The following is a 114,290-nucleotide window of genomic DNA, read 5'->3' as shown; positions in this document are numbered from 1 at the left end:
GCCAATCGATGAATGCTACGAGTGCGGCTTTACCGGTGAGTTCGAGTGCACCAGCAAAGGCTTTACCTGCCCGAAATGTGGTAACCACGACGCCGCGCGCGTATCGGTCACTCGCCGCGTATGCGGTTATTTAGGCAGCCCGGACGCTCGTCCGTTTAACGCCGGTAAGCAGGAAGAAGTGAAGCGCCGCGTTAAGCATTTAGGTAATGGGCAGATAGGTTAATTTCGACAGTATTATTGCCTGGCGATGTGACGCTTTTCGCAAAGCAATTGGCGCCAGGACAAGGCGGCAAGCAAGCGAATCCCGGGGAGCTTACATAAGTAAGTGACCCGGGTGAGCGAGCGCAGACAACGCAGTAATGGCGTCAATTGAGAAGCGAAAATGCGATACCATCAATACTATCCTGTCGATATCGTTAACGGCCCCGGCACTCGCTGCACCCTGTTTGTGTCGGGATGCGTGCATGAATGCCCTGGCTGCTATAACAAAAGCACCTGGCGACTCAATTCCGGCCAGCCGTTTACCAAAGAGATGGAAGACAAGATCATTGCCGATCTGAACGACACGCGAATCCCTCGCCAGGGTATTTCGCTGTCCGGCGGCGATCCGCTGCATCCGCAAAACGTGCCGGATATTCTGCAACTGGTACAGCGTATTCACGCTGAGTGTCCGGGGAAAGATATCTGGGTGTGGACCGGCTACAAGCTTGATGAACTCAACGCCGCACAAATGCAGGTGGTGGATCTCATCAACGTGCTGGTCGATGGTAAATTTGTGCAGGATCTTAAAGACCCGGCGCTGATCTGGCGCGGTAGCAGCAACCAGGTTGTACATCATTTGCGTTAACTTTCAGGCGGTAAACATTCTGTTATCCGCCTCTCAAAAACGGCTCACACACTCCATCGCAACCGCTTTGAACTCGGTGAAATTCCGGCAAGCGCAGAGCCGCGTCATCGCGCGTTCGCGCAGGAAGGTGACGAAGATATCGTAGATAGCCATCGCCTCTTCGTATTCACTCTTGCTGATAGCGAGCAAGAAGATCACATGCGCCGTTTCATCGCCCCAGGCGATACCCTGCGGGGCGAGGATGGTGTAGACCACCGTTTTCTTTGCCAGCAGACCAAGGGCGTGCGGCAAGGCAATGCTGTCACCCAGCATGGTGCTGACGATGGCCTCGCGCTCAACCACCGAATCAAGAAACTCCGCGTCGACAAAACCTTCATCCTGCAACTGACGGCATAAGGTTTTGAACAACGTTTGTTGATCCATTGGCTCGTCAATCACACGAAAATGGGCGGCATCGAAGAATTTGTTCAACATCCACGGACGGGTTCTGTCGACCAGCACCAGTTTGCCAATCTGCTCCAGCTGATAATCGGTAGGGAACGGCGCAATCATCACCACCGGCTTATCTTTATCACCAATCCGCGCGGTTGAGATGACAAAATCTTCGCTGATGCTTTCCCGCTGTTCGTAGTCGCGAAGCGTTACGGTATCGACGATCTCTATCTGCGGATACTTACGCGCCAGTACCGCTTCAATCATCCGCGCCATCGCATTTCCGGCATCGCATACCAGCAGAACCTTCGGCTGTCTCTGGTAACCGATGTTGTAACTACGCTCCAGCCCGACGCCAATATGCAGCACGAGGAAGCCAATCTCATTTTCACTGATGGTGTACGGCGTATATTTTCCCCATCCCGAGACGGCGGCCAGCGTCATGTCCCACGCCATGGGGTAGTGCTGTTTAATATTTTCCAACAGCGGATTGGGGATCATTATCTGGTAACGCACCCGGGTGATCATCGTCTTAATATGCGTCAGCAGGTCAGCATGCAACTGTTTGTCATTCAACAGGTTGTAGTTGTACTGGGTGTTGATAAAACGCAGGATGTAATTGACCAACGCTTCGTCATCATCCGCATTGATAGCACTGGGCGCGATATCCTGAACCTGGCGGGCAGCAATATGCACCTGTAGCCAGTTTTCTTCGGAAACGGAAAGCGGTTTGTCTGCCAGGCGGTGCAGTACCGCCGCGATTTCCCGCGTGGCCAGGCACACCGATTGATCGGCCTCTTCTGCGGCAAAATCCGGGAGTGGATATCCTTCGCTAATCCGCCGTACCGCCACCGCGCAGTACAAGCGTAAAAACAGCTCGCCCTCATCGGTCAGACGAATATGGAAACGGGCAAAAATGTCCTGCAAAACGGGTTGCAACTGTTCAGGAAGCCCCGCATTCAGCGCTTCTTGCGTCACTAACGGATGCTGCGGATCCTGCTGCGCCAGCGTCCACATCAGATCGGTCAAACAGGCGCGGATCGCCATTTCGCTGCCGAACAGCTTCATGCCGTGACGGGGACGCGTTTCCAGCGTCAGATGATAACGTTGCAGATGCTCGCGCACCTCAGCCATATCGTTTTGCAGCGTCGCGCGGCTGATAAACCATTCATCAGCCAAATCTTCCAGCTTCAGCGAGAAAGCCGACGTCAGAAAACGCACCACCAGCCAGTGTATCCGTTCCTGGCTGGTGCGTGGGATGCGCAGCAACGTATTGGGCTGCTGCGTTTGCAGGGTGTGAAAGCTTGCCGGGTCGTCAATTTTGAGCTGATAACCATTACCCCGGCTGAGGACAAACTGTGCGCCGTACTGGGTGAGCAGCGCGTTTAGCGCGGTGATATCCGCCCGTACGGTGCGTGTGGAAACCGACAACCGCTGCGCCAGCTCGTCCTGTGGAAGCGCTTCGTTTTGCAACATGTCAAACAGCTGTGCTAAACGTTGGTTGGGGAATCGCACGTCAGTTTCCTCATCAGTCAGTTAGCCTACGCAGGCCCGGGTCATCGCCATCAGCTGGCGTACGTCGTCCGGACGAGTGTTACCACTCACCTTATCAATAATCGAACTATAGATGTGAGGAATGATTTTACTCACTCCGGCATCGAGGGCAATTTGCAGGATTTCAGTGAAATTATCCAGATCGATACCGCCGGTTGGCTCCAGCCAGAAGTCATGACGGGCGCAGGCCTGCGCGACCGCAATGTACTCGTCACGGCATTTCAGGCCGCCCATCGGGAAGTATTTAATTGAGCTACCGCCCATGTCTTTGAGCAGCGCAATCGCGGTTTCTACCGACACAATACCTTCCGGCGACTGGCTGCTTAGCGGACCAGTGGAGATTTTCACCCTGCCCGGCGTGCCGGTTGGCGAGACCAGACCGTTGACCACTGTCTCCTGCTGGCCCAGCAGCGCGCGACTGGTAGCCACGCCGGTAAAGACCTGATTGACATGTTGTGGCTGCACCTGACGGGAGATTTCACTGACCATCGCCGACTGGTTAGGATCGCCCGCCCCCAGCCCCACGGAGAGCGCATTGTCGATAAGGGCCGCGTATTCACGCATATCCGCTACTGCGCTTGCGACATCCGGGTAATTTTTTGACAACACACCAACCAGCACGTGTCCTTCCGCCGCCGCATAAATATCCCGGGCATTTTCTTTGGAGCCTGCCAGCACGTTCAGGCAGACGCGGTCGCGATAAAAGTTAGGGGTCAGTTTCATGCGTTTTTCTCCTGCGAAATCACTTCACCAATTCGACGGGCCACAATCTCCAGCTGCGCGCGATCGACGCTGCGCACATCGGCTTCGATAATGCCTTCATTGGCTTTGTAACCACGGAAGTAAATCGCGTACTCCCCCTGTTTCAGCGCGTCGACCAGTTCCCCCGTGGCGATCCCGGTTACCGCTTCATCAAACTTAATTTCCGTGCGTGCGATGTCGCGCCCTGCACTATCCCACACCACGCGGGCGCTCACGCCGTTAAGCTGGTTCAACGCATTAATGAACGGCGTCATTTTCTCGACCATCTCCGCGCCGCTCTCTTTCTGCGCGTTCAGATACAGTTCGATGGCGCAGGTCAGTCCAAGAATTCCCTCTTTGCCCACCTTCATCGCCCGGCCAATCCCCGCCGTCTGGCGCTTCACCCACTCAACATATTGGGTTTTACCAATCACCAGACCGCTGGTTGGTCCTTCTATCGCCTTGGCGCCGCTATAAATCACCAGATCTGCACCAACCCGGTAGTAGCACTGCAAATCCTCTTCCGCCGCCGCGTCCACTATCAGCGGCAGATTATGCGTACGCGCCACCACCGCAGCCTGCTCCACGCTGAGCATACTTTTCTGGACGCAGTGGTGAGATTTGATATACAGAATGGCCGCCGTACGCGGTGTAATGGCCGCCGCCAGCTGTGCCGCGGAACATTCGTTGGCATAACCGGCTTCCACTAACTTGCCGCCGCCAAGCGCTACCATGGTGCCCACCGGTGCGCCAAAGTTGACGTTGTGACCTCTGGGCAGCACGATTTCGTTGTTCTCGATGGGCGTGACGTGCAGGTTCTCCAGCAGCCAGTCGCTGTCTTTAACCAATACGCCAGCCACCGACAGGGCGATCCCGGCCGATGCGCAAGAGACAACCGTTGCCCCTTCCACTTCCAGTAATTTCGCGATGTAGTCGCCGGTTTTATTGACCAGGTCTTTCATCTCGAAATATTGGTTCATCCCCGCCATCGCGGCTTCAACCACTTCTGGTCGCGGCGTGGAAACGCCGAGCGCCGTCATGCGGCCGGAGGTATTAATCACCTGTTTTAAATCGTATTTCTCAAAAATCGAAGGCATGTTCCGCGCTCCCTTGTTCGGTCATATAGCCCTTGCCCGCACGTATTGCGGCAAGCGGCACCAGCAGTTGTTCAGCCTGCAGGCTGTCGTTTTCTGCATCTACCAGCACGGTTGGCTGGCGCTTAAGCGTAAAGAGGGTTAAATCGGCATCCAGACCGATCTGCAGCCGCCCCTTCTGTTTCAGGCGCAGACCATCGGCGGCATTGGCGGTAACGCATTCAATGACCTGCGGAAGCGACATCCCAATGGCGAGGAATTTCGACATCACATTCGCCAGGGAATGCACCGGGCCGCTGATACGGTTACGACAGTAAATATCGGAGCTGATGGTGTGCGGCAAAATACCCAGTTCGATAGCGCGTTTTGCCACCGCAAAGCTCAGGCTGGCGGTGCCATGCCCAACGTCCAGACGCACGCCGCGTGAAATTGCCCGCATCACTGACGCCCGCAGCTCGCCTTGCGGCGTCAGAATGCGATTCGGCTTACCGTTGTAACAGTGGGTAATGATGTCACCCGCGCTCAGGCGCTCGGCGATCTCATCCAGGTCCGGCGGGTTGTTGCCGATGTGCACCATCAGCGGCAGGTCACCGTTCTGCGCTTGCATCGCTTTGGCGCGATCCAGCGGCGTGATGCCATTTTCACCGACTACGCTGCTGCTCATACGTGCCTTCAGACCGACGATAAAATCAGGGTGGCGTTTCACCGCCTCTCGCACCGCATCAGCGTCAATATTGACCATGTTGGCCAGCTCGTTCTGGGCAATAAGCCCAACGCGGGAGATATTCAGCAACGCGTACACTTCGGTGGCAGCTTCCCGGGTCAGGGTGTAAAAATCGTCGATGTCATCCGCTCCGGTGCTGCCCGCATCCACTACGGTAGTGACGCCGGTCGCAATACCAACGCTATCCGGCTGGTCGTGGTAAATCGGGGATTTCGGGTAGCAATGAACGTGGGAGTCAATCCAGCCTGCGCTGACGTAGCACTCACCGCCCAGCTCAATGGTTTTCAGCGCCGGGCCATCAACGTCACCCAACGCCGCTATCTTGCCGTCTTTGAGCGCAATATTGCTCACCGTATCGTCAACGAGGCGCGCACGGCGCAGGAGTAAATCAAACATGTCTCTCTCCTGTTGAAATGGGGGCGGTCGTGTAGGCCTGATAAGCGCAGCGCCATCAGGCCTACAACGACACACCATCAACTAATGGCAATCGGGAAGATGGACCCGAGGATCATTGCGCCGAGGATCGCCCCGCCGGTAATCGGTTTTTGCCACAGGTAAAACAGCAGCGCGCCTGCCAGAGAACCGATTCCGATAGGAATAGAAGCCGTCATCGCGCTGAGGATAATCAACGGTCCGAGGAAGCGTCCGGAGGCGTTACCGGCCCCCATCATGACGTCCGCACCGTAGGTCGAGTCGCTCTGGTTGATGGTGAACTTACGCGCCAGAATGATGATGTAGCCAATCGCCAGACCAATCACCAGACCGGTGACCAGCGAGGCGGCGAAGTTGGCGACCGGGAAGATAATGCCCGCGCCCAGCAGCAGCGCCGGAACACCTAACCCAACCCCGGTTTGAATCGCCCCGCCGATATCCAAAATCCCCACCAGCGAACCTTCAATGATGCGGGCAAACAGGAAGCTTGCGCCAAATGCCGCCACCGCTCCGTAGGAGCCGGTATCCATTCCCGCCTTCAGCATCGCCACAAAAGCCACTTCGTTAAATGCGCCAATACCGTACAGGTAGTACATGTGTGTTCCGGCAAACACGCCAGAGGAGAGCAGGCCCACGAAGATCGGGAACGACCAGTCAGCGAACCAAAAACCTTTATTCTGTTCCATGATGACCTCCGTTATTTGCCGCTGAGCGAGTTGTGGATAAGTTCGAGCCAGTTAGGCACGGTCAGATGGAAGGATTCGATCATCTTCATGTCGAAGCCACGGAAGAAGCCGCTCAGGACAAACAGCGCGACGATAGCCACCATCATCACTTTAGTGACGTGGTTCCAGCCGCTCTCTTCAACACCTTTGCCGATCAGAATGCCGAGAACCAGACCCGGAACGGCGTTACCCATGATCAGCTGCGCCGCGCCGCCAAAAACGGTGGCCCAGAAGCCAGATTTCTTACCGGCATCGATCGCCGCCAGCCAGAAGATTACTGGCATCACGGTGTTTACCAGCAGGTTAGCCGCGGGCACCAGCACCTTGACGGCGGTAACCTGCAACGCTTCCGGTACGGATGATGCGGTGAGGTTCAGGAAGGTCACCACGATCATCCCGATAACGCCGCAGGCAATTGCCATGTGTTTGGGGTCGTGCAGCGTTTCACCGACGTTGCGATTTTTAATCATCAGCGCGGCGGCGCCCCAGTTGGGGATGATGCGATGGTCGACGTCCTGCGTGAACGCCCCCGCCGCAACAGAGGAAGCCCAGGCGTTAAAGAAGAAACCCAGGCCGAACGAGAAGTGAGAAGCCGGATCCCCTTCGCAGGAATTCAGTTCTCCCAGAGTACGAAACGCGCCCATCCCTTGAGTGGTAGGCGCATGAAACATGCGTGCAGCCCCAGCGCCGACACCAACGCCAACCAACGCGCCGATGATGAGCGATTTTATTAATATTATCAGGAACATAATTATGCCTTTTAATAGAAAAATCAGCGTTGCGTAACGAAATCCACCTTGTCGAGATTGATGGCAGTCACGTTGACGGTCACGTCCAGCTCCACGCTGAAAGTGCGTCTTTCCCGGCGCAAAAAGAGGAATAAAAACGCCTCTTTACGCACCGATTCACGCGCTTGAACAACCTGCACATCCTGTGGCTCAATACGCAGTAAGATATGCGGCGACGCTTTCATCACCGCAGCCTGAACGTGGTTCAGGGCATCGGCAAAGGCGCGAGCTTTGGTCTCGCCCTTACCCGTGACTCTCACCGTGGTGGTGAATTGCTCTTTCATGCTTAAGCGCCGTGTTTCTTTTGCCACGCCTGCACCAGGCGCTCGCCGAGCTCTTCTTTGTCCATAAAGCCGAATCCCAGTACGTTGCACCCTTCGTTGATGGCGGTTACCCCTTCATCGACCGAGCGCATGCCGTATTTCGCCTTGTAGCCGTATTTGGTCTGCGCGGTAATCGCACCCGCACCACCGCTGCCGCAAAACGAGATACCAAAGGTGGCGTTTTCCGCTTTCATCACGTCACCCAGCTTCATATCTGCTGCAACACCCGGCACCACAACGGCACGGCCACCCGCTTTCTCTACGCCTGCCGCCACTTTCTGGCCTTTACCCAGACGATCGCCAATCACTACGGTAATCTGTTCCATCTTTTGCTCCTTAAAGGTTGTCTTTCGCGACTTCGAAGTGCACCGACAGCAGCCAGGCCTCTTCCTCAGGAAGATTGCCAAACTCGGCGACCACGTCGCGGGCAAGCGCCATTGATTCGGCAGATATTTCATCAAACAAGCTGGCATCGACCTCTGGTAAGGGTTCACCCGTTACCGAGCGGTGCGCCATGGCGCGAACATGCGACGTCAGCATCTGTTCCTGTACGGCGTTGGGAATAATGTTGCGTTCACGCAGCAAGGCATACACCTGCGCCAGCATGCGGTCGGCCAGTTCCACCGATTCCCCCATGTCATTCATTACAGCTCCGTTATTCACTCGTCTTACCCCGTTAATGTCTCTGAGGGTAAATTAGCGACGGAGGTTATGAGTTTGTAGCGAGTTGTTTTCCACTTCGAAGTGGAAAGGTGTGCAGCGATAGTGATCTGTGCCGCAAAAAGAGCTGGAACCACGATTTATCACTGGAAGAATGTGATTGAGATCGCAAGAGCGAACAGAAAAATGGAAGGAAGTGCGAACAATGAATGGGCGATAAAAATGAAAAAATGTGATGGGGATAGCGTTTACTTATGGGACGTGCAGTAGCGGGGTGTTGTATCCGACCTACGGGTATGCAGGCCGGATAGCGCAGATTAGCGGAACTTCTTGTGGTTTTCGTTGCGCGTGGTTTTCAGCTCTTCCGCAACGGCTTTCGCCTCTTTAACTTTACCTTCGTTCGCCAGCTTCAACGCACCGTCAATCTGGCCGATCAGCATGTCAAAACCGTGACGGAAATCCTTCATCTCCGGGCTGTCCGGGGATTTGTTTTCCAGCTTCGGCGGCGTTCCCTTTTGCGCGTCCAGCGCGGCTGCACGCATTTTGGTTAACGCATCTTTCAGTTCAGTCGCATTGTCCGTTTTTTCGACGATTTTCAGGTTGTCGTTGAGGATCCCCATATCGTCTTCAAGATCGGCTGCAATCGCAGAAGAACCAAGAACCAGCGTTGAAGCTGCGACGATCGCTAACAGGTGTTTACGCATTGCTCACTTCCTTTTTTATTATTCAAAAATAAACAAACGCCAGATACCTTCAATAATTCACGCCACAGCTTGAAGTATGACGGGTATTATTGCCCGGCGATCTTCATCTCCGGCAACAGGACCGAACCACACTGAATATTACTGCGCGTTTCAATATCGTTGCCGACGGTGACGATATTACGCCACATCTCTTTTAAGTTACCGGCGATGGTAATTTCACTCACCGGGTACTGAATTTCACCGTTTTCGACCCAGAAGCCCGCCGCGCCGCGCGAGTAATCGCCGGTAATGCCGCTTACGCCCTGTCCCATCAGCTCGGTAACCACAAGACCTGTGCCCATCTCTTTGAGCAACTGCTCGAAGCTTAGACCCTGTCCCGGAATTCGCCAGTTGTGGATCCCGCCTGCATGACCGGTGCTCTTAAGCCCCAGCTTACGTGCAGAATAATTGGTCAGCAGCCACTGAGTCAGCACACCGTCTTTAATAATGTCGCGGCGTTCGGTCCGTACGCCTTCGCTGTCGAACGGTGAAGACGCCAGCCCTTTCAGCAGGTGCGGATGTTCTTCAATGGTCAGCCATTCCGGCAGAATTTGCTTGCCCAGCGAGTCGAGCAGGAAGGTGGATTTGCGGTACACCGAGCCGCCTGCAATGGCGCCAACCAGGTGTCCGAACAGTCCGGTCGCCACTTCATTGGCGAAAATCACCGGCGCTTTCATGGTGGAAAGCTTACGTGGAGACAGGCGTGATAAGGTACGGCGAGCACAGTCAGCCCCCACCCACTCCGGCGTTTGCAGATCGCCCATCGCCCGACCAATGGTGTAGGCGTAATCACGCTCCATATCACCATTTTCTTCTGCGATTACGCAGCTGGAAAGAGAATGGCGCGTGGAGCAGTAGCCCTGCAGCATACCGTGGCTGTTGCCAAACACTTTGATGCCATAGTGGCTGTTAAAGCTGCCGCCTTCGGTATTGGTGATGCGTTTGTCGGCCTGCAACGCCGCCTGTTCAGCGCGGGCAGCCAGTTCGATAGCTTCGTCAGGGGAAACTTCCGCCGGGTGGAACAGGTCCAGATCGGGCGCATCAAAGGCCAGCAGTTCTTTATCTGCCACGCCCGCGCACGGGTCCGGCGAAGTGTAACGTGCAATGTCCAGCGCGGCCTGCACGGTGCGTGCAATCGCCTGCGGGCTTAAATCGGTGGACGATGCGCTGCCCTTACGGTTCTGGTGGTAAACCGTAATCCCCAGTGCACCATCGCTATTGAATTCGACGTTCTCCACTTCACCATAACGGGTGCTGACGCTAATACCCGTGGTCTTGCTTACAGCGACTTCCGCGCCATCCGACTTACCTGACGCTAATTCCAGTGCTGTCGAGACTGCTTCTTCCAGAATCTTACGCTGCGCTTCAACTTGTGAGATTACTTTCATCGCAAATGCCATAATGTAGAGAGAGTTTCTCTGAAGTCTAACAGAGAACCGTTTTTCAGTGCGCATCTTAACTGGTAACATTAGCCTCTTTTTTTAAGGAGCCTGACATGACTAAGCAGCCCGAAGACTGGCTCGACGACGTTCCCGGTGATGACATCGAAGACGAAGACGATGAAATTATCTGGGTCAGTAAAAGTGAAATAAAACGTGACGCCGAGGAGTTAAAACACCTGGGTGTGGAACTGGTAAAACTGGGGAAAAACGCGCTGGATAAAATCCCGCTCGATGCGGATTTACGTGCCGCGATTGAGCTGGCCCAGCGTATTAAGATGGAAGGTCGCCGTCGTCAGCTGCAGCTGATTGGCAAAATGTTGCGCCAGCGCGATGTTGATCCTATCCGTCAGGCGCTGGACAAGCTGAAAAACCGTCACAACCAACAGGTCGTTGTCTTCCATAAGCTGGAGCAACTGCGTGACCGTATGGTTGACGGTAGCGATGAAGCTATCGAAGAAGTGATGAACCTGTGGCCTGACGCCGACCGTCAGCAACTGCGTTCGCTGGTGCGTAACGCCAGGAAAGAAAAAGCGGGCAACAAGCCGCCAAAATCTTCCCGCCAGATCTTCCAGTATCTGCGTGAACTGGCGGAAAACGAGGCCTAACCTCTTCGTCCGCCGAAAGTGCCGGATGGCGGTGCAAATACCTTATCCGGCCTACGATCCGTTGTAGGCCCGGTAAGCGCAGCGCCACCGGGCATTTTTTTACTCTTCTTCTGCCTGAGCTTTCTTCGCCAGACCATCCAGCAGTTTTTGATGAATACCGCCAAACCCGCCGTTGCTCATCACCAGAATGTGATCGCCAGGCTGTGCGGTTTTCACCACCATATCTGCCAGTGCATCCACATCGCCGCTCCAGTGTGCCGGCTGAACGCAGGCTTCAGCGACTTCTGCTACCTGCCACGGAATGTGCGGGGGTTGCAGCAGGAACACTTCGTCTGCACGCCCTAACGACGGCGCCAGGTCATCTTTGCACAAACCCATTTTCATGGTGTTCGAGCGAGGTTCCAGCACCGCGATGATGCGCGCCGTGCCGCCCACTTTACCGCGCAGTGCCGCAAGCGTTGCCAGAATGGCCGTCGGGTGATGGGCAAAATCGTCATACACCGCCACGCCATTGGCTTCACCGCGCAGCTCAAGACGGCGACGAGCGTTGATGAACGAGCCCAATGCATTGGCCGCATCCGCAGGCACGACGCCAACATGACGCGCGGCTGCAATCGCCATCAGGCCGTTGTGCATGTTGTGCTCGCCCACCAGGCCCCACTTAACTTCGCCGACTTTTTCACCGTCCAGCCACACTTCCCACTCGGAGGCATCGGTGGTCAGCTTTTTCGCCTGCCAGTGACCTTGTTCGCCCACCAGCTCTTGTTCGCTCCAGCAGCCCATCGCCATCGTCTGTTTCAGATTGATGTCGTTTTCCGGGTAGATGATGCGTCCCTGGCCCGGCACGATACGCACCAGGTGATGGAACTGTTTCTGAATAGCTTTCAGATCGTCAAAGATATCCGCGTGATCGAACTCAAGGTTATTGAGGATCAGCGTGCGCGGGCAGTAATGCACGAATTTAGAACGCTTGTCGAAGAACGCACAGTCGTACTCATCCGCTTCAATCACGAAGAAGTCGCTCTCGCCGAGGCGCGCGGAAACCTCAAAGTTGCCCGGAACGCCGCCGATCACAAAGCCAGGTTTATAGCCGCAGGCTTCGAGGATCCAGGTCGCCATTCCGGCGGTAGTGGTTTTGCCGTGCGTACCCGCAACCGCCAGTACCCAGCGATCGCGCAAGACAAAGTCATGCAGCCACTGCGGGCCTGACATGTACGGAATGTTCTTTTCCAGCACCGCTTCCACGCACGGATTACCACGGGTCATGGCATTGCCGATGATCACCAGGTCCGGCTGTGGGTCGAGCTGGCTGGCATCGTAACCCTGAATCAGATCAATGCCTTGCTTCTCAAGTAAGGTACTCATCGGCGGATACACATTGGCGTCCGAACCGGTTACTTCATGACCGAGCGAGCGCGCCAGCATCGCCAGACCGCCCATGAAAGTGCCACAAATTCCCAAAATATGAATGCGCATACGTCACTATCCTTTTTTAATCTGGGGGCCATTTTACGCACATGTCCGGCAAGTGAGAAACGCATTTCAGGATATTCCGCAGTTTGCTGGCGCGATTCACCTAAGCGCAACAAAGGAAATATTTGTTAATATTGTTGCGGTCGCTTTACTCCACATAAATTGCAGGGAAAGTGTTATGAAAACGTTAGGTGAATTTATTGTCGAAAAGCAGCACGAGTTTTCTCATGCTACCGGTGAGCTCACTGCTTTGTTGTCGGCAATAAAGCTGGGCGCCAAGATCATCCACCGCGATATCAATAAGGCCGGTCTGGTCGATATCCTGGGTGCCAGCGGTGCTGAGAACGTGCAGGGAGAGGTTCAGCAAAAACTCGATCTGTTCGCGAACGAAAAACTGAAAGCTGCACTGAAGGCGCGCGACATTGTGGCGGGCATTGCCTCAGAAGAAGAAGATGAAATCGTCGTCTTTGAAGGCTGTGAACACGCTAAATACGTTGTGCTAATGGATCCGCTGGATGGCTCATCCAACATCGATGTTAACGTCTCTGTCGGTACGATTTTCTCTATTTACCGCCGCGTAACCCCAGTCGGCACACCGGTCACGGAAGAGGATTTCCTGCAACCGGGCAACAAGCAAGTTGCTGCAGGTTACGTTGTTTATGGTTCTTCCACCATGCTGGTGTATACCACCGGCTGTGGCGTACATGCCTTCACTTACGATCCTTCTCTGGGCGTATTCTGCCTCAGCCAGGAACGTATGCGCTTCCCGGCGAAAGGCAGCACGTACTCCATTAACGAAGGTAACTACATCAAATTCCCGAACGGCGTGAAGAAGTACATTAAATTCTGCCAGGAAGAAGATAAGCCAACCCAGCGCCCGTATACCTCGCGCTACATTGGCTCTCTGGTTGCAGATTTCCATCGCAATCTGCTGAAAGGTGGAATCTACCTGTACCCAAGCACCGCCAGCCACCCGCAAGGGAAACTGCGTCTGCTGTATGAATGCAACCCGATGGCCTTCCTGGCCGAGCAGGCGGGCGGCAAAGCCAGCGATGGTAAAGAACGCATTCTGGATATCACCCCAGAAAGCCTGCACCAGCGCCGCTCCTTCTTCGTGGGTAACGACCATATGGTTGAAGATGTAGAACGCTTTATCCGCGAGTTCCCGGACGCGTAAGTATCATTCATCGCACGGACGTAGGCCGGATAAAACGCGTAGCGTTGCCATCCGGCCTACAAAATCCATCGTCTGCTTACGCTTTCTGTAGCTTAAATACGGCCATTGCTTCGATTAGCGCTGAAGACTGCTCTTCCAGCGAGCGGGTAGCCGCTGAAGACTGCTGCACCAGCGCCGCGTTTTGCTGCGCCGTTTCATCCATCTGAATTACCGCGATATTCACCTGCTCTATGCCGCGACTCTGTTCCTGGGACGCACTGGCAATTTCACGCATCAGTTTGGTCATACGCATAACCTCGGTCGCGATTTCATCCATGGTTTCGCCCGCCTGCTGCGCCAGTTCACTGCCTTCCCCCACATGGGTGTGCGAATCGCTGATTAGCGTACGGATCTCTTTGGCCGCCTCGGCGCTGCGGCTGGCCAGATTACGCACTTCACCTGCCACAACCGCAAAGCCCCGCCCCTGCTCACCAGCTCGCGCCGCTTCAACGGAAGCATTGAGCGCCAGAATATTGGTCTGGAAAGCAATGCCATCAATCACGCTGAGGATGTCGGCGATTCGGCTGGAACTACCTGAAATATCGCGCATTTTCTCGATCACATAGCACACCATTTCGCTACCGCGATCGGCGGTATCCGACACCGATTTTGCCAGCTGGTGCGCCTGTTCCGCGTTCTGCGCATTCTGTTTCACCGTCGCCGTGAGTTCTTCCATGCTGGCGGCGGTCTGCTCCAGCGAAGTGGCTGTCGATTCAGTGCGTTGCGCCAGATGCTGGTTCCCGGCCGTCAGTTCACGACTGCCAATATCAATTTGCGAGCTGGCATCGCGTACGCGCTGTACCGAGTCGCCCAGCGCATGGCGCATGTCATCCATTGCTGCGTTCAGGCGGTTGAATTCGGCGCTGGCCGACAACGCGGTAACCGGCGACAAATCCCCCGTTGCCAGACGTTCCAGTTGCTCAACCATGTTATCCAACGGTTTGAGAAACTTATTTCGCAGCATAAACCAAATGACCGCCAGCAATGCGATAGCAGCCAACATTGCAGCGCTCATAATACCGTGATAAATCAACGAGGTAATGACACGGGTAGACGCATATAGCCCCATGCTACCGGTCAGTAACAGAAGGAACGTCAGCAGAGACAATAACACCAACAAACTTGATCGAATTGAAAGGGATTTTGGCATCGTTATATTTCCGGTTGTAGGGTTAAAACAGACCTGTACAGAACCTATCGACTACAACCGGAAAAAGTTTAGGTATTTAAATGTTTTGTTCAAAATCAGGATGTTACTTTGGTGTTGCCGCCGTACCCACTCGGGTAACCGGCGAGCTTTGACGATTTTCCCAAAGCACCGTCAGACCGCGTTGTAACGCTATAAAAATAAACAATAAAATGCCAATCGCGATCTTCGTCCACCAGGAACTTAATGTGCCGTCAAAATTAATGTAGGTCTGGATCAGCCCCTGAATAGCGACGCCAAACAACGTCCCTAACACTGTACCGACCCCACCGCTGAGCAGCGTTCCGCCAATCACAACTGAGGCTATCGCATCCAGTTCGACGCCAACGCCCGCCAGCGCATAGCCCGCCTGGGTGTAAATGGAAAAGACAATGCCGGCAAGCGTCGCAAGCCCGGTAGACAGCATATAAATGCGGATGGTGGTGCTGCGGGTTGAGATGCCCATCAGGTTGGCAGAAGTGGCGTTGCCGCCAATCGCGTAAACCTGATTACCAAAGCGCGTACGGTGCGCCAGGAATATGCCGATGACGACAACCGCCAGCATCAGCAATCCCATCGCGCTCAGGCGACCACCACCGGGAATTTTCCATGCCAGGCTTGAGAGCGTGTCATAAACCGGATGGTTAATTGGGATGGATTCTTCTGAGACCAGATAGCTGACGCCGCGCAGGAAGAACATTCCCGCCAGGGTGATAATAAATGCCGGGATCTTCAGCGCATCAATCAGTAACCCCATAAACGCACCAAACGCGCAGCCCATCAGCAAAACCAAAGGGAACGCCAGCAGCGGGGAAATGCCCCAATAGCCAATGGCCTTTGCCAGAAATACGCCGGTAAAGGCGATCACCGAGCCAACGGAAAGGTCGATCCCGCCAGAGAGGATTACGAAGGTCATGCCTACGGCAATGATGCCCAGAAAGGCGTTATCGGTCAGGATATTGCAAATGACCCGGGTGGAAGCAAAAGCGGGAAACTGCGTCAGGCAGTAGAGATAACCCAGCACAAACACGCCGAGGGTGATCATCAGCGGTAAATTACGTTTTATCATGACCACGCACTCCTTTTATCAGGCTGATAAAGCGTTGCGACTGCACGACCAGCACACACAACACCACCACGGCTTTGACCACCTGATTCAGTTCCGGCTGGAAGCCCGACAGCAAAATCCCGGTGTTCATGCCCTGAATAATCAATGCGCCTACCACCGACAGCAGCAGGTTAAAGCGCCCGCCCATCAGCGACCCGCCGCCGATAACCACCGCCAGGATGGCATCCAGCTCCAGCCATAATCCGGCGTTATTGGCATCTGCCCCCCGGATATCCGCCGTGACGATAATGCCAGCGATAGCCGCGCACAGGCCGCTCAGCACATAGGTGAGCATCACGATAATGCGGGTGTTCACCCCGGCGTTTTTTGCCGCACGAATGTTGATACCCACCGCTTCGATAAACATACCCAGCGCCGTTTTCCGCGTCAGCAGCCAGAACACCACCAGCGTGAGCAGTGCAATAATTACCGGCGTGGGGAATAGTAGGAGCGAGCCGCTGCCAAACCATGACAGTTCGGGCGAGTTAAAGGTGACGATCTGCCCGGAGGTGATAAGCTGCGCCACCCCGCGCCCGGCCACCATCAGGATTAGCGTGGCGACAAACGGTTGGATCTTGAGGATGGCCACCAGAATCCCGTTCCACAGCCCAGCCAGAATGCCGGAGCCTAAGGCGGCAAGCAGCACTACCGGCAGACTGTGCCCGGCCACCGTCATCGCCGCAGTAGTAGCGCCAGCAATAGCCATGACTGCCCCCACGGAAAGGTCGATGCCGCCGGTAGCAATCACCAGCGTCATACCAATCGCCAACAGCGCCACGGGCGCGGCACGGTTGAGAATATCAATCGGGCTACCGAACAGCCGACCATCCTGCAAAATCACCTGGTAGAAATGCGGGGCGACCAGGCTATCCACCAGCAGCACCAGCAGTAACGCCACCAGCTGTGGCATCCCCTTTGGCCAACGGAACCGCCGTTTAGACGGATTGGATTGAGGGAGAGATTGAGGCATCACCATAGTCTCCTTAGGCCGCAATGGCGTTCATGATCGCCGGTACGGACAGTTCAGCCAGGGGGATCTCGGCCACCTGTTTGCGATCGCGCATAATAATGACCCGATCGGCATAGCCCACTAACTCTTCCAGTTCGGATGAAATGACCAGCAGCGCCAGACCATCCGCGCACAGCGTTTCGATCAGGCGAATGATCTCCGCATGCGCGCCAACGTCGATACCACGCGTGGGTTCATCGAGGATCAGGAACTGTGGTTTGGTCAGTAACCAGCGCGAGAGCAGTACTTTTTGCTGATTACCGCCGGAGAGAAATTCGATCGGCTGCTCAGCGTTCGGAGTACGAATACCAAGCTGGCGGATAAAACGCTCGGCAATCTCGTTTTGCTCTTTCCGAGGAATAGGCCGCAGCCAGCCGCGCTGCGCCTGCAATGCCAGAATGATGTTTTCCCGCACCGAAGCGGCGGCAATAATGCCATCCGTTTTGCGATCCTCCGGACAGAAACCGATCCCCAGACACGAAGCCTGATGTGGCGAGCGCAAAGTCTGCGGTTTGCCTTTGATCAGCGCACTTCCGCTGTCGGCGGGTTTAATACCGAAGATCACCTCCGCCGTTTCCGTTCGCCCGGATCCCAGTAGTCCGGCGAGACCGACGATCTCACCGGGACGCACCTGTAGATCAAATGGCGCGATGGTGCCTTTTTTGCCAAAGCCGCTGAATGCCGCCACCGGTTTATCACTCAGCAACGTGCGGCCCGCACGCTGTAGCGCATGGGTATCCAGTTCACGGCCCAGCATCATTTTGACCAGTTCGATCTGAGGCAGTTCTCGGGTTTCACGGCAGCCAACGAAGCCGCCGTTACGCAGAACGGTAATGCGATCGCTGACCTGATAAACCTGATCAAGAAAGTGGGTGACGAAGATCAGGCTGACGCCCCGATCGCGCAGATGTCGCATCAGGCCAAACAGCATTTCAACTTCCTGAGTATCAAGGCTGGCGGTCGGCTCATCGAGGATCAGCACTTTTGCGGAGAGATCGATCGCCCGACAGATGGCGACGATTTGTTGCATCGCCACGGAAAAGCGGTTCAGCGGCTCGCGCACGTCGAGGGAAAAACCGTATGACGCCATCAGCTCCGTCGCGCGTTTTTCCATCTGCTTGCGCTGAAGCAGGCCAAAACGCCGCGGCTCACGGCCAATAAATAAGTTATCGGCAACCGACATATTGGGCAGCAGGTTCACTTCCTGGTACACGGTGCCAATCCCCAGTTGCTGGGCATGGGCGGTGTTTTTGGGGGAAATCGGTTGGCCTTCGAGCCAGATAGTGCCGCGATCGGCATGGTAAACGCCGGTCAGCGCTTTGATGAGCGTCGATTTGCCGGCTCCGTTTTCTCCCAGCAGCGCCATAATCTCGCCACGACGCAAGCTGAAATCCACGTTATCCAACGCTTTGACTCCGGGAAAGAATTTGCTTAATCCTTCGGTGCGGAGGATTTCCTGATGTTGGTCGGTGGTCATGGTTCCCCCTGCATCACGCCGGATGGCGCTACGCTTATCCGGCCTACAAAAGAGCGTAATGTAGGCCGGGCAAGCGCAGCGCCCCCGGCATTTTCATGAAGGCTTAGTAGCCCATGTTTTTCTTCTTCTCTAACTCTTCTTTTGCCGTATCCGGCAGATAGAGGATCGACTTGGTAATGGTCAGCTTCTCAGGCATCGTGCCGTCTTTTTTGAATTTCTCCAGTGCGTCGAATGCCGGGCCAGCCATATTTGGCGTCAGCTCGACGCTGGCGTTGGCTTCACCGTCAATCATCGCTTTGTAGATATCCGGTACGCCATCGATAGAACCGGTGAGAATATCTTTGCCAGGTTTCAGGCCCGCTTCTTTGATCGCCTGAATCGCACCGATCACCATGTCATCGTTGTGGGCGTAAACCATGCAGATGTTCTTGCCGTTGTTTTCCGCTTTGATAAAGCTCTCCATCACTTCTTTCCCTTTACTGCGGGTGAAGTCACCGGACTGAGAGCGAATAATTTTGATGTTTGGCGCACTGGCAATAGCTTCAGCAAAGCCTTTCTTACGATCGATCGCCACGCTGGCCCCAACGGTCCCTTGCAGCTCAACGACGTTACACGGCTTGCCGTCCACTTGTTTAATCAGCCAGTCGCCGATCAATTTACCTTCCAGCACGTTGTCGGCGGTGACGGTGGTCATATAGAGAGATTTGTCTTTTACATCGATGGAACGATCGAGCAAAAAGACCGGAATGTCGGCATCTTTAGCTTCTTTTAAAACCGGCTCCCAACCCGTTGCCACGACCGGCGCAATAAAGATGGCGTCGACGCCCTGCGCAACAAATGAGCGGACTGCTTTAATCTGGTTTTCCTGCTTTTGCTGGCCATCAGCGATTTTCAGCGTAATTCCCCGCTTTTCGGCCTCGCTTTTCGCGACGTTGGTTTCTGCGGCGCGCCAGCCGGATTCAGAGCCAACCTGCGAAAATCCTACGGTTAAAGGGGCTGCCATTGCCATAGACGACATGGCTGCCGAAACTGCTGTGACTAAAAGTAAGCGCTTCCACATAAGTGCGTCCTCGTAGGGTGATTATTGTTGGTTAATTAACCGTTGCGAAAAAACTATAGACAATTGAGCATGTAACGGATTGCGTTACATCACACTTCAAAAAAGTAAATAAAACGTTAATCACAACTTTGTAATCGCTTTCATCTCGCTATGAAAAATGCGGCTGAAGATATGGATTTTTCTGTCACGAAAGAGAGATAAAAAGAAGAAAATGCACGCAGAGAAAGCGAAAACAAGCGGAGACATTCCGCGCGAGTTGGCTATAATACCCGCCACTTGTTTGCCATAGCTTATTTAAAGGAAACAGACATGAGCTTACTCAACGTCCCTGCCGGTAAAGACCTGCCGGAAGATATCTACGTTGTTATCGAGATCCCTGCAAACGCAGATCCGATCAAATACGAAGTTGACAAAGAGAGCGGCGCCCTGTTCGTTGACCGCTTCATGTCCACCGCGATGTTCTATCCGTGCAACTACGGTTACATCAACCACACCCTGTCTCTGGACGGTGACCCGGTAGACGTTCTGGTCCCGACTCCGTACCCGCTGGAGCCAGGTTCAGTGATCCGCTGCCGTCCGGTTGGCGTACTGAAAATGACCGACGAATCCGGTGAAGATGCGAAACTGGTTGCGGTACCGCACACCAAGCTGAGCAAAGAATACGATCACATCAAAGATGTGACCGACCTGCCGGAACTGCTGAAAGCGCAGATCACCCACTTCTTCGAACACTACAAAGATCTCGAAGCGGGCAAATGGGTGAAAGTTGACGGTTGGGACAACGCTGAAGCTGCTAAAGCTGAAATCGTTGCTTCCTTCGAGCGCGCGAAGAAGTAAGTTCGCGTTAGCTTAAAGCCCTGAACGCCAGCCCCTGGTTAGTAAGGGTTTTTTAATTTCTATTTTCTTTTCCCCCTCCCCTTCGCTGTTTTCTTTTTGACCTACCAGATTGGGTAGTCACATTTCATTTATCTCAATTGCGAATGGGATTAGATCTCATTATCATTCTCATCATGTAAATAAATGTGAATAAAAGTCAATGAACCTCCACAATGTGAAGTCCCTGAAACGCTATTCCTGCGTGGCTCTCGCCACAGCACTGTTATTTACCAGCCTGTCCAGCGTGGCGCAGACGCTACCTGAGCAAGATTTTCTGACCCGCGACGTTGGCAACGGCGTGTATGAACTGGCGGTTGATAGCCAGCAGAATGCGCTTTTTGCTGCCTCGTCGCCGTCGTTTGATAAAGATAAAACCAGCGGGCTTATCTATAAACTCGATCTGGAGAAGCTCACCACGACTGAAGTTATCGAAACCAGCCGTCGTGCCTTTGCCACTGCCCTGGATGCAGGAAACCAGGTGCTCTATGTCGGCAACACGCTGGAGGGTTCGGTCACGCTCATTGATACCCGCAGCGGTAAAGAGCTGGCAATACTGCAACTGAGCGAAGCCAAAAACTCGAAAGAAATTGTCCATACCCGCGAAATGGTGCTCGATAAACAGCATCACCGCCTGTACGTTTCCGGCGTGGCTGAAAAGGGCATTGTCTGGGTGGTGGATACGCAAAAGCGCGAGAAAATCGCCACCCTTGAAAACATGGGCCAGTATCCGACCGGCATGGCCGTAGATGCCAATAAGAACCGCCTGTATGTCGTAAATGGCCGCAACGAACTTATTACGCTGGATACCACTAACCATCAAATTCTTAACCGCTTTAGTATTGAGCCAGGCAAAAAACATTTTTTCCTGAATATTGCTTTGGATGCAAAAAATAATCGCGCATTCCTGACCGATCCTGATTTAGCGGATGTACTGGTTGTTGATATTAATACCGGTAAGGTTATTGCGCCCATTAAGGTTATCAACTCGCTGGCAGTGATATATAACGAAAAGCGCCAGGAAGTATATATCACCCACCGTAATGCAAAGCGCATCAGCATTGTGGACAGCAAGACTTATCAGGTAAAACAAAGCATTGAAACCAATGCGTTACCTAACAGCCTGGCGCTCTCGTCTGATGCCAACACCCTGTATGTCAGCGTCAAACAGCCGGAAAAAATGACCGGTGTGAAGCCCGACTACGTGATGCAAATCGACCTCTCCAAATATTAATAATTAAAAACGCTTCTGACACCTTGCAGCTTTTCTGGGCTGCAAGGTGATGCTTTTATTTTTTACTTTTCAGGTGTCTATATTATGAAAACGCGTCAACTTATTACGCTGACAGGGATCGTTGCATTCTCAGGCGGTGTTATTTTCCCCACTCAGGCAGAAGAACTCACCGAAACCTCACGCAATAGCGAAGATGAAATGGTGATCACCGCATCCGGGTTCTCGCAGCAAAAGCGCGAAGCGCCGGCCACCATTTCCGTTATCGATCGTAAAACGCTGGATATTCAGCCGGACCGTAGCATTGGTGAAGCGATTAAAAACCTTCCTGGCGTCTCGGTCACCAACAGCAGCGGTATGAACGCTGGCAGCATTATGATTCGCGGCATGGACCCGTCCTATACCGCGTTTATGGTCAACAGCGTCAAACAAAATACCGGTGAATCTCGCCCTTACGGACATGACATCGGTACTGAAGCCAACTTCTTACCGCCGATGGAGGCCATTGAGCGTATCGAAGTTATCCGCGGGCCCATGTCCTCGCTGTACGGCTCAGATGCCATCGGCGGTGTGGTCAACGTGATTACCAAAAAACCGTATGGCGCAAAAGAGTGGACGACGGCAATAGCCGCCAATACCTGGCTTCAGGAACACCAGTATTTGGGTAATACCAGCCAGATGAATCTGTTTACCATGGGGCCGATTGTGCCCGATGTTCTCGGCCTTAGCGTAGCGGCCGACTGGCTCGACCGTCGCGATGACGATCGCAATAACTATTTCGGCAAACACAACCGTAAATCCGTTGATATGACGCTGGGCCTGGCCGCTAGCGAAAATAACCTGTTCGACCTCAATGTGGTCACCGGTGAGCAAGAGAAAAACCGTACCCAGAAGCGCGGCGCGCCGTGGTCATGGCTGTTCGATCGTAACGCCGCCACCCTAACGCATACCGGCTGGTATGCCGACGACACCATTGCAACGACCAACTACATAAACTATGAAAAAGGCCGTTCGAAGTACGTTTATGACGGCCAGTCGCCGCAGTATGTGCAGATGGAGAACTACGTCGCTAATTCGCAAACCACCTTCACGCTCGACAACCATAAACTGACCGTTGGGGCGAATTTCACCCGCGAAGAGCTGAATGACCGCTTTGATGTGGCCAACAAAACGCTGCCCGGATCTGAGCCAGTGACAAAAATCAGCCGTAACGGTTGGGCATTGTTTGCTGAAGACGGCTGGAGCATTGACGACTTCATCCTGACCACATCAGCGCGTATGGACCAGGATGATAACTTTGGCACACATATTACGCCGAAAATGTACGGTAACTGGGCCTTCAGCAATGACTGGGCGCTGAAGGGCGGCGTTTCCGCAGGTTATAAAAAACCTGAGCTGCGTGCGACATCCAGCGACTTTGTCACCCCATACGGCTCGACCGTACCTTATCCCTTCCTGACCGTCGGTAACGACGATCTGAAACCAGAACAAAGCGTTAACTCTGAGCTGGGCCTCTACTGGACGGGGAATGCGCTGTCACTGGATAGCACCGTCTTCTATACGCAGTTCAAAGACAAAATTGCTGAACAAACCATTTGCGAAACTACATCGACGAATCAGTGCTCCGTGAATGGCTACAAGGCGGACTCCGTCAGTAAATACTTCAACGTCAGCAAGGCGGACGTGTATGGCATAGAACTGAATGCCGACTGGCAGATTAGCGCCGATGTAAAAGCCAACGCTAACTACACCTGGAACCATAGCGAACAGAAAAGCGGCGTAAACAAAGGCTACGCGCTCAACGATTATCCGCGCCATATGGCGAACCTGTCGCTGAACTGGGCGGCAACGCAGAGTCTGGACGTATGGAGTACGGTGAATTACCGCAGCAGTAACCGCAACAGCGGCAATAACTATAAGTACGATGACTACACGATGGTCGACGTAGGCGTACGTTATAAGCTCAATAAGCACACGCAGCTGATGGCAGGGATCTACAACGTGCTGGATGAAGATCCGAAACTGACGACTGCATGGAATGAATCCGCGCAGGTGGAAGGACGCCGCTATAACCTCGGCGCGCGCGTGGAGTTTTAAGCCTTTAATAAACAACGCCACCCGAAGGCGGCGTTGTTTATTCTGGTAGGCGATATATCAGTACTGGTCTCTGTCTAACCAGTTACCGCTTTCAATCAGCGTTAAGCCATCAACCGGACGTTGGTACACGTACATCCATGCACTTCCGTACGGCGTTTGAATTAACTGGCGTGCGTATTCACCGCCGCGGGTACGCAGAGCGTCAAGCTCTGCCAGCGTGGCGTTATCAATACGATAAACTTCCCCGTGTACTGTTCCATTTCCCGGAACCGCGCCTGGATAGTGGCCCAGGCTGTACAACTGGTAGTTATCGATACTGAAATTTCCCAGCAACAGGGCATTGGTCATCCAGTGGCTGTTGCCTTGTTTGGTTCGTAAACTGCCGTAGACAAATATTCGCATTGCTAAAACTCGAACTGATAGAGCAAATCAAGTGCCTGATCTACGCCAGACACTGCTTCCAGATATAGCTTAGGCATCAGACGATAACGTAGCGTGAGTGTCGCTAAGGAGTCAAATATACCCACACCATATTTCACCTGCAGACCTGGCAGTACGTATCCGCTGACAACCACCTGAGATGAGTCGCCCACCCCTTGCGTGTCCAGTGCCAGATTGCTTACGCCAAATGTCTCCCCGATTTTACCCACAACCTGACCACTTTGTGCAACCCCCAGACCAATAAGCATTGAAGTCATCGCTGCGCTATCGCTCTGTTCGCTATCCAGCCCTTGTCCACGTAGCAGGTAGGAAAGTGCCATTTGCTGCGACATTGCCGGGTCGGAGAAGATCTCCGCCTTCGGTTCATCGGCGGTACCGGTGACGCGAACGCCAGCGATCACGTCGTCTTCGGTGGCATCTGGGTTACGAATCGCTTCGATGTTGAGCAACGGCTGATCCGGCGGACCGGAGAACAACAGCTCGCCCTTACGCACAATCAGATCCTGACCATAGGCGTGGAAGCGACCGCTCGGGATATTAATTTGCCCGTTAAGTCCCAGACCTTGCTTATCCTGCACCACTTTCAGATCGCCCGTCAGACGCGCTTTCAGACCAAAGGCGTCAAGACGCACGTTGTTACCGACGTGGATATTCAGGTTGCTGTTGATCGGAATACCGGCGGTCTGCGGTTTCTCCGGCTGCAGATTGTTGTTAAGCATGACCATATCGCTGGAAACCCCAACCGCGCTTTCCGGCAGGTCATGTACCACGATACGCGCCCACGGCACATCCACGTTGCCATCGAGAGTAAACAGGCTCGGCGTGGCTTCAAAGACCACGTCCGGCGATACGTCGAGGCGGACCATCGGCGGTACGGTAATACGTACCCTGCTGCCTTTAGCCGCAACACGCGCCCGCCAGTTGTCTATCTGACTCCAGTCGGCATCGCCGCTCAGGTTAATTTCTCCCTGCTGCGTACGCACCACGCCCGCCAGCGTTGAGCGTGTTCCATTGAAGTTAACGGCTAACTGGCTTGGCTGCATGTCAAACGGCATGAAGTTACCGTCAATATCCAGACCACTCAGTTGCAGCTGTCCGAGCAACTGCGGGCTTTGCACATCGCCGCCCAGCCGCAGGTTGGCGTTGATCATCCCTGCCGCTTTTTCACCGCGCGAGAAGATGGGGTTCACCATCGCCAGATTGAAGTTGCGAATATTGACGTTACCGCCCAGATTACGACGCCCTTGCGGGTCCGTTACCTGCACCTGTCCGTCAAACTGCCCGTTGTTGGTCAGACGAATCAGCCAGCCCAACTCGGCACGGTTGTTGTGCAGGTCGGCGGTCAGATTCAGCGTTTCAAACGCCACGGGGAGCGGGGCATCATTCACGCTTTGCGTGACCTTCACGTTACGTCCGCTCAGGGTGACCTGCCCCTGTGGCAGCCCCTCTTTGGTGGTATCCCAGCTCACATCAGCTTTGCCAGTGAACACACCGCTGGCCTGGGTTGTCTCCGGCATAAACGGTTTTAGCATCGCCAGGTCGAAGCGGTTAAGATTCACCACCGCGCGACCTTCTGCACCGGCATCAATGGTTTGTGGTACGCACAGCTCCGCATTCGGGTTGTTCCAGCAGTGCGGTCCGATACTAATTTTCTGTTCCTGATTACGATAATCCAGCGCGATAGCCCGGTTGAGCGACCACGGACCGACCGGCGTCTGGAAGCGGGTATTGCTTAACTCCCCTTTCCAGCGCTGTTCTTTGCGATCAAAGCTCCCGGCAAGATCCAGTTGCCCTGAAACCGGCTCACCCTGAATGCGTAACTGCAGTTCATGCTGCTTTTCACTGCCTTTGGCGTTGAGCGTCACCAGACCAATATTCACGTCAGGTTGTACAATCCGCTCTACGCGAACGTTGAGATTACCGGCGATTTGCTCGGCCGATTTCACATCGCCTTCGACGCGCACCTGAGCAACGGAAAGTTCCTGCCAGCGCAGACCACGGGCGGTAATATCCGCCAGCAGCTGTGGTGCTTCAACCGTACCGCGAACTTTTACCAGCCCTTTCGCCGTACCGCCCAACCCCGGCAGCGCGTTATCCAGGCTTGGGGCATCAATCGTCGCGTCGAGGTTGAGGTCTTTAACCCCCAGCTCGCCTTTTACGTCCGCACTGTTGCGTCCCAGCTCCAGATGCAGGCCCGGAATCGTCCACTGCAGGTAGCTGTTCCCCTTCAGCGAACCGTTCACATTGACCTTGTTCTGCTTCACGTTGCCGGTCAGCTTCAGCTCCGGAACCTCCATCTGCCAGCTTCCGCCGTACAGACTGCCGCGCGTTTTCACCAGGCCATTCAGTTTTGACGGCCAGTCCGGGATCGCTTTCGCGGTATTGATACCATCCAGCGTTAGCTCCCCGCGCCAGCTGATCGCCTGCTGCCAGTCCACCAGCGCTTTCAGCTCGGTTTTCCCTTCCAGCGCCGCAACGCTGAGTTTGTCGAGATTGATCTGCTGTTCGTTGCCTTTGGCATCCAGCGTGATGGTAGCCGGAGGAATATCCTGACCTTTCACGGCGGTACGCATCGACAGCGTATAGTCGGTCATCTTGCCGGTCAGTTTGAGCTTGATGTCATCGGCCTGGAACTGTTTCTCACCGGTAAACGGCCAGTAAACCTGCTTACTCACCACCTCAATGTTGAGCGGCAATCCGGCTTCTGCCAGGCGCGTCTGAGCACGCAGGTCCATATCCACCGGACCAGACAGATTGACGCCGACTTCCAGCTGTTCGCGCAGCGCACCGCCGACCTTCAGCTTCACCTTTTCGCCTTTTAACGGGTCGATGTTTAGCGTGCTGTTTAACGTAATATCAACCGGCCACGTGTCGGTCAGTTGCGCCGTGCCGCTGGCTTTTACCGTTCCCTGATTCGAGTCGATATCCAGCGCGTCGAGCTTCATGTTGCCGTCTATGCTGCTCACTTTCAGCAGCATACTATGTACTGTTAAATCCGTATCCCCGGTCACGCGCAGCTGCTCGCCGCGAAACTCTTCAATATTGAGATTGAGCGGCAGATGGACATCGGTCATTTCCGGCAGTACCGGCTTTGAGAACAGATCTTTTAGCGTTTCCCCGAGCGGCTTTTCATCCGGCTGCGGGTTTTGAATCTTCGGTTCGACAACCTCTTCCTGTGCCACTTCCGCCACTTTAGGCAGAGCAATCAGCAGCCCCTGTAATGACGTTGGCTTCAGCGTCAGCGTTTTTTCCTGCCAGTTCAGGCCGGAAGTAAAATCCAGCACTGAAACCGTGGTGTCATCGATTTTGATATTGATGTTGTTCAGCGCCACGCGCGAAAGCGTGATGGGGTAAGGCGTGGAAAGATTAAGCGGACCGCTCTCTTCTTCCTCTACCGGCGCGGATGGCGGCATCTTTTTGCTGTCGATCGCCACGTTGATGTTTTTCAGCGCCAGATCGTTGACGCACAGGCTGCTGTCCCACAGACAGTTAAGCCCCACGGCCAAATGCACTTCACCAGCATTCACCGCCACGCCAGGCTGGTCGTAGCGAATATTTTTCAGTGATAGATCCCGCCAGCCGCCGGTGACCTGACCAATTTCCAGACCCGGAACCCAACGATTAGCGGCTTTGAAGATCAGATGCAGGCCCGAGGTGGTACCGACGAGGAACGCCACCGTGCCTAACAACAGCAGGATAAAAACCAGCACGCCGAGGCTTATCTTCTTCCATAAACTCATAATTCAGGCCCCAGACCGATGTAAAACTGTAAACCATGTTCATCTTTGTCGCCGACCGGGACGGCAAAGTCGAGCTTGATAGGTCCAACCGGCGATTGCCAGCGTACGCCGACCCCGGCACCGGTTTTGAAATCGCTTCGGCGAATATCGCTGACCGCTTCGCCGCTATCGACAAACATCGCTCCCCACCATTTACCGGTCACGTTGTACTGGTATTCCAGCGAGCCAGTTGCCAGCTTGGAGGCCCCTTTCAGCTTGCCGTCGCTGCCTTCCGGCGAAATAGATTTGTATTTGTAGCCGCGAATACTGCGATCTCCCCCGGCAAAGAAACGCAGGTCCGGCGGCACTTTGTCGAAGTCTCCGGTTTCAATCCAGCCGAGATTACCGCGCATCACAAAGCGATGCCTGTCGTACAACGTGCGGATCCAGACGTTTTGCGCCTGGAAGACGGAGAAATCAACATCTGAACCCCAGGCGGTGTTCGAGTAATCAATAGAGTAGCGCTGGGAATCGCCCCAGACAGGCATCAGGCCGCCGCGTGAACGCGTCCGGCTGATCATCACGCCCGGATAGAGCAGCATAGTGGTGTTGGTGACGTTACCCTGGGTAAAGTGGTCGAGGCTCCAGCGCAGGTTAATCGCGCGCTGCCAGCCGCTGGAGAGGTCCCAGTAACGGGAAACCGCAAGCGTTGTGGAATCCTGCTCGGTGTCGTTTAAATCGGTACGCTTAAAGCCGCCCTGTACCAGGTAATACTGCTCCAGCGGGTTCTTTAACAGCGGCATTTTATAGCTGAAATCAAGCACCTGCTCTGGCGCCGAGATACTGGCGCTGGTCGTCAAGCTGTGACCGTAGGAGTTCATCCACGGCTTTTTCCACGAGGTCTTCACCCGTGGCCCGACGTCAGTTGAATAACCGACCCCGGTTTCGATGGTGTTTTCGGTTCGCGGTGAGACCACGCCTTTCAGGGGTAGCACCTTGGTTTTGCGGGCTTTATCAAACTCCGGTGCGACGACCACGGAATTAAACCATCCGGTCGCCGACAGACGACGGTTCAGTTCGCCCAGATCTTTCGACTCGTACTCTTCACCTTCTTTAAAGGGCACCAGATTTTGCAGATACTCATCGCGAATTTGCGAGCCTTCAAAGGTGACATGCCCAAAGCGATAGCGTTCGCCGCTGTTGTAATCGATATCCCAGAACGCCTGGCGGCGCTCAAGCGCTATCCCGAGCTGGCTTTTATTAAATTCACTGTCGAAATAACCTTTACGCAGCGCCACGCTGGTGAGTGACTTTTTGAAGTTGTCATAGTCCCCCTGATTCAGCACGGTGCCGATTGCCGGGCGCGTTTTCAGCAGATCCAGATAATCTTTATCCGTACGCGCGCCACCGCGCAAAATCACCTCAGTGCCACCAATCAGCACCGGCTCGCCAGGGGTCACTTTGGCAATCAGCACCTGGCGGCCTTTTGCCGGCGGTGGACGCAGTTCAAAATCAATGGTCGGCTCAAAGTAGCCCAGCGCTTTTAGCCCTTCGCGGATGGCATCATCAACGCGCGCACGAAAGCGTCGGTCTGGAGTGACTTCATCACTTTGAATCGTGGACAGCTGCGCACGGACGTTTTTCTCCAGCGGTCCTGATAATCCTTCGACCTGTAAGCGAACATTCGCGGCGGCGGCGGAGCCACTTAAGCACAGTAATCCCACCCAACATAACTGACGGATATGTGGCACATTTTCTCCTGAATATCCTTTTTTCCCACCCCTGGAAAAAAATACTATGCCGTTCCTCGGCTTAACAAAAAATCAACAATAAGAGTTGAAAAACAGACGACAACCCAAATATTTCTTATGTTTAACTCTAGACGTATTCACGCCGTTTATTGTGGGCAAAGACGCGTCTCGTTACAACCTTAACCCAAATGACTGATTTCGGGAGAACGGCCATGAGTTTATTTGATAGAAAGCATCTTGTTACTCAAGCAGATGCGCTACCTGGACGCAACACCCCGATGCCAGTGGCAACGCTGCATGCGGTTAACCAACATTCGATGACCAACGTGCCCGACGGTATGGAGATAGCTTATTTCGCCATGGGATGCTTCTGGGGCGTTGAGCGTTTATTTTGGTCATTGCCAGGGGTCTACAGCACCGCAGCCGGGTACACCGGCGGCTACACCCCAAACCCAACCTATCGTGAAGTGTGTTCTGGCGATACCGGGCATGCCGAAGCGGTACGCATCGTCTATGACCCGCATGTTATCAGCTACGAACAACTGCTGCAGGTGTTCTGGGAAAATCACGACCCGGCTCAAGGCATGCGTCAGGGGAACGACCAGGGCACGCAGTATCGCTCCGCCATTTACCCGTTAACGCCGGAACAAACCGCCGCCGCACAGGCCAGCCTTGAACGTTTTCAGGCAGCAATGACCGCCGCAGGCGACGAGCGCACCATTACCACGGAAATCTCTACGGCAACCCCGTTCTATTATGCCGAGGACGATCACCAGCAGTATCTGCACAAAAATCCTTATGGATATTGTGGCATTGGTGGTATTGGTGTTTGCCTGCCGCCACAAGGATAATTTCCCCCTCTGGCGACTTTACAGTGCCTTACGCTATACTAGCTTCTGAATTTACCGGCTCACTTCCACGAGCCGGTTTTCAATGAATATTCCATTGGATTTATACTCTAAGGATTTCGAGTTGCAGGCAGGCGGCAAACTCGTGAATCCCCAGGAGCATAGAGAACTATGTGACTGGGGTGAATGAGTGCAGCTAACGCACCTGCAGCTTGAAAGACGACGAGTATCAACTTCTCCCTTCCGAGGATCTGACCCGAACGGTCGGATAAGATATGTTAAACAGTATTTTAGTCATTCTCTGCCTGATCGCCGTGAGTGCGTTTTTCTCGATATCTGAGATCTCGCTTGCTGCATCACGCAAAATAAAACTTAAACTGCTTGCCGATGAAGGCAACGTAAACGCACAACGTGTTTTGAAGATGCAGGAAAACCCCGGCATGTTTTTTACCGTCGTGCAAATTGGCCTTAACGCGGTCGCCATTCTCGGCGGTATCGTCGGTGATGCAGCATTCTCCCCGGCGTTTTACAGCCTTTTCTCGAAGTACTTCACTCCAGAGCTGTCCGAACAGTTAAGCTTTATTCTGTCGTTCTCGCTGGTTACTGGCCTGTTCATCCTGTTCGCGGATTTAACCCCGAAACGCATCGGTATGATTGCGCCAGAAGCTGTGGCTTTGCGTATCATCAACCCGATGCGCTTCTGCCTGCTGGTCTTCCGCCCGCTGGTGTGGTTCTTTAACGGTCTGGCAAACAACATTTTCCGTCTGTTTAAGATCCCAATGGTGCGTAAAGACGACATCACCTCGGACGACATTTACGCCGTGGTCGAAGCGGGTGCGCTGGCGGGTGTTCTGCGCAAGCAGGAGCATGAGCTGATTGAAAATGTATTCGAACTGGAATCCCGTACCGTCCCGTCTTCAATGACCTCGCGCGAGAATATTATCTGGTTCGATCTCCATGAAGATGAGCAAAGCCTGAAGAATAAGGTGGCGGAACATCCGCACTCCAAATTCCTGGTGTGTAACGAAGATATCGACCACATCATTGGCTATGTCGATTCAAAGGATCTCCTCAACCGCGTACTGGCAAACCAAAGTATGGCGTTGAACAGCGGCGTACAGATCCGCAATACGCTGATCGTCCCGGACACGCTGACGCTCTCTGAAGCGCTGGAAAGCTTCAAAACCGCAGGCGAAGACTTTGCCGTCATCATGAACGAGTACGCGCTGGTGGTGGGGATTATCACGCTCAACGACGTTATGACGACGCTGATGGGCGATCTGGTAGGCCAGGGTCTGGAAGAGCAGATTGTGGCACGTGATGAAAACTCATGGTTAGTCGACGGCGGTACACCGATTGATGACGTAATGCGCGTGCTGGATATCGACGAGTTCCCGCAGTCCGGCAACTATGAAACCATCGGCGGCTTTATGATGTTCATGCTGCGTAAAATCCCGAAACGCACCGACTCGGTGAAGTATTCAGGTTACAAATTTGAAGTGGTGGATATCGATAACTACAAGATCGATCAGCTGCTGGTGACGCGTCTGGACAGTAAACCTACCGTTCTGGTACCAAAACTGCCAGATGCAAAAGAAGAGGCAAAGGCGTCTTAACGCCTTATAGAAACATCAACGGCTCCCATCAGGAGCCGTTTTTTTAACTACTGCATAGCACTTTGATCAAGCCATCTCAGTTTGCAGACGCAAGACCTGACGGTTAACTTCGGACATCACGGAAAAATGCAGTTTGTCCTTCACTTTTGGGATAAGAATCTTACCCTTATCAAATTCAAAAGCGCCTACATCCTTGATATATAACCGTCCACGAAACAGGATCTTCACGTACTTCGCCACCTGCAGCGGGTTGTATCGTTGGAAAATTTTCATTGTTGTCTCCTGCTGAGCATTACGCCTTTGCGGTACCACAATCGGTCCGACAATCCTCAGGCGCAAATTTTAATGCCCTATGACTATAGACTATCTCGTTGATGTTTCCAGCGTGTATAAGTTTATTTACCTTCAAGTTACAATTATTCAGAATTATCTTTTCAACGCTTCGCTGTCTTCAGTATAAGCCTTCATTTTTCGCAGGATTTGTGCGCCCGTCCGCAAACTGGCATCGCGCTTGCGGGAAAAAGCATCATTCGCACATATGATTAAATTCCAGACCCAAGTGGTCGGATCACCTGCAAAATAAAAGAAAGAAGGAAAACCTATGACCTTACGAAAACTGCTGGCGCTGTCGTGCCTGCTACTGCCGATGATTGCCTCCGCACATAAGTTTGAGACTGACCAGCGCGTACCGCCGGTGGGGATCGCCGATCGCGGCGAACTGATTCTCGATAACGATAAGTTTAGCTACAAAAGCTGGAATAGCGCGCAGTTGCCAGGCAAAGTGCGAATTGTGCAACACATTGCCGGACGCACCTCCGCCAAAGAGAAAAATGCGACGCTGATCGAGGCAATCAAAGCCGCCAACCTGCCGCACGACAAATACCAGACCACTACTATTGTCAACACGGATGACGCCATTCCCGGCTCCGGTATGTTTGTGCGCAGCAGTCTGGAGAGCAATAAGAAGCTCTACCCGTGGTCGCAATTCATTGTCGACAGCAATGGCATTGCGCGTAAAGCCTGGCAACTGGATGAAGAGAGTTCCGCTATCGTCGTACTCGACAAGGACGGACGCGTGCAGTGGGCAAAAGATGGCGCATTAACGCAGGAAGAGGTGCAGCAGGTAATTGCCCTGCTGCACAAATTACTCAGTAAATAGAGACGCGGAAGCCGGGGTTGAGGAACGATTCACGTGGGGTGTAATCCAGAGGTTTCCCCTGCCAGTCGTGAACGTGCGCTCCGGCTGCGGCGGCAACGGCATGACCAGCGGCGGTGTCCCACACGTTGGTTGGCCCAAAACGCGGATACAGCTGTGCGTGCCCTTCCGCCACCAGGCAGAACTTCAGCGATGAGCCAATCGAGGTGGTCTGGTGCTCGCCCAACTGTTGCAGATACTCTTTTAACTCATTGTCGGCATGCGAGCGGCTAATGACCACCAGCGGCGGACGCGCGTCACGAACCTGAATTTGTTTGCGTACGCCGCACTCTTCTTTCCACGCTTTACCTTCTGCTGCGCTGTACATCACTTTCATTACCGGCGCGTAAACCACGCCCAGAACCGGCTTTCCTTTCTCGATCAGCGCAATATTGACGGTAAATTCACCGTTACGCTTAATGAACTCTTTGGTCCCGTCCAGCGGGTCTACCAGCCAGTAGCGCTGCCAATGCTGGCGAACATCCCAGCCAGGAGGCGCCTCTTCAGACAGAACCGGAATATCCGGCGTCAGCGCCAGTAATCCTTCGAGGATCACCGTATGCGCGGCGATATCTGCCGCCGTGACCGGAGAATCATCCTGCTTGCTGGTAATCTCCATCGGTTTGATTCCATTGTAGACCTGCATAATGGCATCGCCCGCGTTCCGTGCAAGCTGGCATACATGTTCTAGCATTCTCCACCTCGTTTCTGTCAGTGGTGTTAACTCGTTGTTTTACTTATACCCGATCGTCAGGGGATCCGCCAACTGTGATAGCGTCTGCGGTTTTAAACGCTATATTCATGTCATGATTCACAGTTCTGTAAGCAAGAAGATTTATATACATTTTCTTTTGTGGCTTAGATCTTAAAAGGATGCCCCCTGATGATTAAGTTTAGTGCAACGCTTCTGGCAACGCTGATTGCAGCCAGCGTCAATGCCGCGACCGTCGATCTGCGTATAATGGAAACCACTGATTTGCATAGCAATATGATGGATTTCGATTATTACAAAGATACACCGACTGAAAAATTCGGTCTGGTACGTACGGCAAGTCTGATCAACGCTGCGCGTGGTGAAGTCAAAAACAGCGTGCTGGTTGATAATGGCGATCTGATTCAGGGCAGCCCGCTCGGGGATTACATGGCGGCCAAGGGGCTGAAAGCGGGCGAAACTCACCCGGTATATAAGGCGCTGAATACCCTGGATTACGCGGTGGGTAACCTCGGCAACCATGAATTCAACTACGGTCTGGAGTATCTGCACAACGCGCTAGCCGGAGCGAAGTTCCCTTACGTTAACGCCAATATCATCGACGTTAAGACCAAGAAGCCGCTATTTACGCCTTACTTGATCAAAGACACTGAGGTGGTCGACAAGGAAGGGAACAAGCAGATGCTGAAGATTGGCTATATCGGCTTTGTGCCACCGCAGATTATGACCTGGGATAAAGCCAACCTCAGCGGCAAAGTCACGGTGAACGACATTACGGAAACTGCACGCAAATACGTTCCGGAAATGAGAGAAAAAGGCGCCGATGTCGTGGTGGTGGTTGCTCACTCCGGGCTTTCTGCCGACCCATATCAAACGATGGCGGAAAACTCCGTTTATTACCTCAGCGAAGTACCGGGCGTGGATGCCATTATGTTTGGTCACGCTCACGCCGTCTTCCCGGGTAAAGACTTTGCCAATATTAAAGGCGCAGATATCACAAAAGGTACGCTGAATGGGGTTCCTGCTGTGATGCCGGGTATGTGGGGCGATCACCTGGGCGTGGTGGATTTAGAGCTGAATAACGACAGCGGTAAATGGCAGGTCACTCAGGCGAAAGCCGAGGCGCGCCCGATCTATGACGCCGCAGCCAAAAAATCACTGGCAGCAGAAGACAAAAAAATCGTTGAGATCCTGAAAGCCGATCACGACGCCACGCGTGAGTTTGTCAGCAAACCGATCGGTAAATCCGCCGACAACATGTACAGCTATCTGGCGCTGGTACAGGATGACCCGACCGTACAGGTAGTGAACAACGCGCAGAAAGCCTATGTAGAACACTTTATTCAGGGCGATCCGGATCTGGCAAAACTACCGGTACTTTCCGCCGCCGCGCCGTTTAAGGTCGGTGGACGCAAGAACGATCCGGCAAGCTTCGTAGAAGTCGAAAAAGGTCAGTTAACCTTCCGTAACGCCGCTGATTTGTATCTCTATCCCAACACTCTGGTGGTAGTGAAAGCCAGCGGTAAAGACGTGAAAGAGTGGCTGGAATGTTCTGCCGGGCAGTTCAATCAGATTGATATCCACAGCAGCAAACCACAGTCGTTGATTAACTGGGATGGCTTCCGTACCTATAATTTCGACGTGATTGACGGCGTGAATTATCAGATTGATGTTTCACAACCTGCTCGCTACGACGGTGAATGTCAGACCATTAACCCGAAAGCGGAACGTATTAAAAATCTGACCTTTAACGGCAAACCAATCGATCCGAATGCCACCTTCCTCGTCGCGACCAACAACTACCGCGCCTACGGCGGTAAGTTTGCCGGAACCGGCGACAGCCACATCGCGTTTGCTTCTCCGGATGAAAACCGCTCGGTGCTGGCGGCCTGGATTGGTGCTGAGACGAAGCGTGCCGGTGAAATTCACCCGGCGGCAGATAACAACTGGCGTCTGGCGCCAATTCATAGCGATACACCACTGGATATTCGCTTTGAAACATCACCGTCTGATAAAGCCGCGGCATTTATTAAAGAGAAAGGCCAGTATCCGCTGAAGAAAGTCGCGACCGATGACATCGGTTTCGCTATTTATCAGCTGGATTTAAGTAAGTAATTTTCGTGCCGGATGCGGCGCAATAGCGTCTTATCCGGCCTACAAAACTACGCAGCCCGTTCGTCCCGCTGCGCTAAAACCTGCGGCAAATTCAGTTCTATCCAGTCCGCCAGCGCGGCGACTTTATCGCTCACCTGCTCACCCAACGGCGTCAGGCTATACTCCACGTGCGGCGGCACCACCGGATACGACACCCGATTGATAAACCCGTCATGCTCTAACGCTTGCAGGGATTGCGCCAGCATCTTTTCACTGACCCCGCCCATCTTACGGCGCAAATCGCTGAAACGGTGCGTACCGTCGCGCAGCGCCACCAGAATCAACACGCCCCAGCGGCTGGTGACGTGTTTTAACACCTCACGGGAGGGACACTGTTCGGCAAACAAGTTGCCATCGCGTAACTGCTGGGAGAGCGTCGAAGCTGTCATTTTCATACTAACCTTTTTGTGCGTACTTACTAAAAGTTAGTTTAGGTGTTAGCGTGATTAAACACAAGACCAATACCAAGGAGTCACTCCATGATCGCAATTACCGGCGCCACCGGCCAACTGGGCCAACACGTTATTGAATCTCTGCTGAAAACCGTTCCTGCCAGCCAGATTGTGGCAATTGTGCGTAATCCCGCTAAAGCGACGGCGCTTAGCCAGCAGGGCATTACCGTTCGTCAGGCGGATTACAGCGATGAAGCCGCCTTTACAACTGCCTTACAGGGTATCGACAAGCTACTGCTAATCTCCTCCAGCGAAGTGGGACAACGCGCCCCGCAGCATCGCAACGTGATTAACGCAGCGAAAGCCGCGCACGTGAAATTCATCGCCTACACCAGCCTGCTGCACGCCGACACCTCCCCGCTGGGGCTGGCTGATGAGCATGTGGCAACCGAGAAGATGCTGGCTGAATCCGGTATCGCCTACGCGCTGCTGCGTAACGGCTGGTACACCGAAAACTATCTCGCCAGCGCACCGGCTGCACTGGAACACGGCGTGTTTATCGGGGCTGCAGGTGAAGGCAAAATTGCCTCAGCGACCCGCGCCGACTATGCCGCTGCCGCCGCGCGCGTCATCAGTGAAGACGGTCACGCCGGTAAAACTTATGAACTGGCGGGCGACGCAGGCTGGACCCTGAGCCAGTTGGCTGCCGAGCTGGCAAAACAGAGTGGTAAAAAAGTGGTGTATCAGAACCTGAGCGAAGCAGATTTTGCCGCCGCGCTAAAAGGTGTAGGCCTGCCTGCCGGGCTGGCGGACATGCTGGCTGACTCAGACACTGGCGCCTCCAAAGGTGGTCTGTTCGACGACAGCCATACGCTGAGCAAACTGATTGGTCGCCCGACCACCTCGTTGGCTGACAGCGTCAAAGGCATCGTGTAAGTGTTAAAAATTAGTTAATTGTGGTGGCATCCCCGCGCATCCTCTCTGATAATGACAGGATGATGCGTGGGGAGAGAAAACGTGCAAGGTGTACCTGAGCAGTTTATTGATGAGAAAGACAGCGCCCGCTTTCGCCATCTGGCGCAGGTGCCGGGCGTTGAGCTGTATCATGCACACATCTCGCGTTACGCTTTCGAGCCGCACACCCATGAAGCGTTTGGCATTGGCGCGATAGAAGCCGGAGCCGAACGTTTTCGCTATCGCGGCACGCAGTATGTTGCCCCCGCCCATTCCGTCGTCACCATGAATCCCGATGAGCTGCATACCGGCGAAGCCGAAACCGCCGACGGCTGGCGCTATCGGATGATTTATCTTGAACCCGACCTTCTGGAAGAGGTCACCGGGATCCGCCACTGGTGGTTTCATGACGTAACGCGTCACGATCCGCTGCGCTCGCGCCAGATCTGCTCGCTGATCCACGGCCTGTGGAACACTGAAGATCCGCTGGCGCAAAAAGGCCTTCTACTCGATCTGATCGACACGTTCCAGCCGCTGGCCCGCCATGCGCCAGTATTAACGGAGGGGGCGCATCGCTTTGAACGGGTACGTGAGTATCTGCACGATAATTATATGCATCCGGTCACGCTCGACGAGCTGGCGCGGGTTGCATCGCTGAGTCCCTGGCATTTTCAGCGCCAGTTTAAGTCTCATTTCCACGTCACGCCGCACCAGATGCTGATGGCGATCCGGTTGTGGCGAGCCAAAGGTTTTCTCACTTACGGTATGCCCGCCGCAGAGGTCGCCGCCGCAACCGGCCTCACCGACCAGTCGCATCTCACCCGCGCGTTTACCCATCGCTACGGCATTACGCCGGTGCGTTATCAGAAACAAGTCGTCCGGCGTTGATCAGCAATCTCATACAATACGGCAGCATTTTTCCTGCCTACACTCGACGTATTGTTAAACGATGTGGATGTCCAAAATGATTAGCGGTGTGTTGTATGCCCTGTTGGCCGGGCTGATGTGGGGATTAATTTTTGTTGGACCGCTGATCGTACCGGAATACCCGGCGGTATTGCAGTCGATGGGGCGTTATCTGGCGCTGGGGCTGATCGCATTGCCGATTGCCTGGCTGGGACGTGCGCGCCTGCGTCAACTCGTGCGGAAAGACTGGGTAACTGCGCTGACGCTAACAATGATGGGGAATCTGATTTATTACGTTTGCCTGGCAAGCGCCATCCAGCGCACCGGCGCACCGGTCTCCACGATGATTATTGGTACATTACCGGTGGTGATCCCAGTCTTCGCTAACCTACTCTACAGCCAGCGTGACGGCAAATTATCATGGTGGCGTCTGTCGCCTGCGCTGGTATTGATTGGTATAGGACTGCTGTGCGTGAATATCTCGGAGCTGAATCAGGGGTTACCAGACTTTAGTGGCTGGCGTTATGGTTCCGGCATCGCGCTGGCGCTTGTCTCGGTGGTGTGTTGGGCATGGTATGCGCTGCGTAATGCCCGCTGGCTGCGCGAGAATCCGGATAAGCACCCGATGATGTGGGCGACGGCCCAGGCTCTGGTAACGTTGCCCGTTTCTCTGCTCGGTTACATTGCCGCCTGCCTGTGGCTGAACGGGCAAACGCCGGACTTCGCTCTACCCTTCGGTCCGCGTCCGGGCGTGTTTATCGGTCTGATGATAGCCATTGCGGTATTGTGTTCGTGGGTTGGCGCACTGTGCTGGAACGTCGCCAGCCAAAAATTACCGACGGTGATCCTCGGCCCGCTGATTGTCTTCGAAACGCTGGCCGGTTTGTTGTACACCTTTATTCTGCGTCAGGAATTTCCACCTCTGCTGACGGTTAGCGGTATTGCGCTGCTGATGGTTGGGGTGGTGATAGCCGTCAGAGCCAAGCCGCAGAAACCGAGCGTCGTGGTAGTTTCACAATCATAATATGCCGGATGGCACTGCTTATCCGGCCTACAAGGACTGTACGATCTCATGTAGGCCGGATAAGGCGTTTACGCCGCCATCCGGCGCGACACCTTAAACACCGCTACCGTCTGGTTCAACCGCGCGGCCTGCTCTTCAAGCGCAGCAGCGGCGGAAGCGGATTCTTCTACCAGCGAGGCGTTTTGCTGCGTGACGCGATCCATTTCGGCAACCGCCTGGCCTACCTGATCGATACCCCGACTTTGTTCATCAGAAGCTGAGGCAATCTCCCCCATGATGTCGGTCACGCGGGTCACAGCGCTAACTATTTCCGCCATCGTTTCGCCCGCTTCATGCACCAGCGCCGTACCGGCATTGACCCGATTCCCTGAGTCATCTATCAGCGCTTTGATCTCCTTCGCCGCCTGAGCGCTACGCTGCGCCAGCGTCCGAACCTCGCCTGCGACCACGGCAAATCCGCGCCCCTGCTCGCCGGCACGCGCCGCTTCAACCGCCGCGTTCAGTGCCAGAATATTGGTCTGGAAGGCAATGCCGTCGATAACATTGGTAATTTGCGCGATTTTGCTGGAACTGGTGGCGATTTCATCCATCGTACGCACCACACCATCAACCACGGTTCCGCCTTTTTGCGCCGTCTGTGAAGCATTTTTTGCCAGACTGGTCGCCTGACGCGCGTTATCTGCGTTCTGTCTCACGGTTGCGGTAAGTTGTTCCATGCTGGCTGCGGTCTCTTCCAGAGAGGCGGCCTGCTGCTCGGTACGTGAAGAGAGATCGTTACTGCCTGCGGCGATTTCACCCGCGCCGGTATAGATGGTATCGGCCCCGTCACGCACCACGCTGACCGTATTCGCCAGCGCCTGCTGCATGTCACGGACGTTGCTTGCCAGCAGCGCCATTTCATTACTGCCGTCGGCGCTGATGGGGTGCGTCAAATCGCCTGCGGCAATGTGGCGAATATGTCCCATCACCTCGTGGAGCGGCTTGAGCAGCACTCGCTGCATCGCCAGCCAACTGGCGATAATCACGGTGACGACAATCAGCATCACCGCGGACAGCAGCCAGATTATCTTCTGGTAATCACTCTCATTGTCCTGCACTCCGGCAGTGGCCAGCGCCGTTTGCGCGCTACGCCATTGCCGATAAACTTCCTGCATGGCCGTTTGCTTTTGCTCGGCATTCTGCTTAAACATCTCTTCCAGCTTTCCTTCAGCCAGCAGCGCGTTCATTTTTGCCAGCGTCGCAGAGTAGATGCCGTACTGCTCTTCCAGTCGATCGGCCAGATGCTCATCCAGCCCCGGCGTTTCCGGCAGAGCGTAGTATTTATCGTAATGCTCTTTCGATTCGGCCAACAGGCGATTTGCCGTGTTCACCAGCTCCTGCAGCTGACCGCCGTTAATATCGCTGGCCATCGTTCCCTGTAAACGCAGCATGCCCCGGTTGAGCGTGACGCGAGCCTGGTTCAGGCTAATCCACGCATCGGTAAACTCGGCCACGTTCTGGCTGGAAAGTTGAGACACGTTAAAGTTCTGCTTATCGTTATTGAGGGCGCCAATAAAGACGCCCGCGGAGATGAGCTGCATTGCGCCCAGCGCGAGTAACACGGTGATAAGTAAGGTTATCACTTTGATTCGTTTGAACATCTGTAGCCTTTTATTATGCAGGTATTGTCTGAGGTCTAACTATCGGCAGCGGCGTGCGCTTATTTAATCCTGTCGTGCGGCTTTTTTCGCCGTACTTCTCCTTTCCAATAAGATTCAGCATCTTAACGAGATAAGAAATTTTCGTGACGCTCATCACAAAACACCCCACCCCGAAAGGGTTATATCCTTCGTCATAAGTTGCATTTAAAATACATCTTATATTATTGAGAATGAGGTAACGGCAATGTCTTATCGCGATCAACCTTTAGGTGAACTGGCGCTCTCTATTCCTCGCGCTTCGGCCCTGTTTCGTAAATACGATATGGATTACTGCTGCGGCGGTAAGCAAACGCTGGCACGCGCTGCCGCGCGTAAAGAGCTGGATTTAGACGTTATTGAGGCGCAGCTCGCGCAGCTGGCTGAACAGCCGCTGGAGAAAGACTGGCGTACCGTGGCTCTGGCTGAAATCATCGACCATATCATCGTGCGTTATCACGACAGACACCGCGAACAGCTGCCGGAGCTGATCCTGCAGGCCACTAAAGTTGAACGCGTTCACGCAGACAAACCGAACGTACCGCGCGGTCTGGCGAAAAACCTGACCATGCTGCATGAAGAGCTGTCCAGCCACATGATGAAGGAAGAGCAGATCCTGTTCCCGATGATTAAACAGGGCATGGGTAGCCAGGCGATGGGGCCAATCAGCGTGATGGAAAGCGAACATGACGATGCGGGTGAACTGGTGGAAGTGATCAAACACATCACCCATAACGTCACGCCGCCACCAGAGGCCTGCACCACCTGGAAAGCCATGTATAACGGCATTAACGAGATGATCGACGACCTGATGGAACACATCAGCCTGGAAAACAATGTGTTGTTCCCGCGTGCCCTCGCAGGTGAATAAAAAAGCCCGGTAGCGCTAGCGCTTACCGGGCCTACAACGACCTCGAACGTAGGCCTGATAAGGCGAAGCCGCATCAGGCAATCCCGCCAGCATAGTGCCGGATGCGGCGTAAACGCCTTATCCGGCCTACATCTCACGTCTTAGCGATTAACGCACGCCTGCCATACGTTTCTTACCGATAAACAACCAGCCCAGACCCAGCGCGATGAACCACAGCGGCGTGACGATCAGCGCCTGACGGGTATCATCTTCCAGCGTCAGCAGTACCAGTACGAAGACGAAAAACGCCATACATACCCAGCACATCAGCTTGCCTAACGGCATCTTGTAGATTGATTTTTCATGCAGGTGAGGACGTTGCTTGCGGTACACCAGGTACGAGCAAAGAATGATGGTCCAGACGAACATGAACAGAATCGCCGATACGGTGGTGATCATGGTGAAGGCGCCAATCACGCTCGGGTTCACGTACAGCATCACCACGCCGCCCAGCAGACAGATACAGGAGAAGGTTAAACCCTTCGCTGGAACTGCGCGTTTAGACAGCTTGGCAAACGCTTTAGGCGCAACGCCTTCCTGCGCCAGACCGAACAGCATACGGCTGGTAGAGAACACGCCGCTGTTTGCAGAAGAGGCAGCTGAAGTCAGTACAACAAAGTTGATCAGGCTCGCCGCAGCAGGCAGACCAACCAGCACAAACAGTTCAACGAATGGGCTCTTGGTTGGCACTACCGAGCTCCACGGCGTAACGGACATAATCACGATCAGCGCGAACACGTAGAACATGATGATACGGATTGGAATCGAGTTAATGGCGCGCGGCAGAGATTTCTCCGGGTCCTTGGTTTCCGCTGCGGTCGTACCCACCAGCTCAATACCCACAAATGCGAACACCGCTATCTGGAAGCCGGCAAAGAAGCCGCTCAGACCTTTCGGGAACCAGCCACCGTCATTCCACAAGTGCGTGAACGATGCCTGAACGCCGGTTGGCGACTGGAAGTGCGTCAGCACCATCACCAGACCGACGACAATCAGGCCGATGATGGCAACGATTTTGATCATCGCAAACCAGAACTCCATCTCACCGAACATTTTTACGGTGGCGAGGTTGAGGCTCAGCAGCAGCACAATCACCGCCAGCGAGGCGACCCAGTCTGACAGTTCGGGGAACCAGAATTGCGCATACGCGGTAATCGCGACCACGTCTGCCATCCCGGTAACAACCCAGCAGAACCAGTAGGTCCAGCCGGTAAAATACCCGGCCCATGGCCCGAGCAGGTCAGAGGCAAAATCACTAAACGATTTGTACTCCAGATTCGAGAGCAGCAATTCACCCATTGCGCGCATCACGAAAAACAGCATAAAACCGATGATCATATACACAAAGATGATCGACGGTCCGGCGAGACTGATGGTTTTACCGGAGCCCATAAACAGGCCAGTACCGATAGCGCCACCAATAGCAATAAGTTGAATATGACGGTTTGTGAGATTGCGCCGTAGCGACTGTTCAGACGACGCCTCTTCAGCGGTGTCGACTTTTACCTGATCTACCATGTTTTTTCTTCCTGTACCTGTCTGTGTTGTTCAGGCTCTACGGCCTTTAATGTGTCTATGATACGACGATCCTGTTATCAGGACTCATCGATATTAGGTAAGAATTGGCGGGATGAATACTAAGATTTAGATATAATGTTAATTTAATGTTTAAAGTGAGTGTCATATCACTCTGATAGCGCGAATCAGCTCACAAAAATACACGCTGATGGGGCATTTGCAAGATAAAATATCGACAACGACGTAACTATAGCTTTTCACGCTATTTTTTTGTTCCCCCCGGCTTCGGGGGGAACAGAAGTCACTGCTTACAGGATCTCAAGCAGCTCAACTTCGAACACCAGCGTGCTGAACGGAGGAATGGACGCGCCAGCGCCACGCTCGCCGTAAGCCAGTTCCTGAGGAATAGTCAGTTCCCATTTGGAACCTACCGGCATCAGGGTCAGCGCTTCAATCCAGCCTGGGATTACGCCGTTAACCGGGAATTCAGCCGGTTCGCCACGTGCGACAGAGCTGTCAAACACGGTACCGTCGATCAGCTTACCGGTGTAGTGCACGCGAACGCGGTCAGTACGTGCCGGAATAGCACCTTCACCCTGGGTCAGAACACGGAACTGCAAACCAGATTCAGTGCTGTTCACACCGTCTTTCTCACGGTTTTCTTCCAGATATTTGACGCCATCAGCCGCCATAGCCTGGAAACGCTCGCGACGAACTGCATCAGCACGTTCGTGGATTTCACGCAGTGCGCGATGCACAACATCAACCGGCACTGCCGGGTGCTTACCTTCCAGCGCGTCAGCGATACCCGCTACCAGCGCTTCAGGCAACAGTCCTTCCAGTCCGGATTCGCTCAGCTGTTGTCCTACCTGCAAACCAATGCCGTAGCTTGCTTGCGCTTCGATAGTGTCAAAAGTCGGGTTAGCCATCATATTTCCTTTCATCGGATGTAAAGTAGCGGGCAGCATATCAGCCATGCCGCATCCGGTAAAACTTTGTCTCGGGAACAGATGACAAATCGCGAGGAAACATAAACAATAGGAATATCCCGCGTTGACGTCACGAAAGCGGGTAATATGACGAACATCATAGCGTTAGCCATCTATACTCTATGATCGAGGAACGAGACGCGGAGCAGGAGGAAAGCCATGCCCGGGCGCTTTGAATTAAAACCAACCCTGGCGAAAATCTGGCATGCACCGGACAATTTTCGCATTATGGACCCGCTACCGCCTATGCACCGCCGCGGCATTATTATTGCTGCTATTGTGTTGGTGATAGGTTTCCTGCTCCCTTCCAGTGACACCAGCGATACCCCTGTGGTGACGCGTACTGCCCAGCTGGATTTACAGTCACAGTCGCAGCCACCGACCGAGGCTCAGCTGCAGGCACAGCTTATCCCGCCGCAAAACGATCCCGGCCAGGTCGCTCCGGTTGCGCCAGAGCCAATCCAGGAAGGCGAACCTGATGCACAACCTCAGGTCCAGCAATCTCAGCCGCAGACACAACCTTTCCAACAGGATAGCGGAATTGACCAGCAGTGGCGCTCCTACCGCGTAGACTCAGGTAAAACGCTGGCGCAGGTATTCCGTGACCATAACCTCCCGCCAACCGATGTGTATGCGATGGCACAGGTTGAAGGCGCCGGAAAACCGCTGAGCAATCTGAAAGACGGACAGATGGTGCAGATCAGGCAGAATGCCAATGGCGTAGTGACAGGATTAACCATTGATACCGGGAATGGCCAGCAGGTCCTGTTTACCCGCCAGCCTAACGGCAGTTTTATCCGCGCCCGTTAAGCACTGTGACCCCGCGATTCCAGGCCTGATAAGAGATAGCGCCATCAGGCATCAAGGTGAAACGTCAACGTTTCACCTTGTTCACCCACCAGATCCCTGAACACACCAGCACCAGCGCTACCGCATATTTCCATTCGAGAATATTTTCACCGAGGAATATTGCCGACAGCACCGCACCCGAAACCGGGATCAGGAAGTTAAACGGCGCAATCATCCCCACGCGATTATGTTTGAGCAGAATACTCCACAAGGCGAAAGCGACCGAAGAGAGTAACGTCAGGTAACCCAGAATCGCCACCGAAGATGCACCGTGTACGGTTAGCGTGCCGCCAAAAGCGTAGCCGCCGATAACCAACGCCAGGCCGCCACCGCCCAACTGGTACCCTGTCATTACCGTCGGGTCCACCGTCTGAGAAATACGTTTTCCATATAGCGTGGCAGCAGAGAGAATAAAGGCTGCCATCACTACTGAGCCGTCTCCTAACAGGCTGAAGCTAAAATCCATTCCACTGCTAAAGTTCACCACCATTACGCCGGTAAAGCCCAGAATACAGCCCAGCGCTTTGTTGTAGCTCAGTTTGTCATTATGGTAGATAAAATGGGCCAGCAGCACGCTGAAGAAGGTCCCGGTCGCATTCATGATGGACCCTTTCACTCCCGTCGTGAACGCCAGGCCAATGTAAAAGAAGATGTATTGCAGCGAGGTTTGCGTTAGCCCCAACAGCGTGAGTTGGCCGTACTGACGCGGGCTTAACCGGCCAATCGGTTTACGCTGCGCTACCGCCAGCAGTAGCAGCAATAATCCCGCAAACAGAAAGCGATATCCGGCAAAGACAATCTTTGAGGGAATGTCATCCGTGGCAATCTGGAAGATCTCATATCCGCTTTTGATCGCCGGATAGGCGCTCCCCCACAGCAGGCAGCAAAACGCCGCGCTCAGGTAGACAACATTTTTACGCGCAAACAGAGGTTGGTGCGTTGGTTCCATTCCATCACCACTTTGAAATAATGTTTTATTTTTGTAATTATCCCGAAAAGGATAAAGAATAGCCAGAGAGAAAAGCGGGGGAACAGAAAAGCAAAACGCCGGCACAGGGCCGGCGCTTTTACGCGGTCATCAGAATAAAAACTTATTCTGCAACTACGTTTACAGTCAGCTTAGCAAACACTTCGCTGTGAACCTGGAAGCTCACTTCGTGCTCGCCAGTGGTACGCAGAACGCCGTTCGGCAGACGAACTTCGCTCTTAGCTACTTCAACGCCAGCTGCAGTTACAGCGTCAGCGATGTCGCGAGTACCGATGGAACCGAACAGTTTACCTTCGTCGCCAGCTTTAGACGCGATGGTTACGGTTTCCAGTGCGTTGATTTTCTCAGCACGAGCTTCAGCAGCGGACAGAACGTCAGCCAGTTTAGCTTCCAGCTCAGCGCGACGCGCTTCGAAAAATTCAACGTTTTTCTTGGTAGCAGGAACAGCTTTACCCTGTGGTACCAGGAAGTTACGAGCATAGCCCGCTTTAACGTTAACCTGATCACCCAGGCTACCCAGGTTTGCTACTTTATCAAGCAGAATAACTTGCATTACCTTATCCTCTCAAAGTCGTATTAATGGACCGTGACCGATTACTGATGACGATCAGTGTACGGCAGCAGGGACAGGTAGCGAGCGCGTTTGATAGCGCGAGCCAGCTGACGCTGGTATTTTGCACGGGTACCGGTGATACGGCTTGGGACAATCTTACCGCTTTCGGTGATGTAGTTTTTCAGCGTAGCGATATCTTTATAGTCGATCTCTTGAACGCCTTCCGCGGTGAAACGGCAGAACTTGCGACGACGGAAATAACGTGCCATATGGCTAGTCTCCAGAATCTATCAATTCAATCTGCTCGGCATGCAGAACCATTTTGCTCAGGCCGTTCTTTGCCTTGTGGCAAGAGATGAACCCCTGAACGGTCACTGCGCTACCGACCGTTATACTGTGAGTAATGGCCTGGTTTTCTTGTCCGCTAATAATAACGGGCATTTGGCACCACGCCTGCCGGTGAAATCCGGCTTCCTCCTGCACAGAACGATGCTCAAGCACGAACTGGCAATGAGGAATTCCTGATGGACTGACCTTTCGAAGGGGGGCCCTGCACACAGTGCCGGACAACACCAGACGGTTGGTCATCAGAAATTACTCTTCAGAATCCCCAGCTTCAGCATCATCTGCGGTTTCGTTAGCGAAATCATCGCGACGTTCACGACGCTCGTCTTTCGCTTTAACCATCGGAGATGCTTCGGTAACAGCGTGTTTAGTACGCATAACCATGCTGCGGATAACGGCATCGTTGAAGCGGAAGGTAGTTTCCAGCTCATCGATCACTTCCTGCGGCGCTTCAACGTTCATCAGAACGTAGTGAGCTTTGTGCAGTTTGTTGATCGGGTAAGCCAGCTGACGGCGGCCCCAGTCTTCCAGACGGTGGATCGTGCCTTCTGCACCAGTGATGGCAGCAGTGTAGCGTTCGATCATACCCGGAACCTGTTCGCTCTGGTCAGGATGGACCATAAAAACGATTTCGTAATGACGCATCGAATTGCTCCTTACGGATTATTCAGCCTCCTGTCTGGGTCAGCCGAGGCCCATGGAGGCAAGGAACGTGTTAAAGGTCGGCTGAAAAATGACGCGTCATAATACTGGGGTCAGCAGGTAAACTCAAGGTGCTTGTACGATTATTTATCATGTCGCCATTAATACATATCCAGCAGCATTTTGATGCTGATACAAATGGAGACAATCACAATCATGGGTCGGATGACTTTCTTACCGCGCGTCAGTACGACTGTCGCACCAAGACGTGCGCCAAGGGATTGCCCTGCAAACATCACCAAACCCAGCGACCAGATCATTTTACCACCGAAAATGAAGAACAAAATCGAGGCGATGTTCGACGCCAGGTTAATAAAATTCGAGTGGATTTGCGCTTTATCAATACTGTATCCCCACAGCAGAATATAGCTGAGGGTATAAAAGGAACCTGCCCCAGCACCGAGAAAGCCATCATAAAAACCAATACATCCCCCACCGATCAACGAGAAGAGAAACAGGGATACCTGCTGCTTTCTTTTCGGTTCGCTAAGGTTTGGCGCAAAAATAAAGTAAATGGCGACTGCGATAATCAGGATTGGGAGCAGTTTCTTCAGCAGTTCCGGTTCAATGAACTGGATAAGCGTCGTTCCCAGCGCAGAACCGATAAAGGCAGATAAAAACACATACTTATGCTCCTGCACGTTGATATGTCCTCGACGTAAAAAGTAAATTCCGGAGGTCAGCGAGCTTCCCAGAGCCTGAATTTTATTGGTTGCCAGCGCATTAGCCGGGGGTAAACCAGAAATTAAGAGTGCGCCAATAGAGAGAAATCCACCACCGCCCGACACCACGTTAATAAAGCCAGCCACCAGCGCGACCATAAACATAACCACGAAATAGCTGAAATCCATGAATGAAGTATCCATAAGTTTTTGCCTTATTATCATAAAGTTATATTAATTATCCGGCTCACTATAAACGGCGTACTCATCCGATTAAATTGACTATTTGGTAAGAGCTTATGCGCGAAAGGCAGGTATTTTTTCACCGCAGCGGTTTACACCAGCAGACTGTTAATTAAAGAAAAGTTGGTTATGCGGTAATTTTTTGAACAACTGCATCAGAAATGGTCGCTATCGACTGCGCTGGTAGCGGTTAAAATTACATCAGAAGTTAATCACTCACAGGAGAGAGGCAACCAGAGACCGCAGTCGAGGAGGTACATATGCGAGCCCGTGTTTTGACCCTTCTGGCTGTGCTTTTGCTCAGTGCAAATGCAACGGCAGCCATCAAAATTGATAACCATCAGGCCAGGAACATGGATGATGTGCAGAGCTTAGGCGTCATTTACATAAATCATAACTTCGCCACTGAAAGTGAAGCCACTCAGGCCCTGAATGAAGAGACCGATGCGCAAGGCGCAACCTACTACCACGTGATCCTCACCAGGGAACCCGGTAGTAACGGAAATATGCACGCCAGTGCAGATATTTATCGTTAACACCAGAAATAACCAACGAGAACATTGCCACAGTTTGACTTGCCCCCTTCACTGGGGGCTTTTTTTGCAAAACAATCCCGAAGCCAGACCGATCTCATCCCCATGAAGAGTTGGCTCCGGAACGTTTTTTCCTACTTCTGCCCGTAATAGGCATTTGGGCCGTGCTTACGCATGAAGTGCTTATTCATCAGATAACTGTCGATAGCGCTGAGTGCCGGATTAATGCCACGCGCAATCCATGCCATTTTTGCCACCTCTTCCATCACCACCGCGTTATGTACCGCGTCATGAGCGTCTTTGCCCCAGGCAAACGGGCCATGCTGGTACACCACTACGCCTGGCGTATGCAAAGGTTCCACCTCCCCCAGCGTTTCAACAATCACCCTGCCGGTATTCAGCTCATACTCATCCTGAACTTCCGCTTCAGTTAACGCCCGGGTGCAGGGGATATCGCCAAAGAAGTAGTCCGCATGCGTCGTGCCTAGCGCAGGAATTGCCAGACCTGCCTGCGCCCATGCCGTCGCGTGGGTTGAGTGGGTATGCACCACGCCGCCAAGAGAGGAATAGCGACGATACAGCGCCAGATGGGTGGCGGTATCGGAAGAAGGACGATAGCGTCCTTCCACCACGTTGCCGTGCAGATCCACAACTACCATGTCGTTCACTGTCATTGTCTGGTAGTCGACGCCGCTGGGCTTAATCACCACCATCCCGCGTTCGCGGTCGATGGCGCTGACATTACCCCAGGTAAACGTCACCAGCCCGTAGCGCGGCAGATCCATATTAGCCTCAAAAACCTGCTGTTTGAGTTTTTGCATTACACCGCCTCCACCAGACCGGCGCTGACCATACGCGCTTTCACCCAGTCGCGCGCCTTCGCCACTTCACGAGCCGGATCGTCCGACGTTTCACTCCACATCTCAATCAGGTATGGCCCGCAATACCCACTCTGTTTGAGCGTCGCAAAACAACGTTCGAAATCGACAACCCCTTCACCAAACGGCACATTTTTGAATACGCCGAGTTTGGTATCTTTCACGTGTACGGCAACGATGTGGCCCATTCCCGCCTGCAGCTCCATCTGCACATCGTTGTCCCACGCCGACAAATTGCCGATATCGGGATACAACTGGAACCACGGATTGTTGAGATAGTGAGCGTATCCCAGCGCCTTACTGATCGAATTCATCAGTGGATAATCCATGATTTCCATCGCCAGCGTCACCTGTGCACGGCTCGCCATCTCTACGCTTTCTTTCAGCCCATCGCGAAACCGACGACGCGTTTCGTTATTGGCCTGCTGGTAATAGACGTCGTAACCGGCCAGTTGAATAACGCGAATACCGATATCCTGCGCAAACTGAATCGCTTTACGCATGATCTCCAGCCCTTGTTCGCGTACCGCATCATCTTCACTGCCCAGCGGGAAACGTCGATGAGCACTCAGGCACATGGACGGCACCCGTATCCCTGTCTCGGCGATAGCGGCCACCAGCGCCAGTCGCTGCTCGCGGTTCCAGTCAAGACGCGCCAGGCGAGCGTCGGTTTCATCAACCGACATTTCGACAAAGTCAAAGCCCAGTTCCTTCGCCAGCTGCAAGCGCTCCAGCCAGCACTCCCCGCCGGGGAGTGCCTTTTCATAAATACCGAGCGGGACCTGTTTCGACAACATAGTCGCTCCTTATCCCCACAGCTGGGCGATAGAACGTTTGAACTGACGGGCCGCTTCCACCGGAGAGGCGGCATCGCGAATGCTGCGACCGGCAATAAATACGTGAATCGGAATTCCCTGGAACAGCGGCAGATCTTCCAACGCCAGACCGCCGGTGACGGTGACTTTAAAGCCCATCTCGGACAGGCGTTTGATCGCGCTGATATCTGCCTCTCCCCACGCCACACCTGCTGCCTGCGCATCACGGCTGCGGTGATACACAACTTGCCCAATGCCCGCGTCACGCCACTCTTGCGCCTGCTCCCAGGTCCAGTAACCCGTCAGTTCAATCTGTACATCACCGTTAAATTCTTTCGCCACCTCCAGTGCCCCCTTGGTGGTGTTGATATCCGCACAGCAGATGACGGTGACCCAGTCAGCGTTGGCTTCGAAACACATGCGGGAGAGGATTTTTCCCGCATCGGCAATTTTGGCGTCCGCCAGCACAATTTTATGCGGGTAAAGCGCCTTTAGATCGCGAACGGCGCGCACGCCCTCTGCCACGCAAAGAATAGTGCCCACCTCAATGATATCGACCTCTTCGGCAATCAGACGCGTCGTTTCATACGCGGAAGACATTGATTGGTTATCCAGCGCAACCTGCAACATAGGTAATGACATTTTGTGTATCCTTTTAAACAGCCGCCGCAGTGGCGTTATCAATTAAATCCAACACTTCCTGCGCGGTGCGACAGGCGCGTAAACGGTCGAAATTGGCTTCGTCATCAAAGAGATTCACGATCTGCATGATGCCCACTTCCTGATGCGTGTTGGCATCAACTGCCGCCATCGTTATCAGAATATCGACCGGGTCGTTATCTTCGTGGTTAAACACCAGCGGCATTTTCAGCGTCACCAGCGCAAAACCGGTTTTCTTAACCCCTTCCTCCGGACGGCCGTGCGGCATTGCCAGGCCTGGCGCAATCACAAAGTACGGGCCAAACTGCTCAACGCCATCAAGGATGGCCTGGTAGTAGCGTGGTTCAACCACATCGGCCTTAACCAACAGATCCACACCAAGCTTTACCGCTTCCTGCCAGGTACTGGCCTCGGCTTGCAAAAGGATGGAATTATTGTCTGCCAGCGAGTCACGTAATTTCATATGCCGCCCCTTACTTCACGTCCTGCGGGAAATGCGCTTTGATCACTTCCAGCAGTTTTGGCCCAAAATCGGCAGGAGACAGCATGTTGCGTACGCCGACGACATATTTATTGCCAGAAACGGTAATCTCACCGGCGATATGCGTAGAAGCGATGATGATATCCGCACCGCTCAGTTCACTTTTGTATTCACCCACGGCGCAGCTGTTTACCGTATGGTCAATATTTGACTGGGTTAAAAACTGGTCCACCTTCATTTTCATGATCATGGAGCTGCCCTGCCCATTGCCACACACAGCCAGAATACGTACGGTCATAATCGGAACTCCTTATTAAGCAGAGTGTTCTGCCAGTTGTTTTTCTGCGTCTTCCTCAGCGCGCAACGTGCGTCCTGCGAAAAACATATAAGCCAGTGCAATCAAAATAATGACGGCCATAAACACGATGCCGATGGAGGCAAAGCCTTGCATCATCGGCGGTGCCAGAATTGACCAGTCCGCCATGCCCATCCAGGCGCTCATACCGGTGAGCTTAACCGCCCAGACGCAGCCGAAGATTTCGATCATCCCCATCACCAGGCAAATCTTGAGCGCCGCGCGCCAGCCGCCAAAGTGGTTAGCAAATACGCCGATAGTGGCGTTCGAGAAGAACATCGGGATAAAGCCAGGGATAATCAGGATGGAAGAGCCGCAAGCAACCAGAATACCTACCGCAATCAGTTGGCCGATGGTGCCCCACATAAAGCCCCAGACCACCGCGTTGGGGGCAAAGCTGTAAATCGCTGCGCAGTCGATAGCCAACACCGCGCCGGGGATCAGACGTTGAGAGATACCGTTGAACGCTTCTGAAAGTTCAGCAACGAACATACGTACGCCCTGGGTGATGATGAAGATAGCGACAGCAAACGAAAAACCGGTTTGCAGGATATAGACCGTCCAGTGGGTTTTACCCGCCATCGCCTGAACCACATCTATGCCGAAAGAGAGCAGGATCGCCCCGAAAAAGATGGTCATCACAATCGCGGTGGAAACGATGTTGTCATGGAAGATATTCAGCCAGCCTGGCAGCTTGAGATCTTCTACGCTCTCCTCTTTCTTACCCAGATACGGCGCGACTTTGTAAGCAATCCAGGAGGCGAACTGCTGCTGGTGACCGATGGAAAAACCACAGCCGTCAGTTACCTCCTGCGTCGGTTTGTACATCATATTGGAGGTAATGCCCCAGTAGAGCGACACCAGCACCGCGGTACAGATGATGGTGGTCCACATCGGGTAACCAAAGATGTAGAAAGAGACAGCAATCAGCCCCGCCTGCTGGAACATGATGTGCCCAGTCAGCATGATGGTTCGAATGCCGGTAATACGCCGTAGCAGTACGTAACAAATGTTCAGCGCCAGCGCTAACAGTACGGCGTACCCTACCCAACTGTAGGCATCACCCATTCGTTCGATGGTTGCCATCATGGAGGCATAGGTATCGGAGATCGCGCCATTGATACCGTAAACCTCAGACATCTTCGCCACCACCGGTTTAAACGTGCTGGTCAGAATGCCCGACCCTGCCTGCAATAACATAAAACCGATAATCGTTTTGATCGTGCCTTTGATAATGACGCTGACACTTTTACGCAACAGGATGTAGCCGAGGCAGGTCACAATACCCAACAGCAACGGTGCATTGGTCATGACCTGATTAAAAAAGACGGTAAAGATGTTGTAGAGGATCTCCATAACGATCTCCAGTAGACGAAGTTGCTGAACATTCATTACAGATGCCCAGGATGTTGTGCCCTCACTCTAATTTTCAAAAGTAATCACAACAAGATTGAATTTGATTAAATGTGATGAAGTACGCAAATAATTCTCTTACTTGCAGAGTGGATTTACTTCAAATTCATATACGCCAAAATAAATTCATTTAAAACAATAAAATACAAAAATACATTTCATATAAACCATCTTGTCACGTTGTAATTTGTTCACATTTTCCCATTCAACACCAAAAATCAGCGCATTGCCTTCTTGAGAAAATGATGTCAGTATCAATCAAAACAAATCATAATTTGATTCAACTTGAACAAACATGAAGGTAATTGCGATGAGTAAAGTAAAAAGCATCACGCGTGAATCATGGATTCTGAGCACATTCCCGGAGTGGGGAAGCTGGCTCAATGAAGAGATCGAGCAGGAACAGGTCGCACCTGGCACTTTCGCTATGTGGTGGCTTGGCTGTACCGGAATTTGGCTAAAGTCTGAAGGCGGAACTAACGTCTGCGTCGATTTCTGGTGCGGTACGGGTAAACAGAGTCACGGTAACCCGCTGATGAAAACCGGTCACCAGATGCAACGCATGGCGGGCGTGAAGAAGCTGCAGCCAAACCTGCGCACCACGCCGTTTGTTCTTGATCCGTTTGCCATTCGTCAGATCGATGCGGTGCTGGCCACGCACGATCATAACGATCACATCGACGTAAATGTTGCAGCAGCCGTCATGCAGAACTGTGCCGACGACGTGCCGTTTATTGGACCGCAGACTTGTGTGGATCTGTGGATCGGTTGGGGTGTACCAAAAGAGCGCTGCATCGTGGTAAAACCTGGCGATGTGGTGAAAGTGAAAGATATTGAAATTCATGCGCTTGATGCGTTTGATCGTACGGCATTGATCACGCTTCCTGCCGATCAAAAAGCGGCAGGCGTGCTGCCGGATGGTATGGATGCCCGCGCCGTAAACTATCTGTTCAAAACGCCGGGCGGTACGCTTTATCACAGCGGTGATTCACACTACTCCAACTACTATGCAAAGCATGGCAATGAGCACCAGATCGACGTTGCGCTCGGATCCTACGGCGAGAACCCACGGGGAATTACGGACAAAATGACCAGTTCCGACATGCTGCGTATGGCGGAGGCCCTGAATACAAAAGTGGTGATCCCTTTCCATCACGATATCTGGTCAAACTTCCAGGCCGATCCTCAGGAGATCCGCGTACTGTGGGAGATGAAAAAGGATCGGCTGAAGTATGGCTTTAAGCCTTTTATCTGGCAGGTGGGTGGCAAGTTCACCTGGCCGCTGGACAAAGATAACTTTGAATATCACTATCCGCGCGGCTTTGACGACTGCTTCACGATTGAACCGGATTTACCGTTTAAATCGTTCTTGTGATCCACACAAAATGCCGGGCCATCCCGGCATTTTTTCCCATTTACTTTAGTATTTCCAGGCTATTTCAAATATCATCTTTTCAAATCAATTTGTATCGGAATAGCTCATGACTGAAGCACAAAGACATCAAATATTGCTGGATATGCTGGCGCAGTTGGGCTTTGTTACCGTTGAGAACGTGATTGAGCGTCTGGGGATTTCACCCGCCACAGCACGCCGGGACATCAACAAACTCGACGAAAGCGGCAAACTCAAGAAAGTCCGCAACGGCGCAGAAGCTATTACCCAGCAGCGACCGCGCTGGACGCCAATGAATCTGCACCAGGCACAGAACCACGATGAAAAAGTTCGCATTGCCAAGGCGGCATCCCAGCTTGTGAATGCGGGTGAAAGCGTGGTGATCAACTGCGGATCGACAGCCTTTCTGCTGGGTCGCGAAATGTGCGGCAAGCCGGTGCAGATCATCACTAATTATCTGCCGCTGGCGAACTATCTGATCGACCAGGAGCATGACAGCGTGATCATCATGGGAGGGCAATATAACAAAAGCCAATCCATCACGCTTAGCCCGCAAGGCAGTGAAAATAGCCTGTATGCCGGGCACTGGATGTTCACCAGTGGCAAAGGGTTGACCGCGGACGGACTGTATAAAACCGATATGCTGACCGCGATGGCCGAGCAGAAGATGCTTAACGTGGTGGGCAAACTGGTGGTACTGGTCGATAGCAGTAAAGTCGGTGAACGTGCGGGAATGCTGTTCAGTCGCGCCGATCAAATCGACATGCTGATTACTGGCAAAAATGCAAACCCTGAGATTCTGCAACAGCTTGAAGCCCAGGGCGTGAGCATTATGCGCGTTTAAAGGTGCTGGCGGAAAAACGTCACTGTTGCGGCCAACGCTTCTGGCGTGATGCGATGTCGTACGCCCGCTTCCCACAGGCAGGTCAGATTGTTGTCCAAACCTGCCTGAATCAGCGCTTGCTGTAAGCGGAAGGTTTCAACAGCGGGTACAACATCATCATCCTGTCCATGCCACAGCAGCAACGGCCTGTCAGCGAGGCGTGGTAACTGATGCGTAACATCCCATTCGGCAAGCGGGGCGATAACGGCATCAAATTCCGCCTGCTGCTCTGGGGTCTGAACCAGTAAAGGGGGAAAAAGCGTCTGCGCAAGCCGGGTAAAATAGCCTGAACCCATCAGGCTGGCTACACATTTAACCTCAGGATGGCGCGCCATTATGCCCAATGCTGTCATTCCCCCCATCGACGCCCCACCGACGGCAAGCCGCTCATCTGAAAGCCAATTTTCCGCCACCAGCGCCGCACGTAACGTCGTAAACTCCTGCATATTTTGCTGCAAAATATGCCAGAAGCGGTGCATTCGCACCTTGGCATCGCTTTTGAAGCGAGCGCCATGGTCGGGCGCATCTGGCATGACGACGCGGAAACCGGCCTGAGCCAGAGCAACGGCAAAATAGCTGTAAACCAGGCTTGAAGAGGTAAACCCGTGATAGAAGATAATACAAGGGAGTGAACATTCGCGTTTGCCAGCCGGAACGGCGTGCAGGACAGGGATACCCGCCAACTGTCGTGTTTCAATTTCGATCATTTGTCGCCTCTTTCTTTCTGGTATGCCATGCAGCAATACTTAACGCAAGCGAATGTGTTCGGCAATGATTCATAATGTTGAGAACTGGGTTACGCTTTCGCAACATTTTCATTCGAAAATCGCGTGAGAGATAACAATTCGGGAACATTCCCCTAAAGGGAAATTAATAAGGCACTACACTATGGCTATCAGGAAACGAGATAGAGTTATGCGTCGGTTTGCCTCTGTGTTGTTGGTTATGTTTTTAAGCGCCTGTAGCGTGCTACAGGGAACGCCGCAACCCGCACCGCCCGTTGCCGACCACCCGCAGGAGATCCGCCGTGACCAGAGTAATGGGTTACAGCGATTAGGGACGGTTAGCGCACTGGTAAGAGGCTCTCCGGATGATGCGCTGGCAGAGATCCGTGCCAAAGCCGCCGCGGCTAAAGCTGATTACTACGTGGTTTTATTAGTGGATGAAACCATCGTGACAGGCCAATGGTATTCACAGGCTATTTTGTATCGTAAATAACATTGGGTTGAAATTTAGTCAGCTTTACATTGCTTTGCGCCCCTATGCGTTTACCTGTGCACAATAAACCAACAGCAGGAAGCTTGAGGTTTATTATCGCGATGGAATGCCCTGCCGTGTGTAGGGGTACGAATAATGGAGCTGACGATGAAACAATCACTTGCCTTATCCTCACTGCTGCTTTCTGCCGGACTGGTAGATACTACGGCGCAGTCTGCCGAGTTCGCCAGTGCTGACTGTGTTACGGGCCTGAATGAAATTGGCCAGATATCTGTCAGTAACATTGCAGGAAATCCGCAGGATGTAGAACGTATAGTCGCGTTAAAAGCGGATGAACAAGGTGCCTCATGGTATCGGATCATTCAAATGTACGAAGATCAGCAGCCCGACAACTGGCGCGTACAGGCCATACTCTATGCTTAACACATTGCCGGATGGCGTAAACTTATCTGACCTACAGTGAACTGTAGACATGATAAGACGCGAAAGCGTCGCCATCAGGCATATTATTACCGTAATCCCCCCGTTGCCCGCAGAAGCAAATCGTTCAGCACCTGCTCAGACAATCGTAGTCCCCCCCGCGTATCAAGCATCATTTGGCACCAGGCCTGCGCCACTGGCGGAGAAGAATAACGCAACACCTGCGCCCCGCAACCGAGCAGGAAAAGCTGCTGTGTAATCTCCCTTCCCATCTCCTCGCTGGGTTTACGTAAACGCTGCTGGAGCTGACGTACCATTCGATCGTAATGTCGATCTTGCCCTTTGACTTCCGCAAAGGCTTCGCTGAGCATATCGTACATGCCGGGTTGTTTGGTCAGTACCCGCAATACATCAAGGCACATAATGTTGCCAGAGCCTTCCCAGATACTGTTTACCGGCATTTCACGATACAAACGCGGCAGCTCGCTCTCCTCGCAATAGCCAATCCCACCCAGCACTTCCATCGCTTCTGCCACAAATGGCATACCGCTTTTGCAAACGGAGAATTTCGCCGCTGGTGTGAACAATCTGGCCCACAGCGCTTCTTTAGCATCAGAACGGCGGTCCCAGGCCCGCGCCAGTCGAAACAGTAACGCCGTTTGACCTTCCAGTTGGAGCGCCATCCGACCTAACACTTGACGCATCATCGGCTGTTCAATCAATGGCTTGCCAAAGACCTGCCGCTGGTGCGCATGGTAAATCGCGACGGAAAAAGCACGCCGCATCATACCGTGACTACCGAGCGCACAGTCAAAACGCGTCATCCCCCCCATTTTCAGGATATGGCGTATACCTTCCCCTTCGTCACCCAATAGCCAGCCAATCGCATCGTGGAATTCAACCTCGCAGCTGGCGTTGGAGCGGTTGCCTAACTTATCTTTCAATCTCTCAAGACGGATAGCATTACGCTGCCCGTCAGGTAAAAATCGCGGCACAAAAAAGCAGGATAATCCCCCCTTAGCCTGGGCCAGCACTAAATGGGCATCGCTTTGCGGCACGGAGAAAAACCACTTATGTCCCACCAGCCGATACGAGCCGTCAGCAAGACGTTCTGCCTGAGTGGTATTGCTCAGCACATCTGAACCACCCTGCTTCTCGGTCATGCCCATGCCAATAAGCAACCCACGCTTTTGCCCACCTGGCAATAAATGCGAGTCATAACGGTCGCTTAGCAGCGGCGTTATCCAGTCATGAAAGGGGGCGGGTAACATTTGAAGTAACAGCGGCGTGGCGGCAAAAGTCATGGTCACCGGACACAACGTACCTGCTTCAACCTGCGCATGCAGCATGAAACGCGCCGCCCGGGCAACAAATGTTCCCTGCCTCGCATCTTCTTCCCAGGCCAGATTATGTACGCGGTTGGCGCACAATCCCTGCATCAGCAAATGCCAGGCAGGATGAAAACGCACATCATCCAGCCGCTGCCCCTGCGGGTCGTAGCGCAACAGTTCAGGTGGAAAAGCATTGGCCAGACGGCCCAGTTCGAGCGACTCGGCAGTCCCTAGCTGCTGACCAATACTGGCGAGAAGATCGCTGTCCCAACCAGCGCCTTCGCGGATAACCGCTTCGCACAGCGCGCCATCGGACAAATATAAGTTACTGTTATTGAGCGGTACAGGTTGGTTAAAAACGGTATGCGTTTGCCAGTGCATTGTGTCTCCCTCCGTCAATGGCCGTCGCTTTAAGTATGGTCAGCCAGACAAGAGAGTGCCTGGGATTCAGGTCACAAAAAAGCCATCCCGAGGGATGGCTTAAGAGACATAGAGAATGAATTAGCCGCGCTGGCGGACGGCTTCAAACAGGCAGATACCCGTCGCAACTGAAACGTTCAATGACGAAACGCTCCCTGCCATCGGGATGCTGATCAGTTCGTCACAGTGTTCACGGGTCAGACGGCGCATACCTTCACCCTCTGCGCCCATCACCAGCGCCAGACGACCGGTCATTTTGCTCTGATAGAGAGTATGGTCGGCTTCACCTGCGGTTCCGACGATCCAGATATTCTCTTCCTGCAGCATACGCATGGTGCGCGCCAGGTTGGTCACGCGGATCAGCGGTACGCTTTCTGCCGCACCACAGGCCACTTTTTTCGCCGTCGCATTCAACTGTGCGGAACGATCCTTCGGTACGATTACAGCATGTACGCCAGCGGCATCGGCGCTACGCAGGCATGCGCCCAGGTTATGCGGATCGGTGACGCCATCGAGGATCAAAAAGAACGGCTGATCGAGCGTAGCAATCAGATCCGGCAGATCGTTTTCCTGATACTGACGGCCCGGCTTCACGCGAGCAATAATCCCCTGATGTACCGCACCCTCGCTTTTCTCATCCAGAAACTGACGGTTAGCCAGTTGAATGACAACACCCTGTGCTTCCAGTGCGTGGATCAGCGGCAGCAGGCGTTTATCTTCACGACCTTTGAGAATAAAGACGTCCTGGAAGCGCTCAGGCGCACGTTCCAGCAGGGCCTGCACCGCATGGATGCCGTAAATCATTTCACTCATGAATGTACTCGTTAATAGTTTATGCGTAACGCCGGGCAACGCGAAGGTTGCCCGACTTACAGTCTATGGCTGTTATTGTGCGACTTTCTTTTTCGCCGCACGTTTAGCTTTAGTGGCGGCAGCAATTTTAAGCGTTTTTACCGAGGGCTTTTTCGCTTTTTTATCGCCTTTCTTCTCAGCCGCATTCTTATCCGCCTGAGGTTTGGCTCTGCCTTTCTTCTCGCCGCGGAAAGCGCTGTCCGGCTCGAAATTCACCTTTTTGCCCATCTGACGACGTTTACCGGTATTTTTACCCGCATCGCCTTTTTTGGCTTTTTCGCGGGCGGTTTTACCTTCATTACGCGGCGCACGTTCGCTGGAGATCAAGCTGAAGTCGATCTTACGCTCGTCCATGTTGACTGCTTCCACGCGAACTTCCACGCGATCGCCAAGGCGATACATCTGGCCGCTGGATTCCCCCGTCAGGCGCTGCCCAACCTGGTCGAAACGATAGTAGTCGTTATCCAGAGAGGAGACATGCACCAGACCGTCGATAAACAGTTCATCAAGACGGACAAAGAAACCAAATCCGGTCACGCTGGCAATCACGCCTTTGAAGACATTACCCACCTGGTCCAGCATGAAGTCGCACTTCAGCCAGTCAGAGACATCGCGCGTAGCTTCATCAGCACGGCGCTCGGCCATCGAACAGTGCTGACCCAGTTGCAGCATCTCTTCCATCGAATAATGGTAGCCACCGGTTTCCGTGGTGTTGCCCTTATGGCCCTGCTCCTGCGCCAGCAGATACTTAATCGCCCGGTGCAAGGAGAGATCCGGGTAACGACGGATCGGTGAAGTAAAGTGTGCATAAGATTGCAGCGCCAGGCCAAAGTGACCACGGTTTTCCGGATCGTAAATCGCCTGCTTCATCGAACGCAGCAGCATGGTTTGCAGCATTTCTGCGTCAGGACGGTCAGCAATCGACTCCAGCAGTTCAGCGTAATCACGCGGCTCAGGTTTGTTACCACCAGGCAGCTCCAGCCCCAGCTCTGCCAGGACGGAACGGAACGAGTTAATCGCTTCGGTCGTCGGCTTATCGTGAATACGGAACAGTGCTGGCTCTTTGGCTTTCTCAACGAATCGCGCCGCTGAGATGTTCGCCATGATCATGCACTCTTCAATCAGCTTGTGTGCGTCGTTACGCTGCGTCTGCTCGATACGCTCAATACGGCGTTCAGCATTGAAGATAAACTTAGCCTCTTCACTTTCAAACGAGATACCGCCACGCTCTTCACGGGCTTTATCCAGCACTTTGTAGAGGTTATGCAACTCTTCAATGTGTTTAACCAGCGGTGCATACTGCTCACGCAGCTCCTGGTCGCCCTGCAGCATGTGCCAGACCTTGGTGTAGGTCAGACGTGCGTGGGAGCTCATGACCGCTTCGTAGAATTTAAAGCCAGTTAAGCGGCCTTTCGACGAAATGGTCATTTCACAGACCATACACAACCGGTCCACCTGCGGGTTGAGTGAACACAATCCGTTAGACAGCACTTCCGGCAGCATCGGAACTACCTGCGACGGGAAGTAAACGGATGTGCCACGGCTACGCGCTTCCTGGTCCAGCGGAGTCGGCGGGCGAACGTAATAGCTTACGTCAGCAATCGCCACCCATAAACGCCAACCACCGCCGCGTTTCTTCTCGCAATAAACCGCATCGTCGAAGTCGCGCGCATCTTCGCCATCGATAGTCACCAGCGGCAGGGAGCGCAGATCGACACGTCCTACTTTCGCCTCTTCCGGCACTTCTTCTTTCAGCCCGGCGACCTGTTTCTCAACCGCCTGAGGCCAGATATATGGGATTTCATGAGTACGCAGGGCCATATCCACGGCCATGCTGGTTCCCATGTTATCGCCCAGCACTTCAACAATTTTGCCCACCGCTTTGGTGCGGCGAGTCGGACGCTGGGTCAGTTCAACGACGACCACAAAGCCCATACGAGCGCCCATTACCTCTTCCGGCGGGATCAGAATATCGAAGCTCAGGCGGCTGTCGTCTGGGACGACAAACCCAACACCAGCGTCGGTGAAGTAGCGACCGACAATCTGGCTGGTTTTCGGCACCAGTACGCGCACAATACGCGCTTCGCGGCGACCTTTACGGTCCGCGCCCAACGGCTGCGCCAGCACCTGATCGCCATGAATGCAGGTTTTCATCTGCTCGCTGGACAGATACAGGTCATCTTTGCGGCCTTCAACGCGCAGAAAGCCGTAGCCATCACGGTGGCCAATAACGGTACCTTTCAGCAGGTCGAGACGCTCCGGCAGCGCATAGCACTGACGACGGGTGAAGACCAGTTGTCCGTCACGCTCCATCGCGCGCAGGCGACGACGCAGCGCTTCTTGCTGCTCTTCACCTTCAATATTGAGTTCAGCGGCCAGCTCATCGCGGTTGGCCGGCTTTTCACGTTTAGTTAAATGTTCGAGGATAAATTCCCGGCTCGGGATAGGATTCGCGTATTTTTCTGCTTCGCGTTCCTGGAAAGGATCTTGTGACATGTCGGTTCCTCCGTCATCATCGCTGCTGGCGGGAGTCGTTACTCCACCAGCAATAATTTATAAAGCGGTTGATTCTTTTCAACCAAATCAGCAAGTGTGTAGTTGTCCAGTTCCGTGAGAAAACTTTGCACTGCTTTAGAAAGCGCCTGTTTGAGTCGACAGGCCGGGGTAATGTGGCAAAACTCGCTGCTACAGTTGACCAACGATAAGGGTTCCAGCTCGCGAACCACATCACCAATACCAATATCCTTAGCGGGTTTACCCAGGCGGATACCGCCATTTTTTCCTCGAATAGCAGTAACAAAGCCCGCCCGGCTAAGTTGATTGATTATTTTGACCATATGATTACGGGACACGCCGTAGACTTCTGTCACCTCAGAAATACTGGTCATACGTCCTTCGGGAAGTGACGCCATGTAGATTAGCGCACGTAATCCGTAATCGGTGAAACTTGTTAACTGCACATCAACCTCAGGAAAAGGGATAAAACGGATAAACCTGGTAGTATTAATTACATTGATGATAAACCAGCCACCAGCCAGGTCGCTAATTTATTTCAGTTCGGGAAGGAAAAAAGCGAGGAACTTACGTGATTTTAAGCCGGATTCTGATGCAAAGCACCTTATCCGGCCTAAATTAGTGCAAGCGCAGCGCCGTTTGACGCTACGCTATAACCAGAATTATGCGTCGAACGGGTCGCGCAGGATCATGGTTTCAGTACGGTCTGGGCCAGTTGAGATAATATCAATCGGCACACCGGTCAGTTCTTCAATACGCTTGATGTAGTTCAGCGCTGCCTGCGGCAGACCGCTACGTTCCTTCACGCCGAAGGTGGATTCAGACCAACCCGGCATGGTTTCGTAAATCGGCTCGATACCTTTCCAGTCGTCAGCTGCCAGCGGAGTAGTCGTTACTTCGCGGCCATCCGGCATACGGTAAGCAACACAGATTTTCACCTCTTTCAAACCGTCCAGTACGTCCAGTTTGGTCAGGCAGAAGCCAGACAGGGAGTTAATCTGTACTGCACGGCGTACAGCAACGGAATCCAGCCAACCGGTACGACGACGACGACCGGTGGTCGCGCCATACTCGTTACCTTGTTTGCACAGGAACTCGCCAACGTCATCAAACAGCTCTGTCGGGAACGGACCCGCACCTACACGAGTAGAGTAAGCTTTGATGATACCCAGAACGTAGTCCACATAACGTGGGCCCAGGCCGGAGCCGGTTGCCACGCCACCTGCGGTGGTGTTGGAGGACGTTACGTACGGATAGGTACCGTGGTCGATATCCAGCAGCGTACCCTGCGCACCTTCAAACATGACGAAATCGCCACGCTTACGCGCCTGGTCCAGCAGATCGGAAACATCAACAACCATTGAGGTCAGGATGTCGGCGATAGCCATCACATCATCCAGCACTTTCTGGTAGTCAACTGCTTCAACTTTATAGAAATTCACCAGCTGGAAGTTGTGATATTCCATCACTTCTTTCAGTTTTTCAGCGAAAGTTGCTTTATCAAACAGATCGCCAACACGCAGACCGCGACGAGCTACTTTGTCTTCATAAGCCGGACCGATACCACGACCGGTAGTACCGATCGCTTTCTCGCCACGCGCTTTCTCACGAGCGTTATCCAACGCAACGTGATAATCAAGGATCAGCGGACAAGCTTCAGACAGCAGCAGGCGCTCGCGAACCGGGATACCACGATCTTCCAGTCCTTTCATTTCTTTCATCAGCGCGGACGGAGACAGAACAACACCGTTACCGATGATGCTGATTACGTTTTCGCGAAGAATGCCTGATGGAATAAGATGGAGGACGGTTTTTTCACCGTTGATTACGAGAGTATGGCCTGCGTTGTGACCACCCTGGTAGCGCACAACATATTTAGCCCGTTCAGTCAGAAGATCGACGATCTTCCCTTTACCTTCGTCACCCCATTGGGTGCCCAGTACGACGACGTTGTTACCCATTTTTCAAAATCACCGTTTGCTTAAAAATGGATTCTACCACCGCTTTTTCAGATATACAGCACTTTTTGCATGCGAAAATCCGCAAATTAGTCTACTTATTGATCAGCCAATCGTTTTCCTCAACATGTAGTAGACCACAACGCCCGCAACCACAAGACCTCCACCAAAACGACGCAAAATATTTCCGGGAAGTTGCGCCATTGCAGAGATCATTTTCTTCCATGCGCTGGGATAAAGCATCGGACCCAGCCCTTCCAGCACCAAAACCAGCGCGAGCGCCAGCAAAATTGTTGAATTCATCCATCGCCCTTATATAAAAAGAAAACCACCGCATCCCTGGAGATGCCGGTGGTTTTGCTGCTTTAAAACCGCTGAAACGCGATTAGCGTGTCGCGGTATTTGGTGTCTTCATGTAGCGGAAGAAATCGCTGTCCGGGCTCATGACCATTACGTCCTGATTCCCTTCAAAGCTCTTCTCGTAAGCACGCAGGCTACGGATGAAGGCGTAGAAGTCCGGATCCTGACTGAACGCATCGGCAAACAGCTTAGCGGCTTCTGCATCGCCTTCACCGCGCATAATACGGCCCTGACGCTCAGATTCTGCCAGCGTTTTAGTGACTTCATAGTCAGCCGTTGCACGCAGTTTTTCCGCCTCTTCCTGGCCTTGTGAACGATGGCGACGCGCTACCGCTTCACGCTCAGCGCGCATACGGTTGTAGATAGCCTCGGACACTTCAGCAGGCAGGTTGATTTGCTTAATACGCACGTCAACCACTTCGATGCCTAATGCCGCCATACTGTTCGGGTTGATGACCGGTACTTTACCGTTCGTTTCAGCCTGAACACGTTCAGCCGCTTCGGCAATCGCGCTATCTGCTGCCGGAGTCGCCACTTCATCTTCCGTGCCAGCAGAACCGGAGTTCAGCGCGTCACGAACTTCCAGGGTCAAACGACCGCGGGAATCGGTAACGATGTCCTTCACGTCCAGACGACCAATTTCAGAACGCAGACGGTCAGAGAACTTACGTTTCAGCAGGACTTCCGCCTGAGAAACATCGCCACCGCCCGTTGCCAGGTAGTAACGGCTAAAGTCACTGATGCGCCACTTGATGTAGGAGTCAACGATCAGGTCTTTCTTCTCTTTGGTAACAAAGCGATCGGCCTGGTTGTCCATGGTCTGAATACGCGCATCCAGCATCTTCACAGATTCAATAAACGGAATCTTGAAGTGCAGGCCAGGTGCTACGACCAGCGGCTTGTTTTCATCGTCACGCAGAACTTTACCAAAGCGCAGAGTAATACCGCGCTCGCCTTCTTTGACCACAAAGACAGACATGAACAGAACTACCAGAACGATGATGATAATCGCAATAACTGACTTACGCATCGTTATTCCCCCTGACGCTGGTAGTCGTTACGCTGCGCATTCGCGCGGCGTTGGTCCATAATATCGCCCTGACTGGTGGACGATGTGTTGCTTGCTCCAGTGCTGGAAGTCGTTGCTGGCGGCAGACGCAGCAGGTTTGAACTGCTGTCAGTCTTTGCTGCTGGCGCACTACCACCTTTCAGCATTTGATCCAGCGGCAGAACCATCAAATTGCTGCCTTTATCGTTAACCAGGACTTTGCGGGTATTGCTCAGCACTTTTTCCATGGTTTCGATATACAGACGCTCGCGGGTAATTTGCGGTGCGGCTTTATATTCCGGCAGAATTTTTGCGAAGCGAGCCACTTCACCCTGTGCTTCCAGGATTGTCTGAGTCTTATACGCACGCGCTTCTTCCAGAATACGCTGCGCCTGACCGTTTGCACGCGGCTGAACTTCGTTGGTGTACGCTTCCGCTTCACGGATGTACTGCTGTTCGTTTTCACGTGCTGCGATAGCATCGTCAAACGCGGCTTTTACTTCTTCCGGCGGACGTGCAGCCTGGAAGTTGACGTCCAACAGAGTGATACCCATGTTGTACGGACGGATCGTTTCTTCCAGTTCACGTTGGGTATCGCTACGAATAACGGTACGACCTTCGGTCAGGATACGGTCCATGGTGTATTTACCGATAACCCCACGCAGGGCACTGTCGGTAGCCTGACGCAGACTGTCATCCGCGCTGGTTACGCTAAACAGGTAACGCTGCGGATCGGTCACGCGGTACTGTACGTTCATTTCGACGCGCACGACGTTTTCGTCAGAGGTCAGCATGACGCCGGATGCGGCAAGTTCACGCACGGCTTCAACGTTGACCGGTGTCACTTCGTCGACAAAGGTCGGTTTCCAGTTCAGACCCGGTTCAACCAAATGGCTGAATTTACCGAAGCGTGTCACCACGCCGCGTTCCGCTTCTTTAATGGTATAGAAACCGCTGGCCGCCCAGATAATGACGATAGCGGCCGCTGCGATAGTAAAGACTCGACCGCCCAGTTGCGGACGCGGGCCTTGCGATGAACTACCGCCGCCAGAGCCAGTACCTTTACCGCCACCCAGACCACCGAGCTTTTTACTCAGTTTGCGGAAGATATCGTCCAGATCGGGAGGTCCCTGCTCGCGACCACCTTTGTTTCCATTTCCCTCAGGGTTGCCGCCAGGTTTGCTGCTTCCCCAGGGGTCGCGGTCTTGTCCGTTATTACCGGGCTGATTCCACGCCATTTTTGTGCTCCATATTTGTTATGCGATGCTATACCTGCGTCTTTTGTGCTGCCGTTGCGTTGGCTGCGTCCCTCAACGCCAGTCACATAGTTGACTATGCTCCTGGAGATTTCAGGACTTGCCGCCTTCCTGCCGCACAAAATCCACAAGGTATAGAGGCGAAAAAATCTTCAGGCCATATCCGTCAGATCAGACAACATAGTCTTCCAGTGCCGGTTCTTGTTTACAGAGGCGACGCCAGTCTACGATCGGCATACGAACCTGCAGACCTACGCTGCCGTCCTCCTCCATCCACTCTTTTTCTATTGCCTGAAGTTGATAAAACCGGCTTCTCAAACGCCCTTCCTGCGGCGGCAAACGCAACGTATGCTGCGCCACCTCACCGGAAAGTCGCTCAGTCAAAGCCTGAAAAAGTTGTGGTATACCAATCCCCGTTTGCGCTGATACCCAAACGCGAATGGGTTTATTCTCTTCATCTCTGTCGATACGCGGCTCAAAGTCATCCAACATATCGATTTTATTCATCACCAGCAGGGTCGGGATCTCATGCGCATCGATCTCTTCGAGCACCGTGTCGACGGCCTCAATGTTTTCCTGCACACGAAAATCTGCTGCATCAATAACGTGCAGCAACAATGTCGCCTGACGTGTTTCCTGCAAGGTGGCCTTAAACGCCGCCACCAGGTCGTGCGGCAAATGACGGATAAATCCTACGGTATCCGCCAGCACGGTCTCACCCACGTCCGCCACGTCTATTCTGCGCAGCGTCGGGTCCAGAGTCGCAAACAGCTGATCCGCTGCGTAGACCTGGGCTTCGGTGATCTGGTTGAACAGGGTGGATTTTCCGGCGTTGGTATATCCCACCAGTGATACGGTTGGGACATCCGCTTTCTTGCGCGACTGTCGCCCCTGCTCACGTTGCTTTTCAACTTTTTCCAGGCGCGACTGTATCTGCAAAATGCGATTACGCAGCAAACGACGGTCGGTTTCGAGCTGGGTTTCACCCGGACCGCGCAAACCAATCCCGCCCTTTTGCCGTTCAAGGTGAGTCCAGCCACGGACCAGACGCGTAGCCATATGGCGCAACTGCGCCAGCTCAACCTGCAACTTACCCTCATGGGTTCGCGCACGCTGGGCAAAAATATCTAAAATGAGACCAGTCCTGTCGATAACAAGACACTGGCACAACTGTTCCAGGTTACGTTCCTGGGCAGGGCTTAGAGCATGATCAAAAATCACCACCGCAGCGCCAGTCGCTTTTACGGCTTCGGCAATTTCGATTGCCTTACCTTCACCAACAAAATACTTCGGGTGCGGTGCTTTACGGCTCCCGGTAATCACCTGCATTGCTTCGACACCGGCGGAAGAAACCAGAGATTCAAACTCCTGGAGGTCTTCCATATCTTTGTCTTGCGAAAAATAGATGTGTACCAGTACCGCCTGCTCACCGGCATCATAACGGTCAAACAAGCGTCAACCCCTTAATATAAATCAACGGGGAACACAGGATCGCTGGCTCCCCGTATGTAAAACAGCTAATAACCTTATTCGGTTTCTTCGCTGTCCTGTTGCGCAGATGAACCTTGCGCGTTGCTACCGTGATGGTAGTTGCTGCCTGTGCCGCCGGTGGCATTATTGCTGTGATGAGAAACCGGACGAGACGGGACAACAGTAGAAATCGCGTGCTTATAAACCATCTGGCTGACCGTGTTTTTCAACAGGATCACGAACTGATCAAAAGACTCGATTTGACCTTGCAGCTTAATACCATTCACCAAATAAATAGAAACTGGAACACGTTCCCGACGCAGTGCGTTCAGGAACGGATCTTGTAAAGATTGCCCCTTAGCCATTCTCTCTTTTCCTTATATGCTTATTTGTACTTTGAACCTTTCGATTCTGAAAAATTGCGCACGATACGTTTCAATTGTACACATTCAGTTCGCGATAGCACCAACAACCTGTAATACTTCGTTTCGCGCCTGGTCAGGCTTTTCACTGTCAAGCCAGTGCACCCCTTCCCAACCACGCAACCAGGTTACCTGTCGCTTCGCCAACTGCCTCGTGGCGCAAACACCTCTATAAACCATTTCATCGTATGAAATTTCGCCTTCAATGTATGACCACATCTGGCGATACCCTACACAACGAATGGAAGGCAAATCCGTATGCAAATCTCCACGGGCAAAAAGCGCCCGGACTTCTGCTTCAAAACCTGAAGCTAACATCTGATGAAAACGCTGCTCAATTCGCTGATGGAGCAGTTCACGGCTCGCCGGGGCGATTGCAAACTGATGCACCTGATACGGCAAAGCATCTCCTGACGTTTGCGTCAGCTCCGTTAAAGTTTTACCCGAAATGAAAAAAACTTCCAGTGCCCGGGAAAGTCTTTGCGGATCATTTGGATGAATACGCGCCGCTGCCACGGGATCGATGTCCTGAAGCTGTCGGTGTAACGCGTCCCAACCCTGCTCTGCCGCCTGCTGCTCAATTCTGGCCCTGACTTCCGGGTCCGCCGACGGTAACGGCGACAGTCCTTCAAGCAAGGCTTTGAAATATAACATTGTGCCGCCCACCAACAACGGGATACGGCCCGCGGCGGTGATGTCGGCCATCTCGGCTAACGCATCGCGACGAAAATCCGCAGCGGAGTACGCCTGCGATGGATCGCGGATATCCAGTAATCGGTGCGGTGCGGCCTGTAATTCATCTGCATCAGGCTTGGCTGTACCGATATCCATCCCCTTGTAAATAAGGGCGGAATCAACGCTTATCAACTCTATGGGCAAAACTTTACGCAATTCAATTGCTAATGCCGTTTTACCGGAGGCCGTTGGCCCCATCAAAAAAATCGCCTTTGGCAGGCTCGCCTTACGGGTATCACTCATGTTTCAGGGCATTCATTACCGAATGTAAATCAACAGGTTGTAACAGACCACCCGGCGGTGCCTTCACGAGTTGTGGGCAGAGCCGCTCAACATCCGCTAACAGCGTAATCGCCTGTGCCATGCTCCACTGTGGATGCTCGCTCATCAGCTTACGTGCGATCCACTGTGCAATATTGCCCGGCTCGAATACGGATTGCTGCGCCAGGTAGCCTATCAGTTCAGGAATCAAGATTTGTAAATTTTGTTGGCGTAAGGGTAAAGGCACCGCCCGGATGGTCACATGCTGCGCATCCAGCTGAAATTCAATGCCCAACTCAGCCAGTTGGCTCTGTCCTTTTTGCAGTGCTGCTTTTTCATCGGCGGTCACTTTTAGACGTAAAGGGATCAGTAACGGTTGAGCACAAACCGCTCCCTGACCCGGCGTTAACTGCGCCTGACGCAACCAACGCTCAGCCACCGGTAATGCCAACAACCGAATATGGCCATCACACTCGAGTAACGCGCAGTCTGCACCAACAATCGTTAGCACCCGGCCAAAGCCCTGACTGTTGCCAGTCAGAGGCGTCGATGGCGTTTCAGAGACCGGCGTTTTACGCGTTGGAGCAGGCGTCTGCATCAGTTGCTGATAAATTTCGCCCTGCTGCTTTTGGTATCCGGGTTGAGCATGAGGCCAACTGGCTCCCGCCTGACGGCCACCGCCACCACTATTGCCACTTCCAGTGCCAGCGGATGCTGAGTACCGCGGTGTCGCAGGTTCACGCGCGGGAGCCGGCTCGGCAAAATGGTTGCGTCCAGCAGCAACGCGGTTTTCCGGAATGTGCCTTGGGGCGGGTTCGTCGTCATCAGCCAACGGCAGCGGCGTTTCAAGCTGCTGTTGTAGGACACTCAACACGCCCTGGTAAATAAAATCGTGCACCAGGCGGGATTGATGGAAACGGACCTCATGTTTAGCTGGGTGTACGTTGACATCCACTTGATGCGGATCGATTTCCAGATACAACACAAAAGCGGGCTGTTGATCGGCTCCCAGCTTATCTTCACAGGCCTGGCGGATAGCATGGTTGATCAGCCGGTCGCGCATCATCCGACCATTCACATAGCAGTACTGGATTTCTGCCAGTGCTGCCGTTGTGTGGTTAGGATCGGCCACCCAGCCGCGCAATGTTAAATCGCCATGCTGCCATTCGATCGCCAGCGCATGCTCCAGAAACGGCGTGCCGCAAATCGCGCCCAGTCGGCGCTCTTTCTGCCCATCCGCGGCCACTGCCCGGTACTGACGCACCACTTTGCCGTTGTGCGACAAATTTATCGTCACATCAAAACGCGCCAGCGCAATGCGGCGAATAATCTCGTCGATATGATTAAATTCGGTTTTCTCGGTGCGCATAAATTTGCGCCGCGCCGGGGTGTTGTAGAACAGATCTAGCACCTCCAGCGTGGTTCCCACCGGATGCGCAGCGGGTTTAACTGTGACATCCATGTCACGCCCTTCGGCATACGCCTGCCAGGCTTCGGGTTGTTCTTGCGTACGCGATGTAAGGGTTAAGCGAGACACGGAGCTGATACTGGCCAGCGCTTCGCCGCGAAATCCGAGGCTCACGATGGCTTCAAGATCGTCAAGCGAGGCTATTTTACTGGTGGCATGACGCGCCAGCGCCAACGCCAGCTCGTCTTTTTTAATCCCGCAGCCGTTGTCACGAATACGGATAAGCTTCGCGCCGCCGCGTTCAATATCGATATCAATGCGCGTCGCACCGGCATCAATGCTGTTTTCCACCAGCTCTTTCACCACTGACGCAGGCCGTTCTACCACCTCGCCTGCGGCAATCTGGTTCGCCAGCTGTGGCGGTAGAACCTGAATCGGCATGGCTAATCCTTAATTTGTTAACGTGTTACCCGGCGATATGGCGCTGGCGGTTTGCGCCGGTGCGCCCTGCGGCCCGGTTTGCATCGGGTGCGCCTGGAAATAGTTACGCAATCCTTTGTAAATCGCCTCAGCCAGTTGCTGCTGGTAATCATCGCTCGCCAACAGACGTTCTTCGCTGTTGTTACTGATAAAGCCGGTTTCAACCAGCACTGACGGGATATCAGGCGAACGCAGTACGCCAAGACTGGCGTGTTCTGGACGACGCTTATGCATCGAACCAATACGTTCTAACTGGCCGATCATGCTAGTCGCCACATCATACCCGACGCGCTGCGAATGACCGAACTGCAGATCCAGTACGGCCTGGCTGAGGTAAGGATCGGACTGGCTGTTTGCCAGCACATCGCCCGCGCCGCCCAACAACTCCGATTGCTTCTCGTGCTGTTCCAGCCAGCCGGCCATCTCACTGTTCGCCCGACGGTTTGACAGCACCCAAACGGAAGCACCTGTGGCATCACGATTTGGCGCGGCATCCGCGTGAATGGAAACCAGGAAATTGGCGTTTTGTTTACGCGCGACGTCTGAACGCCCCATCACCGAGATAAAGTAATCACCATCACGGGTGAGTACGCCTTTAAACATCGGATCATCATTGAGCAAACTGCGCAGCTTGCGCGCCACGGCAATCGTGACGTTTTTCTCACGCGTGCCGCCAGGACCAATAGCGCCAGGATCCTGTCCACCGTGTCCGGCATCAATGGCAATCACCACTTTATCGCCGTTGCTGGTGCTGGCGCGCGCCGCAGGGCGCGTGGAGGTATTGCTGTTAGTCACAGCCGTAGTGCGATCGTTTTCTGCTTTAAACGGATTGCGCGCTGGCTCGACAGGACGTGGGGCAACAATCGGCGCTTCAACACGCTTTGCAACCACGGGAGGTGGAGGCGGCGGCGGCGCATCAGCGTTGATGGTAAACACGACGGTATAATTGCCGCCGTTCTGGCGTTTTACTGCTTCGGCTTTACCGTTCTCGGTTAAATCCACCACCAGGCGCAGAGACTGCGCATCTTTTGGCGTGCCGGAACGGATAGATTTCACCAGATTATTGCCGCTAAACAGCAGCGGTAACCCCTGAATCACACCGGTTTGTTTAATATCCAGCGCGACGGTTCGTTTCCCGTCCTGCGAAACGGCATATTCAGGATCGCCAATAAAGCTCAGCGTAATCCGCGCCTGTTGATCGCCATTGGACACCTGAAGATCGGAGAGACTGGCGGCCCCTGCCTGCGCGCACAGCAGGACCAGGGTTGCCATCAGCCAGTTTCTGATGCGATAAATCATCCCGCCACCCTTAAGGTTAATCGGCTAAACGCGCCAGCAATAAATCACCTGATGAGGAGACTGCGCTTACACGCGCCTCTCGACCTTGCGCCTGGTATTCAATGTGTATTTCGACGTCCGGGTCTGGCAGTACACCTTTACCTTGTTGCGGCCATTCCACCAGGCAGATGGCATCATTGGCAAAATAATCGCGGATCCCCATAAATTCCAGCTCCTCTGGGTCCGCAAGTCGGTATAAATCGAAGTGATATACCATCAAGTTATCGAGTGAATAGGGTTCAACCAGCGTGTAGGTGGGGCTTTTTACATTACCTTTATGACCTAACGCCTGCAGAAATCCCCGGCTGAAGGTGGTTTTACCCGCCCCCAGGTCGCCGTACAAATATATAACCGTCGCGCCGTCACAGGCTTTGGCTACCCGCAGTCCCAGGTCTAAAGTCGCCTGCTCATCAGGTAGTGGAATTACTCGATTCATCATGATAAACGTCAATCACATCAGGGTTAACAATACGCTGTAGCGTGGTAAAGAGATCTGTCGCCAGCATGCCGCGCGTACCAAAACGCGCCGCCAGCACATCCGCCGCCGCTCCGTGCGCAACACATCCCGCACATGCTGCATCATACGGGGTAAGCTTCTGTCCGAGCAATGCGCCAATAATACCGGAAAGCACATCCCCCATTCCGCCGCTGGCCATCCCGGCATTGCCGGTATCAATAATACCCAACTCCGCCTGTTCAGCAGCAACAACCGTACCCGCGCCTTTCAGCACTACCACGCCTCCGTACCGTTTTACCAGACGTTGTGCACAAAGTAAGCGATCGTCTTCAATTTCTGCAATGGAACAACCCAGCAGTCGCGCGGCTTCACCTGGATGCGGCGTGATCACGCGATTGTGACGTTTATCGGGGTTGATTGCCAGCAGGTTCAGCGCATCCGCATCCCAGAGCATCGGTTTGCGAAAATTCTCCACTTTTTGCAGCGCTTTTTTGCCCCACTCCTGCTGACCAAGCCCGGGGCCTATCACCACTACATCCGCCCACGCCAGGCTCTCTTCCAGCGTCTGCGGCGTCAGCGCATCGACCATCAGTTCCGGTCTGGCTGTCAAAATAGGCGCAATGTTTTCACTGCGCGTCAGCACTTTGACCAGCCCGGCACCTGCTCGCAGCGCGGCTTCCCCGGCCATGCGTATTGCGCCAGCCGTACCGTGGTCACCGCCGATAATCACCAGCCGCCCGTGGGAGCCTTTGTGCGAGGAGGGTCGACGCGGCGTTAGCCAGTGCGCAAGCTGTTGAGCATCAAAACGTTGTATTGGTGCATTCTGCCCCGCCAGCCAGTCGCCCAGCCCAAGTGCGTTAACATGCAGACGCCCGGTGACATCGCGCGCTTTACCGGTGAGCAGGCCCGGCTTGAGTGCAATAAAGGTAATGGTATGCGCTGCGTTGATGACCGCGCCCGGCGTCGCTCCCGTCTGCGCCAGCAGGCCGGAGGGAATGTCTATCGCCACGGTGGGGGCTGGGTGAGAATTGGCACGTTCAATCAATACCGAGAGAGACTCACGCGGCGCATGTTTTAAGCCAGTGCCTGACAGCGCATCAATAATGACGTCCACGTTATTTGGCCAATTGATATCCGCCGCGTGAATGACGCCACCAGCGTTAAGCCAGGCATCACGTGCCTGCTGCGCCTCCTCGGGGAGCGGTTTGTCACTTTCCTGCGCCAGCAACGTAACTTCAAGACCCAGCGCTTTGGCAAGTCTTGCCACTACGTAACCATCACCGCCGTTGTTGCCATGACCACATAGCACCAGCCAGTGCCGGGCGTTCGGATAAGCCTCACGAGTGACCTGAAAAGCCGCCTCTCCCGCCCGTTGCATCAGTTCGTACAGCGTCAGCCCTGAACTGTCTGCCGCTTCTCGCTCCATCCGCCTGATGTCATCGGCGTGCCAGATGGAGTGTGGTATACTTGCGGGGTTTTTCTTCATTGTATGGTCCGTCATGTCAGAGCCCCTCGATCTCAATCAGTTAGCGCAAAATATTAAGCAGTGGGGGCTGGAGCTTGGCTTTCAGCAGGTCGGGATTGCCGATACCGACCTCAGCGAAGCGGAACCCAAACTGCAGGCCTGGCTGGATAAACAATACCACGGCGAGATGGACTGGATGGCCCGTCACGGCATGATGCGCGCCCGACCTCACGAATTATTGCCCGGTACGCTACGTGTCATCAGCGTACGTATGAACTATCTTCCTGCCAATGCGGCCTTCGCCAGCACATTGAAGAATCCTTCTCTGGGTTACGTCAGCCGTTACGCGCTGGGGCGCGACTATCATAAGCTGCTACGTAACCGCTTAAAAAAGCTGGGAGAGATGATTCAACAGCATTGCGTTTCGCTGAATTTTAGACCTTTTGTCGATTCTGCGCCCATTCTTGAGCGTCCGTTAGCGGAAAAAGCCGGGCTTGGCTGGACAGGTAAGCACTCACTTATCCTCAATCGCGAAGCCGGTTCATTTTTCTTCCTCGGGGAATTACTGATCGACTTACCCCTACCGGTCGACCAACCAGCAGAAGAAGGATGCGGGAAATGCGTTGCCTGCATGACCATCTGTCCCACTGGGGCCATTGTTGAACCCTACACGGTGGATGCGCGCCGCTGTATCTCTTATCTCACTATCGAACTGGAAGGCGCGATCCCGGAAGAATTTCGTCCCTTGATGGGGAATCGAATTTATGGCTGCGATGATTGCCAGCTTATTTGCCCGTGGAACCGCTATTCACAGTTGACGGCAGAGGATGACTTCAACCCGCGCAAGCAGCTTCATGCTCCGGAGTTAATAGAGCTGTTTAGCTGGAGCGAAGCGTGGTTTTTAAAAGTCACTGAGGGGTCTGCCATTCGTCGTATTGGCCACCTGCGCTGGCTGCGAAATATCGCCGTTGCGTTGGGTAATGCCCCCTGGAATGAAGCCATTCTTCGCGCACTGGAAAGTCGCAGAGGTGAGCACCCACTTCTCGACGAACACATAGAGTGGGCGGTTGCTCAGCAAATCGAGAAGCGAAATGCCTGCGTAGTTGAGGTGCAGCTACCGCAGAAACAACGTTTGGTCAGGGTCATTGAGAAGGGTCTGCCGCGCGACGCTTAAGTCATCCACAGCTTGTGTATAAAAATAAAAACACATTGATATTCAAGAGGGAAAAAATCGTCAAGTGATCGTATTAACAATTTGAAATGATAATTAAGTTAATAATTTCAAATAGTTAAAATGATACTATTCACCCGGCGAAGTTTTTTGCATTCCAGGAATAATACCCGAACCTGTGGATAAGTCTGTTTACAAGAGTATGTCAATGATGAAACAAAACGTCCCCAACGCGATTATTCGTTGTGGATATTTTTATTGGGGTAAGAATTTGGAGCGGGAAACGAGACTCGAACTCGCGACCCCGACCTTGGCAAGGTCGTGCTCTACCAACTGAGCTATTCCCGCTTGGGTGTGTCTTTGCTTAATAAGCATTTTCAAATTTTGGAGCGGGAAACGAGACTCGAACTCGCGACCCCGACCTTGGCAAGGTCGTGCTCTACCAACTGAGCTATTCCCGCTTGGGTGTGTCTTTGCTTAATAAGCATTTTCAAATTTTGGAGCGGGAAACGAGACTCGAACTCGCGACCCCGACCTTGGCAAGGTCGTGCTCTACCAACTGAGCTATTCCCGCAAATCTGTACTGCTTTTGTTGCTGTCGTAATTCGCATTTCTGCGTCGTTACGGGAGGCGCATTATACGAGAAATCCGTTTAGCTGCAACCCCCCTGAAAGCGTTTTTTTCGAAAATTCGTTCAAGTGATTAATTTACAATCAAGCTGAACAATTTAGCGTCAAAAAACCGGTGACGCAAGCCACCGGAGAACAAAATCAAAGATTAATAAAATGTTCGCGATAGTAAGCAAGCTCAGCAACAGATTCACGAATGTCGTCCATCGCCTGATGTGTTCCCTGCTTGGTGAAGCCCGCAAGGATTTCCGGCTTCCAACGACGCGCCAGTTCTTTGAGCGTGCTGACGTCCAGATAGCGATAATGGAAATACGCCTCCAGCTCCGGCATGTATTTAAACAGGAAACGACGATCCTGCCCGATGCTGTTGCCGCAGATAGGTGATTTCCCTTCCGGAACCCACTCTTTCAAAAAAGCCAGCGTGGCCAGTTCAGCTTCACGATCGCCCATGGTGCTCGCCTTCACGCGCTCCACCAGCCCGCTACCAGTATGCGTACGTACGTTCCAGTCATCCATTAATGCCAGCTGTTCGTCGGACTGGTGCACCGCAATTGTCGGTCCTTCAGCCAGAATATTCAGGTTGGCATCCGTCACCAGCGTGGCGATCTCAATAATGCGATCGCGCTCGGGATCCAGACCAGTCATCTCCAGATCGATCCAAATCAGGTTGTTTTCATTGGCACTCATGCTATTTTCCACCCTTCAGCGTCACATTCAGTGTGACTACATTGATCTAAAATTGTGTGTATCATAAATGTTTTGCCCATCATGGGCGACCAGGAGCCAGTCCGATTGAGTAAGAATAAACTCTCCAAAGGCCAACAGCGCCGTGTGAACGCCAATCACCAGCGTCGTCTTAAAACGTCCACGGAGAAGCCCGACTACGACGACAACCTGTTTGGCGAAACCGCCGAAGGCATCGTTATCAGCCGTTTTGGCATGCATGCCGACGTAGAGTCTGCTGACGGTGAAATTCACCGTTGCAACATCCGCCGTACAATTCGCTCGCTGGTTACTGGCGATCGCGTAGTCTGGCGCCCGGGTAAAGCGGCAGCTGAAGGCGTGAATGTCAAAGGTATCGTTGAAGCGGTACACGATCGTACCTCGGTACTGACACGCCCCGACTTTTACGACGGGGTAAAGCCTATTGCCGCCAACATCGACCAGATCGTTATTGTCTCAGCCATCTTACCCGAGCTGTCACTCAATATTATCGACCGGTATCTGGTAGCCTGCGAAACGCTACACGTTGAACCGATTATCGTTCTGAATAAGATCGATCTGCTGGATGATGAAGGCATGGCCTTCGTTAACGAACAGATGGATATCTATCGCAACATTGGCTATCAGGTGTTGATGGTATCAAGCCGCACTAAAGACGGCCTGAAACCGCTTGAAGAAGCATTAACCGATCGCATCAGCATTTTTGCCGGTCAATCGGGCGTAGGTAAATCCAGCCTGCTCAATAATCTCCTCGGCCTGCAGGAAGAGATCCTGACCAATGATGTCTCTGACAACTCCGGCCTTGGACAGCACACCACCACGGCCTCTCGCCTGTATCACTTCCCGCACGGCGGCGACGTTATCGACTCCCCTGGTGTACGTGAGTTTGGACTGTGGCATCTGGAGCCGGAACAAATCACGCATGGCTTTGTCGAATTTCATGACTACCTGGGCCATTGCAAATACCGCGACTGCAAGCATGATACCGATCCAGGCTGCGCTATCCGTGAGGCTGTAGAAAAAGGGGCCATAGCCGAAACCCGGTTTGAAAATTATCACCGCATCCTGGAAAGCATGGCGCAGGTAAAAACGCGTAAAAACTTTTCTGATACAGACAACTGACAACTAAGCTAAGCATCGCTAGAATCGTCCCCCTTTTTTCAGGATCCGGCCCGTATGCCGGATCGGGAACAAATTATGGCCTGGAGGCTACCTTGTTAAACTCATTTAAGCTTTCGCTACAATACATTCTGCCGAAACTATGGCTCACTCGCCTGGCGGGTTGGGGTGCGAGCAAACGAGCGGGATGGCTGACCAAACTGGTTATCGATCTGTTCGTGAAATATTACAAGGTCGATATGAAAGAGGCGCAAAAGCCGGACACCGCCAGCTATCGCACCTTCAACGACTTCTTTGTTCGCCCGCTGCGCGATGATGCTCGCCCGATTAATACCGATCCAAACGTACTGGTCATGCCCGCTGACGGTGTGATTAACCAGTTAGGCAACATCGAGGAAGACAAACTGCTGCAGGCTAAAGGGCACAGCTATACCCTTGAAGCGCTGCTGGCTGGCAACTATCAGATGGCGGACAAATTCCGCAACGGTACGTTTGTAACCACTTACTTGTCTCCACGCGATTACCACCGTGTACACATGCCGTGTAACGGTATCCTGCGTGAAATGATGTATGTGCCGGGCGATCTCTTCTCTGTAAACATCCTGACTGCGCAAAACGTACCGAACCTGTTTGCCCGCAACGAACGTGTAATCTGTCTGTTTGATACCGAATTTGGCCCGATGGTGCAGATTCTGGTCGGCGCGACCATCGTCGGCAGCATTGAGACCGTATGGGCTGGCACCATTACCCCACCGCGTGAAGGCGTCATCAAGCGCTGGACCTGGCCGGAAGGCGAAAGCGAAGGGTCGGTGGCGCTGCTGAAAGGTCAGGAAATGGGCCGCTTTAAGCTCGGTTCCACCGTCATCAACCTGTTCGCACCTGGCAAAGTTAACCTGGTTGAGCAGTTGCAGGATCTGTCCGTGACCAAAATCGGCCAACCAATGGCCATCTCAACCGAGACTTTCGTGACGCCAGAGGCAGAACCGGCCCCGCTGGCGAAAGAAGAGATCGAAGCAGAACACGACGCCAGCCCGCTGGTTGACGACAAAAAAGACGAAAGTTAAATATAGGAATCGCTGCTGTGCGCCTGATTATCACTTTTCTGATGGCCTGGTGCCTCAGCCTGGGGGCGTACGCTGCGACGGCCCCCGATGCCAAACAACTCACCCAGGAACTGGAGCAGGCAAAAGCGGCAAAACCTGCTCAGCCAGAAACCGTCGAGGCGCTCCAGTCCGCGCTGAATGCCCTTGAGGAGCGTAAAGGCTCTCTCGAGCGTGCCCAGCAATATCAGCAGGTTATTGATAACTTCCCCAAGCTGTCCGCAACGTTACGCGCGCAGCTTAGCAACCTGCGTGATGAACCGCGCAATGTGCCAACCGGACTCACTACCGATGCGTTAAACCAGGAGATCCTCCAGGTTAGCAGCCAACTGCTGGAAAAGAGTCGTCAGGCCCAGCAGGAGCAGGATCGCGCCCGGGAAATCGCCGACTCGTTAAGCCAGCTTCCTCAACAGCAAACCGATGCCCGCCGCCAGCTCAATGAGCTTGAGCGACGCATTGGTACCGCCAACGGTAATTCCGCACAGAATCAGGCGATGCAGGCTGAATCCGCCAAACTTAAAGCCCAGGTCGATGAACTGGAGCTGGCGCAGCTTTCCGCCAATAACCGTCAGGAACTGGCGCGTATGCGCTCCGAACTGGCGGAAAAACAGAGTCAACAACTCGACGCTTACCTGCAGGCTTTGCGCAACCAGCTTAACAGTCAACGTCAGCGTGAAGCTGAGCGAGCGCTGGAAAGCACTGAACTGCTGGCGGAAAACAGCGCGGGACTGCCGGAGGGTATTGTCGACCAGTTCAAGGTAAACCGCGAGCTGTCTCAGGCCTTGAACCAGCAAGCACAGCGTATGGACCTGGTCGCCTCGCAGCAGCGTCAGGCCGCCAGCCAAACGCTGCAGGTGCGTCAGGCATTGAATACGCTGCGAGAGCAGTCTCAGTGGCTTGGGGTTTCAAATATGCTGGGAGAAGCGCTGCGAGCGCAGGTATCCCGTCTGCCGGAAATGCCCAAACCTCAGCAGTTGGATACCGAAATGGCGCAGCTTCGCGTACACCGCATGCGCTATGAGGATCTCCTCAACAAACAGCCGCAGCTGCGTCAAATTCATCAGGCCGATGGACAACCTCTCACCGCTGAACAGAGCAGCATTCTCAACGCCCAGCTACGCACCCAGCGTGAACTGCTGAACTCTTTGTTACAGGGCGGCGATACGTTGATCCTTGAGCTGACCAAGCTCAAAGTTTCCAACAGTCAACTGGAAGATGCGCTAAAAGAGGTCAACGAAGCGACGCACCGCTACCTGTTCTGGACGTCAGACGTTAGCCCTATCTCACTCTCCTGGCCTGTCGACATCGTTCAGGATCTGCGGCGTCTGATCTCATTAGATACGTTTAATCAGTTGGGCAAAGCCAGCATCATGATGCTGACCAGCAAAGAAACGCTGCTACCGCTGTTCGCGGCGTTGGTGTTAGTTGGCTTTAGCCTCTCTTCGCGCAAGCACTTCACCCGTTTCCTTGAACGCTCGTCCGCGCGGGTCGGGAAAGTCACCCAGGACCACTTCTGGCTGACAATACGCACGGTATTCTGGTCAATACTCGTCGCTTCGCCGTTGCCAGTGCTGTGGGCAACGCTCGGTTACGGATTGCAGGAAGCCTGGCCTTATCCGTTGGCTGTCGCGATCGGCGATGGCGTTACCGCCACGGTGCCCATGCTATGGGCAGTAATGATCTGCGCCACCTTTGCACGTCCCAACGGTCTGTTCATTGCCCATTTTGGCTGGCCGCGGAACCGCGTCGCGAAAGCCATGCACTATTACCTGATGAGCATCGGGCTGATTGTCCCGTTGATCATGGCGGTGATTATGTTTGATAACCTCAATGACCGGGAATTCTCCGCCTCACTGGGGCGTCTGTGCTTTATTCTGATTTGCGGTGCGCTGGCGGTCGTAACCCTGAGCCTGAAACGCGCCGGGATACCGCTGTACCTCGATAAAGAGGGCAACAGCGATAACATGGTCAACAGCATGCTGTGGAATATGCTGATGGGTGCGCCGCTGATTGCCATTCTCGCCGCGGCAGTAGGCTACCTCGCCACGTCACAAGCCCTGCTGGCACGTCTAGAAACGTCTGTAGCGATTTGGTTCTTATTACTGGTGGTGTATCACGTTATCCGCCGTTGGATGCTGATTCAGCGTCGCCGCCTGGCGTTTGACCGCGCCAAGCATCGACGCGCTGAAATGCTGGCGCAGCGCGCGCGGGGCGAAGAAGAACCACCGCATTCCACCAGCCTTGAAGGCGCGATTGACGTTGATGAAAGCGAAGTGGATTTGGATGCTATCAGCGCGCAATCGCTGCGCCTGGTGCGTTCTATCCTGATGCTTATCGCCCTGCTCTCGGTCATTGTACTGTGGTCAGAAATTCATTCCGCTTTCGGCTTCCTGGAAAACATCTCGTTGTGGGATGTCACCTCCACGGTTCAGGGCGTGGAAAGCTTAGAACCGATAACACTGGGCGCGGTGCTTATCGCGATTCTGGTATTCATCATCACCACCCAGTTAGTGCGCAACCTACCCGCACTGCTGGAGCTGGCACTACTGCAACATCTGGATTTAACCCCCGGCACCGGTTATGCCATCACCACCATCACCAAGTATCTGCTGATGCTGATTGGCGGTCTGGTTGGCTTCTCGATGATCGGTATTGAATGGTCCAAACTGCAATGGCTGGTGGCGGCTCTCGGTGTCGGTCTGGGCTTTGGTTTGCAGGAGATCTTCGCCAACTTTATTTCCGGCCTGATTATCCTGTTTGAAAAACCAATCCGCATTGGCGACACGGTGACGATTCGCGATCTTACCGGTAGCGTGACGAAAATTAATACCCGCGCCACCACTATCAGCGACTGGGACCGCAAAGAGATCATCGTGCCCAACAAAGCCTTTATCACTGAACAGTTTATCAACTGGTCGTTATCCGATTCCGTTACCCGTGTGGTGTTAACCATCCCGGCACCGTCTGAGGCGAATAGCGAGGAGGTTACGCAGATCCTGCTGACTGCCGCGCAGCGCTGTTCGCTGGTTATCGATAATCCGGCACCTGAAGTCTTCCTGGTTGACCTGCAGCAGGGGATTCAAATCTTCGAACTGCGTATTTATGCCGCAGAAATGGGGCATCGCATGCCGCTGCGCCATGAAATCCACCAGCTAATTCTGGCAGGCTTCCGCGAGCACGGTATTGATATGCCGTTCCCTCCGTTCCAGATGCGTCTGGAGAGCCTCGGCGGTAAGCAAACAGGGAGAACGTTAAGTTCTGCGGGCAGAGGCAGTCGCCCGGCGGGTAGTTTGTAAATCGTGTCACAATAAGAAGAACGTTGGGTGTGTTGAGCACTACCCAACATCTTATTTACCAACATAATTGGTATCGTATAACAAAGCGCCATAACCAAAAGAACAGTAGAGCCGCTATAACAGAATATTGCCAGATACTACGTTGCCTTCTCCATACAGTTGCATAGATAAAAGGAATAAATAGAGGTAGAGTTAAAGCTATACCCACAGTTCGAATATCATCATTCTCAATATATTTCATGACATCACAGATATCATTGATTCCCCTGCCATCGATAAACCATTCCTTGTCCTGCGTTGAAAATATAATTATCGATATAATGCTTATTATACCCCAGATGAAATTCAACGTAAAAGACTTCCAACTCATTAACCGCCTCGCATAATTTTAAGTATTATATCTTTCTTTTCTATAATTCGACGACCATATTCACTATATTCACGCCCCGGAGAACCGGGTAACTCACTAATTGATTGAACAATATCATCTTTACTTCTCATTGTTCCACGATTATATCTGGAACCCGCCAATATTATCTGCTCGTCAGTCAAGTACAAAGTATCAGCGTCTGGATTATCATATAAAATAAGATCATGTAAATGGAATGCTACAACCCGAATGTTAAAGCTGTTATCAAGTAAACACTGCGACAGGCGAAATTGCTGAAAATGAGTCAATTTATCAGGGTGGATACCTATAGTTTTGGCTGCAACACCTATCTGGATAGCAATTGAACCGACCGATGTAGCATTAGACGATTCATTACTGTACTTTCCCAATATTTCTTCAATTATCTGTCTAAATTGCAGAACACCAACACCTTTAAATCTCTCTGGGGTTCCGCCTACTTCAGCAACAGCAACACCTGCAAGGAGTAATTCAGGGATTCTTGCTTCATAAGCGTATTGTTTTATCATTGCTCTATGGTGAACTAACCAAGCTGTTTTATAATACCAGAGATATGCTTTCCCAGTCATAAAACGCCAATTAGTAGGTAAGGCATACCATCGAAAAAAATCTAACCCATTCCAATGAGGAAAACCATATTCATCGATCTCACAAAAAGGTGGAGAGCTAATCATCATGAAAATTTATCACCTAACTTAATTTAGCATTAACCCGACAATAGCTATGAGTCTCAATTAGTAATGAGATAGACATCACATGTATAGAAAAAGCAATCAAAATTATATTTACAAATAGATTCATAGTAACAATGCTTTCCAAGCATAAAAAATCACCTACCTAGATTTGACATATAAACAATCATAAAATATACACGCAAATATCATTCTGATAAAAATCTCGAATTATTTTATATGAAAAAGCCCGGTGGGTGTTCCATTCGGGCTTTGGGAAAATTCAATATGTATCTTTTCTCAGTCTGTCACCCAGCGAAACTGTTTCGCCGTGCGACGGCTGTAGTTCTGATAAATCGCCATCGCCAGCAGTGAGAAGAAGATCGGACCGCCGGTCATCCACAGTGCGCTGTTCCAGTCTCCGGCTTCAATTACCGGCTGGATGATAGTGAACACATTAGCAAACGTCACCACCAGCACGACCACTCCCGTTGCCAGCAGCGTCGCCGCTCGGGTTTTAAAGACAACAAACGGCCTTTCCAGACCCGGACGGGATTTAAAGAACGGAAACGCCAGCGCCAGGAACAGATACGGCAGCGTCATCGAGACGTTCGCCATCAGCGTCAGTTTGTTATAGAACGCCGAAGCCGTATCGCCACCAAATGAAACCAACAGGATAAACAGGCTCACCAGCAGGCACTGTAACCACATTGCCGTCGTCGGCATCCCTACGGCATTCAGTTTGGTCATCGGCGCGGGCCACAACGCCTTCGGCGTGCCCTGAATAATCGCTTTCAGCGGTGAGTAGCTGAGGGTGAAAAAAGCGCCGGTGTAGGCAAGGAACATGGAAAGCCCGGTAATACGTGCAAACCATACGCCCATCACCATTGCGGCATCAGGGGAAAGATGTAGCGCGTTACCCAACGTCATTCCGAGGCTTTTCATCAGGATATAGGTAATATTCCCGAGGTTAACTGAGCTATTACTTAATACCTGCTGCCAGTTGGTGCTAACGCCCCATAAAAAGATGGCCAGTGAATAACCAACAGAAATGACAATAGCGGCAAAGACAATGCCTTTTGCAAAGTTCTTTTCTGGTTTTTCTGTTTTATCAACCAGTCCCCCCACAGCTTCAATTCCGCCGTAAGCAAAAATGGCAAACACAACAAATGACAACATTGCCAGTCCAGACTGATATCCTGGATTAGGCGAAGAGATGAAATTAATATCCTGTGCAAAGTGGCCACCAGTTAATAACAAAATAGCGACACTCACTAACAACAGAACTAAATTAAGACACATTACGGCAATTCCACCTACAGCCGTAATACGCGCAATCTTATTAATACCCCGGGATGCCACGCAGGTCACCAGGATCATCCAACCGACTGCGAGCAGCCCGACAACCTGCGTAGGCTCAAGCCCTGCAATACGCCAGTGCTGCGTCATGTCTGCGCCAAACAAGAAGGTTGAAAAAGGTACCCAGACTTTCGCCGCAGTACTAACCATCCATATCACATAAGAAGAAAACCACATAAACGTGCCGATAAACGCATAGCGTGGTCCAACGCTATTATTCATCCACGAATAGATTCCCCCCTCTTCTTTCCGATAGGCAGAACCCATTTCCGCCATCATTAAAGCAAATGGAATAAAGAATAATAATGCAGAAAATATATACCACGGTATTGCACTATACCCCATTAAATAGAACGCGGAGGGGCTATTAGCAAAACCGAAAACTGACGTAAATATCATGAGAATGAGACCTATCAGGCTCATCTTTTTTATTGTTTGGGTCATTAAACCATCCCTTACTCTGGCAAGCGTTTAACAAACGCCGCTCACCGATTGGCACTGCTCTCTTTGCAGAGTTCAGCGATAAAAAAAACAACACAGAATTGATACCTAAACGATATCAAATATCCAGGTGTAAATTGTGGCTATTAGAGGGGAAATGAAAAAATATGCTACAAAGTGGCGATTAAGCCACCACTTTGTATTGCAGAAGAGTAAGTTATGCGCGATCGACGGTAAATGCGATTACCTCGGCCAGGCTCTCTGCGCCCAGCGCCAGCATCACCAGACGGTCAACGCCCAGCGCCACGCCTGAGCAATCCGGCATGCCGACTTTCAGCGCTTCCAGCAGGTTGGTATCGATAGGTTGCTGTGGTAAGCCTCGTGCGGCACGTTTGCGGTTATCCTGTTCAAACCGCTGCTGCTGTTCGCGCGCGTCGGTCAATTCATGGAAACCATTCGCCAGCTCAATACCTTTGTAATAAACCTCGAAACGCTCAGCCACGCGGTGATCTTCGGTACTGATTTGCGCCAGTGATGCCTGGCTGGCCGGGAAATGATACACAAACGTCGGCTTGTCTTTACCAATATGCGGTTCAACACCCATCGTAAACAGCAGTTGCAGTAAGGTATCCCGGTCTTCTTCGGTATCAGCGATATTGCTGAGATCCAATTTCGCCGCCACTTCCCGCAGTTGGGTTTTATCCGCAGACAGCGGGTCAATCTCCAGATGGCGCTGGAAGGCCTGCTGGTAAGAAAGGCTTTCCGCAGGTGAGCAGTCCAGCACCTGCTGGAGCAAATCATCCACTTCATTCATCAGGCGATACATATCGTAGTGCGGGCGATACCACTCAAGCATGGTGAATTCAGGGTTATGATGGCGCCCCATCTCTTCATTACGGAAGCTGCGGCACAGTTGATACACCGGGCCGCATCCTGCCACCAGCAGGCGCTTCATATGGTATTCAGGGCTGGTCATTAAATAGAGATTCATTCCCTGGGAGTGTCCAGGGCCAACGAAACGCGTTTCGAACGGGAACAGGTGGATGTCCGTTACCGTTGCCTGACTCATACAAGGGGTCTCAACCTCAAGCACGCCACGATCGGCAAAAAAGCGGCGAATCTCCGCTATAATTGCTGCACGTTTCAACAGATTGGGGATGGACGCGCTCGGCTGCCAGGTTGCCGTTTCGCTCATGGTTGTTTCTCCGATTTATGACAAGGGCACGAAGTCTACTCGTATCGCGCTAGCGAGACAAATTTCAGGCAGCACTAATCATCACTGGCAATTGGATAAAAAAAGCGACTTAGGGTGGTTTAGTAATTAAATTAATCAAATTCAATGATAATTCCCCCCTATGACACGCTAAAAAAATCGAACACGTCAAATTTCCCGCACATCCCTAAGACTATACTATTGTACCTATAAAGGAGCAGTGGAAACGCGTTCATAACCTGTTTGAAGCCGATGAAGCATCTGATTTCAGGCAGGGATGAAATAACAACAATCTGGAGGAATGTCGTGCAAACCTTTCAAGCCGATCTTGCCATTATAGGCGCCGGTGGCGCGGGATTACGTGCTGCAATTGCTGCCGCACAAGCAAATCCCAACGCTAAAATCGCACTGATCTCAAAAGTGTACCCAATGCGCAGCCATACCGTTGCTGCCGAAGGCGGCTCTGCTGCTGTCGCGCAGGATCATGACAGCTTTGACTACCATTTTCACGATACGGTAGCAGGCGGAGACTGGCTGTGTGAGCAGGATGTCGTGGATTACTTTGTCCACCACTGCCCAACTGAAATGACGCAACTGGAACAATGGGGCTGCCCATGGAGCCGTCGTGAAGACGGTAGCGTCAACGTACGTCGCTTCGGCGGCATGAAAATCGAGCGTACCTGGTTTGCCGCGGATAAGACCGGCTTCCACATGCTGCATACGCTGTTCCAAACATCTTTGCAGTTCCCGCAGATTCAGCGCTTTGACGAACACTTCGTTCTGGATATCCTGGTTGACGACGGTCATGCTCGCGGCCTGGTCGCCATGAACATGATGGAAGGCACGCTGGTGCAAATCCGTGCTAACGCTGTCGTGATGGCAACGGGCGGCGCAGGTCGTGTTTACCGTTACAACACCAACGGCGGCATCGTAACCGGCGACGGTATGGGCATGGCGCTGAGCCACGGCGTTCCGCTGCGTGATATGGAATTCGTTCAGTATCACCCAACAGGTCTGCCAGGATCCGGTATCCTGATGACTGAAGGCTGCCGTGGTGAAGGCGGTATTCTGGTCAACAAAAACGGCTACCGTTATCTGCAAGACTACGGCATGGGTCCGGAAACCCCGCTGGGCGAGCCAAAAAACAAATACATGGAACTCGGTCCGCGCGACAAAGTTTCTCAGGCGTTCTGGCACGAATGGCGCAAAGGCAACACCATTTCAACTCCGCGTGGCGATGTGGTTCACCTCGACCTGCGTCACCTCGGCGAGAAAAAACTGCTCGAACGTTTACCGTTCATCTGCGAACTGGCGAAAGCTTACGTGGGTGTCGATCCGGTTAAAGAACCGATCCCGGTACGTCCGACCGCGCACTACACCATGGGCGGTATCGAAACCGATCAGCACTGTGAAACCCGCATTAAAGGTCTGTTCGCTGTCGGCGAATGTTCCTCTGTTGGTCTGCATGGCGCTAACCGTCTGGGCTCTAACTCCCTGGCAGAACTGGTGGTCTTCGGTCGTATGGCCGGTGAGCAGGCAGCAGAACGCGCTGCAACGGCTGGCGCTGCAAACAGTGCCGCTCTTGATGCACAGGTTGCTGGCGTTGAAAAACGTCTGAAAGATCTGGTTAACCAGGAAGGTAACGAAAACTGGTCTAAGATCCGTGACGAAATGGGCCTGTCCATGGAAGAAGGTTGCGGTATCTACCGTACGCCGGAACTCATGCAGAAAACCGTTGATAAGCTGGCAGAACTGCAGGAACGCTTCAAGCGCGTACGTATCACTGATACCTCCAGCGTCTTCAACACCGACCTGCTGTATACCATCGAACTGGGTCACGGTCTGAACGTTGCTGAATGTATGGCGCACTCTGCTCTGGCGCGTAAAGAATCCCGCGGCGCGCACCAGCGTCTGGATGAAGGCTGCACCGAGCGTGACGATGTGAACTTCCTCAAACACACCCTCGCCTTCCGCGATGCTGACGGCACGACTCGCCTGGAATACAGCGACGTGAAAATCACCACTCTGCCACCAGCTAAACGTGTTTACGGTGGCGAAGCGGAAGCAGCCGATAAGAAGGAGAAGGCGAATGGCTGAGATTAAAAACCTGAAAGTTGAGGTGGTGCGCTATAACCCGGAAACCGATACCGCGCCGCACAGTGCTTTCTACGAAGTTCCTTATGATGAAACCACGTCACTGCTGGATGCGCTGGGCTACATCAAGGATAACCTGGCACCGGACCTGAGCTACCGCTGGTCCTGCCGTATGGCGATCTGCGGCTCCTGCGGCATGATGGTCAACAATGTACCGAAACTGGCGTGCAAAACCTTCCTGCGTGATTACACCAACGGCATGAAGGTTGAAGCGCTGGGCAACTTCCCGATTGAACGCGATCTGGTCGTCGACATGACGCACTTTATCGAAAGCCTGGAAGCGATCAAACCGTACATTATCGGTAACCCGCGTACACCGGATCAGGGTCCAAACACCCAGACTCCGGCGCAGATGGCGAAGTATCATCAGTTCTCCGGTTGCATCAACTGTGGTCTGTGCTATGCCGCGTGTCCGCAGTTCGGCCTGAACCCTGAGTTCATTGGACCGGCTGCGATTACGCTGGCGCATCGTTACAACGAAGATAGCCGCGACCACGGTAAGAAGGAGCGTATGGCTCAGTTGAACAGCCCGAACGGCGTCTGGACCTGTACTTTCGTGGGCTACTGCTCCGAAGTCTGCCCGAAACACGTCGATCCGGCTGCGGCCATTCAGCAGGGTAAAGTTGAAAGTTCAAAAGACTTTCTTATCGCTACCCTGAAACCACGCTAAGGAGTGCACGATGACGACTAAACGTAAAGCCTATGTGCGGCCAATGACGTCCACCTGGTGGAAAAAGCTGCCATTTTATCGTTTTTACATGCTGCGTGAAGGCACGGCAGTTCCGGCAGTCTGGTTCAGCATTGAACTGATTATCGGCCTGTTTGCACTCAAGCATGGTGCAGAGTCCTGGATGGGCTTTGTCGCCTTTTTGCAAAACCCGGTGGTGGTAATCCTTAACATTATCGCCCTGGCAGCAGCGCTGCTGCATACCAAAACCTGGTTTGAGCTGGCGCCAAAAGCAGCCAACATCATCGTAAAAGACGAAAAAATGGGGCCAGAGCCGATCATCAAAGGTCTCTGGGCAGTTACTGTGGTTGCGACAGTAGTCATACTGTTTGTTGCCCTGTTCTGGTAAGGAGTCCGGAATGATTAATCCAAATCCAAAACGCTCTGACGAACCCGTATTCTGGGGCCTGTTTGGTGCAGGCGGTATGTGGAGCGCAATCATTGCGCCAGTAATGATCCTGCTGGTAGGCATTATGCTGCCGCTGGGCTTTGTTCCTGATGCTTTCAGCTATGAACGCGTACTGGCATTCGCTCAGAGCTTCATCGGACGTGCGTTTCTGTTCCTGATGATCGTTCTGCCGCTGTGGTGTGGTTTACACCGTATGCACCACGCGATGCATGACCTGAAAATCCACGTGCCTGCTGGCAAATGGGTATTCTATGGACTGGCAGCAATCCTGACCGTTGTAACGGCTATTGGTATTCTGACCATCTAAGTACATGCGTTAATTATCAGGCCCGCCATTGGCGGGCCTTTTTATTTGTGCAGCATTCCTGTCAACCAACGGGAAAATTCACGCATCGCCGGTGTCTCCGGACGCGATTGCAAACGCGTTATCCAGTAACTTCCCAAATCAATCTGCGTTAAAAATGGTTGAACGATTCGTTCCCTACTGAGTAAATGCGTGAACATTCTGACTGGCGCAATTGCCACACCGATCCCCGCCTGCGCGGCTTCCAGCATGGTGACGGACGAATCAAACACCACCACGTTGTGCGTCGGTGACGGGGGCGCCTCTCCGGCGGCCTGCATCCAAAGCGTCCATTCATCCCGCCGATACGATCGTAATAACGGAAATTTCAGGATGTCCGCAGGCGTTTGAATCTGCGAAGCCAATGTTGGCGAACACAGTGGAGACATCAACGCGCTACATAAATATTGCGCGTCGGTATCGTGCCAGGCTCCCCCTCCGTAGCGAATGGTATAATCCAGCCCTTCGGCAGCGGGATCCACGCGGTTATTATGGGTAGAAATATGCAAATCAATATGCGGGTAACTGCGCTTAAAATCGCCCAGTAGAGGAAACAGACACCCAACCGCAAAGGTCCCCACCACGCCAATTTTAAGTTTTTCCTGGGTCTGTTTGGTGGCAAAACGATCCAGCATCCCCGCCATACGATCGAAAGAGTCATTAAGTACAGGTAACAGACTTTCCCCTTCAGTCGTCAACATTAATCCACGAGAACCGCGCACAAAAAGCTGACAATTTAGCTGCTGCTCCAGCGCTTTTACATGCTGACTGATGGCAGAATGCGTCACGTTGAGCTCAATCGCGGCGCGGGTAAAACTGAGATGTCTGGCCGCGGCTTCAAAAGCCCGCAGCGAGTTAAGAGGGATATAGCTACGCGTCATCATCCGGCCTGTTAGAAAAACTTATATCTGCTGCTAAATTTAACCGTTTGTCAACACGGTGCAAATCAAACACACTGATTGCGTCTGACGGGCCCGGACACCCTTTTGCTTTTAATTACGGAACTGATTTCATGATGAAAAAATCGTTATGCTGCGCTCTGCTGCTGACAGCCTCTTTCTCCACGTTTGCCTCCGCCAAAACAGAACAACAGATTGCCGATATCGTTAATCGCACCATCACCCCGTTGATGCAGGAGCAGGCTATTCCGGGTATGGCCGTTGCCATTATCTACCAGGGAAAACCCTATTATTTCACCTGGGGTAAAGCCGATATCGCCAATAACCACCCAGTCACGCAGCAAACGCTGTTTGAGCTAGGGTCGGTCAGTAAGACGTTTAACGGCGTGTTGGGCGGCGATGCTATCGCCCGCGGCGAAATTAAGCTCAGCGATCCGGTCACGAAATACTGGCCAGAACTGACAGGCAAACAGTGGCAGGGTATCAGCCTGCTGCACTTAGCCACCTATACGGCAGGCGGCCTACCGCTGCAGATCCCCGATGACGTTACTGATAAAGCCGCATTACTGCGTTTTTATCAAAACTGGCAGCCGCAATGGGCCCCGGGCGCTAAGCGTCTTTACGCTAACTCCAGCATTGGTCTGTTTGGCGCGCTGGCGGTGAAACCCTCAGGAATGAGTTACGAAGAGGCAATGACCAGACGCGTCCTGCAACCATTAAAACTGGCGCATACCTGGATTACAGTTCCGCAGAACGAACAAAAAGATTATGCCTGGGGCTATCGCGAAGGGAAGCCCGTACACGTTACTCCTGGACAACTTGACGCCGAAGCCTATGGCGTGAAATCCAACGTTACCGATATGGCCCGTTGGATTCAGGTCAACATGGACGCCAGCCGCGTTCAGGAGAAAACGCTCCAGCAGGGCATTGCGCTTGCGCAGTCTCGCTACTGGCGTATTGGCGATATGTACCAGGGATTAGGCTGGGAGATGCTGAACTGGCCGCTGAAAGCTGATTCGATCATCAACGGCAGTGACAGCAAAGTGGCATTGGCAGCGCTTCCCACCGTTGAGGTAAACCCGCCCGCCCCGGCAGTGAAAGCCTCATGGGTGCATAAAACGGGATCCACTGGTGGATTTGGCAGCTACGTTGCCTTCGTTCCAGAAAAAAACCTTGGCATCGTGATGCTGGCAAACAAAAGCTATCCTAACCCTGTCCGTGTCGAGGCGGCCTGGCGCATTCTTGAAAAGCTGCAATAACTGACGATGAGGCCCAGGATATTGGGCCTCCTTTCTTTCTCTTTTTTTCCTGTTGTCATCTACACTTAACAAAAATACAGCAAGGAAAATCCCATGCGCATTTTGCCCGTCGTTGCTGCAGTTACGGCTGCATTCCTGGTTGTCGCGTGTAGCTCCCCGACACCGCCGAAAGGCATTACCGTGGTAAATAACTTTGATGCCAAACGCTATCTGGGAACCTGGTATGAAATTGCGCGCTTCGACCATCGTTTCGAGCGCGGGTTGGATAAAGTGACCGCAACATACAGCTTGCGCGACGACGGCGGCATCAACGTTATTAACAAGGGCTATAACCCTGACAGGGAGATGTGGCAGAAAACGGAAGGGAAAGCCTATTTCACCGGCGACCCAGGCAGAGCCGCGCTTAAGGTTTCTTTTTTCGGCCCCTTCTATGGCGGGTATAACGTAATTGCACTCGACCGGGAATATCGTCACGCGCTGGTTTGTGGCCCGGATCGTGACTACCTGTGGATCCTTTCACGGACCCCGACTATTTCAGATGAAATGAAACAGCAAATGTTAGCCATCGCGACCCGGGAAGGGTTTGAAGTGAATAAACTGATTTGGGTGAAACAGCCTGGCGCTTAGTGAGTGCTCAGCTTCAGACCAATAATGCCAGCAACGATCAGCCCAAGGCTCAGCAAACGTGCCGGGCTGGCAGACTCACCCAGCAGTAAAATCCCTGTAATGGCCGCCCCAACAGCGCCAATACCGGTCCAGACCGCATAAGCTGTTCCAACAGGCAACGTGCGCATTGCCCAGGAGAGCATGGCGATGCTGACGATCATCGCCGCAATAGTGATAATGCTTGGCGTAAGACGCGTAAAACCGTGGGTGTATTTCAGGCCAATCGCCCATACGACTTCGAGCAAACCTGCAATTAATAAAACGATCCAGGACATATCAGGCTCCAGAACTATGGGGCCGTCCCCGGTGAATGAAGCGTTTGCAGGTCGTCCTGCAAAGCTGATGTGTGAAATGGCATTTTTGCCCGGAAGAAAATGAATTTCAACCTTTTTATTCACTGCCTGCTAAAAGCAAGAATTAAGCATAATTAGCGGCGTAGTTCCCGCATTTGGCACTCATCGGAGTTCTCTATGATGAAGGGCTTTCTGAAACCAGAAAGTCGATTGCCCCTCTTCTGAATGCGAAACGTTTATGCTTAAAATTTTAGTGATTGACCGGTGCCACTTTACCCGCACAGGGATAGAGGCCTTGCTTAATCATTCTGGCAGGTTCAGCTCCTCATTTCTGGTATCAGGAATCAATAATCTCCTGTTAGCAAAAGAGCATATTTTGCAATGGAAACCGCATCTGGTGATCGCGGATTTATACAGTTTTATTAGCGAGACGCACTCCAGTCCGCCAATTAAACCTTTTTTTATGAGTTGTGGCGTCATCCCACTGATTTTACTGCAATCAGCAGACAGACAGCATGCCCCCATCGTGCCCTCTCAATCCGTAGCCCATTCGGTCTTGACCAAGCACACCACGCTGAACACACTCTCCCACACAATTCAGGAAGCGCTTCAGGTTCGCCCCGCATTAGAAATAGCCAAAAACGCCACGCCTTTGCTTACGCCGCAAGAGGAGAAAGTATTATCAATGTGGATGGATGGTGTGAGTAACAATGCCATTGCCGCCGCGCTCAGCATTCATGGCAAAACGGTCTACACCTATAAGCGGAATATCCGTATGAAACTGCACCTGGGGAACCGCTTCTCGCCGTTCCTTTCACTCCCAGGGAAGGGTGATTAACGGTACGACACGACGTCGTACCGTTCTTCATTATTGCTATTGCTGAGCTTTTGTCGCTGCACCAGAGATTGCGCTACCGCCTTCAGAGATATCCTGTCCTACGCCTCGTGTGGTATTACACGCGGTTAAAACGGAAGAAAGTACCAACACAGAAAAGATCGCAGCAATTGTCTTCTTAACCATAACATCTTCCTTTTCTAGCCAATATTGTTTGTGTATAGCTACTTAATAATAGACAAGATCCGGGAGTGTGATGGATAAACAACCGTTTTTAAGACTATATGAAAGGATTAGCTGGCGGCGTGTGATATTGAGTTGCCAAGATGTTTGATGTCTTCACCGAAGCCGCGCGCGGTATTGCATCCTGTCAGAAGGGTGCTGGTGAAAAGGAGTAGCATTACAAGACCGAGAAGACGTTTCATCATTCCTGCCCTGGAAAAAGTATGGCGCAGCAACCTGCGCCATAAGATCAAATGGAAGACTTATTTTACGCGAGAAACGTATTCGCCGGAGCGGGTATCCACTTTGATCACTTCGCCGATCTGTACGAACAGCGGAACTTTAACGACTGCGCCGGTAGACAGGGTAGCCGGTTTGCCGCCAGTACCAGCGGTATCGCCTTTCAGACCTGGGTCGGTTTCAACAACTTCCAGCTCAACGAAGTTCGGCGGAGTTACGGAGATCGGCTGACCGTTCCACAGGGTCACGATGCATTCAGCCTGGTCCAGCAGCCATTTAGCGTTATCGCCTACCGCTTTCTCGTCTGCAGCCAGCTGTTCGAAAGTGGTGTTATTCATAAAGTGCCAGAACTCACCGTCGCTATACAGGAAGGTCAGGTTCATGTCGGCTACGTCTGCGCCTTCAGCGGAGTCAGTAGACTTGAAGGTTTTCTCTACGCGAGTACCGGTCAGCAGGCGACGCAGCTTAACGCGCGCAAACGCCTGGCCTTTACCTGGTTTAACGAATTCGCTGGCTTCAACCGCATAAGGTTCGCCGTCCAACATGATTTTAAGACCAGCACGAAAATCGTTGCTATAGTACGTTGCCATAAGGCCCTCTGAAAATTGTTAACTGGTAGCTAAGCCACAAAATGGCGCATATTGTAACCCTAAATACCCCATCCAGAGAAGATTGGTTATCGCAACTTGCCGATGTTGTGACCGATCCCGATGAACTTCTGCATCTTTTGAACATAGATGCAGATGAAAAACTGTTGGCCGGACGCGACGCGAGACGGCTTTTCGCCCTGCGCGTGCCGCGTGCGTTTATTGCCCGCATGGAGAAAGGCAACCCGGACGATCCGCTTTTACGTCAGGTACTGACTGCCCAGGAAGAGTTTGTGGCCGCGCCAGGCTACTCAACCGACCCACTGGAAGAACAGCACAGCGTGGTTCCCGGTCTGCTGCATAAATATCACAATCGGGCACTGCTGCTGGTTAAAGGCGGTTGCGCGGTAAATTGTCGCTATTGCTTCCGCCGGCACTTCCCATACGCCGAAAATCAGGGCAATAAGCGCAACTGGCAGGTCGCCCTCGACTACATTAACGCGCACCCTGAGCTGGATGAAATCATCTTCTCTGGTGGCGATCCGTTAATGGCCAAGGACCACGAACTGGACTGGTTGCTCACGCAACTGGAAGCTATCCCGCACATTAAGCGTCTGCGTATTCACAGCCGTTTACCAATAGTGATCCCGGCGCGCATTACAGAAGGACTGGTCGAGCGTTTTGCGCACTCCTCCTTGCAGATTCTGCTGGTCAATCACATTAACCATGCCAATGAAATTGATCAGACGTTTCGCCAGGCGATGAGCAGTCTGCGTGCCGTGGGCGTTACGTTACTCAACCAAAGCGTATTGCTGCGTGGCGTGAACGATAACGCACAAACCCTGGCTAACCTTAGCAACGCACTGTTTGATGCCGGTGTGATGCCCTATTACCTGCACGTGCTGGATAAAGTGCAGGGTGCCGCACACTTTATGGTCAGCGACGATGAAGCGCGTCGCATTATGCGTGAGCTTCTGACGCTAGTTTCCGGCTATATGGTCCCCAAACTGGCACGTGAAATTGGTGGAGAGCCAAGTAAAACACCGCTGGATCTGCAGTTACGTCAACAATAGCTATTACTGAGTGTCCGATTCCGGACACTCACCACGATTACTTATTATTTAAATACCCACAAGTGGAGCCTCGCTTTTAATCTGTGCTATTTTAATTAGCGCAGTTCAATTATTCATTCGTAAATTTTATCAATAGTTTCAAATGCAGAATATTAATAAATATATGGTTAGGGAGAACCTTTTATGGCTATAAGTATTAAGGGCGTTAATACTGGCATTATTCGCCAAAAGAATGAATTTGTTGCCATGGCATTAAAAATAAAAGAACCAAGAAACAAAGAATCTCTCTTTTTTCTCTCTCCACTTGGACTTAGAGACCTGCTTATCGCGCTGGAGAGCCGGCTGTACGCTATTTCTCAGCTAAACAAAGACGAGCGTATGCAATATGAAAAGGCATGTGATAAAGCCAGCAAAAAAATGCACGAGAATATTCCGTCAATTCAGGAAGATGAACTAAAAAATGCGGATATTAACCGTCGCATAAATTCGCTGATGTTAGTGGATGACAAAGGCGAGAATTTAACATTTTCTCTGACGTTACATGACGGACAAACATGCGAATTACTGGTTAATGAATTACAGATTCAGGTGTTGGCGCATGTAATTATTCACGCAATAAATAATGCTGGCATGAGAGAACTCGCGCTACAAATAACATCGCTGCTGGATTTCCTGCCGCTGTACGATGTTGATTGTCAGCAAAACGACAATCTGGAATACGACTCTTATACACACCCCGAATGGAAACATAACCTGTTTAATCATTATCTGGCTATTATTTACCGCTATACAGATGATAAAGGAAAAGCCCAGTTCTGTGGTTCGGTAGTGAAAACTCGCGCCCTTTCCGGTAGCAAAGAAGCCGAAGCCATTACTCGCCGTCTTCTCGACTTCAGCCCGCGGCTGAAAAAACTTGCCGGTGTACCGTGCCAGGTGTTTGTCAGAACGTTGACGGGTGATAAGACGCAAAAGCTCAATCAGGATCAGTGCCTGCGCGCATTGCATCATTTACGCGTTCAGTCTGCGCATAAGACTCAGAATGCCTGATGGCGCTGCGCTTATCAGGCCTACGATCATTCGTACCGTAGGCCGGATAAGACGCTTTAGCGTCGCCATCCGGCATCAGCAGCAGTTCTCAATTAGGGCACTTATAAACCTGTCCAATCATCTCGCTGGCGGTAGGAACAAAGCTGGACAGCATTCCCTGCGATGGGCTGCTGACGCCATAAATCACGTTACCGCCCATTGCCGCAGCCTGGTTACGCAGATCGTTTGCTGCGCCACGCATTGAGCCGCCCTCTTCGCCGTGCTGGCCAGAGAGCCAGTTGCTTTGCTTACCAGTTGCGGTGCCGATCAGTTGACACTCTGCGCCAGGCTTGTCTTCAACAAAACGGACGCTTTGCCCGGCAGAACTCAGTTCATTGCTGGAGCTACAACCCGCCATCAGTAGCGCGGCACCAACGATCCCTGCTAAATATTTCACGTGCATGTCATTCCCCATATTCAATTAGTTGGACCTTATGTCCGTAGCTGAATCATATACTAAAAAGATGACCAAAAGAAAAACCCCCAGACATTTCTGCCCGAGGGTTTCTCAATTCTGGGAGATGAGCACCCAAATCATTCTGGTTGCAGGAAGGCGGCCAGTTTGTTAATCCCCAGGAGCTTACTCAAGTAAGTGACTGGGGTTAGCAAACGCAGCCAACGCATCTGCAGCCTGAAGGATGCAGGGTGTAGGCAATTACATCATGCCGCCCATTCCACCCATACCACCCATACCGGCAGCACCTAAGTCAGGCGCATCGCTTTTCGGCAGGTCGGTAACCATGCACTCGGTGGTGATCATCAGACCCGCAACAGAAGCCGCGTACTGCAGAGCAGAACGAGTTACTTTGGTTGGATCCAGGATACCCATGTCGATCATGTTGCCGTATTCTTCAGTTGCAGCGTTGTAACCGTAGTTACCGTCACCCGCTTTCACGGTGTTAGCCACTACAGACGGCTCTTCGCCGCAGTTCAGTACGATTTGACGCAGTGGGGATTCCATTGCGCGCAGCGCAACTTTGATACCTACGTTCTGGTCTTCGTTCTGACCTTTCAGGCCGGCAATTTTAGACGCTACGCGAATCAGCGCAACACCACCACCAGCAACCACGCCTTCTTCTACCGCAGCACGGGTAGCGTGCAGGGCATCTTCAACGCGGGCTTTCTTCTCTTTCATTTCAACTTCAGTCGCAGCACCAACTTTGATAACCGCAACGCCGCCTGCCAGTTTCGCTACGCGCTCCTGCAGTTTTTCACGGTCATAGTCGGAAGTTGCTTCTTCGATCTGCTGACGAATCTGAGTCACGCGACCCTGGATTGCAGCTTCGTCGCCCACGCCATCAATGATGGTGGTGGTATCTTTGTTGATAACAACGCGTTTCGCCTGACCCAGATCTTCCAGAGTTGCTTTTTCCAGCTCCATACCGATCTCTTCAGAGATAACGGTACCACCGGTCAGGGTAGCGATATCCTGCAGCATTGCTTTACGACGATCGCCGAAGCCAGGTGCTTTAACCGCAGCGACTTTCACGATACCGCGCATGGTGTTAACAACCAGAGTTGCCAGCGCTTCGCCTTCAACATCTTCAGCGATGATCAGCAGCGGTTTGCCTGCTTTCGCTACAGCTTCCAGAACCGGCAGCATTTCGCGGATGTTGGAGATTTTCTTGTCAGCCAGCAGAATGAACGGGCTTTCCAGTTCTACTGCGCCAGTTTCCGGCTTGTTGATGAAGTAAGGAGACAGGTAGCCACGGTCGAACTGCATACCTTCAACCACGTCCAGTTCGTCCTGCAGACCGGTACCGTCTTCAACGGTGATCACGCCTTCTTTACCGACTTTGTCCATCGCTTCAGCGATCAGTTTACCTACGGTTTCGTCGGAGTTAGCGGAGATGGTACCAACCTGAGCAATAGCTTTAGAGTCGGAGCACGGTACGGACAGTGCTTTCAGTTCTTCAACAGCAGCAGCGACAGCTTTGTCGATACCACGTTTCAGATCCATCGGGTTCATGCCCGCAGCAACGGCTTTCAGACCTTCAGTGATGATGGACTGAGCCAGTACGGTTGCGGTGGTGGTACCGTCACCTGCAGCGTCGTTCGCTTTAGAGGCAACTTCTTTCACCATCTGCGCACCCATGTTTTCGAACTTGTCTTCCAGTTCGATTTCACGTGCTACGGAAACACCATCTTTAGTGATGGTCGGTGCACCGAAAGATTTATCCAGAACTACGTTACGGCCTTTTGGACCGAGGGTAACTTTCACTGCATCTGCCAGTACGTTTACGCCGCGCAGCATTTTCACACGAGCGTCGTTACCGAATTTTACGTCTTTAGCTGCCATTTTCTCTTTCCCTTAAATTCGTATGTTCAGTGTCGTTCGCGGATTAGGCTTCAACAATCGCCAGGATGTCGCTTTCAGACATGATCAACACTTCTTCATTGTCGATCTTCTCAGATTTAACACCGTAGCCATCGTTGAAAATAACGATATCGCCGACTTTCACGTCCAGCGGCTGTACGGTACCGTTGTCCAGGATGCGACCCTTACCGACAGCGATGATTTCGCCACGAGTTGATTTACCTGCTGCAGAACCGGTCAGTACGATGCCGCCAGCAGATTTGGATTCAACTTCTTTACGTTTGACGATCACACGATCATGTAACGGACGAATACTCATTGATAGCTCTCCTTTGAGAAAGTCTTTATCAGTTATGGGTGACGCCGGCCCGTAAACGGTTTCCCGGCTAGTGACCAGAGAGATGGGGATGGGGTTTTGTGCCTTCAAGGGGGCAAGCGAAAAAAATTTTTTATCAGCAGAAAATCCCGTCAAAACGCCGACGCACCTCACATTTCATAACGATTTCAGTCACGTCGTCATAAGCAAATCTGATTGTGATACCATCAAAAATCTGCGATGTAGCCCGATCAATGGACATAACCGGATAACAATTTATGAGCGGACTGAAACAAGAGCTGGGACTGGCTCAGGGCGTTGGCCTGTTGTCGACATCATTGTTAGGTACAGGCGTTTTTGCCGTCCCCGCGCTGGCCGCACTGGTTGCGGGCAACAACAGCCTGTGGGCATGGCCGGTGCTGATTGTTTTGGTCTTTCCTGTGGCGATTGTCTTCGCCGTACTGGGTCGTCATTTTCCCAGCGCAGGCGGTGTGGCGCATTTTGTCGGCATGGCCTTTGGTTCGCGCCTGGAGCGCGTCACCGGATGGCTATTTTTGTCGGTCATTCCTGTCGGTTTGCCTGCGGCATTGCATATCGCCGCCGGATTCGGTCAGGCGATGTTTGGCTGGCATGACGAGCAGCTTTTGCTGGCTGAGCTCGGTACGCTGGCATTGGTTTGGTACATCGGCTCTCGCGGCGCAAGCTCCAGCGCGAATCTACAAACGGTCATTGCAGGACTGATTGTTGCCCTGATTGTTGCTATCTGGTGGGCGGGCGATCTGACACCTGGCGAAATCCCCTTCCCTGCGATTACCGATATTGAGCTTCCCGGCCTGTTCGCCGCGTTGTCGGTCATGTTCTGGTGCTTTGTCGGCCTTGAAGCGTTTGCTCACCTGGCGTCTGAATTCAAAAATCCGGAGCGAGACTTCCCACGCGCACTGATGATCGGCCTGCTGCTGGCAGGGTCTGTTTATTGGGCATGCACCGTTGTCGTTCTCCATTTTGGTGCCTACGGCGAGCAAATGGCGGCCGCAGCGTCGCTGCCAGAGATCGTCGTGCAGCTGTTTGGTGTACAGGCTCTGTGGGTCGCCTGCATCATTGGTTATCTGGCCTGTTTTGCCAGCCTCAACATTTATATACAAAGCTTCGCCCGGCTGGTCTGGTCGCAAGCGCAGTATAAGCCGGAGAGTTATCTGGCTCGTCTGTCCCCCCGACACCTTCCGCGCAATGCGCTAAACGCCGTATTGGGCTGCTGCGTAATCAGTACTCTGTGCATCTATATGCTGCAAATCAATCTCGATGCGTTAATCGTCTACGCCAACGGCATCTTTATTATGATTTATTTGCTGTGCATGTTGGCGGGGTGTCGATTACTGAAAGGGCATTATCGCGCACTGGCGGTCATTGGCGGTCTGCTGTGCCTACTGCTACTGGCGATGGTCGGCTGGAAGAGTCTGTACGCGTTGATTATGCTGGCAGGACTGTGGCTGTTTTTACCCCGCAGGCCGGATAAGGCAACGTTGACGCCACCATCCGGCCTATAAACACTTTTGCCGGATGACGCTAACGCTTATCCGGCCTACATACTGATGCTTAATCCCGACGATCGTCTTTATGTTCGATGCTGTCGCGCTTGTCATCCTTGCGCTGAAATTCACCATCAAAAGTCTCACCGCCACCCGTTCCGGCGCTAAAACCACCGCCAGGCATACGCGAAAAACGCAAATGTGGCAGCAGTTTCATCGTCAGATGTTTTTGCACCGGGGGTAATAAAAGAAGAAGACCGAGGAAATCGGTGAAAAATCCGGGCAGCACCAACAGCAGACCGGCAATAATCAGCGATACGCTTTTGATCATTTCTGCAGCCGGACTTTCACCTGCCGCCATTTTCTGTTGCATCAGTAAAAAGTTCTTAAATCCCTGATTACGAACCAGAGACATACCGATAACCGATGTAAAAATAACCAAAATCAGCGTCATCAGGACGCCCATCACATGGGCAACCTGAATAAAGATAGATATCTCTATGTAAACATAGAGAAAAATGGCAAGTAATGGTATCCAGCGCAAAGGGATCTCCTGTTAATAACAGCCGTTTTGTTCAACTTCTGTTCGAAAAATTATGTTAATCGCATCGATTTGATATTGTGGTGGTTAGCAAAATTTCAAGTGGCTTGTACACTAATATTTGGGGTTAATCACAAAGGGGTGATCCATTTCACAGAATAATAAATAAGGGGTAAATTCCACGCTTTAAGTGATCCAGATTACGGTAGAAATCCTGAACCAGCATATGATCTCGGGTATCAGACCGATGCAGGGGATAATCGTCGGTCGAGAAACAATCGAAATCACATATATCCTGTGTGTTTAGTCAAATCATTGGCAGCTTGAAAAAGAAGGTTCACATGTTAAACAACATTCGTATCGAAGAAGACTTGTTGGGTACCAGGGAAGTTCCAGCGGACGCCTACTACGGTGTCCACACTCTGAGAGCGATTGAAAACTTCTACATTAGCAACAACAAAATCAGCGATATTCCTGAATTTGTTCGCGGTATGGTAATGGTTAAAAAGGCAGCGGCTATGGCCAACAAAGAGCTGCAAACCATTCCTAAGAGTGTGGCAAATGCCATCATCGCGGCGTGTGATGAAGTCCTGAATAACGGAAAATGCATGGATCAGTTCCCGGTAGACGTTTACCAGGGTGGTGCGGGTACCTCCGTCAACATGAACACCAACGAAGTTCTGGCCAATATCGGTCTGGAACTGATGGGTCACCAGAAAGGTGAATATCAGTACCTGAACCCGAACGACCACGTTAACAAATGTCAGTCTACCAACGACGCATACCCAACTGGCTTCCGTATCGCTGTATACGCATCCATCATCAAACTGGTTGATGCACTGAACCAGCTGCGCGAAGGCTTCGAGAAAAAAGCTGTTGAATTCCAGGACATCCTGAAAATGGGTCGTACCCAGCTGCAGGATGCTGTACCGATGACCCTCGGTCAGGAATTCCATGCTTTTAGCGTACTATTGAAAGAAGAAGTGAAAAACATTAGCCGTACCGCTGAGCTGCTGCTGGAAGTTAACCTCGGCGCGACAGCAATCGGTACTGGTCTGAACACGCCGAAAGAGTACTCTCCGCTGGCAGTACAGAAACTGGCTGAAGTCACCGGCTTCGCCTGTGTTCCTGCAGAAGACCTGATTGAAGCAACTTCTGACTGTGGCGCATACGTTATGGTGCACGGCGCACTGAAACGTCTGGCTGTGAAGATGTCCAAAATCTGTAACGACCTGCGTTTGCTCTCCTCTGGTCCGCGTGCGGGTCTGAACGAGATCAACCTGCCGGAACTGCAAGCTGGTTCTTCTATCATGCCAGCTAAAGTGAACCCGGTTGTTCCGGAAGTCGTAAACCAGGTGTGCTTCAAAGTCATCGGTAACGACATCACTGTAACCATGGCATCTGAAGCTGGTCAGCTGCAGCTGAACGTAATGGAGCCGGTCATTGGTCAGGCAATGTTTGAATCCATTCACATTCTGAGCAATGCTTGCTACAACCTGCTGGAAAAATGCGTTAGTGGTATCACTGCTAACAAAGAAGTCTGTGAAGCGTTTGTATTCAACTCCATCGGCATCGTTACTTACCTCAACCCGTTCATTGGTCACCACAACGGCGACATCGTCGGTAAAATTTGTGCCGAAACCGGTAAGAGCGTACGTGAAGTTGTCCTGGAGCGCGGTCTGTTGACCGAGTCTGAACTGGACGATATCTTCTCTGCACAGAACCTGATGCACCCTGCTTATAAAGCAAAACGTTATACTGATGAAAGCGAACAGTAATCGTGTAGGGTAGTACCGGAGAAGGCACGTCATGATGACGTGCCTTTTTTCTTACTCGAAGTTACTTAAAAACAACAATTTAATATCAACTTGTTAAACAACAAGGAAGGCTAATATGATAGTTTTAGAACTTATCATCGTTTTGCTGGCAATCTTTTTAGGTGCCAGACTTGGGGGTATCGGTATTGGATTTGCAGGTGGGCTGGGTGTTCTGGTTCTCGCCGCTATCGGCGTAAAACCCGGTAATATCCCGTTCGATGTTATTTCCATCATCATGGCGGTTATCGCTGCCATTTCAGCTATGCAGATTGCAGGTGGTCTGGACTATCTGGTTCATCAAACTGAAAAACTGCTGCGTAAAAACCCGAAATACATCACGATCCTTGCACCTATCGTGACCTATTTCCTGACTATCTTCGCAGGTACCGGCAACATCTCTCTGGCAACACTGCCAGTTATCGCTGAAGTTGCGAAAGAACAAGGGATCAAACCTTGCCGTCCGCTCTCTACTGCAGTGGTTTCTGCACAGATTGCGATTACGGCTTCTCCAATCTCCGCAGCCGTGGTTTACATGTCTTCCGTAATGGAAGGTCATGGCATCAGCTACATTCACCTGCTGTCCGTGGTCATTCCTTCCACCCTGCTGGCTGTTCTGGTCATGTCCTTCCTGGTAACTGCGCTGTTCAACTCCAAACTGTCTGACGATCCGATTTATCGTAAGCGTCTGGAAGAAGGCCTGGTTGAACTGCGTGGTGAAAGACAAGTTGAAATCAAAGCGGGCGCAAAAACTTCTGTTTGGTTGTTCCTGCTGGGCGTGGTTTGTGTCGTCGTATATGCGATCGTCAACAGCCCAAGCCTCGGTCTGGTCGCTAAGCCGCTGATGAACACCACCAACGCAATCCTGATCATCATGCTGAGCATCGCGACGCTGACCACGATCATCTGCCGCGTTGAAACTGACTCCATCCTGAACTCCAGCACTTTCAAAGCCGGTATGAGCGCCTGTATTTGTATCCTGGGTGTTGCATGGCTGGGTGATACCTTCGTATCTCACAACATTGACTGGATCAAAGATACTGCAGGTAGCGTAATTCAGGGTCATCCGTGGCTGCTGGCTGTCATCTTCTTCTTTGCTTCTGCACTGCTGTACTCTCAGGCTGCAACCGCTAAAGCACTGATGCCGATGGCTCTGGCTCTGAACGTTTCCCCACTGACTGCTGTTGCGTCTTTCGCCGCGGTTTCTGGCCTGTTCATTCTGCCAACCTACCCAACTCTGGTTGCGGCAGTTCAGATGGATGACACCGGTACAACTCGCATCGGTAAATTCGTCTTTAACCATCCGTTCTTCATCCCGGGTACTCTGGGTGTGGTTCTGGCTGTCTGCTTCGGCTTCTTGCTGGGCAGCTTCATGCTGTAAGTTTTTCCTGCAGGGTGCCTGGGCGCCCTGCAGTTCCTCCTCCCCACCCCGCTTTAACTAACATCCTTCCCTCGTCCGTTGTATAGTGACCACTCTTTTGCTGGTTACTCTGTTCTTTCGAGGTGTTTATGCTTGATGTAAAGAGTCAGGATATTTCCATCCCCGATACCGTTGTGGTGCTCTGTACCGCCCCGGATGAAGCAACCGCCCAGGATCTCGCCGCCAAAGTGCTGGCGGAAAAGCTGGCTGCTTGCGTGACCCTGCTACCCGGTGCGACCTCCCTCTACTATTGGGAAGGCAAACTGGAACAGGAATATGAAGTCCAGATGATTTTAAAAACCACCGTCACACACCAGCAAGCCCTTCTCGATTGCCTGAAGTCACATCATCCGTATCAAACGCCTGAACTTCTGGTTTTACCCGTCACTCACGGAGACTTTGATTACCGCTCATGGCTCAACGCATCCTTACGCTGATCCTGCTGCTGTGCAGCACATCTACCTTTGCCGGATTATTTGACGCGCCTGGCCGCTCGCAGTTTGTTCCTGCCGATCGGGCGTTTGTTTTTGATTTTCAGCAAAACCAACACGATCTGAACCTCACATGGCAGGTTAAAGATGGCTACTATCTGTATCGCAAACAGATAAGCATTACGCCATCTCAGGCCGATATTGCTGAGGTAAAACTGCCACCAGGCGTCTGGCATGAAGATGAGTTTTACGGCAAAAGTGAGATTTACCGTAAACAGCTGACTGTCCCGATCACGGTCAATCAGGCTAAGTCTGGCGCAACATTAACGGTCACATATCAGGGCTGCGCCGACGCTGGATTTTGCTATCCACCAGAAACAAAAACGGTGCCATTAAGTGAAGTGTCTTCTGGTTCCGCGGCGGCCCCTGCACCAGCCCCAGCCACTGCAGATCCGCAAGAGAAACCGCAGCCCACGGCCCAACTCCCCTTCTCCGCGCTGTGGGCATTGCTGATCGGAATTGGTATCGCGTTTACGCCTTGCGTACTGCCGATGTATCCGTTGATTTCCGGTATCGTACTGGGTGGCAAGCAGCGCTTATCAACCGGACGGGCACTGCTGCTGACGTTTATCTACGTTCAAGGGATGGCGCTCACCTATACCGCGCTGGGTTTGGTTGTTGCAGCCGCCGGTTTGCAGTTCCAGGCTGCGCTTCAGCATCCCTACGTCCTGATTGGTCTTGCCGTCATCTTTACGCTGCTGGCTCTGTCGATGTTTGGCTTGTTCACGCTGCAATTGCCTTCATCACTGCAAACGCGTCTCACGCTAATGAGTAACCGCCAGCAAGGCGGATCTCCCGGCAGCGTCTTTGCGATGGGGGCGATTGCTGGCCTCATCTGTTCTCCTTGCACAACGGCCCCGCTAAGCGCGATTTTGCTGTATATCGCTCAGAGCGGGAACATGTGGCTGGGAGGTGGCACACTGTATCTGTATGCGTTGGGGATGGGATTACCCCTGATGCTGATTACCGTATTTGGCAACCGCTTGCTGCCTAAAAGTGGCCCATGGATGGAACATGTCAAAACCGCTTTTGGCTTTGTCATTCTGGCGCTTCCCGTCTTCTTGCTCGAACGTATCGTTGGCGACGAGTGGAGCGTTCGCTTATGGTCACTGCTAGGCGTCGCGTTCTTTGGCTGGGCGTTGATCACCAGCCTACAGGCAAAGCACGCCTGGATGCGTATCGTGCAGATTGTCCTGTTAGCCGCAGCACTGGTAAGCGTGCGTCCATTGCAAGACTGGGCGTTCGGCGCGCCATATGCTCAAACCCAGGCACATCTTAACTTCACGCCGGTGGCATCGATAGATGCGTTAAATCAAGCACTGGCGCAAGCTAAAGGCAGGCCAGTCATGCTGGATCTGTATGCCGACTGGTGTGTAGCCTGTAAGGAATTTGAAAAATACACGTTCAGTAATCCGCAGGTTCAGCAAGCGCTAGGCAACACAGTGCTATTGCAGGCGGATGTGACAGCAAACAATGCACAGGATGTCGCACTCCTGAAACATCTACAGGTTTTAGGTTTGCCGACTATCTTGTTCTTTGATGCCGAGGGGAAAGAGCACCCGGAAGCTCGGGTTACGGGCTTTATGGATGCCGCGACCTTCAGCGCACATTTGCGCGATCGCCAACCGTGAGCGACACTTGCAACAGGAAATACGGAGGAGAATACCGTGCAACGTGAAGATGTCCTGGGAGAAGCCCTGAAATTACTTGAGGTGCAAGGGATAGCCAATACCACGCTGGAAATGGTGGCCGAACGCATCGATTATCCTCTGGATGAACTGCAGCGCTTTTGGCCCGATAAAGAGGCCATTCTGTACGATGCGCTGCGTTACCTCAGCCAGCGGGTGGATATCTGGCGGCGTCAGCTTTTACTGGATGACACGCTGAGCGCTGAGCAGAAATTACTGGCGCGCTACACTGCGCTGTCCGAATGCGTGAGCAATAATCGCTATCCCGGCTGTTTGTTCATCGCCGCCTGTACGTTTTACCCCGATCCCGGGCATCCGATCCATCAGTTAGCCGATCAGCAAAAAAAGGCGGCACATGACTTCACCCATGAGCTGCTGACGACGCTGGAAGTTGACGACCCGGCAATGGTCGCCAAACAGATGGAACTGGTGCTGGAAGGCTGCCTGAGCCGCATGCTGGTTAATCGTAGCCATGCTGATGTCGAAACGGCACACCGCCTGGCTGAAGATATCCTGCGCTTTGCCCAGTGCCGAATGGGCGGTGCGCTGACCTAAGCGAGCATTATCTGTTTTCGTCGTCTCTGCCGGATAGATTTGTGCAAACTTCAGGCATAACCATGCAGATTGCCGCAATATTAAGCGGTTGAACAATGTTTCCAGAAATTTGATTGACTGACAGACGTGAATACGGTTTAATGCGCCCCGTTGCCCGGATAGCTCAGTCGGTAGAGCAGGGGATTGAAAATCCCCGTGTCCTTGGTTCGATTCCGAGTCCGGGCACCACTATTTAGAAGAACCCGCCTATGGCGGGTTTTTTGCTTTCAGGGCTCCGCAAGATTTCTTATCGTTCTGCCCACAGCGACTCCCACCCCACCTCATCACGACACTTAAACCTTTCACTGGAACCACGATGGTACTGCAAAAAATATGGCGGTATCAGGCACACCTCTTTGTCTGGCGTGCTTAACCGTAGGCTAAATTTGAGTAATTTATCTGAACAACCTTGGGCACAATACTGTTGCGGGAGCGCCAGGTCGCGCCGCATTTCATTGATAAGCTCGCTGAAGGTCGCCCCCCTCTTCCAGATGGCGTTGTAGGGTACGCACATTCATCCCCAGGGACTGGAGCTGGTGCGCCGCCTCGACATCTGAAGCAAACGCCAGGGAGTAAATACCAACCTTCATCTACAATTGCCATCATACCGAGCAAATAATGAGTCAACGAGGAATCTGGATGGTGAAAACAAGAGTCATACAGTCAGCGCAGGGAGCCCATGCCTATCCGCTGCTGATCAAGAGCTTGCTGCTGTCGGGTGGGCGTTCTCATCCCGAGCGAGAAATCGTCTACGCCGACAAGCTGCGTTACGACTATCGCACCCTCAAACAGCGCATCCATCGCCTGGCAAACATGCTGACAGCGGCCGGTGTCATGCCTGGAGACACCGTAGCCCTGCTAGATTGGGACAGCCATCGCGCCCTCGAGTGCTTCTTCGCGGTGCCTATGATTGGTGCCGTGCTACACACGGTGAACGTCCGCTTCTCGGCGGACCAAATCGCTTACACCATGAATCATGCCGAGGACAACCTGGTACTGGTGCACGACGACTTCTTGCCGGTTGTCGAGTCACTGGCAGAGACACTGACCACTGTCCGGGGATACATCCAGCTTAGCGACGAAGAATCGAAGGCAACCAGCCTGCCGGTGCTGGGGGAATATGAGACCCTTCTGGCCGCAGCGAGAGATCGCTTTGACTTCCCCGACTTCGATGAAAACTCGGTAGCGACCTTGTTCTACACCACTGGAACCACGGGCAATCCCAAGGGGGTCTACTTCAGCCATCGTCAGCTGGTCCTGCACACGCTCAATGAGCTGGGCCTCCTGGCAGCCCACGAGGGACAGTCGCTGCTACGATCGAACGATGTCTACATGCCGATCACTCCTATGTTTCACGTGCACGCCTGGGGCGCTCCCTATGTCGCAACAATGCTGGGTGTGAAGCAGGTCTACCCCGGTCGTTACGAACCCAACAAGCTGGTGCGGTTCTATCACGATGAGGGTGTAACCTTCTCGCACTGTGTGCCAACCATCTTGCAAATGATCCTCGAGTGCGACGAAGCCACACGGACCGATCTGTCGGGATGGAAGATGTTGCTGGGTGGCAGTTCACTGTCCCTTGGACTGGCGACACAGGCCCACCATAAGGGCATACGCATTCACGCTGGCTATGGTATGTCTGAAACCTGTCCCCTGCTCTGTATGACCCACTTAAGCGATGCCGAGCTGGCCCTTCCCATGGATGAGCAGTTACCCCTGCGGATTCGGACCGGCCTGCCTGTTCCGTTGGTGGATCTGCGTATCGTCGATGGCGAAGGTCGGGAGGTAGTGCACGACGGCGAAGCCCTGGGTGAAATAGTGGTGCGAGCCCCTTGGCTGACTCAGGGCTACCTGAAGGAACCCGAGAAAGGAGCTGAGCTATGGAATGGCAGTTGGCTGCATACCGGCGACATTGCCTCTATCGATCCCCATGGGATAGTGGAAATAAAGGATCGCATCAAAGACGTAATCAAGACGGGCGGTGAGTGGATAAGCACGCTGGAGCTGGAGAGCCTCATCAGCTCACACGCGGCTGTCAGGTCGGTAGCCGTCGTCGGGATACCTGATGAACAGTGGGGCGAACGCCCCCTGGCTCTGGTGGTTTGCAAGGAAGGGGAAGACCTGGAGCCGCAGGCCATAGCGGCACATCTGCAAGGATTCGTCGACCGCGGCCACATCAATAAATGGGCGATCCCACGACAGATAAGGATAGTCCCGGAAATTCCCAAAACCAGCGTCGGCAAGATCAACAAGCGCTTGATCCGCGAGCTCGAAGCCAGCAATGGGAAGGAAAGCATTTAAGCGATCTGTCGCATTCATAGCGTAAGGTTAACAACAGTCACGCTGTCTATATTTCAGGTAGTATGTCGGTATCAATGCTCTGCCGGGGATCTCACCGTCCCCGCGCGGATGCTGATCGCCCTTTAGCAAAATGGGTGCCAGGGCATGTTCATCGCCACAGGCACCTTCCATCCAGCCTGATCATTTACCTAAATCTGCTTTATTCAACAACGCCAGATTCACCCTCACTCATGCTTTCTTTGCTTTGAATGAACCGGAGCGCCAAATAAAGGTCTGGTGCCAGAATCATGTCGTCATCTTTCATTGTCGGTCGACTCTCCTTAAACCAGCGTGTTAACTCCGTTTTCCGGCCCGCAAGAATTAACTTAATCTGCCGCCCCTTCAGGTCCCGTTTTAACTCATTAATGGTTGCCAGAACGCTGATATCTGAATAGGTAAAGCAAGAAACGGCGTCAATGACCACCCATTTAGGTTGTAGTACTGCACCATCGACTAAATTCAAAACGCGGCGCTTAAAATAGGCCACATTAAAATAGGTCAGCGGTGAGTTAAATCGGTACATCAACACGCCAGGGATCATTTTCACATCAGTTGAATTACCTAATGAGTGAATCATCCCATTTTCGTCAATTCCCAATAAGTGTTCAGTAGGACGGAAAACTGTGCGCAGGAACTGCAACAGACCCAACAATACCGCAAGGCCAATCCCCTGAATAACACCAATAATCAGAACACAGCCAAAGGTGAAGAACGCCAGGCGAAATGCGGGTTTATTTCTTCGCCTCAGGTTCCAGAGCCCGCGTAAATCAATTAATGACCACGATGCATAAATTAGAACAATGCCTAATGCAGATACCGGAATAAATTGTAATGGCTGCGTGAAAAATACCACGACGATTCCGATGATTAAGGCAGCAACAACGGAAACAAGCTGGCTTTTCCCTCCAGAGGAATCATTTACCGCAGTCCGGGAATCGGCTCCGCTAATCGCAAACCCCTGAGATAAACCAGACATTAGATTCGCGACACCCAAAGCCCTGAACTCAGCATCAGCATTTATTTCGTATCCGTTTTTTGCGGCAAAACTGCGAGCGGTGAGCATCAGGCTAACAAAACTGACTAACGCCAGGTTCAGCGCAGGGATCAATAAATCACGCGCCAGACCAGGCTGAAACGATCCCCAGTGAACGACGGGCAAACCAGACTGAAAGCCCGATCCCCCAATAGTGGCAATCCCATACTGCTGCGCAGATGTAATCCATACCAGCGCCGTTGTTATCACAATAGCAATCAACGGTGCTGGCCATTGGCTACGAAACGTCTTGATAGCTATTAAAATCGCTAACGTTAGGATGGAGATCCCTAAGGTTAATAAATGAATTTCTGAGAGTCGGCCAGGCAGGGCAATGATCTTCTCAATCACTTGCTCTTCATCAAGCGTAATCCCCAACACCTTACCGAGTTGCCCGACAATAATCGTCACGGCAACCCCGTTAAGCAGACCCGTTAGAATGGGATGCGAAAGCAAGTCAGCAAGCGCACCCAGGCGAAATTTACTGGCAAGCAGGCACCATCCCCCCATCATCACAGTCATGACAATTGTCAACTGCCAGTGAAGTTCTGGGTTTCCGGCAGAAAGAGGAACCACAACGGCCGCAATCACCGCGCAGGTCGTGGCATCAGGACCAACAATCAATTGGCGGGAAGAACCAAACAGCGCATAAGCTAGCATTGGCAAAACGCAGGAATATAACCCGACGATAGCCCCGACTCCCGCCAACTCAGCGTAAGCAATCGCAACCGGTAGTGCTACGGCAGCAACGGATAACCCGGCTTTAACATCATGTTTTAGCCAGCTTTTATCGTACGCTAATAAATTTTTTAGCCCTGGCATGTAGTTTAATACCATTTTTCCGAACACTTTATTCTCCGGATAGACCCTTACTTATAGATAAAGGTACACGTAACTGTCGCAGGCGATCCTGATATTTTCGGGAGGTAATACAGAAAATTCAGATTGGGGGTTTACTGCATATACCGCAGGATGGCTTGTGTTATGGAGGCTCAGGATATAGCTTTGCACCCGATGGTGCGGTGTTGTGATGTGCCTGATGCGCTGCGCTTATCAGGCCTACAAAATACGTTCAGCCCGGCCCCTGCAGGCCGGATAAGGCGGTACGCCGCATCCGGCGGTTTTCATCCCGCACAGACGCAAAAAAGCCCATCCGGCAGGATGGGCTTCTTCACTTTAATTAATGCCTGGCAGTTCCCTACTCTCGCATGGGGAGACCCCACACTACCATCGGCGCTACGGCGTTTCACTTCTGAGTTCGGCATGGGGTCAGGTGGGACCACCGCGCTACAGCCGCCAGGCAAATTCTGTTTATCAACACGCTTTTGCATGTCGATGTAATCTGTAATCAAACTGAATCTTGTGTCTGTCTCTTCGCCAAAACATCTTCGGCGTTGTAAGGTTAAGCCTCACGGTTCATTAGTATCGGTTAGCTCAATGTATCGCTACACTTACACACCCGACCTATCAACGTC

110 protein-coding genes, 4 tRNA genes and 2 rRNA genes (2 of these 116 cut by a window edge) are annotated in these 114,290 nt (G+C 52.7%); 42 read left to right on the top strand and 74 right to left on the bottom strand.

Going from position 1 to position 114,290, the window contains the following annotated elements; translation table 11 throughout:
* Together nrdD and nrdG are read left to right on the top strand one after the other, a co-directional pair.
* Positions 1-223, top strand: partial view of an anaerobic ribonucleoside-triphosphate reductase gene (gene nrdD, locus OGX90_RS14380; protein WP_003830363.1) — the end only. Its footprint begins 1,916 nt before the window's first position; 223 of the gene's 2,139 nt are visible here — the last part of the coding sequence; its start codon lies off the left edge, out of view; its stop codon occupies positions 221-223.
* Between the two features lie 159 nt (positions 224-382).
* Positions 383-847: an anaerobic ribonucleoside-triphosphate reductase-activating protein gene (nrdG, locus tag OGX90_RS14375; RefSeq protein WP_048227187.1), complete on the top strand. Its 465-nt coding sequence runs from the start codon at positions 383-385 to the stop codon at positions 845-847.
* Positions 848-880: 33 nt separating this feature from the next.
* Here the strand turns inward: nrdG and OGX90_RS14370 are convergent, their stop codons facing one another.
* From OGX90_RS14370 to pmbA, 11 genes are all read right to left on the bottom strand, one after another.
* Positions 881-2,794, bottom strand: coding sequence for a BglG family transcription antiterminator (locus OGX90_RS14370; RefSeq protein ID WP_286624131.1), 1,914 nt, complete (start codon positions 2,792-2,794; stop codon positions 881-883).
* A gap of 21 nt (positions 2,795-2,815) precedes the next feature.
* A complete protein-coding gene (gene dagF, locus OGX90_RS14365; RefSeq protein WP_103285838.1) occupies positions 2,816-3,556 on the bottom strand; it encodes a 2-dehydro-3-deoxy-phosphogluconate aldolase in 741 nt (246 codons plus the stop codon).
* Positions 3,553-4,671, bottom strand: a complete 1,119-nt coding sequence (locus tag OGX90_RS14360) for a DgaE family pyridoxal phosphate-dependent ammonia lyase (protein WP_032942188.1) — start codon at positions 4,669-4,671, stop codon at positions 3,553-3,555. Before OGX90_RS14360 ends, dagF begins: the two co-directional genes overlap by 4 nt.
* On the bottom strand, positions 4,655-5,788 hold the full coding sequence (locus OGX90_RS14355; protein ID WP_286624128.1) for an amidohydrolase/deacetylase family metallohydrolase: 1,134 nt from the start codon (positions 5,786-5,788) through the stop codon (positions 4,655-4,657). Before OGX90_RS14355 ends, OGX90_RS14360 begins: the two co-directional genes overlap by 17 nt.
* 77 nt (positions 5,789-5,865) lie before the next feature.
* Positions 5,866-6,510: a DUF4310 family protein gene (locus OGX90_RS14350; protein WP_003830379.1), complete on the bottom strand. Its 645-nt coding sequence runs from the start codon at positions 6,508-6,510 to the stop codon at positions 5,866-5,868.
* 11 nt (positions 6,511-6,521) lie between these two features.
* Positions 6,522-7,298, bottom strand: coding sequence for a DUF4311 domain-containing protein (locus OGX90_RS14345; protein ID WP_071692264.1), 777 nt, complete (start codon positions 7,296-7,298; stop codon positions 6,522-6,524).
* Between the two features lie 23 nt (positions 7,299-7,321).
* Positions 7,322-7,621, bottom strand: a complete 300-nt coding sequence (locus OGX90_RS14340; RefSeq protein ID WP_003025762.1) for a DUF4312 family protein — start codon at positions 7,619-7,621, stop codon at positions 7,322-7,324.
* Positions 7,622-7,623: 2 nt separating this feature from the next.
* Positions 7,624-7,986: an SFCGS family glycine-rich protein gene (locus OGX90_RS14335; protein ID WP_003830384.1), complete on the bottom strand. Its 363-nt coding sequence runs from the start codon at positions 7,984-7,986 to the stop codon at positions 7,624-7,626.
* Between the two features lie 10 nt (positions 7,987-7,996).
* Positions 7,997-8,305, bottom strand: coding sequence for a glycine dehydrogenase (locus tag OGX90_RS14330; protein ID WP_003025758.1), 309 nt, complete (start codon positions 8,303-8,305; stop codon positions 7,997-7,999).
* Positions 8,306-8,637: 332 nt separating this feature from the next.
* Positions 8,638-9,024, bottom strand: coding sequence for a cytochrome b562 (gene cybC, locus OGX90_RS14325; RefSeq protein WP_286624124.1), 387 nt, complete (start codon positions 9,022-9,024; stop codon positions 8,638-8,640).
* Positions 9,025-9,110: 86 nt separating this feature from the next.
* Entirely contained in the window at positions 9,111-10,463 is a 1,353-nt protein-coding gene (gene pmbA, locus OGX90_RS14320; RefSeq protein WP_003830385.1) for a metalloprotease PmbA, read from the bottom strand.
* Positions 10,464-10,558: 95 nt separating this feature from the next.
* Here pmbA and yjgA point away from each other — a divergent pair, with 95 nt between their 5' ends.
* Positions 10,559-11,110, top strand: coding sequence for a ribosome biogenesis factor YjgA (yjgA, locus tag OGX90_RS14315; protein ID WP_008786039.1), 552 nt, complete (start codon positions 10,559-10,561; stop codon positions 11,108-11,110).
* Between the two features lie 99 nt (positions 11,111-11,209).
* On the opposite strand, the gene mpl is transcribed toward yjgA, so the two are convergent.
* Positions 11,210-12,586 (bottom strand): UDP-N-acetylmuramate:L-alanyl-gamma-D-glutamyl-meso-diaminopimelate ligase, encoded by a 1,377-nt coding sequence (mpl, locus tag OGX90_RS14310; RefSeq protein ID WP_286624122.1) that lies wholly within the window; start codon positions 12,584-12,586, stop codon positions 11,210-11,212.
* A gap of 175 nt (positions 12,587-12,761) precedes the next feature.
* Between mpl and fbp the strand changes: the two genes are divergently transcribed.
* Positions 12,762-13,760 carry a class 1 fructose-bisphosphatase gene (gene fbp / locus OGX90_RS14305; RefSeq protein WP_003830390.1) on the top strand — a complete coding sequence of 333 codons (999 nt, stop codon included), beginning with the start codon at positions 12,762-12,764 and terminating at the stop codon, positions 13,758-13,760.
* Positions 13,761-13,836: 76 nt separating this feature from the next.
* On the opposite strand, the gene OGX90_RS14300 is transcribed toward fbp, so the two are convergent.
* The 5 genes from OGX90_RS14300 to ytfQ all read right to left on the bottom strand — a co-directional run bounded on the left by OGX90_RS14300 (position 13,837) and on the right by ytfQ (position 19,639).
* On the bottom strand, positions 13,837-14,949 hold the full coding sequence (locus tag OGX90_RS14300) for a methyl-accepting chemotaxis protein (RefSeq protein WP_191215219.1): 1,113 nt from the start codon (positions 14,947-14,949) through the stop codon (positions 13,837-13,839).
* A 103-nt stretch (positions 14,950-15,052) separates the two neighbouring features.
* Positions 15,053-16,054, bottom strand: coding sequence for a galactofuranose ABC transporter, permease protein YjfF (gene yjfF, locus OGX90_RS14295; RefSeq protein ID WP_008786036.1), 1,002 nt, complete (start codon positions 16,052-16,054; stop codon positions 15,053-15,055).
* Positions 16,041-17,063, bottom strand: a complete 1,023-nt coding sequence (ytfT, locus tag OGX90_RS14290) for a galactofuranose ABC transporter, ATP-binding protein YtfT (protein ID WP_003830397.1) — start codon at positions 17,061-17,063, stop codon at positions 16,041-16,043. The genes yjfF and ytfT overlap by 14 nt, the downstream gene beginning before the upstream one ends.
* Before the next feature lie 13 nt (positions 17,064-17,076).
* Positions 17,077-18,579, bottom strand: a complete 1,503-nt coding sequence (gene ytfR, locus OGX90_RS14285) for a galactofuranose ABC transporter, ATP-binding protein YtfR (protein WP_048212855.1) — start codon at positions 18,577-18,579, stop codon at positions 17,077-17,079.
* A 103-nt stretch (positions 18,580-18,682) separates the two neighbouring features.
* Positions 18,683-19,639, bottom strand: coding sequence for a galactofuranose ABC transporter substrate-binding protein YtfQ (gene ytfQ, locus OGX90_RS14280; protein ID WP_003025728.1), 957 nt, complete (start codon positions 19,637-19,639; stop codon positions 18,683-18,685).
* Positions 19,640-19,948: 309 nt separating this feature from the next.
* Between ytfQ and ppa the strand changes: the two genes are divergently transcribed.
* From ppa to OGX90_RS14265, 3 genes are all read left to right on the top strand, one after another.
* Positions 19,949-20,476, top strand: coding sequence for an inorganic diphosphatase (ppa, locus tag OGX90_RS14275; RefSeq protein WP_003025726.1), 528 nt, complete (start codon positions 19,949-19,951; stop codon positions 20,474-20,476).
* 199 nt (positions 20,477-20,675) lie between these two features.
* On the top strand, positions 20,676-21,746 hold the full coding sequence (gene yncE, locus OGX90_RS14270; protein ID WP_286624119.1) for a 7-bladed beta-propeller protein YncE: 1,071 nt from the start codon (positions 20,676-20,678) through the stop codon (positions 21,744-21,746).
* 84 nt (positions 21,747-21,830) lie between these two features.
* Entirely contained in the window at positions 21,831-23,840 is a 2,010-nt protein-coding gene (locus tag OGX90_RS14265) for a TonB-dependent receptor domain-containing protein (protein ID WP_020996258.1), read from the top strand.
* Positions 23,841-23,897: 57 nt separating this feature from the next.
* Here the strand turns inward: OGX90_RS14265 and OGX90_RS14260 are convergent, their stop codons facing one another.
* The 3 genes from OGX90_RS14260 to tamA are packed head-to-tail and all read right to left on the bottom strand — an operon-like array spanning position 23,898 to position 29,751.
* On the bottom strand, positions 23,898-24,242 hold the full coding sequence (locus OGX90_RS14260; RefSeq protein WP_003025723.1) for a gamma-glutamylcyclotransferase family protein: 345 nt from the start codon (positions 24,240-24,242) through the stop codon (positions 23,898-23,900).
* 2 nt (positions 24,243-24,244) lie between these two features.
* Positions 24,245-28,021 carry an autotransporter assembly complex protein TamB gene (gene tamB, locus OGX90_RS14255; RefSeq protein WP_079934466.1) on the bottom strand — a complete coding sequence of 1,259 codons (3,777 nt, stop codon included), beginning with the start codon at positions 28,019-28,021 and terminating at the stop codon, positions 24,245-24,247.
* Positions 28,018-29,751: an autotransporter assembly complex protein TamA gene (gene tamA, locus OGX90_RS14250; RefSeq protein WP_003025718.1), complete on the bottom strand. Its 1,734-nt coding sequence runs from the start codon at positions 29,749-29,751 to the stop codon at positions 28,018-28,020. The genes tamB and tamA overlap by 4 nt, the downstream gene beginning before the upstream one ends.
* A 212-nt stretch (positions 29,752-29,963) precedes the next feature.
* On the opposite strand from tamA, the gene msrA reads away from it, so the two are divergent.
* Both msrA and paeA read left to right on the top strand, forming a co-directional pair.
* Positions 29,964-30,602, top strand: a complete 639-nt coding sequence (msrA, locus tag OGX90_RS14245; RefSeq protein WP_204192202.1) for a peptide-methionine (S)-S-oxide reductase MsrA — start codon at positions 29,964-29,966, stop codon at positions 30,600-30,602.
* A 272-nt stretch (positions 30,603-30,874) separates the two neighbouring features.
* Positions 30,875-32,215, top strand: a complete 1,341-nt coding sequence (gene paeA / locus OGX90_RS14240; protein WP_003830418.1) for a polyamine export protein PaeA — start codon at positions 30,875-30,877, stop codon at positions 32,213-32,215.
* Between the two features lie 66 nt (positions 32,216-32,281).
* Here paeA and OGX90_RS14235 read toward each other — a convergent pair whose 3' ends face one another.
* Positions 32,282-32,488: a DUF1107 domain-containing protein gene (locus tag OGX90_RS14235; protein ID WP_003025710.1), complete on the bottom strand. Its 207-nt coding sequence runs from the start codon at positions 32,486-32,488 to the stop codon at positions 32,282-32,284.
* A 328-nt stretch (positions 32,489-32,816) separates the two neighbouring features.
* Here OGX90_RS14235 and OGX90_RS14230 point away from each other — a divergent pair, with 328 nt between their 5' ends.
* Positions 32,817-33,374 carry a YtfJ family protein gene (locus tag OGX90_RS14230; protein ID WP_003830421.1) on the top strand — a complete coding sequence of 186 codons (558 nt, stop codon included), beginning with the start codon at positions 32,817-32,819 and terminating at the stop codon, positions 33,372-33,374.
* On the opposite strand, the gene cysQ is transcribed toward OGX90_RS14230, so the two are convergent.
* Entirely contained in the window at positions 33,364-34,104 is a 741-nt protein-coding gene (cysQ, locus tag OGX90_RS14225) for a 3'(2'),5'-bisphosphate nucleotidase CysQ (protein ID WP_153753860.1), read from the bottom strand. The genes OGX90_RS14230 and cysQ overlap by 11 nt on opposite strands.
* Positions 34,105-34,293: 189 nt before the next feature.
* Between cysQ and cpdB the strand changes: the two genes are divergently transcribed.
* Complete coding sequence (cpdB, locus tag OGX90_RS14220) at positions 34,294-36,237, top strand: 2',3'-cyclic-nucleotide 2'-phosphodiesterase (RefSeq protein ID WP_219987358.1); 1,944 nt, start codon at positions 34,294-34,296, stop codon at positions 36,235-36,237.
* A gap of 47 nt (positions 36,238-36,284) precedes the next feature.
* Here cpdB and OGX90_RS14215 read toward each other — a convergent pair whose 3' ends face one another.
* Positions 36,285-36,665 (bottom strand): winged helix-turn-helix transcriptional regulator, encoded by a 381-nt coding sequence (locus tag OGX90_RS14215; protein ID WP_032934267.1) that lies wholly within the window; start codon positions 36,663-36,665, stop codon positions 36,285-36,287.
* 90 nt (positions 36,666-36,755) lie between these two features.
* Here OGX90_RS14215 and OGX90_RS14210 point away from each other — a divergent pair, with 90 nt between their 5' ends.
* From OGX90_RS14210 to OGX90_RS14200, 3 genes are all read left to right on the top strand, one after another.
* Entirely contained in the window at positions 36,756-37,604 is an 849-nt protein-coding gene (locus OGX90_RS14210) for an SDR family oxidoreductase (protein ID WP_060682842.1), read from the top strand.
* Between the two features lie 81 nt (positions 37,605-37,685).
* Entirely contained in the window at positions 37,686-38,510 is an 825-nt protein-coding gene (locus tag OGX90_RS14205) for an AraC family transcriptional regulator (RefSeq protein ID WP_020996259.1), read from the top strand.
* Positions 38,511-38,586: 76 nt separating this feature from the next.
* Positions 38,587-39,552: a DMT family transporter gene (locus OGX90_RS14200; RefSeq protein WP_048236274.1), complete on the top strand. Its 966-nt coding sequence runs from the start codon at positions 38,587-38,589 to the stop codon at positions 39,550-39,552.
* A 68-nt stretch (positions 39,553-39,620) separates the two neighbouring features.
* Here OGX90_RS14200 and OGX90_RS14195 read toward each other — a convergent pair whose 3' ends face one another.
* Positions 39,621-41,192: a methyl-accepting chemotaxis protein gene (locus OGX90_RS14195; RefSeq protein WP_008786021.1), complete on the bottom strand. Its 1,572-nt coding sequence runs from the start codon at positions 41,190-41,192 to the stop codon at positions 39,621-39,623.
* Between the two features lie 244 nt (positions 41,193-41,436).
* Here OGX90_RS14195 and ytfE point away from each other — a divergent pair, with 244 nt between their 5' ends.
* Positions 41,437-42,099, top strand: a complete 663-nt coding sequence (gene ytfE / locus OGX90_RS14190; protein ID WP_003025690.1) for an iron-sulfur cluster repair protein YtfE — start codon at positions 41,437-41,439, stop codon at positions 42,097-42,099.
* Positions 42,100-42,246: 147 nt separating this feature from the next.
* Here the strand turns inward: ytfE and cycA are convergent, their stop codons facing one another.
* Together cycA and bamJ are read right to left on the bottom strand one after the other, a co-directional pair.
* Complete coding sequence (gene cycA, locus OGX90_RS14185) at positions 42,247-43,656, bottom strand: D-serine/D-alanine/glycine transporter (RefSeq protein WP_008786019.1); 1,410 nt, start codon at positions 43,654-43,656, stop codon at positions 42,247-42,249.
* Positions 43,657-43,964: 308 nt separating this feature from the next.
* On the bottom strand, positions 43,965-44,585 hold the full coding sequence (bamJ, locus tag OGX90_RS14180; protein WP_032934269.1) for a BamJ family beta-barrel-assembly machinery protein: 621 nt from the start codon (positions 44,583-44,585) through the stop codon (positions 43,965-43,967).
* Between the two features lie 219 nt (positions 44,586-44,804).
* On the opposite strand from bamJ, the gene OGX90_RS14175 reads away from it, so the two are divergent.
* On the top strand, positions 44,805-45,455 hold the full coding sequence (locus OGX90_RS14175; protein WP_286624116.1) for a LysM-like peptidoglycan-binding domain-containing protein: 651 nt from the start codon (positions 44,805-44,807) through the stop codon (positions 45,453-45,455).
* A 64-nt stretch (positions 45,456-45,519) separates the two neighbouring features.
* On the opposite strand, the gene OGX90_RS14170 is transcribed toward OGX90_RS14175, so the two are convergent.
* From OGX90_RS14170 to OGX90_RS14140, 6 genes are all read right to left on the bottom strand, one after another.
* Positions 45,520-46,443 (bottom strand): DMT family transporter, encoded by a 924-nt coding sequence (locus OGX90_RS14170; RefSeq protein ID WP_008786017.1) that lies wholly within the window; start codon positions 46,441-46,443, stop codon positions 45,520-45,522.
* 142 nt (positions 46,444-46,585) lie between these two features.
* Entirely contained in the window at positions 46,586-47,035 is a 450-nt protein-coding gene (gene rplI, locus OGX90_RS14165; RefSeq protein ID WP_003025676.1) for a 50S ribosomal protein L9, read from the bottom strand.
* Positions 47,036-47,076: 41 nt separating this feature from the next.
* Positions 47,077-47,304, bottom strand: a complete 228-nt coding sequence (gene rpsR / locus OGX90_RS14160; RefSeq protein WP_000135199.1) for a 30S ribosomal protein S18 — start codon at positions 47,302-47,304, stop codon at positions 47,077-47,079.
* Positions 47,305-47,308: 4 nt separating this feature from the next.
* Positions 47,309-47,623: a primosomal replication protein N gene (priB, locus tag OGX90_RS14155; protein WP_057066577.1), complete on the bottom strand. Its 315-nt coding sequence runs from the start codon at positions 47,621-47,623 to the stop codon at positions 47,309-47,311.
* Positions 47,624-47,629: 6 nt separating this feature from the next.
* The gene (gene rpsF / locus OGX90_RS14150; protein ID WP_003025672.1) at positions 47,630-48,025 is read right to left on the bottom strand and encodes a 30S ribosomal protein S6; all 396 of its coding nucleotides are present in this window, start codon (positions 48,023-48,025) and stop codon (positions 47,630-47,632) included.
* Positions 48,026-48,183: 158 nt separating this feature from the next.
* Positions 48,184-48,948, bottom strand: coding sequence for a TSUP family transporter (locus OGX90_RS14140; protein ID WP_003830447.1), 765 nt, complete (start codon positions 48,946-48,948; stop codon positions 48,184-48,186).
* Positions 48,949-49,247: 299 nt separating this feature from the next.
* On the opposite strand from OGX90_RS14140, the gene yjfY reads away from it, so the two are divergent.
* The gene (gene yjfY, locus OGX90_RS14135; RefSeq protein WP_003025668.1) at positions 49,248-49,523 is read left to right on the top strand and encodes a DUF1471 family protein YjfY; all 276 of its coding nucleotides are present in this window, start codon (positions 49,248-49,250) and stop codon (positions 49,521-49,523) included.
* Positions 49,524-49,654: 131 nt separating this feature from the next.
* Here yjfY and OGX90_RS14130 read toward each other — a convergent pair whose 3' ends face one another.
* Genes OGX90_RS14130 through ulaA form a run of 6 tightly spaced genes read right to left on the bottom strand, consistent with a single transcriptional unit; the run spans position 49,655 to position 54,065 of the window.
* Positions 49,655-50,341, bottom strand: a complete 687-nt coding sequence (locus OGX90_RS14130; protein WP_286624114.1) for an L-ribulose-5-phosphate 4-epimerase — start codon at positions 50,339-50,341, stop codon at positions 49,655-49,657.
* A complete protein-coding gene (locus OGX90_RS14125) occupies positions 50,341-51,195 on the bottom strand; it encodes an L-ribulose-5-phosphate 3-epimerase (RefSeq protein WP_286624112.1) in 855 nt (284 codons plus the stop codon). The genes OGX90_RS14130 and OGX90_RS14125 overlap by 1 nt, the downstream gene beginning before the upstream one ends.
* Before the next feature lie 9 nt (positions 51,196-51,204).
* The gene (ulaD, locus tag OGX90_RS14120) at positions 51,205-51,855 is read right to left on the bottom strand and encodes a 3-keto-L-gulonate-6-phosphate decarboxylase UlaD (RefSeq protein WP_003025660.1); all 651 of its coding nucleotides are present in this window, start codon (positions 51,853-51,855) and stop codon (positions 51,205-51,207) included.
* A gap of 13 nt (positions 51,856-51,868) precedes the next feature.
* A complete protein-coding gene (gene ulaC / locus OGX90_RS14115) occupies positions 51,869-52,336 on the bottom strand; it encodes a PTS ascorbate transporter subunit IIA (RefSeq protein ID WP_168978605.1) in 468 nt (155 codons plus the stop codon).
* A 10-nt stretch (positions 52,337-52,346) separates the two neighbouring features.
* Complete coding sequence (gene ulaB / locus OGX90_RS14110) at positions 52,347-52,652, bottom strand: PTS ascorbate transporter subunit IIB (protein ID WP_003025655.1); 306 nt, start codon at positions 52,650-52,652, stop codon at positions 52,347-52,349.
* Positions 52,653-52,667: 15 nt separating this feature from the next.
* Positions 52,668-54,065 (bottom strand): PTS ascorbate transporter subunit IIC, encoded by a 1,398-nt coding sequence (gene ulaA / locus OGX90_RS14105; RefSeq protein WP_003830456.1) that lies wholly within the window; start codon positions 54,063-54,065, stop codon positions 52,668-52,670.
* 367 nt (positions 54,066-54,432) lie between these two features.
* On the opposite strand from ulaA, the gene ulaG reads away from it, so the two are divergent.
* Both ulaG and ulaR read left to right on the top strand, forming a co-directional pair.
* Positions 54,433-55,497, top strand: coding sequence for an L-ascorbate 6-phosphate lactonase (ulaG, locus tag OGX90_RS14100; protein WP_003025649.1), 1,065 nt, complete (start codon positions 54,433-54,435; stop codon positions 55,495-55,497).
* A gap of 106 nt (positions 55,498-55,603) precedes the next feature.
* Positions 55,604-56,359 carry an HTH-type transcriptional regulator UlaR gene (ulaR, locus tag OGX90_RS14095; RefSeq protein WP_003025646.1) on the top strand — a complete coding sequence of 252 codons (756 nt, stop codon included), beginning with the start codon at positions 55,604-55,606 and terminating at the stop codon, positions 56,357-56,359.
* Here the strand turns inward: ulaR and yjfP are convergent.
* The gene (gene yjfP, locus OGX90_RS14090) at positions 56,356-57,105 is read right to left on the bottom strand and encodes an esterase (RefSeq protein WP_008786011.1); all 750 of its coding nucleotides are present in this window, start codon (positions 57,103-57,105) and stop codon (positions 56,356-56,358) included. The two genes, ulaR and yjfP, sit on opposite strands and share 4 nt — an antisense overlap.
* Before the next feature lie 181 nt (positions 57,106-57,286).
* On the opposite strand from yjfP, the gene bsmA reads away from it, so the two are divergent.
* A complete protein-coding gene (gene bsmA, locus OGX90_RS14085; protein ID WP_008786010.1) occupies positions 57,287-57,616 on the top strand; it encodes a biofilm peroxide resistance protein BsmA in 330 nt (109 codons plus the stop codon).
* Between the two features lie 147 nt (positions 57,617-57,763).
* A complete protein-coding gene (gene yjfN / locus OGX90_RS14080; protein ID WP_079939047.1) occupies positions 57,764-58,039 on the top strand; it encodes a DUF1471 family protease activator YjfN in 276 nt (91 codons plus the stop codon).
* A gap of 86 nt (positions 58,040-58,125) precedes the next feature.
* On the opposite strand, the gene OGX90_RS14075 is transcribed toward yjfN, so the two are convergent.
* The 15 genes from OGX90_RS14075 to nnr form a co-directional block, all read right to left on the bottom strand.
* Positions 58,126-59,748, bottom strand: coding sequence for an isovaleryl-CoA dehydrogenase (locus OGX90_RS14075; protein ID WP_286624110.1), 1,623 nt, complete (start codon positions 59,746-59,748; stop codon positions 58,126-58,128).
* A gap of 120 nt (positions 59,749-59,868) precedes the next feature.
* A complete protein-coding gene (gene rlmB / locus OGX90_RS14070; RefSeq protein ID WP_003830482.1) occupies positions 59,869-60,600 on the bottom strand; it encodes a 23S rRNA (guanosine(2251)-2'-O)-methyltransferase RlmB in 732 nt (243 codons plus the stop codon).
* Positions 60,601-60,672: 72 nt separating this feature from the next.
* Positions 60,673-63,135, bottom strand: a complete 2,463-nt coding sequence (gene rnr, locus OGX90_RS14065) for a ribonuclease R (RefSeq protein WP_286624108.1) — start codon at positions 63,133-63,135, stop codon at positions 60,673-60,675.
* Positions 63,136-63,173: 38 nt separating this feature from the next.
* Entirely contained in the window at positions 63,174-63,599 is a 426-nt protein-coding gene (nsrR, locus tag OGX90_RS14060) for a nitric oxide-sensing transcriptional repressor NsrR (protein ID WP_003830485.1), read from the bottom strand.
* Positions 63,600-63,815: 216 nt separating this feature from the next.
* Complete coding sequence (gene purA / locus OGX90_RS14055) at positions 63,816-65,114, bottom strand: adenylosuccinate synthase (protein WP_003025606.1); 1,299 nt, start codon at positions 65,112-65,114, stop codon at positions 63,816-63,818.
* Positions 65,115-65,216: 102 nt separating this feature from the next.
* Positions 65,217-65,414, bottom strand: a complete 198-nt coding sequence (locus tag OGX90_RS14050) for a DUF2065 family protein (protein ID WP_286624106.1) — start codon at positions 65,412-65,414, stop codon at positions 65,217-65,219.
* Between the two features lie 82 nt (positions 65,415-65,496).
* Positions 65,497-66,501 (bottom strand): protease modulator HflC, encoded by a 1,005-nt coding sequence (gene hflC, locus OGX90_RS14045; protein ID WP_003830491.1) that lies wholly within the window; start codon positions 66,499-66,501, stop codon positions 65,497-65,499.
* Positions 66,502-66,503: 2 nt separating this feature from the next.
* On the bottom strand, positions 66,504-67,757 hold the full coding sequence (gene hflK, locus OGX90_RS14040; protein ID WP_008786005.1) for an FtsH protease activity modulator HflK: 1,254 nt from the start codon (positions 67,755-67,757) through the stop codon (positions 66,504-66,506).
* A gap of 189 nt (positions 67,758-67,946) precedes the next feature.
* Complete coding sequence (gene hflX / locus OGX90_RS14035; protein WP_003830495.1) at positions 67,947-69,227, bottom strand: ribosome rescue GTPase HflX; 1,281 nt, start codon at positions 69,225-69,227, stop codon at positions 67,947-67,949.
* 74 nt (positions 69,228-69,301) lie between these two features.
* Positions 69,302-69,610, bottom strand: coding sequence for an RNA chaperone Hfq (gene hfq, locus OGX90_RS14030; protein ID WP_003025584.1), 309 nt, complete (start codon positions 69,608-69,610; stop codon positions 69,302-69,304).
* An 84-nt stretch (positions 69,611-69,694) separates the two neighbouring features.
* Positions 69,695-70,645, bottom strand: a complete 951-nt coding sequence (gene miaA / locus OGX90_RS14025) for a tRNA (adenosine(37)-N6)-dimethylallyltransferase MiaA (protein ID WP_003839486.1) — start codon at positions 70,643-70,645, stop codon at positions 69,695-69,697.
* A complete protein-coding gene (gene mutL, locus OGX90_RS14020) occupies positions 70,638-72,512 on the bottom strand; it encodes a DNA mismatch repair endonuclease MutL (protein WP_286624104.1) in 1,875 nt (624 codons plus the stop codon). Before mutL ends, miaA begins: the two co-directional genes overlap by 8 nt.
* A gap of 9 nt (positions 72,513-72,521) precedes the next feature.
* Complete coding sequence (amiB, locus tag OGX90_RS14015; protein WP_048215090.1) at positions 72,522-73,850, bottom strand: N-acetylmuramoyl-L-alanine amidase AmiB; 1,329 nt, start codon at positions 73,848-73,850, stop codon at positions 72,522-72,524.
* A gap of 16 nt (positions 73,851-73,866) precedes the next feature.
* The gene (tsaE, locus tag OGX90_RS14010) at positions 73,867-74,328 is read right to left on the bottom strand and encodes a tRNA (adenosine(37)-N6)-threonylcarbamoyltransferase complex ATPase subunit type 1 TsaE (protein ID WP_008786002.1); all 462 of its coding nucleotides are present in this window, start codon (positions 74,326-74,328) and stop codon (positions 73,867-73,869) included.
* A complete protein-coding gene (gene nnr, locus OGX90_RS14005; protein ID WP_234692607.1) occupies positions 74,300-75,847 on the bottom strand; it encodes a bifunctional ADP-dependent NAD(P)H-hydrate dehydratase/NAD(P)H-hydrate epimerase in 1,548 nt (515 codons plus the stop codon). Before nnr ends, tsaE begins: the two co-directional genes overlap by 29 nt.
* Between nnr and queG the strand changes: the two genes are divergently transcribed.
* The gene (queG, locus tag OGX90_RS14000; protein ID WP_111466215.1) at positions 75,846-76,985 is read left to right on the top strand and encodes a tRNA epoxyqueuosine(34) reductase QueG; all 1,140 of its coding nucleotides are present in this window, start codon (positions 75,846-75,848) and stop codon (positions 76,983-76,985) included. The genes nnr and queG overlap by 2 nt on opposite strands.
* Before the next feature lie 269 nt (positions 76,986-77,254).
* Here queG and OGX90_RS13995 read toward each other — a convergent pair.
* The 4 genes from OGX90_RS13995 to orn form a co-directional block, all read right to left on the bottom strand.
* A tRNA-Gly gene (locus tag OGX90_RS13995) sits at positions 77,255-77,330 on the bottom strand.
* 37 nt (positions 77,331-77,367) lie between these two features.
* Positions 77,368-77,443 (bottom strand) — tRNA-Gly (locus tag OGX90_RS13990).
* Between the two features lie 37 nt (positions 77,444-77,480).
* A tRNA-Gly gene (locus OGX90_RS13985) sits at positions 77,481-77,556 on the bottom strand.
* Positions 77,557-77,752: 196 nt separating this feature from the next.
* Positions 77,753-78,298 carry an oligoribonuclease gene (gene orn / locus OGX90_RS13980; RefSeq protein WP_020996267.1) on the bottom strand — a complete coding sequence of 182 codons (546 nt, stop codon included), beginning with the start codon at positions 78,296-78,298 and terminating at the stop codon, positions 77,753-77,755.
* A gap of 105 nt (positions 78,299-78,403) precedes the next feature.
* On the opposite strand from orn, the gene rsgA reads away from it, so the two are divergent.
* From rsgA to mscM, 3 genes are all read left to right on the top strand, one after another.
* Entirely contained in the window at positions 78,404-79,456 is a 1,053-nt protein-coding gene (rsgA, locus tag OGX90_RS13975) for a small ribosomal subunit biogenesis GTPase RsgA (protein ID WP_172111153.1), read from the top strand.
* A 92-nt stretch (positions 79,457-79,548) separates the two neighbouring features.
* Positions 79,549-80,517, top strand: a complete 969-nt coding sequence (asd, locus tag OGX90_RS13970) for an archaetidylserine decarboxylase (protein ID WP_048212901.1) — start codon at positions 79,549-79,551, stop codon at positions 80,515-80,517.
* A 17-nt stretch (positions 80,518-80,534) separates the two neighbouring features.
* Positions 80,535-83,849 (top strand): miniconductance mechanosensitive channel MscM, encoded by a 3,315-nt coding sequence (gene mscM / locus OGX90_RS13965; protein ID WP_008785996.1) that lies wholly within the window; start codon positions 80,535-80,537, stop codon positions 83,847-83,849.
* Positions 83,850-83,904: 55 nt separating this feature from the next.
* Here the strand turns inward: mscM and OGX90_RS13960 are convergent, their stop codons facing one another.
* The 4 genes from OGX90_RS13960 to epmA all read right to left on the bottom strand — a co-directional run bounded on the left by OGX90_RS13960 (position 83,905) and on the right by epmA (position 87,924).
* Positions 83,905-84,219, bottom strand: coding sequence for a YjeO family protein (locus tag OGX90_RS13960; protein ID WP_047406749.1), 315 nt, complete (start codon positions 84,217-84,219; stop codon positions 83,905-83,907).
* The gene (locus OGX90_RS13955) at positions 84,219-84,935 is read right to left on the bottom strand and encodes a hypothetical protein (protein WP_080754150.1); all 717 of its coding nucleotides are present in this window, start codon (positions 84,933-84,935) and stop codon (positions 84,219-84,221) included. Before OGX90_RS13955 ends, OGX90_RS13960 begins: the two co-directional genes overlap by 1 nt.
* A gap of 294 nt (positions 84,936-85,229) precedes the next feature.
* The gene (gene yjeM, locus OGX90_RS13950; RefSeq protein WP_174770790.1) at positions 85,230-86,732 is read right to left on the bottom strand and encodes a glutamate/gamma-aminobutyrate family transporter YjeM; all 1,503 of its coding nucleotides are present in this window, start codon (positions 86,730-86,732) and stop codon (positions 85,230-85,232) included.
* Between the two features lie 214 nt (positions 86,733-86,946).
* Entirely contained in the window at positions 86,947-87,924 is a 978-nt protein-coding gene (gene epmA, locus OGX90_RS13945; protein ID WP_003830517.1) for an elongation factor P--(R)-beta-lysine ligase, read from the bottom strand.
* Between the two features lie 324 nt (positions 87,925-88,248).
* Here epmA and frdA point away from each other — a divergent pair, with 324 nt between their 5' ends.
* The 4 genes from frdA to frdD are packed head-to-tail and all read left to right on the top strand — an operon-like array spanning position 88,249 to position 91,539.
* Complete coding sequence (frdA, locus tag OGX90_RS13940; protein ID WP_003830519.1) at positions 88,249-90,039, top strand: fumarate reductase (quinol) flavoprotein subunit; 1,791 nt, start codon at positions 88,249-88,251, stop codon at positions 90,037-90,039.
* Entirely contained in the window at positions 90,032-90,766 is a 735-nt protein-coding gene (frdB, locus tag OGX90_RS13935) for a fumarate reductase iron-sulfur protein (RefSeq protein WP_234692608.1), read from the top strand. Before frdA ends, frdB begins: the two co-directional genes overlap by 8 nt.
* A gap of 10 nt (positions 90,767-90,776) precedes the next feature.
* On the top strand, positions 90,777-91,172 hold the full coding sequence (gene frdC, locus OGX90_RS13930) for a fumarate reductase subunit FrdC (RefSeq protein WP_003025537.1): 396 nt from the start codon (positions 90,777-90,779) through the stop codon (positions 91,170-91,172).
* 10 nt (positions 91,173-91,182) lie between these two features.
* Positions 91,183-91,539, top strand: coding sequence for a fumarate reductase subunit FrdD (gene frdD / locus OGX90_RS13925; RefSeq protein ID WP_003025535.1), 357 nt, complete (start codon positions 91,183-91,185; stop codon positions 91,537-91,539).
* 41 nt (positions 91,540-91,580) lie between these two features.
* Here frdD and ampR read toward each other — a convergent pair whose 3' ends face one another.
* Positions 91,581-92,456 (bottom strand): LysR family transcriptional regulator AmpR, encoded by an 876-nt coding sequence (ampR, locus tag OGX90_RS13920; protein ID WP_020996269.1) that lies wholly within the window; start codon positions 92,454-92,456, stop codon positions 91,581-91,583.
* A 131-nt stretch (positions 92,457-92,587) separates the two neighbouring features.
* Between ampR and blaCMY the strand changes: the two genes are divergently transcribed.
* Positions 92,588-93,733, top strand: coding sequence for a CMY-2 family class C beta-lactamase (gene blaCMY, locus OGX90_RS13915; RefSeq protein WP_286624099.1), 1,146 nt, complete (start codon positions 92,588-92,590; stop codon positions 93,731-93,733).
* A 93-nt stretch (positions 93,734-93,826) separates the two neighbouring features.
* The gene (locus OGX90_RS13910; protein ID WP_167820354.1) at positions 93,827-94,360 is read left to right on the top strand and encodes a lipocalin family protein; all 534 of its coding nucleotides are present in this window, start codon (positions 93,827-93,829) and stop codon (positions 94,358-94,360) included.
* Here the strand turns inward: OGX90_RS13910 and sugE are convergent.
* On the bottom strand, positions 94,357-94,674 hold the full coding sequence (gene sugE / locus OGX90_RS13905; protein WP_000118520.1) for a quaternary ammonium compound efflux SMR transporter SugE: 318 nt from the start codon (positions 94,672-94,674) through the stop codon (positions 94,357-94,359). The genes OGX90_RS13910 and sugE overlap by 4 nt on opposite strands.
* Before the next feature lie 256 nt (positions 94,675-94,930).
* Between sugE and OGX90_RS13900 the strand changes: the two genes are divergently transcribed.
* Positions 94,931-95,530, top strand: a complete 600-nt coding sequence (locus OGX90_RS13900) for a LuxR C-terminal-related transcriptional regulator (protein ID WP_003830562.1) — start codon at positions 94,931-94,933, stop codon at positions 95,528-95,530.
* A gap of 36 nt (positions 95,531-95,566) precedes the next feature.
* Here OGX90_RS13900 and ecnB read toward each other — a convergent pair whose 3' ends face one another.
* From ecnB to efp, 3 genes are all read right to left on the bottom strand, one after another.
* Entirely contained in the window at positions 95,567-95,713 is a 147-nt protein-coding gene (ecnB, locus tag OGX90_RS13895; RefSeq protein WP_003025482.1) for a lipoprotein toxin entericidin B, read from the bottom strand.
* Between the two features lie 107 nt (positions 95,714-95,820).
* Positions 95,821-95,955, bottom strand: a complete 135-nt coding sequence (gene ecnA, locus OGX90_RS13890; protein WP_003830568.1) for a lipoprotein antitoxin entericidin A — start codon at positions 95,953-95,955, stop codon at positions 95,821-95,823.
* Positions 95,956-96,012: 57 nt separating this feature from the next.
* Positions 96,013-96,579 (bottom strand): elongation factor P, encoded by a 567-nt coding sequence (gene efp, locus OGX90_RS13885; protein WP_003025478.1) that lies wholly within the window; start codon positions 96,577-96,579, stop codon positions 96,013-96,015.
* A 41-nt stretch (positions 96,580-96,620) separates the two neighbouring features.
* On the opposite strand from efp, the gene epmB reads away from it, so the two are divergent.
* Both epmB and yjeJ read left to right on the top strand, forming a co-directional pair.
* Positions 96,621-97,649, top strand: a complete 1,029-nt coding sequence (gene epmB, locus OGX90_RS13880) for an EF-P beta-lysylation protein EpmB (RefSeq protein ID WP_286624096.1) — start codon at positions 96,621-96,623, stop codon at positions 97,647-97,649.
* 183 nt (positions 97,650-97,832) lie between these two features.
* On the top strand, positions 97,833-98,696 hold the full coding sequence (gene yjeJ, locus OGX90_RS13875) for a YjeJ family protein (protein WP_079934482.1): 864 nt from the start codon (positions 97,833-97,835) through the stop codon (positions 98,694-98,696).
* Between the two features lie 88 nt (positions 98,697-98,784).
* Here the strand turns inward: yjeJ and OGX90_RS13870 are convergent, their stop codons facing one another.
* The 3 genes from OGX90_RS13870 to OGX90_RS13860 form a co-directional block, all read right to left on the bottom strand.
* Complete coding sequence (locus OGX90_RS13870; RefSeq protein ID WP_003025468.1) at positions 98,785-99,138, bottom strand: DUF4156 domain-containing protein; 354 nt, start codon at positions 99,136-99,138, stop codon at positions 98,785-98,787.
* 252 nt (positions 99,139-99,390) lie between these two features.
* On the bottom strand, positions 99,391-101,034 hold the full coding sequence (gene groL / locus OGX90_RS13865; protein WP_079934483.1) for a chaperonin GroEL: 1,644 nt from the start codon (positions 101,032-101,034) through the stop codon (positions 99,391-99,393).
* A gap of 43 nt (positions 101,035-101,077) precedes the next feature.
* Positions 101,078-101,371 carry a co-chaperone GroES gene (locus tag OGX90_RS13860; protein WP_000027827.1) on the bottom strand — a complete coding sequence of 98 codons (294 nt, stop codon included), beginning with the start codon at positions 101,369-101,371 and terminating at the stop codon, positions 101,078-101,080.
* Between the two features lie 275 nt (positions 101,372-101,646).
* Here OGX90_RS13860 and yjeH point away from each other — a divergent pair, with 275 nt between their 5' ends.
* Positions 101,647-102,912, top strand: a complete 1,266-nt coding sequence (yjeH, locus tag OGX90_RS13855) for an L-methionine/branched-chain amino acid transporter (RefSeq protein ID WP_213752407.1) — start codon at positions 101,647-101,649, stop codon at positions 102,910-102,912.
* Positions 102,913-102,961: 49 nt separating this feature from the next.
* Here yjeH and OGX90_RS13850 read toward each other — a convergent pair whose 3' ends face one another.
* Entirely contained in the window at positions 102,962-103,438 is a 477-nt protein-coding gene (locus tag OGX90_RS13850) for an FxsA family protein (RefSeq protein WP_003025457.1), read from the bottom strand.
* 338 nt (positions 103,439-103,776) lie between these two features.
* Between OGX90_RS13850 and aspA the strand changes: the two genes are divergently transcribed.
* The 7 genes from aspA (at position 103,777) to OGX90_RS13815 (ending at position 111,743) form a co-directional block, all read left to right on the top strand.
* Complete coding sequence (aspA, locus tag OGX90_RS13845) at positions 103,777-105,213, top strand: aspartate ammonia-lyase (protein WP_003830668.1); 1,437 nt, start codon at positions 103,777-103,779, stop codon at positions 105,211-105,213.
* 115 nt (positions 105,214-105,328) lie between these two features.
* Positions 105,329-106,630 carry an anaerobic C4-dicarboxylate transporter DcuA gene (dcuA, locus tag OGX90_RS13840; RefSeq protein ID WP_003830670.1) on the top strand — a complete coding sequence of 434 codons (1,302 nt, stop codon included), beginning with the start codon at positions 105,329-105,331 and terminating at the stop codon, positions 106,628-106,630.
* A gap of 128 nt (positions 106,631-106,758) precedes the next feature.
* Complete coding sequence (gene cutA / locus OGX90_RS13835; RefSeq protein WP_003025447.1) at positions 106,759-107,106, top strand: divalent cation tolerance protein CutA; 348 nt, start codon at positions 106,759-106,761, stop codon at positions 107,104-107,106.
* A complete protein-coding gene (locus tag OGX90_RS13830; RefSeq protein WP_286624094.1) occupies positions 107,082-108,791 on the top strand; it encodes a protein-disulfide reductase DsbD in 1,710 nt (569 codons plus the stop codon). The genes cutA and OGX90_RS13830 overlap by 25 nt, the downstream gene beginning before the upstream one ends.
* Before the next feature lie 36 nt (positions 108,792-108,827).
* Positions 108,828-109,403: a transcriptional regulator gene (locus OGX90_RS13825; protein WP_008785982.1), complete on the top strand. Its 576-nt coding sequence runs from the start codon at positions 108,828-108,830 to the stop codon at positions 109,401-109,403.
* A gap of 152 nt (positions 109,404-109,555) precedes the next feature.
* A tRNA-Phe gene (locus OGX90_RS13820) sits at positions 109,556-109,631 on the top strand.
* Between the two features lie 450 nt (positions 109,632-110,081).
* A complete protein-coding gene (locus tag OGX90_RS13815) occupies positions 110,082-111,743 on the top strand; it encodes a fatty acid--CoA ligase (RefSeq protein ID WP_286624093.1) in 1,662 nt (553 codons plus the stop codon).
* 199 nt (positions 111,744-111,942) lie between these two features.
* On the opposite strand, the gene OGX90_RS13810 is transcribed toward OGX90_RS13815, so the two are convergent.
* The 3 genes from OGX90_RS13810 to OGX90_RS13800 all read right to left on the bottom strand — a co-directional run.
* Positions 111,943-113,664, bottom strand: a complete 1,722-nt coding sequence (locus OGX90_RS13810; RefSeq protein ID WP_081003608.1) for a SulP family inorganic anion transporter — start codon at positions 113,662-113,664, stop codon at positions 111,943-111,945.
* Positions 113,665-114,000: 336 nt separating this feature from the next.
* Positions 114,001-114,116: ribosomal RNA gene (gene rrf / locus OGX90_RS13805) — 5S ribosomal RNA — on the bottom strand.
* Positions 114,117-114,213: 97 nt separating this feature from the next.
* Positions 114,214-114,290, bottom strand: a 23S ribosomal RNA gene (locus OGX90_RS13800); its annotated part runs 1,340 nt beyond the window's last position; the annotation flags it as partial.

This window comes from Citrobacter sp. Cpo012, from assembly GCF_030333015.1.
GTDB lineage: Bacteria > Pseudomonadota > Gammaproteobacteria > Enterobacterales > Enterobacteriaceae > Citrobacter > Citrobacter portucalensis.
Note: the sequence above shows the minus strand (reverse complement) of the source record. Positions and strands in the feature narration are given on the sequence as shown.

What these genes read in the sequence shown, in the direction of transcription:
- nrdG (WP_048227187.1), top strand. Translation starts at nt 383, where the DNA reads ATGCGATACCATCAATACTATCCTGTCGATATCGTTAACGGCCCCGGC.
- dagF (WP_103285838.1), bottom strand. Translation starts at nt 3,556, where the DNA reads ATGAAACTGACCCCTAACTTTTATCGCGACCGCGTCTGCCTGAACGTG.
- OGX90_RS14360 (WP_032942188.1), bottom strand. Translation starts at nt 4,671, where the DNA reads ATGCCTTCGATTTTTGAGAAATACGATTTAAAACAGGTGATTAATACC.
- OGX90_RS14355 (WP_286624128.1), bottom strand. Translation starts at nt 5,788, where the DNA reads ATGTTTGATTTACTCCTGCGCCGTGCGCGCCTCGTTGACGATACGGTG.
- OGX90_RS14350 (WP_003830379.1), bottom strand. Translation starts at nt 6,510, where the DNA reads ATGGAACAGAATAAAGGTTTTTGGTTCGCTGACTGGTCGTTCCCGATC.
- OGX90_RS14345 (WP_071692264.1), bottom strand. Translation starts at nt 7,298, where the DNA reads ATGTTCCTGATAATATTAATAAAATCGCTCATCATCGGCGCGTTGGTT.
- OGX90_RS14340 (WP_003025762.1), bottom strand. Translation starts at nt 7,621, where the DNA reads ATGAAAGAGCAATTCACCACCACGGTGAGAGTCACGGGTAAGGGCGAG.
- OGX90_RS14335 (WP_003830384.1), bottom strand. Translation starts at nt 7,986, where the DNA reads ATGGAACAGATTACCGTAGTGATTGGCGATCGTCTGGGTAAAGGCCAG.
- OGX90_RS14330 (WP_003025758.1), bottom strand. Translation starts at nt 8,305, where the DNA reads ATGAATGACATGGGGGAATCGGTGGAACTGGCCGACCGCATGCTGGCG.
- cybC (WP_286624124.1), bottom strand. Translation starts at nt 9,024, where the DNA reads ATGCGTAAACACCTGTTAGCGATCGTCGCAGCTTCAACGCTGGTTCTT.
- pmbA (WP_003830385.1), bottom strand. Translation starts at nt 10,463, where the DNA reads ATGGCATTTGCGATGAAAGTAATCTCACAAGTTGAAGCGCAGCGTAAG.
- yjgA (WP_008786039.1), top strand. Translation starts at nt 10,559, where the DNA reads ATGACTAAGCAGCCCGAAGACTGGCTCGACGACGTTCCCGGTGATGAC.
- mpl (WP_286624122.1), bottom strand. Translation starts at nt 12,586, where the DNA reads ATGCGCATTCATATTTTGGGAATTTGTGGCACTTTCATGGGCGGTCTG.
- fbp (WP_003830390.1), top strand. Translation starts at nt 12,762, where the DNA reads ATGAAAACGTTAGGTGAATTTATTGTCGAAAAGCAGCACGAGTTTTCT.
- OGX90_RS14300 (WP_191215219.1), bottom strand. Translation starts at nt 14,949, where the DNA reads ATGCCAAAATCCCTTTCAATTCGATCAAGTTTGTTGGTGTTATTGTCT.
- yjfF (WP_008786036.1), bottom strand. Translation starts at nt 16,054, where the DNA reads ATGATAAAACGTAATTTACCGCTGATGATCACCCTCGGCGTGTTTGTG.
- ytfT (WP_003830397.1), bottom strand. Translation starts at nt 17,063, where the DNA reads ATGCCTCAATCTCTCCCTCAATCCAATCCGTCTAAACGGCGGTTCCGT.
- ytfR (WP_048212855.1), bottom strand. Translation starts at nt 18,579, where the DNA reads ATGACCACCGACCAACATCAGGAAATCCTCCGCACCGAAGGATTAAGC.
- ytfQ (WP_003025728.1), bottom strand. Translation starts at nt 19,639, where the DNA reads ATGTGGAAGCGCTTACTTTTAGTCACAGCAGTTTCGGCAGCCATGTCG.
- ppa (WP_003025726.1), top strand. Translation starts at nt 19,949, where the DNA reads ATGAGCTTACTCAACGTCCCTGCCGGTAAAGACCTGCCGGAAGATATC.
- yncE (WP_286624119.1), top strand. Translation starts at nt 20,676, where the DNA reads ATGAACCTCCACAATGTGAAGTCCCTGAAACGCTATTCCTGCGTGGCT.
- OGX90_RS14265 (WP_020996258.1), top strand. Translation starts at nt 21,831, where the DNA reads ATGAAAACGCGTCAACTTATTACGCTGACAGGGATCGTTGCATTCTCA.
- OGX90_RS14260 (WP_003025723.1), bottom strand. Translation starts at nt 24,242, where the DNA reads ATGCGAATATTTGTCTACGGCAGTTTACGAACCAAACAAGGCAACAGC.
- tamB (WP_079934466.1), bottom strand. Translation starts at nt 28,021, where the DNA reads ATGAGTTTATGGAAGAAGATAAGCCTCGGCGTGCTGGTTTTTATCCTG.
- msrA (WP_204192202.1), top strand. Translation starts at nt 29,964, where the DNA reads ATGAGTTTATTTGATAGAAAGCATCTTGTTACTCAAGCAGATGCGCTA.
- paeA (WP_003830418.1), top strand. Translation starts at nt 30,875, where the DNA reads ATGTTAAACAGTATTTTAGTCATTCTCTGCCTGATCGCCGTGAGTGCG.
- OGX90_RS14235 (WP_003025710.1), bottom strand. Translation starts at nt 32,488, where the DNA reads ATGAAAATTTTCCAACGATACAACCCGCTGCAGGTGGCGAAGTACGTG.
- OGX90_RS14230 (WP_003830421.1), top strand. Translation starts at nt 32,817, where the DNA reads ATGACCTTACGAAAACTGCTGGCGCTGTCGTGCCTGCTACTGCCGATG.
- cysQ (WP_153753860.1), bottom strand. Translation starts at nt 34,104, where the DNA reads ATGCTAGAACATGTATGCCAGCTTGCACGGAACGCGGGCGATGCCATT.
- cpdB (WP_219987358.1), top strand. Translation starts at nt 34,294, where the DNA reads ATGATTAAGTTTAGTGCAACGCTTCTGGCAACGCTGATTGCAGCCAGC.
- OGX90_RS14215 (WP_032934267.1), bottom strand. Translation starts at nt 36,665, where the DNA reads ATGACAGCTTCGACGCTCTCCCAGCAGTTACGCGATGGCAACTTGTTT.
- OGX90_RS14210 (WP_060682842.1), top strand. Translation starts at nt 36,756, where the DNA reads ATGATCGCAATTACCGGCGCCACCGGCCAACTGGGCCAACACGTTATT.
- OGX90_RS14200 (WP_048236274.1), top strand. Translation starts at nt 38,587, where the DNA reads ATGATTAGCGGTGTGTTGTATGCCCTGTTGGCCGGGCTGATGTGGGGA.
- OGX90_RS14195 (WP_008786021.1), bottom strand. Translation starts at nt 41,192, where the DNA reads ATGTTCAAACGAATCAAAGTGATAACCTTACTTATCACCGTGTTACTC.
- ytfE (WP_003025690.1), top strand. Translation starts at nt 41,437, where the DNA reads ATGTCTTATCGCGATCAACCTTTAGGTGAACTGGCGCTCTCTATTCCT.
- cycA (WP_008786019.1), bottom strand. Translation starts at nt 43,656, where the DNA reads ATGGTAGATCAGGTAAAAGTCGACACCGCTGAAGAGGCGTCGTCTGAA.
- bamJ (WP_032934269.1), bottom strand. Translation starts at nt 44,585, where the DNA reads ATGGCTAACCCGACTTTTGACACTATCGAAGCGCAAGCAAGCTACGGC.
- OGX90_RS14175 (WP_286624116.1), top strand. Translation starts at nt 44,805, where the DNA reads ATGCCCGGGCGCTTTGAATTAAAACCAACCCTGGCGAAAATCTGGCAT.
- OGX90_RS14170 (WP_008786017.1), bottom strand. Translation starts at nt 46,443, where the DNA reads ATGGAACCAACGCACCAACCTCTGTTTGCGCGTAAAAATGTTGTCTAC.
- rplI (WP_003025676.1), bottom strand. Translation starts at nt 47,035, where the DNA reads ATGCAAGTTATTCTGCTTGATAAAGTAGCAAACCTGGGTAGCCTGGGT.
- rpsR (WP_000135199.1), bottom strand. Translation starts at nt 47,304, where the DNA reads ATGGCACGTTATTTCCGTCGTCGCAAGTTCTGCCGTTTCACCGCGGAA.
- priB (WP_057066577.1), bottom strand. Translation starts at nt 47,623, where the DNA reads ATGACCAACCGTCTGGTGTTGTCCGGCACTGTGTGCAGGGCCCCCCTT.
- rpsF (WP_003025672.1), bottom strand. Translation starts at nt 48,025, where the DNA reads ATGCGTCATTACGAAATCGTTTTTATGGTCCATCCTGACCAGAGCGAA.
- OGX90_RS14140 (WP_003830447.1), bottom strand. Translation starts at nt 48,948, where the DNA reads ATGGATACTTCATTCATGGATTTCAGCTATTTCGTGGTTATGTTTATG.
- yjfY (WP_003025668.1), top strand. Translation starts at nt 49,248, where the DNA reads ATGCGAGCCCGTGTTTTGACCCTTCTGGCTGTGCTTTTGCTCAGTGCA.
- OGX90_RS14130 (WP_286624114.1), bottom strand. Translation starts at nt 50,341, where the DNA reads ATGCAAAAACTCAAACAGCAGGTTTTTGAGGCTAATATGGATCTGCCG.
- OGX90_RS14125 (WP_286624112.1), bottom strand. Translation starts at nt 51,195, where the DNA reads ATGTTGTCGAAACAGGTCCCGCTCGGTATTTATGAAAAGGCACTCCCC.
- ulaD (WP_003025660.1), bottom strand. Translation starts at nt 51,855, where the DNA reads ATGTCATTACCTATGTTGCAGGTTGCGCTGGATAACCAATCAATGTCT.
- ulaC (WP_168978605.1), bottom strand. Translation starts at nt 52,336, where the DNA reads ATGAAATTACGTGACTCGCTGGCAGACAATAATTCCATCCTTTTGCAA.
- ulaB (WP_003025655.1), bottom strand. Translation starts at nt 52,652, where the DNA reads ATGACCGTACGTATTCTGGCTGTGTGTGGCAATGGGCAGGGCAGCTCC.
- ulaA (WP_003830456.1), bottom strand. Translation starts at nt 54,065, where the DNA reads ATGGAGATCCTCTACAACATCTTTACCGTCTTTTTTAATCAGGTCATG.
- ulaG (WP_003025649.1), top strand. Translation starts at nt 54,433, where the DNA reads ATGAGTAAAGTAAAAAGCATCACGCGTGAATCATGGATTCTGAGCACA.
- ulaR (WP_003025646.1), top strand. Translation starts at nt 55,604, where the DNA reads ATGACTGAAGCACAAAGACATCAAATATTGCTGGATATGCTGGCGCAG.
- yjfP (WP_008786011.1), bottom strand. Translation starts at nt 57,105, where the DNA reads ATGATCGAAATTGAAACACGACAGTTGGCGGGTATCCCTGTCCTGCAC.
- bsmA (WP_008786010.1), top strand. Translation starts at nt 57,287, where the DNA reads ATGGCTATCAGGAAACGAGATAGAGTTATGCGTCGGTTTGCCTCTGTG.
- yjfN (WP_079939047.1), top strand. Translation starts at nt 57,764, where the DNA reads ATGAAACAATCACTTGCCTTATCCTCACTGCTGCTTTCTGCCGGACTG.
- OGX90_RS14075 (WP_286624110.1), bottom strand. Translation starts at nt 59,748, where the DNA reads ATGCACTGGCAAACGCATACCGTTTTTAACCAACCTGTACCGCTCAAT.
- rlmB (WP_003830482.1), bottom strand. Translation starts at nt 60,600, where the DNA reads ATGAGTGAAATGATTTACGGCATCCATGCGGTGCAGGCCCTGCTGGAA.
- rnr (WP_286624108.1), bottom strand. Translation starts at nt 63,135, where the DNA reads ATGTCACAAGATCCTTTCCAGGAACGCGAAGCAGAAAAATACGCGAAT.
- purA (WP_003025606.1), bottom strand. Translation starts at nt 65,114, where the DNA reads ATGGGTAACAACGTCGTCGTACTGGGCACCCAATGGGGTGACGAAGGT.
- OGX90_RS14050 (WP_286624106.1), bottom strand. Translation starts at nt 65,414, where the DNA reads ATGAATTCAACAATTTTGCTGGCGCTCGCGCTGGTTTTGGTGCTGGAA.
- hflC (WP_003830491.1), bottom strand. Translation starts at nt 66,501, where the DNA reads ATGCGTAAGTCAGTTATTGCGATTATCATCATCGTTCTGGTAGTTCTG.
- hflK (WP_008786005.1), bottom strand. Translation starts at nt 67,757, where the DNA reads ATGGCGTGGAATCAGCCCGGTAATAACGGACAAGACCGCGACCCCTGG.
- hfq (WP_003025584.1), bottom strand. Translation starts at nt 69,610, where the DNA reads ATGGCTAAGGGGCAATCTTTACAAGATCCGTTCCTGAACGCACTGCGT.
- miaA (WP_003839486.1), bottom strand. Translation starts at nt 70,645, where the DNA reads ATGAGTGATACCCGTAAGGCGAGCCTGCCAAAGGCGATTTTTTTGATG.
- mutL (WP_286624104.1), bottom strand. Translation starts at nt 72,512, where the DNA reads ATGCCGATTCAGGTTCTACCGCCACAGCTGGCGAACCAGATTGCCGCA.
- amiB (WP_048215090.1), bottom strand. Translation starts at nt 73,850, where the DNA reads ATGATTTATCGCATCAGAAACTGGCTGATGGCAACCCTGGTCCTGCTG.
- tsaE (WP_008786002.1), bottom strand. Translation starts at nt 74,328, where the DNA reads ATGATGAATCGAGTAATTCCACTACCTGATGAGCAGGCGACTTTAGAC.
- queG (WP_111466215.1), top strand. Translation starts at nt 75,846, where the DNA reads ATGTCAGAGCCCCTCGATCTCAATCAGTTAGCGCAAAATATTAAGCAG.
- nnr (WP_234692607.1), bottom strand. Translation starts at nt 75,847, where the DNA reads ATGACGGACCATACAATGAAGAAAAACCCCGCAAGTATACCACACTCC.
- orn (WP_020996267.1), bottom strand. Translation starts at nt 78,298, where the DNA reads ATGAGTGCCAATGAAAACAACCTGATTTGGATCGATCTGGAGATGACT.
- OGX90_RS13960 (WP_047406749.1), bottom strand. Translation starts at nt 84,219, where the DNA reads ATGAGTTGGAAGTCTTTTACGTTGAATTTCATCTGGGGTATAATAAGC.
- OGX90_RS13955 (WP_080754150.1), bottom strand. Translation starts at nt 84,935, where the DNA reads ATGATGATTAGCTCTCCACCTTTTTGTGAGATCGATGAATATGGTTTT.
- yjeM (WP_174770790.1), bottom strand. Translation starts at nt 86,732, where the DNA reads ATGACCCAAACAATAAAAAAGATGAGCCTGATAGGTCTCATTCTCATG.
- epmA (WP_003830517.1), bottom strand. Translation starts at nt 87,924, where the DNA reads ATGAGCGAAACGGCAACCTGGCAGCCGAGCGCGTCCATCCCCAATCTG.
- frdB (WP_234692608.1), top strand. Translation starts at nt 90,032, where the DNA reads ATGGCTGAGATTAAAAACCTGAAAGTTGAGGTGGTGCGCTATAACCCG.
- frdC (WP_003025537.1), top strand. Translation starts at nt 90,777, where the DNA reads ATGACGACTAAACGTAAAGCCTATGTGCGGCCAATGACGTCCACCTGG.
- frdD (WP_003025535.1), top strand. Translation starts at nt 91,183, where the DNA reads ATGATTAATCCAAATCCAAAACGCTCTGACGAACCCGTATTCTGGGGC.
- ampR (WP_020996269.1), bottom strand. Translation starts at nt 92,456, where the DNA reads ATGACGCGTAGCTATATCCCTCTTAACTCGCTGCGGGCTTTTGAAGCC.
- blaCMY (WP_286624099.1), top strand. Translation starts at nt 92,588, where the DNA reads ATGATGAAAAAATCGTTATGCTGCGCTCTGCTGCTGACAGCCTCTTTC.
- OGX90_RS13910 (WP_167820354.1), top strand. Translation starts at nt 93,827, where the DNA reads ATGCGCATTTTGCCCGTCGTTGCTGCAGTTACGGCTGCATTCCTGGTT.
- sugE (WP_000118520.1), bottom strand. Translation starts at nt 94,674, where the DNA reads ATGTCCTGGATCGTTTTATTAATTGCAGGTTTGCTCGAAGTCGTATGG.
- OGX90_RS13900 (WP_003830562.1), top strand. Translation starts at nt 94,931, where the DNA reads ATGCTTAAAATTTTAGTGATTGACCGGTGCCACTTTACCCGCACAGGG.
- ecnB (WP_003025482.1), bottom strand. Translation starts at nt 95,713, where the DNA reads ATGGTTAAGAAGACAATTGCTGCGATCTTTTCTGTGTTGGTACTTTCT.
- ecnA (WP_003830568.1), bottom strand. Translation starts at nt 95,955, where the DNA reads ATGATGAAACGTCTTCTCGGTCTTGTAATGCTACTCCTTTTCACCAGC.
- efp (WP_003025478.1), bottom strand. Translation starts at nt 96,579, where the DNA reads ATGGCAACGTACTATAGCAACGATTTTCGTGCTGGTCTTAAAATCATG.
- epmB (WP_286624096.1), top strand. Translation starts at nt 96,621, where the DNA reads ATGGCGCATATTGTAACCCTAAATACCCCATCCAGAGAAGATTGGTTA.
- yjeJ (WP_079934482.1), top strand. Translation starts at nt 97,833, where the DNA reads ATGGCTATAAGTATTAAGGGCGTTAATACTGGCATTATTCGCCAAAAG.
- OGX90_RS13870 (WP_003025468.1), bottom strand. Translation starts at nt 99,138, where the DNA reads ATGCACGTGAAATATTTAGCAGGGATCGTTGGTGCCGCGCTACTGATG.
- groL (WP_079934483.1), bottom strand. Translation starts at nt 101,034, where the DNA reads ATGGCAGCTAAAGACGTAAAATTCGGTAACGACGCTCGTGTGAAAATG.
- OGX90_RS13860 (WP_000027827.1), bottom strand. Translation starts at nt 101,371, where the DNA reads ATGAGTATTCGTCCGTTACATGATCGTGTGATCGTCAAACGTAAAGAA.
- yjeH (WP_213752407.1), top strand. Translation starts at nt 101,647, where the DNA reads ATGAGCGGACTGAAACAAGAGCTGGGACTGGCTCAGGGCGTTGGCCTG.
- aspA (WP_003830668.1), top strand. Translation starts at nt 103,777, where the DNA reads ATGTTAAACAACATTCGTATCGAAGAAGACTTGTTGGGTACCAGGGAA.
- dcuA (WP_003830670.1), top strand. Translation starts at nt 105,329, where the DNA reads ATGATAGTTTTAGAACTTATCATCGTTTTGCTGGCAATCTTTTTAGGT.
- cutA (WP_003025447.1), top strand. Translation starts at nt 106,759, where the DNA reads ATGCTTGATGTAAAGAGTCAGGATATTTCCATCCCCGATACCGTTGTG.
- OGX90_RS13830 (WP_286624094.1), top strand. Translation starts at nt 107,082, where the DNA reads ATGGCTCAACGCATCCTTACGCTGATCCTGCTGCTGTGCAGCACATCT.
- OGX90_RS13815 (WP_286624093.1), top strand. Translation starts at nt 110,082, where the DNA reads ATGGTGAAAACAAGAGTCATACAGTCAGCGCAGGGAGCCCATGCCTAT.